The following is a 112,656-nucleotide window of genomic DNA, read 5'->3' on the forward strand; positions in this document are numbered from 1 at the left end:
GAGTCATAGCCGCGATATTCGAGCCGCTTCAGCGCGTCGACGATGAGCGGCGCAACCTGCGAATGGCCGACGATTCCGACGATACCGCACATGCAGACAGTCCCCGATTCCCCATGGAAAACCAGCGCTATTTAGGGATGGCCGGCCTGCCGTGAAAGTCACATTGCATTTCGCCCGGTGTAACGGACGCTTGCGTACGCATGCACCATGCCAGACTGCCCTTGCAATCCGGTTACTGCAATTGTTCGGCTTTTCGATTGCTTCGGGAAGCAACCTACCGACCGACCGCTAATGATCGGCGCCGGCGGCCTTCTTCTTCGCCGCCGCGGCCGAGGCGAAACGCTCGCGCAACTCCTTGCCCTTGCCGGGAATGGTCTTCTGGCGGGCGCGGCCGAAGGCCAGCGCGTCGTCGGGCACGCTTTCAGTGATAACGCTGCCCGACGCGATGTAGCCGCCCTTGCCGATCGATACCGGCGCCACCAGCGAGGAGTTCGAGCCGACAAAGGCGCCCTCGCCGATGTCGGTGAAGAATTTCGAATAGCCATCATAGTTGCAGGTGATGGTGCCGGCGCCGATATTGGCGCCCGCGCCGACGCGGGCATCGCCGATATAGGTCAAATGGTTGACCTTGGCGCCCTCCTCGACAACAGCCTGCTTGACCTCGCAGAAATTGCCGACCTTGGCCTTCTGCCTGAGATCGGCGCCCGGCCGCAGCCGAGCGAATGGCCCGACATCGCAATTGGCCGCGATGGTGGCGCCTTCGATATGGCTGAAGGCATGGATCCTGGCGCCGCCGGCGATCTTCACGCCCGGGCCAAACCAGACATTGGGTTCGACCAGCGTGTCGGCGCCGATCTCGGTATCGTGCGAGAAATAGACCGTTTCCGGCGCGATCAGCGTCACGCCCGACAGCATCGCCTCCTGGCGTCGACGCTGCTGCCAGATGCCCTCGGCCTGCGCCAGTTCGGCGCGGTTGTTGATGCCGAGCGCATTCTCGAAACTGGCTTCGGTGGCAACGACATCGAGACCTTGCGCGCCCGCGATCTCGACAATGTCGGTCAGATAATACTCGCCCTTGGCATTCTTGTTGCCGACCGCGTCGAGCAGCTTCAGCGCATGGGCGCCGGCGACCGCCATCATGCCGGCATTGCAGAAGGTGATTTTCTTCTCCGCTTCGGAGCAGTCCTTCTCTTCGCGGATGGCGATCAGCTTGCCGCCTTTTTCGACCAGCCTGCCATAGCCGTTTGGATTGGGCGTTCGGAAGCCGATCACCGCGACGGCCGCGCCTTCGGCGAGCTTCATCCGCGCCAGGGTCAAGGCCTCCGCATCTATCAGCGGCGTGTCGCCGAACATCACCAGGATGTCGTCATAACCCCTTGATATCGCTTCGCGGGCTGCAAGAACGGCATGCGCCGTACCCAAGCGCTCTTCCTGCACGAAGGTCTCGGCCTTGGGTGCGAACTTCGCAACCGCTTTGCGCATCTCTTCCGCGCCATGGCCAATCACGATCGTATCGCTGCTGGCACCGGCGGCGTCGGCCGCCTTCACCACATGGGCGACCATCGGCAGGCCAGCGATCGGATGCAGCACCTTTGGCAGCGCGCTCTTCATGCGCGTGCCTTCGCCGGCGGCGAGGATAACGGACAGGCAGGATCTCTGGCTCATGGATTAGGCAACCATCTGAAAAGGGTTTGGAATCAAACCTATGCTAGCAGCGGCGCCATGCTGCACCAATGCGGTTAAATTCCGGTGAGATAGTCGAGCAACTGACTTTTAACCAGTCGCTCCGCTGTCCGATATTCTACAGCAAATGCCGCAGTTGCGGCCTTACCCCAGCCGCCCCAGCACCGGGAAATTCTCAAGCAGCCAATACGACACCGTCTGCACGCCGCCAGTGAGGAAAAACACCCCGGCGACCACCAGCAGCGCGCCGATGGCCTTTTCGACGCGGCCGAGATGGACGCGGAATTTACCGAGGAAGCGCATGAAGGCGCCGGAAAACAGCGCGGCGATCAGGAAAGGTATGCCGAGCCCCAGCGAATAGGCGGCAAGCAGGAGAGCACCCTCGCCCACTGTTTCTCGCCCGCCGGCCAGCGTCAGGATCGGCCCCAGCACTGGGCCGATGCAGGGCGTCCAGCCAAAAGCGAAGGCCAGCCCCATGACATAGGCGGCGACGGCACTGGCCGGCTTGCCCTGCGACTGGAAACGCGCCTCGCGCGACAGCAGCGGAATGCGCAGGATGCCGAGGAAATTCAAGCCCATCAGGATGATCAGCACGCCGGCGGCCATCGCCAGCGGCTCCTGCCAGACGCGCAGCAGCCGGCCGATGGTCGAGGCGCCGGCGCCGAGCGCCACAAACACGGTCGAGAAGCCGAGCACGAAGGCGATCGAGGAATAAAGCAGCGCGCCGCGCGCGCCCTGCCTTGCCGTCACGCCAGCGTTGCCGCGGAAATCCTCGACCGACACGCCGGCCATGTAGCAGAGATAGGGCGGCACCAGCGGCAGCACGCATGGCGACAGGAACGAGATGGCCCCTGCCCCGACCGCGCTGACATAGCCGATGTCCAATGCCATTCCCTGAGCTCCGACTGTTTGGCGACGATATAGCGACACGCGGGTTTGTCCGCCAATCACCGTCATGTGGCAAGTCATCGCGGGGCCGGGAAGAAAGCACCCGCGCACGGCGTTGACACAAGGAGACCGCAATTTCCCGCGCGTCTCCAGATATCAGCCAGGGAGAATTCCATGAAAACCATAACCATAGGACTGGCCGCGCTCCTATTCAGCACTGCCGCATCCTTCGCCGCCGATGCCTGGAAGGAAGCCAACGTCGGAGGCACGAAAATCTACACCGATGCCAAGGGCATGACGCTTTACACCTATGACAAGGACGAGAAGGGCAAGTCGAACTGCTACGACAAATGCGCCGCCAACTGGCCGCCGTTGAAGGCCAAGGCCGGTGCGAAGGCTTCCAAAGGATGGACGATCGTCGACCGTACCGACGGCACCAAGATGTGGGCCTATGATGGCAAGCCGCTCTACACATTCATCAAGGACAAGAAAGCTGGAGATGTGAGCGGCGATGGTGTCGCCGGCGTCTGGCATATCGCCAAAGCCGACTGAGCCTCTATTCCCGTTCCCGCTCGCTGGCGGGACATGGAGCTGGCCGCCGGCGTCCCCCGATGCATCTGGCGGCCAGCTTCTTCTTGCGCAACGTGAGCCAGGCTCCTCGCTCAACGCAATTCGTCGACTCATCGGAAGCGCGCAGTCGTTTTCGCCGACTTGCGGCCCCCAACTCTCCTGATCGAAATTCTGTGATTTTCTCCATACACTCTTAGAGTGTATTGCTGCCGGCGGCCTCGCAATTTGGGCGCTTCCCCTTGACCGGATGCAAAAGCGCGGCCATGTGAGCGACAAACAGAAACGAGATTTCGTCGCGCGCAGCGGAATTCTTCTGGCGCATCACAGCAGATAAGAGACCTCATGGACGTCGTCGTCGTCGAATCGCCGGCCAAGGCTAAGACAATCAACAAATATCTGGGCAGGAACTACAAGGTTCTGGCCTCGTTCGGCCATGTCCGCGATTTGCCGGCCAAGGACGGCTCGGTGCGCCCGGATGAAGATTTCGCCATGTCCTGGGCGGTCGACACGGCATCGGGCAAGAGGCTCGCCGACATCGCCAAGGCGGTCAAGGACGCTGACGGCCTGATCCTCGCCACCGACCCTGATCGCGAAGGCGAGGCCATCTCCTGGCATGTGCTGGAAGTGCTGAAGCAGAAGCGCGCGCTGAAGGACAAGCCCGTCAGCCGCGTCGTCTTCAACGCCATCACCAAATCATCGGTGCTGGAAGCCATGGCCAATCCGCGCCAGATCGATGGCCCGCTGGTCGATGCCTATCTCGCCCGCCGTGCGCTCGACTATCTCGTCGGCTTCACTCTATCACCGGTTCTATGGCGCAAACTGCCTGGCGCCCGTTCCGCCGGCCGCGTCCAGTCGGTCGCGCTGCGTCTGGTCTGCGACCGCGAATCCGAGATCGAACGCTTCATCCGCGAGGAATACTGGCAGATCGCCGCGATCCTCGGCACACCGCGCAACGAGAATTTCGAAGCACGGCTGACCGCCTTCGAACGCAAGAAGCTGCAAAAACTCGACATCGCCAACAAGGCGCAGGCCGACGACATCAAGGCGATGCTCGAGGGCGCGACCTTCAAGGCGCTGTCCGTCGAAGCCAAGCCGACAAAGCGCAATCCCGGCCCGCCCTTCACCACCTCGACGCTGCAGCAGGCCGCCTCGTCGGGCCTCGGTTTCTCGGCCACGCGCACCATGCAGGTGGCACAGCGCCTCTATGAAGGCATGGAGATCGGCGGCGAGACCACCGGCCTTATCACCTATATGCGAACCGACGGTGTGCAGATGGCACCCGAGGCGATCTCTGGTGCCCGGGACGCCATCGCCAAGGAATTCGGCCCAAAGTACCTGCCGGAGAAGCCGCGCCAGTACACCGCCAAGGCCAAGAACGCCCAGGAGGCGCACGAAGCGATCCGCCCGACCGACTTCATGCGCACCCCGGCATCCGTCAGGCAGTATCTCGATTCCGACCAGTTGCGGCTTTATGAGCTGATCTGGAAGCGCGCCATCGCCAGCCAGATGCAGCCGGCCGAGATCGAGCGCACCACCGTCGAGATCGAGGCCGTCAACGGCGCCCGTACCGCCGAGCTTCGCGCCGTCGGTTCGGTCGTCCGCTTCGACGGCTTCATCGCCGCCTACACCGACCAGAAGGACGACGACGCGGAAGACGAGGAAAACCGTCGTCTGCCGGAGATCCGCGCCGGCGAGCAGCTTGCCCGCCAGGCGATCAACGCCACCCAGCACACGACCGAGCCGCCGCCGCGCTATTCCGAGGCCTCGCTCATCAAGAAGCTGGAAGAGCTCGGCATCGGCCGGCCGTCGACCTACACGGCAATCCTCAAGACGCTCGAGGACCGCGACTACGTCACGATCGACAAGCGTCGGCTGGTGCCGCAGGCCAAGGGCCGTCTGTTGTCCGCCTTCCTCGAAAGTTTCTTCGAGCGCTATGTCGAATACGACTTCACCGCCTCGCTCGAGGAAAAGCTCGACGAGATCTCCGACGGCAAGCTCGCCTGGAAAGACGTGCTGCGCGATTTCTGGAAGGATTTTTCGGGCGCCGTCGCCGACATCAAGGAACTGCGCGTCACCGACGTGCTCGACGCGCTCAACGAGGAACTGGCGCCGCTGGTCTTTCCCGCCCGCGAGGACGGCTCGAACCCGCGCATTTGCCCGAAATGCGGCACTGGCAATCTGTCGCTGAAGCTCGGCAAGTTCGGCGCCTTCGTCGGCTGCTCGAACTATCCCGAATGCTCATTCACCCGCCAGCTCGGCGACGCCGCCAATCCGAACGGCGAGAATGGCGGCGGCGAGGACGGCACCAAGGTGCTCGGCAAGGATCCTTACACGGCCGAGGAAATCACCCTTCGCTCCGGCCGCTTCGGCCCCTATATCCAGCGCGGCGACGGCAAGGAAGCCAAGCGTTCGAGCCTGCCCAAGGGGTGGACGCCCGACTCCATCGACCATGAGAAGGCGCTCGCGCTTCTGGGTCTGCCGCGCGACGTGGGAAAACATCCCGAGAGCGGCAAGATGATCTCGGCGGGGCTCGGCCGTTACGGCCCGTTCGTCCTTCATGATGGCACCTACGCCAATCTCGACAGCATCGAGGACGTGTTCTCCATCGGCCTCAACCGCGCCGTCACGGTGATTGCCGAGAAGCAATCCAAGGGCAAGGGCGGCCGCAATGGCGGCACGGCCGCGGCCCTGAAAGAACTTGGCGACCATCCCGATGGCGGCGGCAAGATCGTCGTGCGCGACGGCAAATACGGGCCTTACGTCAATTTCGGCAAAGTCAATGCCACACTGCCCAAGGGCAAGGATCCGCAATCGGTGACGATTGAGGATGCGCTGGCGCTGATTGCCGAGAAGGAAGCCAAGGGCGGCGGCGGCAAGAAGCCGTTCCGCAAGGCGGCAGCGGCCAAGGCACCGGCGGCCAAGAAGACAGCGGCCCAAAAGCCGGCTGCGAAGAAGCCGGCCGCGAAGAAAAAAGGGTAGGACAGCGTGGCGCGCAGGATCACCGGAAGAAGCCACGGCGATCCGCGCACCGCCGACACGAGGGCCAAGGTCAAGGACGACTACAAGCCATCGCGCGACGAGATCCTGCGCTACATCGCCGAAAATCCCGACCGGGCTGGAAAACGCGACATCGCCAAGGCGTTCGCGCTGCGCGGCGACGACCGCATCTGGCTGAAGGACCTTCTGCGCGACATGCAGGATGAAGGCGTGCTCACCAAGGAGCGCAAGCGGCTGGCCCGCGTCGGCGCGCTGCCCCATGTCGCCGTCCTCGACATTTTTGGCCGCGACGGCGACGGCGTCCTGCTGGCGCATCCGGCCGAGTCCGTGGGCACGGGCGAACCGCCCGTCGTATCGATCCGCGTGTCTCGCGGCGGCAACGGACCGGCACCGGGCATCGGCGACCGCGTCCTGGCCAAGACCTTCCCGACCGATGACCCGTCAGGCCCCGCCTATACCGGACGGGTGATGAAGATCTTCGAGAAGCGCAACGATGCCGTTCTCGGCGTCTTCCGCGTACTGCAGGATGGTACCTTCCGCATCGAACCGGTGGAACGGCGCCAGCCGGAGCTGATCGTCGACAAGGAATTCCAGAACGGCGCCAGGAACGGCGACCTGGTCGAGGTCGAGCCCGCGCGGGCCTCCCGCTACGGGTTGCCCCGTGCCAAGGTGCTCAACGTGCTGGGCTCGCTGACCAGCGAAAAGGCGGTCTCGATGATCGCCATTCATGCCCACGACATTCCGCACATCTTCCCGGCCGACGTCATCGCCGAGGCCGAGGCGGTGAATCCCGCGACGATGGCCAATCGCGAGGACTGGCGCGACCTGCCGCTGGTCACCATCGATCCGGCGGACGCCAAGGACCATGATGATGCGGTCTTCGCGACGCCTGACCTGGACGAAAAGAATCCGGGCGGCGTGATCGCCACCGTCGCGATCGCCGACGTTGCCGCCTATGTCCGCTACGGCACGGCACTCGACCGCGAGGCGCTGAAGCGTGGCAATTCGGTGTATTTTCCCGATCGTGTCGTGCCGATGCTGCCCGAGCGCATTTCCAACGACCTCTGTTCGCTGCGCGAAGGCCAGGACCGGCCGGCGCTGGCGGTGCGTATGACCTTCTCCGCCGACGGCCACAAGATCAGGCACTCCTTTCACCGCGTGATGATGAAGTCCGCGGCAAAGCTCGCCTACCCCCAGGCCCAGGCGGCGATCGACGGCGCGCCGGACGACAAGACCGGCCCGATCCTCGACACGGTGCTGAAGCCGCTATGGGATGCCTATGCGATCCTCAAGCGAGGTCGCGACGGCCGCCAGCCGCTCGAACTCGACCTGCCGGAACGCAAGATCCTGCTCAAGCCGGATGGCACGGTCGATCGCGTCATCGTGCCGGAACGGCTCGATGCTCACAAGCTGATCGAAGAATTCATGATCCAGGCCAATGTCGCCGCCGCCGAGACGCTGGAGGCGAAGAAGCAGGCGCTGGTCTACCGTGTCCACGACGCGCCTTCGCTCGCCAAGCAGGAATCGCTACGCGAATTCTTGGCAACGCTTGGCCTGTCGCTGGCGCGCGGGGCGCAGATGCGGCCCAGCCAGTTCAACGGCATTCTCGAGCGCGTGCATGGCGCCGACAACGAGGCGCTGGTCAACGAGGTGGTGTTGCGCTCGCAGAGCCAGGCTGAATATTCACCTGGAAATATCGGCCATTTCGGCCTCAACCTCAGGCGCTACGCACATTTCACCTCGCCGATCCGCCGCTACGCCGACCTGATCGTGCATCGCGGACTCATTGCCGCACTCGGCCTCGGCCTTGGCGGGCTGACGCAAGACGAGGAGGCGCGGCTCGAGGATGTCGCTGTGCTGATCTCCGGCACGGAACGGCGCGCCATGGCGGCCGAGCGTGACACGGTCGACCGGCTGATATCGGCCTATCTCGCCGAGCGCATTGACGAGCGCTTCGACGCCCGCATCTCCGGCGTCACCAAATCAGGACTATTTGTCCAATTGCCGCAATATGGCGCCGATGGTTTCATCCCTGTCTCAACCCTGGGCGGCGATTACTATATATACGACGAAACGGCCCGCTCCCTGTTCGGAGAACGCTCGGGAAAAGGCTACCAGCTCGCGGACCGCGTCGAGGTTCGGCTGGTCGAGGTGGCACCCATGGCCGGCGCGATGCGTTTCGAGATGTTGACCGACCCGAAGCCCCTGCCAGGCTCCACCAGGTCGTTTCACAAGGCTAAGGGCCGCGCCCGTGCGTCGCAATCGCGACCGGGGTCGCGCGGCAGGAGACGATGATGGAACAACAGGTTTTCGGCGGCCAACATCAGTCGGGCCGGGTTGCCCGTCCATTGTGGACGGCGATGAAGCGTGGCTTTTTGGGGCGCTGCCCGAACTGCGGCGAAGGCAAGCTGTTTCGCGGCTTCACCAAGACCGTCGAGACCTGCGGCGTCTGCGGCGAGGAGATCCATCACCATCGCGCCGACGACCTGCCGGCCTATCTGGTCATCGTCATCGTCGGCCACATTGTTCTCGGTGCCTTCATGGGCGTGGAGGCGACGTCGACCTTGTCCACCTGGCAGCACATCCTCATCTGGGTGCCCCTGACCATCTTGCTGTCGGTAGCGCTGCTGCAGCCTGTCAAAGGCGCCGTCATCGGATTGCAATGGGCGTTCTATATGCACGGCTTCGGCGGCGAAAAGGATGGGATTGAGCCTCATCCGGGAGCCTAGAGCTCTGGCTGGCGCAACATACCGACCGTGAAAGGCCACTTTCGCTTGCAAGAAGTTTCCGCTAGGTCCCTGCGCATGGAAGCAATGACCAAGGTGGACGTCGACAAGCTCGACAAGGGTCTTGCCGCACATAGCGGCAGGCCCCTGCGCCCGCGTGACGCCGCGACGCTGATCCTGCTCGACCGCAAGGGCGATGAGGTGCTGGTGCTCATGGGCCGGCGTCACGCCGGCCACGCGTTCATGCCCGGCAAGTTCGTGTTTCCCGGCGGCCGCACCGATCCGGCGGACAGCCGCGTCGCCACCGCCACCGCATTGCACCGCGATGAGGAAGCAAAGCTGCTTGCTGGTCCCGGCCGCACCAGTGCCGCGCGAGCCCGGGCTGTCGCATTGTCCGCGATCCGCGAAACCTATGAGGAAGCCGGACTGCTGATAGGCCAGAAGGCCGCCTTTGCCACCGACAAGCGTGACTGGCAGGGTTTTGTCGAACACGGCGTAAGACCGTCACTGGAAACGCTGCGTTTCATCGCTCGCGCCATCACCCCACCCAACCGGATACGCCGCTTCGACACCCGTTTCTTCAGCGCCTGGCGCAGCGATGTCGCCGTCGAATTGCCGGGCGGAGGGCCGACCAACGAACTCGAGGAACTGGTCTGGCTGCCGCTCGCCAAGGCCCGGGAAGCCGACATACCCGACATCACCCGAATGATCCTGGACGAGCTGGAAAAGCGCCTCGCCCATGATCCGCTGCTGCGACCGGGCGGTCCCGTCCCCTTCTACCGGCTTGTGCGCAACCGCTTCACCCGCGAACTTCTGTAGGGCAATTCCAGGAAAAGTGTGACGCGGTTTTCCGCCCGGAATTGCGTAAGATCAAAGAGACAGAGTATTCAGCATCCCATGACGGTCGATACCCAACCCAAGGGCGACGAACGCGTACACTGGCTGCCGATGGTGGCGGCGATCTCGTCGATCAGCGTCGTCGGCATAGCCATCGGCCTCGGCATGCCCCTGCTCAGCGTCATCCTGGAAACGCGGGGCCACTCGGCTTCGATGATCGGCCTCAACACCGCCGTCGCCGGCCTGGCCTCGATCGCCGGTGCGCCGTTGGCCACACCGCTCGCCATGCGCTTCGGCGTCGCCTGGACCATGATCGGGATGATTGCCGCCGGCGCCCTCGCCTTCGTCGGCTTCCATTTCGCGCCCGACTTCTGGATGTGGTTTCCGCTGCGTATCGTGCTGCATATCGCGTTGACGGTGCTGTTCATCCTGTCGGAATTCTGGATCAGCACGTCGGCACCGCCGCACCGGCGCGGCCTCGTGCTTGGCATCTACGCCACCGTCCTGTCGCTCGGCTTTGCCGCCGGACCGTGGCTGTTCGCGCATCTTGGGAGCTCCGGCTTCAGGCCGTTCGGCGTCATCATCGTACTGGTGACGCTGGCCGCGATACCGGTGCTGGCCGCGCGCAATGAAAGCCCCTCCATCGTTGCCGATGGCGAAACCAGCAACTTCCTTCGCTACATCTGGCTGGTGCCATCGGCGACCGCCGCCGTACTGGTGTTCGGCGCGGTCGAAACCGGCGGCTTCGCGCTGTTTCCGATCTACGGCAACCGCATCGGCTATTCGGAAGCCGACGCAGCATTGCTGCTGACCATGATCGGTCTCGGCAATGTGCTGCTGCAGATCCCGATCGGCATGATCAGCGACCGGGTCAGCGACCGCCGCTATCTGCTGCTCGCCTGCGCCACCGTCGGCCTTGCCGGCACGGTCTTCATGCCCTTCTTCGCCCAGAATTGGCACCTGATGGCCGCCCTTCTCTTCGTCTGGGGCGGCGTTGTCGCCGCCATGTACACGATCGGCCTTGCCCACCTCGGCTCGCAGCTTTCCGGCCATGAACTGGCATCCGCCAACGCCGCCTTCGTGCTCTGCTATGGTGTCGGCATGGTGCTTGGCCCGCAGGCGATCGGCATCGGCATGGACGCGTTCGGTCCGTCCGGTTTCGGCTGGTCGCTCGGCCTGTTCTTTGGCGCCTACATGGCGCTGGTTGGCGTCAGGCTCGTCCGCAAGATTCTCCTTTGACCCTTTGAGACGGCGACCGCTGCTGACAGAACCGTGTCAGCAGCGCCGGGTTAAAAGAGTGTCCCCCAAAAAAGGAAGTTGAGGACACTCCCATGATCGACAGCGGCTTTGAAACCACATCATTGCGAATGACGCTCCTGCTGCTTGTGACCTTCCAGGCGCCTGCCGCGGATGTCGACCGCATCATGGACGCGGTCGTGGCGATCGCACCGCTGGCCATGGGCAAATACGACCGCAACGCCTATCAGTCGGGACACGGCATCGAGCGCTACAGGCCGCTTGAAGGGGCCGCGGCCGGCGCCGAAATCGAATTGCGCCGCCGCCTGGGCACGGTCGAGGTTTCATTCGAACTGCCTGATGACCAGGCGCTGGCAAGCCGCGTCGTCGAGGCGATTTTCCAGGCCCATTCCTATCAGGAGCCGGTGATCCGCCTCCAGCCGATCCTCGCCAGCCGGTCCAAGGGGCTGGATGACCGCGCCAATCCGAATCGTTGGTGGAACACGACCGGAGACTGGAAGAAGGTTGGCGTGCCGGAGACGGAAAACGTCTGATTTACGCGTAATGGGCTACCCGGACGAGCCACATCAGGTCCGCCGGGCTTGACTTTCCAGGCACGTTCTTTATGTGTCGCGCCAAGTTTCCCGCGTCCGGGTGTTTTCCCCGTGCTCCAGCGGCCAAAACTCCACGAACAAACGGACTGATACCATGGCCAAAGCCGCAAACATCAAGATCAAGCTTCTGTCGACCGCCGACACCGGTTTCTTCTACGTGACCAGCAAGAACAGCCGTACCAAGACCGACAAGCTGTCGTTCCGCAAGTACGATCCGGTCGCCAAGAAGCACGTCGAATTCAAGGAAACCAAGATCAAGTAATCTGGGTTTTCCCCTTGCAAACAAAAACGCCGCCCATCGGGCGGCGTTTTTGTTTGCGAAGGCAGAGGCTCGGGCTCGCTCCCTCAACCCCGCTGAATTTCCTTCAGCCGATGCGGTCGCCGCTTTTCGGATCGAACACATGCAGCGACGCCGGATCGGCCGCCAACCGCACCGTGTCGCCGGGCTTGACGCCGGCGCGGCCCATGGCAAAGACGCAAAGCTGCTGGCCGGCCAGCGCGACGTAGAACTGTGTCGAGAGGCCGAGCGGCTCCACGACCCCCACCTCGCCCTGTAGCGCGCCGTCATCGGCCAACCGGATATGCTCGGGCCGCAGGCCGACGGTAATGGCATCGCCGTCGCCGAGCGGCAGGCCATCCGGCAGTTTCAGCGCCTGGCCATCGGCCAGCACCGCTTCCGATGCCTCGCCCTTGCGCACCGTCGCCGGCAGGAAATTCATGCCTGGCGAGCCGATGAAACCGGCAACGAACATGTTGGCCGGATGGTCATAGAGATCGAGCGGCGCGCCAACCTGCTGGATCAGCCCGTCATGCATGACGACGATACGGTCGGCCATGGTCATGGCCTCGATCTGGTCGTGCGTGACATAGACCGAGGTGGTCTTCAATTGCTGGTGCAGCGCCTTGATCTCGGCCCGCATATGGACGCGCAGCTTGGCATCGAGGTTGGACAGCGGCTCATCGAACAGGAAGACCTTGGGATCACGCACGATGGCGCGGCCCATGGCGACGCGCTGGCGCTGGCCGCCGGACAACTGCCGCGGCAGGCGCTGAAGGTAGGCGTCCAGGCCCAGCCGCTTGGCCGCGCCATCCACCCTGGCATCGATCGCCGGCTTCTCGGCCTTGCGCAGCATCAGGCTGAAGCCCATGTTCTTCGCCACATCCATGTGCGGATAAAGCGCATAGGACTGGAAGACCATGGCGATGTCGCGGTCCTTGGGCGCCACGTCGTTGACCAAACGCTCGCCGATGCGGATCTCGCCACCGGAGGCTTCCTCCAGCCCGGCGATCATGCGCAGCAGCGTCGATTTCCCGCAGCCGGACGGACCGACCAGGACGACGAATTCGCCGTCGGCGATTTGAAGGTCGACCGCATGCAGGACACGGACGGCGCCGTAATCCTTGCGAACCTTTTCGAGCGTGACAGAGGCCATCGGTCTATCCTTTGACGGCGCCGGCGGTCAGGCCGGTGACGAGATAGCGTTGCAGGAAAGCGAAGAAGATGCAGACCGGGATCAGGGCCAGGATCGACGCCGCCATCATCTGCCCCCAGTCGACGGCGAATTTGCCGATGAAGGTGAGCAGGCCGACGGCGAAGGTCTTCTGGTCGTCGCTGGAGATCAGCATCAGCGCGAACAGGAGCTCGCTCCAGGCGGCGGTGAAGACAAAGCCGAGCGTGGCGCCCATGCCGGGCAGCGTCAGCGGCACGATCACCCGGCGCATTGCCTGGGCACGCGTACAACCATCGATCATCGCCGCCTCTTCCAGATCCTTCGGGATGCCGTCGAAGAAGGATTGCATCAGGAAGGTGGCGAAGGCGGTGTTGAAGGCGGTGTAGATGATTATCAGCCCGGTCAGGCTGTTGATCAGGCCGATCTGGCCCATGACGCGGTAGATCGGCGGAATGACCATCACCAGCGGAAAAGTCTGGGTCAAAAGCAGCATCAGCGCCAGCACCGCCTTGCCGCGAAAGGTGAAACGCGACATGGCGTAACCGGCGAGCGTGGCGATCACCGTCACCAATGCCGCCGTCGACACGGAGACGATGACGCTGTTGAGGAAATAGCGCGGGAAATCGGTGGCCTCGAGCACGGTGACGAAATTCTGCAACGTCGTGCGCGACGGCCAGAAGGTGATGCCTTCGGAATAGAGCAGCCGCTCCGGCGTCACCGAGATCTTCAGCGTCCAGTAGATTGGGAACAGGGCGAAGATCACATAGGCGGCGATCGCCGCGTAGAGGCCGATACCGCCTAGGAACCGTTGTGAAGCAGAGCGTCCCGCGATCATCAGACGTGCCTCACAAGGGAGCGGCGGATGGCGATCAGCGCGATCGCATAGGCGATCAACAGCACGAGCAGCAACACGGCCACCGCCGAGGCATAGCCCTTGTCCAGTGACTTGAAGGCGCTGACATAGATATAGACCGGCACCGTATTGGTCGAACCAGCAGGCCCGCCCTCGGTCATGACGAAGATCAGGTCGGCGAAGGTGGCGATCCAGATGGTGCGCAGCATCACCGTGATGGCGATGGTCGGTGCGAGGAATGGCAGTGTCACCTTGGTGAAGCGCTGCCAGGGCGAAGCGCCGTCGATCGCCGCCGCCTCGTGCATTTCGGACGGGATAGACTTCAGCGCCGCCAGAAGCGTGATGGCGAAGAACGGAATGCCGAACCAGACATTGGCGACGATCGGTCCCCACATCGCCGTGGCGGGATCGGAGAGCACATTGGTCGGCTCAGCCTTTAACCCGAGCGCGTACAACCAGTGCGGCAGCGGCCCGATGATGGGGTTGAACAGCCAGGCCCAGGTCAACCCGGACAGGAAGGACGGAACCGCCCAGGGCAGGAACACCAGAGCCTGCACCACCTTGCGGCCCCAGAACGGTTTGTCGAGCAGCAGCGCCAGGCCAAGGCCGAGGAAGAATTGGAAGAACAGGCTGGCGACCGTCCACCACAGCGTGTTGATCAGGGCTTGCCCCAGAACCTGATCCGACAGCATCGCCTGATACTGGCCGAGCCCGACATATACCGACTTGAAGGCCGAGAATTTGCGGAAGGAGTAGCTAATGCCGATGATCAGCGGCACCAACAGCACCACGATCAGCAGGATGATCGCCGGGCTGAGGTAAAGCCATGGCTCGACATTTGCGTAGGTAAGCCGCTTCTTTCGCGACTGGCCCGCGGGTCGTATTTCGGACACGGCATAGGTCATGGGTTGAGGAACGGCTCCCTGGAGCGGCGTTGGTATAGCGTCCTTCTCCCCGTCGCTATACGGGGAGAGGATGCCGGCAGGCGGATGAGGTGCAGCGTGAGCCTGTCGAGACAAGGCGCCGCCCCTCATCCGGCCCTTTCGGGCCACCTTCTCCCCGTAAACGGGGAGAAGGAAAGAAGCGCTGCGCTTACTTCTTGTTCTTCGCCAGCCAGTCCTGCTGCTCCTTGGTCAGGAAGGCAGCCCATTGGTCCGCGACGTCCTTGGCGGTCTTCTGGCCAAGCAGCACTTCCTGAAAATTCTTGATCGCGACCTGATCGACGAAGTTGCCGAGATTTTCCAGATGAGTCGGCGGCGTCACCATTTCATATTTGGAGCTGTCGCTCAGTTCCGTGAACCAGCCCTTGAACTGCTCGGTCTTGAAATGGGGATCCTGGTCAGCGCCGTTGTGGATCGGGACGACGCCGACTTCCTTGGCCCATGCCAGATTGTCCTTGGGCGAAAGCAGTGTTGCCATCAGCTTCCAGGCGTCGTCCTTGTGCTGCGAGTTGGCGAACATCGCCCAACCGGCATAGCCGAGCGTCGGATACGACTTGCCGCTCGGGCCGGTCGGCAGGGGCGCGACGGCGAAGTCATCGGCGCTCATCTTGTCGGCGATGCCGAGCAGCGCGTCCGGGTCCTGGTTCAACATGGCGCAGGTGCCGGAGTAGAAGCCGGTGACGGTTTCGTTGAAGCCCCAGCTCACCGCATCCTTGGGCGCCAGCCCGTCCTTGTACATGTCGGCCAGCATCTGCAAGCCCTTGACCGAGCCCTCCTCATTGATGGTCGAGGTGCCGTCCTCGTTGAAGTAGCCGCCCTTGCCGGCGGCGATGTTCATGAACATGTGCATGCCGTTGAAGGCGCCCGGCCCGCCGCGCAGGCAGTAGCCATACTTGCCCGGGATGGCGGAGATTTTCTTGGAATCGGCGACGAACTCGTCGAGCGTGGCTGGCGGACCGTCGAGGCCGGCTTCCTTGAACAGCTTCTTGTTCCAGAACAGCGCGTTCACATAGTAGCCGTAGGGGATCATGAACTGCGTGTTGTTGACCGTCGAGCCGAACTGCTTGGCGCGGTCGCCGAGCGTCTTGGCGTCGTCCCATTTGGCCATGTAGGGGCCGAGGTCCTCGAGCTGGGCATTGTTGGCATAGAGACCCATCCAGCGTTCCGGCATCTCGACCACGTCGGGCGTATCGCCGGCCTGCACCATGGTCAGGAATTTTTCGAAGGCCTGCCCCCAGGGCAGCGAGATCAGCTCGACCTTGATGCCGGGATTGGCCGCTTCGAACTCGGCGATCTGCTTTTTCAGGAATTCGGTGCGCGGCGGGCTGGTGATGACTTCGACCATCTTCAGGGTCGAATCGGCCAGCGCGCTCCCGGCGGAAATCGCCAACCCTGCAACGGTGGCAAGCATGATGGTCAGTTTTTTCATGTTCAAGACTCCCATTTTGAACCCGCTTGTTATTTTCTGGCTTTTTCGAAGGCCTGGGCGACGTCGGCCCAGAGGTCTTCGACACTTTCCAATCCGACATTGAAGCGGATGGTTCGGGGGCTGACGCCGAAGCGCGCCATCGAATTCAGTCCCGGCGTCTGCTCCAGCGACGCCTTGGCCGGCACGACAAGGCTTTCATGCCCGCCCCAGCTGACGCCGATGCGGAAAAATTTCAGCGCATCGACGAAGACCGGGATGTCGATATCGTCCGTCACCTCGAAGGAGAACAGACCGGCATAGCCTGCCAGCGTCGCCTTGCCCGGATGGTTCGAATAGACGGGATGGTTGACGCGCTCGACATTGGCATGCGCCTTCAGCCGCTCGGCGATGGTGAGCCCGCTCTTCATATGGTGCGGGAGGCGCAGCGGCAGCGTGCGCAGGCCGCGCAGCAGCAGCCATGCTTCGAACGGCGACAGCTTGCCGCCGAGATAGGAATAGGTCTGTTCGTTGATGTGCTTGATATGCGCCGCGGAACCGGCCACCACGCCGGCAACGGTGTCGCTGTGGCCGCCGAGATATTTCGACGCTGAATGCAGCACCAGGTCGACGCCATGCATGATCGGCTTCTGGAAAACCGGCGTCGCCCAGGAATTGTCGATGGTGGTGATTATGCCCTGCTCCTTGGCCAGCCGGGTCAGATGCGGCAGGTCCTGCAGCTCGAACATCATCGAGGTCGGGCTTTCCAGATAGAGTAGCTTGGCGCCGGGAAGTGCCGCCGCCACCGCATCGGGATCGGAGCCGTCGACATAATCGACCTTGATGTTGAGCCGCGGCAAAAGCCGCTCGAACAGCCGATAGGCATCGCCGTAGCAGTTCCGCACGGCCACGATGCGCTCGCCCGCCCCGACAAAGGCAAGCACCGTGGCGCTGATCGCCGCCATGCCGCTGGAAAAGCCGCGCGCGGCCTCGGCGCCCTCGAGGGCAGCGACGCGCGCCTCGAATTCCATTACCGTCGGATTGTCGCCGCGCGAATAGATCGGCTGCCTTCGCTTGCCGGCAAAGGTGTCGGCCATCTCGGCATAATTGGCGAAGGTGAACAGCGAGGTCTGGTAGATCGGCGGCACCACCGCGCCGCCGGGGAACGGTTCGTCATGCGCCAGCAGCGTCGCCGCCTCGGCAAGATAATCGTGGTCGAAACCGCTCGGATGCTCGTTCATGTCTGGCTCGGAAGTTTGAGTTTGGCTGCACCGCGCTTGAGATCGTCCTCGACGGTGGCGATCAGCTTGAGTGCCTCGGCGCGGGCACCCTGCGGGTCGCGCGCGGCGATGCACTCATAGATGGTGCGGTGGTAGGGAAAGCTGGCATGGCCGAAATCGCGCACGCCCAGCGGATGCTCCCAGAAGCGGTGGAACAGCTCGTGCATGGCGGCGATGATCTGTTCGAACAGCGGATTGCCGGAGACGCGGTAGACCGCCTGGTGGAACTCCCAGTCCTCTTCCGACGACATGCCGTCGCGGGTACGGAATGCCTGCTCCATAATATCGAGCTTGCGCTCGATCTCGGCGATGTCGGCCGGGCTCGCCCGCTCGGCACAAAGAGCCGCGGCCTCCGCCTCCAGCGCGCGGCGGATTTCCAGCGTCTGCATCAGGCTGGTGAAATCATTGCCACCCGCCAGCGTCAGTGGCATATGCAACATGTCGGGCGACACAGCCGCCTTGAGATAAGTGCCGCTGCCTTGCCGGCGCTCGACGAGACCGAGCCCTTCCCACCGCGTCAGCGCCTCGCGCACCGTGTTGCGGCTGACCTTCAGCCGCTCGGCCAGGATACGCTCGGTCGGAAGCCGCTCGCCGGGCTGCAAGGCTTCGGCGCGAACAAAGCCCACCAATGCCTTCAGCACGGCGTCATCACGCGCCGTCGTCTGAATGGGTGGCAGGCTGTTCTGGTCCACACATCTTCCCCGAAGCGCAAGTGGTCCAATGGTCCAACCAATTTCTGCACAGACGGAGAGGCGTGTCAACAGCCGAAACGAGAACGGGCCGAACGGCGCCATGGCGCCGTTCGGCCCGTCGGTTCAAGCGTGGCTTCGCGCCGGCGTGGCGGCCTTGGCGCGCCAGCGCGCGAACATGTCCTCGCGAAACCGCCTCGAACCCGCGAGCCTCTCCTTTGCTTCCGCCAGAACGGAAGGCGAAGCCTGTGCGGGCGTGCCCGATTGGAACGGAGGAGCCGGGGCATATTCGAGCGAGAGCTGCACCGTCTCGGCCTCGGCCTGACCGAGAAGCCTGGCGACCAGTACGAGACCGAAGTCGATCCCCGAGGTGACGCCGCCGGCGGTTATCAGCTTTCCATCCTCGACAATTCGCTCGTCGACTGGAATGGCCCCGAACTCGGCGAGGAAATCATGCGCGTACCAATGCGTCGTCGCCCGCTTGCCTTCGAGCAGGCCGGCGGCACCCAGCACCAGGGCACCGCTGCATACCGAGGTGATGTAGCGCGCCTGAGCCGCGCGCTCCCGCACGAAATCGAGCACTGCCTGATCCTCCAGCAGCGTGTTGACGCCGCCTCCACCCGGTATGCACAGCACATCGAGAGGCGGGCAATCGTCGAAGGTCGCCGTCGGGTTGAGCGACAGTCGCGTCGACGACATCACCGGATTGCGATCCTTCCAGATCAATTCCACCTCGGCGCCCTTTGCCGATGCCAGGACTTCATAAGGGCCGGTGAGGTCGAGCTGCTGGACATTGGGGAAGACGAGGATGCCGAAACGAAGGGTCATGGAACTCTCCATAGGTTGACTCCAGCCAATCTAAGGCACCATGCTTTGGCACGATCGCCAATCACCCCTCGTTTCAAGCCAAAGCGTCATGCGCCGTATCGAAATCCTTGCCTATCCCGACGTCCAGCTCCTCGATGTCAGCGGACCGCTTCAGGTCTTCGCCAGCGCCAACGACTTCAGGACGCAGGCCGGCGAACCCGCGCCTTACGAGGTTACGGTGGTCGCCGCCTCGCCGCGGATAAGGACATCGGCCGGTCTCGTGCTGGAGGCAGCGGCGCTGCCGGCGCACGGGCCAGGGATCGACACGCTGATCGTGCCTGGCGGATGGGGCGTCAACGCGGCCTGCGAGGACCCCGGGCTGATCGATTGGGTAACCGGCCGATCGCGCGACGCCGTGCGAACGGCCTCGGTCTGCAGTGGCGCCATGCTGCTGGCGACGGCAGGCCTGCTCGACGGCAGGCGTGCCGTTACCCACTGGGGACGCTGCGCCGAGTTCGCGCGGCGCTTCCCGGCGGTCCGCCTCGAACCCGATCCGATTTTCATCCGTGACGGCAATGTCTGGACGTCGGCGGGCGTGACGGCGGGCATAGATCTCGCCCTTTCCTTCGTCGAGGCCGACCTTGGCCGGCGCGTGGCGCTTGCGGTGGCGCGCGAGCTGGTGGTCTTCCTGAAGCGCCCCGGTGGCCAGGCGCAGTTCAGCCAGACGCTCAAGCTGCAGCTAGGCGACGAGCGCTTCGACCGGCTGCATGGCTGGATCCAGGACAATCTGGACGGTGACCTTTCGCTGCCGAACCTGGCCGAGCGCGCCAATATGAGCCCGCGCAGTTTCTCCAGGCACTATCGGGAAGCAACCGGCCGCACGCCTGCGCGGGCGATCGAGGAGATCCGGATCGAGGCGGCGCGACGGATGCTGGAACGGGGCCAGGCCGTCAACCAGACGGCCCGCCGCTGCGGCTTCGGATCGGAAGAGACGATGCGGCGCGGCTTTCTCCGTGTCCTCGGCACAAACCCGCGCGACTATCGCGAACGCTTCTGACGCAGAGGCCTTTGGCGCCGCGATCAGGTGGCCGCCCGCTTTGATCGTGTCGCTAACGCGTGGCAGGTGGCCCGCACCAAGCGGTCAGCGCATCGACCAGCCCCATTTGCGTTCCAGCCCCGACCCAGGCCACATATCCGTCCGGCCGGATCAAGACGGCTTCGGGCGCGGCGACCGTCCCGAGGGCCGGTAGCTCCCAGACGCCTTCATATCCAGCCTCGATCTGGCGGACCCGATCCGCCCAGGGCCTAATGTCCGGCCAGCCTCGTTCGCCGAGGTTGAGGAGCACCGGCCGGGCATCGTGCAGCAGGCTGAAGACCCGTGCCGGACCGCGGGCTGTGACAAGGTCGAGGTCGGGCATCCGCCGCCCAAGCAACGGGTGGCCCTCGCCGAGATCGTAACGGATACCCAGGCCGGACATCTCCGCGGCGATCCGTTTGCGCGGCTCTTCCATGCCGAGCAACTCGGTCATCGTATCGCCCAGGGCCTTGGTGCGGTCGTCCGTGCGGCGAAGCGCGACCTGCGCCATCGTGTTGCGCAACACGCGGGCGGCGACCGGATGGCGCTCGGCGTGATAGCTGTCGAGCAGGCCTTCCGGTGAGATCCGCCTGACCACCTGGGCCAGCTTCCATCCCAGATTGACCGCGTCCTGCACACCGATATTGAGCCCCTGCCCGCCCATCGGAGGATGAATGTGCGCGGCGTCGCCGGCCAGAAGGACACGCCTGTCACGATAAGCGGCAGCCTGACGCGTCATGTCGGTGAAGCGAGAGAGCCAGGTCGGACCGTGGACTCCGAAATCGGTGCCGTAGACAGCCACAAGCGCCTCGCTGAGATCGTTCAGTGTCGGCTCGCCGCCGATGGTCAACTGCCTCTCGGTCAGCACGACACCCACCCTGTCGCCATCCTCGATCTTGCCTATCGCATGAATGCCGTAGGCGTCATTGCGGAAGCCCAATGCCGGTTCCTCGGCCATCTCGACCTCGGCGATCATCCAGCTCATCGTCGGATCCCATCCGGCGAACTCAATGCCCGCCGCCTTGCGGATCGTGCTGCGTCCTCCATCGCAGCCGACGAGGTATTGCGCCCTCAAGAGTTGGCCACCGGACAAATCCAGGTCGACACCGTCATCGTCCTGCGCGAAGTCATTGACTTCCTGCCCGCGATAGATTGGCACTCCCAACTCGTCGATCCAGTCGGCCAATATCCGTTCGATATGGTTTTGGCGCAGCGCCAGCAGATAGTTGTGCCGGGTGGGAAAGTCGCTGATGTCCAAACGGATCATGTGGAAGCCGACGGTCGGGAAGCGCTGCCCCTGTGAAAGAAACCGGTCGGCAATTCCGCGCTGATCGAGAACCTCGATGGTGCGTGCGTGAAGGCCACCCGCGCGCAAGCCGGCCAGCTGCTGGGTCGGGCGCCGCTCCACAATGGCGACGTCGATGCCTGCCAAAGCGAGTTCGCCGGCCAGCATCAGCCCGGTCGGACCGCCTCCTGCGATCACCACCGCATGATCTCGACGCAAACCGTCCATAGGCGACACAATACCCATTCTCGTTACTCCCGTTTTCCGCTGGTCAATGCATGCCGCCCAAAAGTGACTTCGGTTTCTGGAGAACGGCACGCATGAAAACAGAGACCCCAAGGCGCATCGCATGAATCCCTTTCAACGCGACGCGCTTCAGGCAGCGGTTTACGGGAACAGGCGGGTCTTGCCGCAAGCCCCTTGTGCGCCATATGTACAAAGTGAAGAGAGGTGCTTTCCTTGCTTGGATGACCGCCAAAAGCGGCAGCTAAGGGTCATGGCCGGGCGATTGAAGCTGGTCCCGGTCAGCAAGCGTTCCTCAGATTTTTCCGCACAAGAAAAAAGCCCCTTTCGGGGCTGCTACAGAGGTCTCGGAACAAAGGGGGCCGGTCGGCGGTTGGCAGCGGTACGAGGAGGCCACTATGTGCCAGCGCCGGCCGGCCGACCCCACGGACCCAGGAGATGCGGCGGACCTGAGCATCATGGGGTATTTCAGGATCGAGCCGGCTATCTACCCTCGCGCCGGCTTCGTCTTCCCCTGCACATTTGCGCACGGGCTTAGGAAAATCAACAGTTTCTTAACCAAGGCTCGGGAATTGCTTGGATTAAGGTAAATAGCTAACCTTATTGGATTGACCGGGGAATCGGCCGCGGACGCTTACGCTGCCTTGGCAACGACGCGGTTGCGGCCGCCGCTCTTGGCTTCATAGAGCGCGAGATCGGCGCGCTTCATCAACGCGGCCACCGTATCCACGCCCTTCAGAACCGACGACACGCCGACGCTGACGGTGACCTCGATCGTCTTGCCGTCGGCACCGATGGCGAAAGGTTTCTGGGCGATCTCGGCGCGGATGCGTTCGGCCACTTTCTCGGCCACGGCGCCGTCGGTGTCCGGCATCACCACCACGAACTCCTCGCCACCAAAACGGCAGGCAAGGTCGATACCCCTGACATTCTTGCGCAGCCGTCGGGCGAATTCCCGCAGCACCTCGTCGCCGCCATCATGGCCGTGCGTGTCATTGATCGACTTGAAGCGGTCGAGGTCGGTGATCATCACCGACAGCGGCCGGCGCCGCGCCACGGCGCGGTCGAACAGCGTCTGCAGATGGCTGTCGAGGTAGCGGCGGTTGTGCAGCCCGGTCAGGCCGTCCGTCACCGCCATTTCGATGGTCTGGGTGACGCTGGCGCGCAATTGGTCGTTGTAGCGCTTGCGACGCACCTGGGTGCGCAGCCGCGCCGTCAGTTCCTGCTGGTCGATCGGCCGCATCAGATAGTCGTTGATGCCGAGTTCGAGGCCGCGGATGATACGTTCCTCCTCGCCCTCCTCCGCCAGAAGGATGATCGGGACGAAACGGGTGCGGTCGAGCGAGCGCAATTGCGAGCAGAGCCGAAGCGGATCGAAATCGGCAAAGGCCGTCGAGATCATCACGCATTCATAGGGGGTTTCGGCCGCCTGGAAGAACCCTGCATGCGGATCACTGGTGACGTCGAGATCGGCGCGGTCGCGCAGCATCTTCTGGATGCGCTCGACCGACGATTTGCGTTCGTCGATCAGCAGCACTTTCGGCGTCGTGTCCTCGGACGCGAAATTGCGGCTGAGCAGCTCCTCGATGCCGATATTACGCGTCGTCGAGGCCCGCAGCCTGAGCTCGTCGGTCAGCGATTTCAACCGGACCAGGCTCTTCACGCGTGTCATCAGCTGCAGGTCGTTGACCGGTTTGGTCAGGAAATCGTCCGCGCCGGCCTCGAGCCCGCGCACGCGGTCGGACACCTGGTCGAGCGCGGTGATCATCACGACCGGAATATGCGACGTCGCAGGATCGCTCTTGAGCCTGCGGCAGACTTCGAACCCGTCCATGTCGGGCATCATCACGTCTAGCAGCACGACATCGACCTTGCCGTTCTCGCAGGTCTCGATCGCGTCGGGCCCGTTGGTGGCGGTCAGCACCTCGAAATATTCGGCCAGCAGCCGGACCTCCAGCAGCCTCACATTGGCAGGGATGTCGTCGACGACGAGGATCCGCGCGGTCATTTCACAAGGCTCCGGCTCGGCTGGAATGGCACATCAGGCATCGCCCAGATAGGATTTGATGGTCTCGATGAAACGCGGCACCGAGATCGGTTTCGAAATATAGGCCTCGCAGCCACCCTGGCGGATGCGTTCCTCGTCGCCTTTCATGGCGAAGGCAGTCACGGCGATGACCGGAATGACGTGCAGATCGTCGTCTTCCTTCAGCCATTTGGTCACTTCCAGCCCTGACACTTCGGGCAGCTGGATGTCCATCAGGATGAGATCGGGCCGGTGCTTGCGCGCCAGGTCAAGCGCCTCCAGACCATTGCGGGTGCGCACCGTCTCGTAGCCGCTCGCTTCGATGAGGTCCCGAAAGAGCTTCATATTCAGCTCATTGTCCTCGACGATCATGACCTTCTTAGGCATCGACATCCCGTCCCGGCCGTCCTTCCGCTCGAAGGTGACCGTCATGCGCCCTGGTTGAACGCACCAAACCCTGCTTCACTATACGGCAATATGATTGACGAAACGGAAACCCTCGGGCTGCAAAGCAGCGCGAATTCCACATCGCCTCCCGACGCGTCCAAAAGGCGCGCCACGCTGTAAAGGCTTGCCGCAAGCAACTCTTGCCATTACTGCGGAAGAGACTCATTCCACATGCCGAAGGTAGTGATGGCAAACGCGGCGTCAATGCGCGAAGAGGCGGAAACCATTGCCGTGAAGGCGCTGGGCTTCGTTGCCTCCGATCCGGAGCTGTTGCCGCGTTTTCTTGCGATCACCGGAATAGAGGCGCATTCGATCCGCAAGGCCGCCGGCGAGCCGGGTTTCCTGGCCGGCGTGTTGCAGTTCATTCTCGCCCACGAGCCGACGCTGATGCGCTTTGCCGAGGAAACCGGCACGCCGCCGGCGGCCGTCGGCAAGGCGTTGCGCGCATTGCCGCTCGGCGACGACAACCATGAGCATTCCATATGAGCGATGATCCGGAGACCGCCCGCCAGATCGAGGAACTGGCGGCCGACGACCGGCCGCTGCTGGTGCTCGACGTCGACGACGTCGTGCTTGAATTCATCCGCCCCTTCCCGCATTTCCTGAAGTCGCGCGGCTATGGCCTGACACTGGCGTCCTTCCGGCTGACCGGCAACATAGCCGAAACGGCGAGCGGCCGGCTGATCGAACAACCCGAGGTCACGGCACTTCTGGGCGATTTTTTCGACGCGCAAGCCGATTGGCAGAGCATTACCGACGGCGCCGCACAAGCCTTGACGGGGCTTGGCAAGCGCGCGGAAATCATACTGCTGACGGCCATGCCGCACAGGCATCGCGCGGTGCGTCGCATCCATCTCGATGCCCTGGGCCTGGACTATCCGCTGCTGACCACCGAGATGGCCAAGGGACCGGCGGTGGCCAGGCTGCGCGGCAAGAACGGCCGGCCGGTGGTCTTCGTCGACGATCAGCCGCACAATCTGGCGTCGGTGCGGGAATCGGTCGCCGACGCAAATCTTTTCCACCTGATGGCCGACAATTCGCTGCGTGCGTTCCTGCCGCCGGTCCCGGACGATGTCATCGTCGTTCAGGACTGGCATGAAGCCGCGCCGAAGATCGCGGGCGCGCTGGGGCTGTAGAGCAATCCCAGGAAAAGTGTGAAACGGTTTTCCCGAGAAAAAGCGCGTAGCGCTTTCCCTCGAGAATTGCGTCAAAACAAGGGGCTAGAGCCGAACCCTCAAGGGTTCAGCTTCGCGCCGGCCCCGCCATTATCGGCGCCACCGCCATTATCGCCACCGCTGCTATCGCCCGCACCGTTACCATCGTCGACGCTGTCGTCCACCGCCGGATCGGCGGGCTTCAGCATGACGCCGTTGACCGTGACCGAGCCGTCGGCCTTGGTGCTGACAGCCCATTCCAGCCGGCCGTCCGGCAGCGTCTTGGCAAAACCCTTGGCCATGAGAGCGACAGGCACGTACTGCCCCAGCTCCGGCTCCGCCTTCGCTGCGTCCTGCAGATGGGCCATGATCTTGTCGAAGCCGGCGACATCGACCGTAAGATTGGCGTCGGGCTTTTCACCGAAGCTCGTCATCTCGCCTTCCAGCGCGACCTCCATGTCCTTGTTCTTCACGATGCTGTGGCCGATGACGACCTTAGGCGCCTTGGCCAGGAAATCCGCCTTGAGCTGGTCGCCGAACTCGGCCGACAGCGGTGGATCCTGATTGAGATCAAAGGCTTCGATCGCCTTCTTCGCCATGCTGTCGAGATCGATATTGGCACCGCCGAAGTTCAGGTCGATATCGGTGGGCAGCAGCGCCACGCTCCAGCTCGGCAAAAGCTGCTGCGGGACGGTCAGCCCCGCCACCTTGATGCCGTAGGTGACCTTGCCGTTCTGGGCAACGCCATCGGCACCGAAGACGGTGCTGAGTTGCGTCGCCCCAAAAGTGCCGATCGGGCTGTCGACGGCGAAATCCTTGAAACCATAGGTGCCGTCGATGCGCTCCCACACCGGAAGCGCGGCGAGCAGAAGCGACTTCAGCTGCGCCTGGTTCGCCTTCAGCGTCTTCTCGTCCTCATTGGCCACGGCAAATGCCAGGAGGTCGAGCAGCGGCTTGGTCTGCACGCCCTTGCCGCTGGCCTCGACCGACAATTCCGGCGACTTCACGGTGACCGGAAAATTCAGCCCGCTCTCGGAATCGTTGAATTTTATCGCCTCGACGAAATTCGAAATTTTCTGCGACGTCGTGAAATCGACGCCGCCATTGGCGGCCTTTGTGGCGGCGATGGTCGCGGTGCCGGCACCGGCACTTACGTCGATCTGCTGCTTGGCATCCTTCGATGCCATCGTCATGCTCGCGATCGAACTGGTGCCGCTGACGAAAGCCGCTAGATTGGGGTCGTAGACGCCGGCACCCTTGCCGTCCTTGATCGAAAACTGCGTGCTCTGCGGCCCCTCGGGCCCCTTGAACTCGAAGGACGCGCTTTGCGAGAAATCCATCGAGACGTCCCAGGTCCCGTCGCTGCGCGGCTTGACCAGGAGGGCGTAGGGGGCAAAGTCGAGTTTCACCTGTTCCTGCTTGGGCAGGACCCCGGCCAGTGTCTTGAAATCAAACACGATCTTGTAGGCATCGCCTTCGACCGAAACCTTCAGGATGCCCGTGTCGAGCGCCTGCTTGCCAACATAGCGGGACAGGTCATCGGACAATTGCTTCGCGCCCTGACTGTCCACGGTCTGGCCGAAAGCGGGCGCGCTGAGCACAAGCGCGGTAAAGGCAACTGGCAACACACGGTTCACGGGAATTCTCCGTTTGGTCGAAAGGCGGAAATCGTTTCGTACGTCTGGTAGGGAAATACCGTCACAACTGCAAGATGATGGTGATCAGGTGCCAGGCTGCAGCACCAGCCGCATCAGCGGTCGCCCCGCCTTACGCTCGACCAGTCTCTCGAACCCGGCCTTCTCGAACACCCCCGACGAGCCGACGAACAAGCCGATCGAACGCGAATCGCGAGACAGGTCGATCGGGCAGGCCTCGACAAGCCGTGCACCGTTCCTGCGAGCGAAATCGATGCCACCTTCAACGAGGCGATGCGTGATACCCCTGCCGCGCGCCTTGGCTCGAATGAAAAAGCAGGAGATCGCCCAAACGGCTGGATCTGAAGCGTCGGCGGGGTCGATCGGCGCCGAGCCCCTGCCCTTGTTGTTCCATTCGGGCACGTCGGCGCGCGGCCCGATCTGCATCCAGCCAACCGCCTTGCCGTCCTCGAAGGCCAGAAGGCCGGGCGGCGGGCCGGCTTCGATGCGCGCCTTGATATGGTCCTTGTTGCGTTCGCGGCTGCTTTCGCGCCGCGTCGCCGGCGCCAGCCTGAAATGTGTGCACCAGCAGCCGTAACAGGCGCCCTGCTTGCCAAAAAGATCCTCGAAATCAGGCCAGAGCTCAGGCGCCAGCGGCACTATGGTCGTGCTCATGCGGTTCTCCCCAGGCCAAGCTTGTCGCTGGCCCTGCACTGTCGTACCATTGCCTCTGTTCTCTTTATGTTCGCAGCGATGGCGGCCCCTGTCAACAATCCCGATCACGGTTTTTGCCGTGACTGCCTGACGTTTCAGCGCAGTGAGACGCGCCGCTGCGAGCGCTGCGGCAGCCCTCGCCTTGCCCGCCATCCCGAGCTTTACCGGCTGCATCTGGCCCATATCGATTGCGACGCCTTCTACGCGGCGATCGAAAAGCGCGACAACCCGGCGCTCAAGGACAAGCCGCTGATCGTCGGCGGTGGCAAGCGCGGGGTCGTCTCCACCGCATGCTACATCGCCCGCATCCGCGGCGTGCGCTCCGCCATGCCGATGTTCAAGGCGCTCGAGGCCTGCCCCGACGCGGTCGTGATCGCGCCCAACATGGAAAAATACGTGCGTGTCGGCCGTGAGGTGCGCGCCATGATGCAGGCGCTGACACCGCTGGTCGAGCCGCTGTCGATCGACGAGGCGTTTCTCGACCTCGCCGGCACCGAACGGTTGCACGGCCTGCCACCGGCCGTGGTGCTGGCGCGCTTCGCGCTGGCCGTCGAGAAGGAGATCGGCATCACGGTTTCGGCCGGCCTGTCCTACTGCAAATTCCTCGCCAAGATCGCGTCGGATTTCCGCAAGCCGCGGGGCTTTTCGGTCATCGGCGAGGCCGAGGCGGTCGGCTTCCTGGCGACACAGCCGGTTACGATGATCTGGGGCGTCGGCAAGGCGTTCAACGCCACGCTCGAGCGCGACGGGATCCGCACCATTGGCCAGCTCCAGAAGATGGAGCGTGGCGACCTGATGCGCCGCTATGGCGCGATGGGTGACCGGCTCTACCGGCTTTCGCGCGGCGAGGACGTCCGCCGCGTCGATCCCGACCAGGACGCCAAGAGCGTGTCGGCCGAAACCACCTTCGACACCGACATCGCTTCGCTGGAAGAGCTGGTCTCGGTGCTGCGCGGCCTTTCGGAAAAGGTCTCGGCGCGGCTGAAAAAGTCGGGCATTGCCGGACGCACCGTGGTGCTGAAGCTGAAGACCCAGGATTTCAGGCTGCGCACGCGCAACCGCCAGCTCGGCGACCCGACCCGGCTCGCGGATCGCATCTTCTCGACCGGCGTGGAGCTTCTGCGCAAGGAAACGGACGGAACGAAATTTCGATTGCTCGGCATTGGCGTCAGCGATCTGTCCGATGACGACAAGGCCGACCCGCCGGATCTGGTCGACGTTCAGTCGCGCAAGCGCGCCATGGCCGAAGGCGCGATCGACGCGTTGCGCGACAAGTTCGGCCGCAAGGCGGTGGAGACCGGCTATACATTCGGCAGGGGCCGTGACGCCCATCCGCCGGAGCCGCTCGAGGAATGAGCTGTCAGGTGCGCTTCAGATCGATGCGACTCGTCACCACGTTCTTGCCGGTTTTGGGATCGCGGTCGATGACGGTGAGCAGAATGCCATTGGCGCCTTTTTTCTGCACAGTCAGCTGCGCGCTGCGGTCACCATTGACCAGCTTGGCCCAGCGGATGGCGAGATTGATCGCGTTGCCGGAGCGGCTGCCGTTGAGCTGCGCCGGACCGGTGCGCGATCCGACATAGACGCCGCTGTAACTGGCACCACTGGTTTTCAGATGGGCGCTGATGGCGCGCGAGACCACAACGAGGCCGCGGCAGTTGCCGTCGAGCGACAGCGAGGACGCTGTGGCATCCGATTTGAAGGTGCAGGAAACGCTGACGGTCGGCGCCTGTGTCGTCACCTGGACAGTCCCCTTGCCGGCAAAATTCCCCTGGAAGGATTGGAGAAACTTGCTCTCATCGGCATGTGCCGCATTGGCCGCGACCAGCAGGCAGCCGGCAAGTGCGAACCGCGCAGGTGATGTCATCGAAGTTCTCCTCGTCGGGCAGACATGTAATACCAAGGCTTGTGGTGGATACAGCGACTCAACGCCCCTTGGCGTATCAGGTTCCGCGGGCAACGCGACCGTTTGCAACGTCGCCACGACTGGTCCAGAAGAATCAAGCGGCTAGCGATTGCGGCAAAGGCTCCCGCCTGCGAGATAGCGGCCATGAAACCCACCCCTTCGATCCCCAAGGCTGCGTTCTGGATGGCGCTGTCGGTTACCTCGTTCCTGGGGATGTCGGTCGCCGGCCGCGCCACGACAGCGGAGCTCAATGTCTTCCAGGTGCTGGAATTGCGCTCGGTGTTCGGCTTCCTAATTCTCCTGCCGCTGGTGCTGACGAGCGGTGGCTTTGCGGCGATGCGCACGCAACGTCCCCTCGCCCACATCGCCCGCAATGTCGTTCACTATAGCGGCCAGGCGGCATGGCTCTACGCGCTAACGCTGATTCCGCTGGCGGTGCTGATATCGATCGAATTCACCACCCCGATCTGGACGGCGATCCTGGCGGTGACTTTTCTGGGCGAACGGCTGAGCCGGCCGAAACTGGCGGCGGTCGTGCTCGGGCTGATCGGCGTGGTGGTCATCGTGCGCCCGGGCGTCGGCTCTGTCGATCCTGGACACCTGGTCGTGCTGGGTGCCGCGGTCTGTTTCGGCATATCGCTGGTCATGGTCAAATCACTGACCCGCACCGACAGCGTCGTGCGCATCATTTTCTGGATGCTGATCATCCAGTCGGTGCTCGGCCTCATCCCGGCGCTCTACGTATGGCGCACCCCTTCACTCGAACTCTGGCCATGGGTCGTGCTGATCGCCTTCACCGGCATGTCATCACATTTCTGCATGGCCCGCGCGCTCACCTATGCCGACGCCACCGTCATTTCGCCGATGGATTTCCTGCGGGTGCCCTTGTCCGCGCTGGTCGGCTGGCTGCTTTATCACGAGCAGATCGACGCCTTCACCGCCGGTGGCGCGCTGCTCATCCTGATGGGCAATCTGCTCAATCTGCAGCGCAAGCCGGCCGAGCCGGCTGAAGTGGCGGCGTCATAGCCGTCATCCCCTGAATGTTCATGCGCTAGTCGCCTGCGTCTGGTATGTTGAGAACATGCCCGCAGGCCTTGCAGTGCACCGCGTCCGGTTCGTGCCGTTGCAGTCCGCATCGCGGACACGGGAAGAACACCTTGGCCGGCCGGAAGATCGCCTGCGCCAGCCTGACGAACAGCGATATTCCGATGATCATGGTGACGATCGCGGTCAGCTTGCCGGCCATGCCCGGCAGCACGATGTCGCCGAAACCGGTCGTGGTCACCGTGGCCACGGTGAAATAAAGCGCGTCGATGTAGTTTTCCAGCCCGGCTCCATTGCGGAAGAAGAAAGTGTAGACGAAGCCGGTGATGACAAAGAGAAAGGTCAAAAGGTTGATGACCGCGTGGCTCGCCTCGCGCCAGGGGCGCAAGCCACGCATCTCGAAATGCCGCCAGATCGAACCGCTGCGCGACAATGACCACAGCCGCAGGATGCGCAGGAAACCGAGATTGGCGAGCGCCGTCGGCATCAGCAGCGTCAAAAGGATGAAGACATCCACCCAGGAGGTTGGCTGCTTCATCAGGCGCAGCATGTCGTTGGAGGCCAGCAACCTGGCGATAAGGTCGACGCCGACGAGCACCGCCACCGCATAATCCAGCCACAGGAACGAAGCCGATTGCTGGATGACGGGTGTCGCGATGAAGAAGGCGATGATTGCCAGATCGATGACGATTGCCGCCAGTTGGAACCGGAAAGCCGCCGGCGTGCGCCCGTGGTAGAGCCTGCGCAGCGTGTCGCGCAGGCGCGCAATTGCTGAAAGATCCTGGGATGAAGCCTTGTCGGAGGTCTTCATGCGGGCCGCGATTGCGCAAGCGGCGGATGCCGCCCGCAGGATCGCCACCGCCTGCCGAGGATGGCGGTCACACCAATTCCACTTCGACCACGCCGGGCACGGCGCGCATCGCCGACGCGATCTGCGGCGAGACGCGGTAGCCGCCCTGCAAGGCGATCTCGACCTCGCCCTGCGCCTCTTCCTTGATCACGATAATGCTCACCTGGCTCTCGCCACGCTGGGTGAGTTGGGATTGGATCATCGAGGCGGGTCCGTCGTTCCTGACGAAAATGCGCAGCGCCTTCTGGATGCGGCTTGCTTCATCCTCCAGGGACTGGACCGAGTTGATGCGCAGGTTTACGCCCTCGGGCCTGTCCTCCGCCGCCACGGTGATGACGACGGAGCGGCCGGCTTCCAGGAGGTCGCGATACTGTGCCAATCCTTCCGAAAAAAGCACGGCCTCGTACTGGCCGGAAGTGTCGGAAAAGGCCACCACGCCCATCTTGTTGCCGGTGCGTGTCTTGCGTTCCTGCTTGCTGGTCACCGTGCCGGCCAGGCGGCCGGCAGAAGCGCCGCGCTTGACGGCGGCTGAGAACTCCGCCCAGTTCTGCACCCGCATCTTTTGCAGCGCCGCCTTGTATTCGTCGAGCGGGTGGGCCGAGAGATAGAAGCCGACAACCTGGAATTCGCGGTGCAACCGATCGGCGGCGAGCCACGGATCCGTCGCCGGCAGGTTGAGCGCCTGCGACTGGCTCCCTAGCGAGGCGCCGAAAATATCGGCCTGGCCGGAAACGGCATTCTGCTGCGCCAGCGATGCCAACCCCATCATCCGTTCGACGCCAGCCATCATCTGTGCCCGGTCATGCCCGAAACAGTCGAGCGCGCCGGCCATGATCAGGCTTTCGAAGACACGTTTGCCAACGATCTTGGGATCGATCCGCTCGCAGAAATCGGCGAGGTTCTTGAACGGCTTCTCGCCACGGACAGCGACGATGTGCTCGACCGCCGCGTCGCCGACGCCCTTGAGCGCGGCCATCGAATAGTAGATGCGGTTCTCACCGACCTCGAAAGGCCGAAAACTCGTCATGACCGACGGCGCCAGAACCTCGATGCCGAGGCGCAGGGCATCCTGGCGGAAATCGGCGAGCTTGTCGGTGTTGCCCATGTCGAGCGTCATCGACGCCGCCAGGAACTCGACCGGATAGTGCGCCTTGAGATAGGCGGTCTGATACGAGACCACGGCGTAGGCGGCGGCGTGCGATTTGTTGAAACCATAGTCGGCGAACTTGGCCAAAAGGTCGAAAATGAAGTCGGCTTGCGGTTTGCTGACGCCACGCTCGACAGCGCCAGTGACGAAGCGCTCGCGCTGCTTGTCCATCTCGGCGCGGATCTTCTTGCCCATGGCGCGGCGCAGAAGGTCGGCTTCGCCGAGCGAATAGCCGGACAGCTCCTGCGCGATCTGCATGACCTGTTCCTGATAGACGATGACGCCTTGCGTCTCCTTCACCAGATGGTCGATCTTCGGGTGGATCGAGGCCATCTCCTCCTCGCCATGCTTTCTGGCGTTGTAGGTCGGGATGTTCTCCATCGGGCCCGGACGATAGAGCGCGACCAGCGCGATGATGTCCTCGATGCAGTCGGGCCGCATGCCGATCAGCGCCTTGCGCATGCCGGCACTTTCCACCTGGAACACGCCGACCACCTCGCCGCGCGACAGCATGGCATAGGTGTCGGGATCGTCGAGCGGTATCGTCGCCAGGTCGATGTCGATGCCGCGCCGGCGGATCAGTTTGACCGCCGTATCCAGAACGGTCAGCGTCTTCAGGCCGAGAAAGTCGAACTTCACCAGCCCGGCCTGCTCGACATATTTCATGTTGAACTGGGTAACCGGCATGTCCGAGCGCGGATCGCGGTACATCGGCACCAGTTCCGACAAAGGCCGGTCGCCGATGACGATGCCGGCGGCGTGCGTGGAGGCGTGGCGGTAAAGGCCCTCCAGCTTCTGTGCCATGTCGAGCAGCGTCTGGACGATCGGTTCCCTCTCGGCCTCTTCGGCAAAGCGCGGCTCATTGGCGATGGCGTCGGCGAGCTTGACCGGATTGGCCGGATTCTGTGGCACCATCTTCGACAGCTTGTCGACCTGGCCATAGGGCATCTGCAGCACGCGGCCGACGTCGCGCAGCACGGCGCGGGCCTGCAGCGTACCGAAGGTGATGATCTGGCCGACCTGGTCGCGCCCATATTTCTGCTGGACGTAGCGGATCACCTCTTCGCGGCGATCCTGGCAGAAGTCGATGTCGAAGTCGGGCATCGACACGCGGTCCGGATTGAGGAAGCGCTCGAACAGCAGCGAGAAGCGCAGCGGATCGATGTCGGTGATGGTCGTCGAATAGGCGACCAGCGAGCCGGCGCCCGAACCACGGCCCGGGCCGACCGGAATGCCTTGCGCCTTGGCCCATTTGATGAAGTCGGCAACGATCAGGAAGTAGCCGGGGAATTTCATCTTCTCGATGATGCCGAGTTCGAATTCGAGCCGCTCGCGATATTGCTCGACCGTATAGCCCGGGGTTGGTCCGTGCAGCGCAAGCCGCGCATCGAGCCCCTCGCGCGCCTGACGGGCGAGTTCGGCCGCCTCCGCCTTTTCCGCGGCGTCCTTGTCGGCACTATCGCCGCCGGTGAAACGCGGCAGGATCGGGCTGCGGTTTTTTGGATAGTAGGAGCAGCGCAGCGCGATCTCGACGGTGTTGTCGATCGCCTCGGGCAGGTCGGCGAACAGCTTTGCCATGTCGGCCTGGCTGCGCAGGAAATTGTCCGGCGACAGCCGGCGGCGTGTGTCGACGGCGACGACCGAGCCCTCCGCGATGGCGATCAGCGCGTCATGCGCCTCATAATCATCGCGCGACGAGAAAAAGGCCTCGTTGGTGGCTACCAGCGGCAGTTCGTGCGTATAGGCGAGATCGATCGTTGAGTGCTCGATGGTCCGGTCGTAACCCGCAACCCGGTCCAATTCGACATAGAGCCGATCGCCGAACAGCGCCTTGAGCGCCAAAAGCCTCACCTCTGCCAGATCGCGGCGATCCTCCTTCAAGGCGTTGCCGATCGGGCCGCGTGGGCCGCCGCTGAGGCAGATCAGCCCGTCGGCGTTTCCCTCCAGCATCTCGGTCGTCAGGTGCACCGCCTCGCCGGGCGGCGTTTCCAGATAGACCCGACTGACCAGCCTGACCAGGTTGGAATAGCCGGCCTCGGTCGCGGCGAGCAGGACGACCGGCCGCATCTCCGGCCCTTGCCGCCGGCGGTCGCGCTGACCGTCGCTGTTCTCGCCGGAAAAAGCGAGTGCGATCTGGCAGCCGATGATCGGCTGGATACCGTCCTTGACCGCCTTCTGTGCAAACTCCAGCGCACCGAACAGGTTGTTGGTGTCGGTGACGGCGATGGCCGGTGCCTCGTCCTTCACGGCGTGGCCAACGATCTTGCCAAGCTGAAGCGCACCCTCGAGCAGCGAATAGGCCGAATGCACGCGCAGATGGACGAACGGCCGCGCCGGCACCTCCGGCCGCGCTGCCGCAATCGCGGCTTCGCGCTTCAGGGGGTCGCGTGGAAGTCTGTCGTCCGCCATGGTTTCTCGCGCTGTCGAAGGCTTTGAGTCGGTGGAGATGTATTGTCCGGGACCGGGCGATACCAGTCCAGCACAAACGACCGACAACCACAGGCTTCCGCGACCCTGCGCGACCTGCTCAAGCGAATTCCATGATCACCGCGTCAACGGCCAGGCTGTCGCCCGGCTTGGCATTGAGCTTGGACACAACGAGATCGCGTTCAGCGCGCAGCACGTTTTCCATCTTCATCGCCTCGACCACGGCAAGCGTTTCGCCGGCCTTGACCTCCTGTCCCTCCGCAACGGCGATCGACACGACGAGGCCGGGCATCGGGCAGAGCAGCAGCTTCGACGTGTCCGGCGCCACCTTCTCCGGCATCAGTCTTTCAAGCTCGGCGGTACGCGGCAGCATCGCGCGCGCCGTCACCGACATGCCCTTCCAGGCAATGCGAAAACCGTTGGCGACAGGCCGGATCTGGGCGACAACGGAGCGCTTGCCGACCGTGCCGCGCCAGATCAGATCGCCCGGCCGCCAATCGGATGAAACGGTCAGCGCCTTGCCGCCTTCGATCGACAGGTCGACCTCCATTGGAATGGAAATCATGCCTTCGAGGATCGACGCCTGGAGATAATCCTCGCCAATCTTCACCACCCAGTCGCGCTTCAGCGCCCCCGAATGCGGCGCCAGCCGCCCGCCCAGCCGGTCGAGCCTGTCGCGGCGCAACAATTCCGTGGCGGTGGCGATTGATGCCAGCACGGCCTTTTCCTCGCTGTTCGGTACGACAGGGGCAAAACCGTCGGGATATTCCTCGGCTATGAAGCCGGTCGAAATCGCCCCTTCCCGCCAACGCGGATGCTGCATCAGCGCCGCCAGGAACGGGATATTGTGCTCGATCCCGTCGACCACAAAACTGTCCAGCGCTTCCGACATGGCATCGATTGCCTGGAGCCGGGTCGGTGCCCAGGTACAAAGCTTGGCAAGCATCGGGTCGTAGAACATCGAAATCTCCGAGCCTTCGGTGACGCCGGTGTCGTTGCGGATGACGACGTCGCCAAATTGGCCCTCTTCCGGCGGCCGATAGCGGGTCAGCCGGCCGATCGACGGCAGGAAATTGCGATAGGGATCCTCTGCATAGAGCCGGCTTTCCACCGCCCAGCCATTCAGCTTGATGTCGTCTTGCTTCAAGGCGAGTTTCTCGCCGGCGGCGACACGGATCATCTGCTCGACCAGGTCGATGCCCGTGACAAGCTCGGTCACCGGATGCTCGACCTGCAATCGTGTATTCATTTCAAGGAAATAGAAGTTCTTGTCCTTGTCGACGATGAACTCGACCGTGCCGGCGCTCTGATAATCGACGGCCCTTGCCAGCGCCACCGATTGCTCGCCCATGGCCTTGCGCGTCTTGGCATCGAGGAATGGTGACGGCGCCTCTTCGGCCACCTTCTGGTTGCGGCGCTGGATCGAGCATTCGCGCTCGCCGAGATAGAGCGCGTTGCCATGCGCGTCGGCCAGCACCTGGATCTCGATATGGCGCGGATCGACGACGAATTTTTCGATGAACACGCGGTCGTCGCCGAACGAACTCTTGGCTTCCGATCGGGCGCGGTCGAACCCGTCGCGCACTTCCGACTGGTTCCAGGCGATGCGCATGCCCTTGCCGCCGCCGCCGGCCGAAGCCTTGATCATCACCGGATAGCCGATCTCGCCGGCGATCTTTTCGGCATGGTCGGCATTCTCGATGACGCCGAGCCAACCCGGGACCGTCGACACCTTGGCGGCGTTGGCGAACTTCTTCGATTCGATCTTGTCACCCATCGCCTTGATGGCTTTGGGTTTCGGGCCGATGAAGACGATGCCTTCCGCTTCGAGAGCTTCGCAGAAGGCGGCCCGTTCCGACAGGAAGCCGTAGCCTGGATGCACGGCCTGCGCGCCCGTTTCCTTGCAGGCCGCGATGATTTTTTCAGGCACGAGATAACTCTGCGCGGCGGGCGATGGCCCGATATGCACCGCCTCGTCGGCCATTTCGACGTGAACCGCATCGCGATCGGCATCGGAATAGACGGCAACCGTGGCAATGCCCATCTTGCGCGCCGTCTTGATGACGCGACAGGCGATCTCGCCACGATTGGCGATCAGGATTTTCGTGAACATGCTGAGGTCATTCCCCTCCGGTCGGTCGTTCCTTTTATGGCCTGTGCTTGCAGGGTCAAGCCGAGCGTGCAAATCACTGCCTTTCAATCGATTTGCGATTCCAATTCTTCGCTGTGGCCCAGTCACGGCACCAGCTTCCAGTTGATCGTGTCGATAAAACCTGAAACCTTGGAAAAAAATTCGCATTGGAGGACGCCTGATGAAAACCCGCGCCGCTGTCGCTGTCGCCGCCGGAAAGCCGCTGGAAATCATGGAGGTCGACCTCGACGGCCCTCGCGACGGTGAGGTGCTGGTCGAGATCAAGGCGACCGGTATCTGCCATACCGACGAGTTCACCCTGTCGGGCGCCGATCCCGAAGGGTTGTTCCCGGCCATTCTCGGCCATGAGGGCGCCGGTGTCGTGGTCGACGTCGGCAAGGGCGTCACCTCGGTCAAGAAGGGCGACCATGTCATCCCGCTCTATACGCCGGAATGCCGGCAGTGCCCGTCCTGCCTGTCGCGCAAGACCAATCTGTGCACGGCGATCCGCGCCACGCAGGGACAAGGCCTGATGCCCGACGGCTCGTCGCGCTTCTCGATCGGCAAGGACAAGATCTTCCACTATATGGGCTGCTCCACCTTCTCGAACTTCACCGTGCTGCCCGAGATCGCGGTGGCGAAGGTCAATCCGGACGCGCCTTTCGACAAGATCTGCTACATCGGCTGCGGCGTCACCACCGGCATCGGCGCCGTCATCAACACCGCCAAGGTCGAACAAGGCGCCACCGCTGTCGTCTTCGGCCTCGGCGGCATCGGCTTGAACGTCATCCAGGGACTGAAGCTGGCCGGCGCCGACATGATCATCGGCGTCGATTTGAACAACGACAAGAAGGAATGGGGCGAGCGGTTCGGCATGACGCATTTCGTCAATCCGAAGGAGATCGACGGCGATATCGTCCCTTACCTCGTCAACATGACCAAGCGCGGTGCCGACCAGATCGGCGGCGCCGACTACACGTTCGACTGCACCGGCAACACCAAGGTGATGCGCCAGGCCCTGGAAGCCTCGCATCGCGGCTGGGGCAAGTCGGTCATCATCGGTGTGGCGGGCGCCGGCCAGGAGATTTCGACCCGGCCGTTCCAGCTTGTCACCGGCCGCACCTGGATGGGCACCGCCTTCGGTGGCGCGCGCGGCCGCACCGACGTGCCGCGCATCGTCGACTGGTACATGGACGGCAAGATCCAGATCGACCCGATGATCACACACACGCTGAAGCTCGAGGATATCAACAAGGGGTTCGACCTCATGCATGAGGGCAAGTCGATCCGAAGCGTCGTCGTTTATTGAAGCAAGGCCACACGCCGCCGACCACCGGCCAGCGACCTCTGTGGTTCACAACTGGGAGGAGAATGGAATGGCGGAGAAACTGCACCCGAAAATCGACAATGGCCTGCCCAAGGAAAGCGCAAGCTTTGCCGGCGGCACGTTGGTCTGCGCCTGCACCAGCAAGCCGGTCAAGGTGAAGGTCAAGGGGCAGATCGCCCACAATCACGCCTGCGGCTGCACCAAATGCTGGAAGCCGGAAGGTGCTGTATTCTCGGTGGTTGCCGTCGCCGGCACCGGCGACGTCACCGTCACAGAGAACGGCGACAAGCTCAAGGTGGTCGATCCCTCGGCGCTGATCCAGCGTCATGCCTGCACCGGCTGCGGCGTCCACATGCACGGCCCGGTCGAGCGCGATCATCCGTTCAAGGGGCTGTCCTTCATCCATCCCGAGCGTTTCGTCGAGGATGGCTGGTCGCCTCCGGGCTTCACCGCCTTCGTCTCGTCGATCATCGAATCCGGCGTCGATCCGAAGCGAATGGACGGCATCCGGGCCCAGTTGAAGACGATCGGGCTGGAGCCCTATGACTGCCTCAACCCCGGCTTGATGGACTATATCGCCACCTGGACGGCTAAGAAGTCCGGCGCGCTGCCGGCCTGAACGCTGTAAGATTTCAGGCAGGGGCCGGACATGTACCGGCCCCTGCCCGTTTCGGAGAGGCAATGCCCGCACCCGCCATTTACGTCGACGCCGACGCCTGCCCGGTCAAGGCCGAGGTCGAGAAAGTCGCCGAGCGCCTTGGCGTCGTCGTCACCCACGTCTCCAATGGCGGCCTGCGGCCATCGCGCGATCCGATGATCCGCAACGTCGTGGTCTCCAAGGGAGCTGACGCCGCCGATGACTGGATCGTCGAGAACGCCAAATCCAACGATGTCGTGGTGACCGCGGATATTCCGCTCGCGGCGCGCGCCGTGGCTCTCGGCGCGCACGTGCTTGGCCCCACCGGACGCCCGTTCACACCCGAAACCATCGGCATGGCGGTGGCCATGCGCGACCTCAAGCAGCATCTGCGCGAGACCGGCGAGAGCAAGGGCTACAACGCCTCCTTCGCGCCGCAGGACCGCTCGCGGTTCCTCGGCGAACTCGACCGTATCTTGCGGCGCGCCCTGAAATCCGCCACACCGAGCTAGAACAGAGCGCCATCCAGGGTCGGAACCACCATGGCCGCCGAAATCCCCGTGCAAAAACCCATGCAGCGCCACATGCTGTTCGCCATGTCCGCGTGTTTCGGCGCGCTTGCGCTGCTTGTGGCGTTGCTGCTGCACGCCCCACTCGCCTACTCGATCGGCGCCAACGCCTTTTTTGCCGCCTACGTCATTCTTGTCGTCAGCCAGATGCCCAAATTCACCGGCAAATATCTGAGCAAGAATGCGCGGGCCACCGACCAGCCGGTGCTGGTCATCTTCGCCGTCACGCTTGTCGTTGTCGGCGTTGCCCTTGTCTCCTTGTTCCTGCTGATCAACCAGAAGGACAGAGGCCACCCGGTCGAACTCATCTTCGCGCTGCTGTCGATCCCGCTCGGCTGGTTCACCATCCATGCCATGGCGGCACTTCATTATGCGCATGTCTACTGGATGGACGGCGACGAGGTCGACACCAAGACCAAGACAAAAATCCCGGTCGGCGGATTGCTGTTCCCGGGTGACAAGCGTCCGGAAGGCTGGGATTTCCTCTATTTCTCGACGGTCATCGGCATGACGGCGCAGACCGCCGACACCAACATCTCGACGACGCATATGCGTTGTGTCGTGCTTGTCCATTCCATCCTGTCGTTCTTTTTCAACACGGTCATCGTCGCCGCGGCCGTCAATCTCGCCGTCAGCCTGGGCGGTCCGTAATAAATCCGTGATCGGATGAAACATCGGTTTGGATCGCGACGTATCAGGAGGACAATGAACGCACAGGCCACGCCGCGAGGCCGGGAGAAGAGACAAGATGGAAACGGTTGCCAGAAGCCAATCCGCCACCGGACCGGATGCTCCCGCGTCGAGTGACAGCACACTGGTCTACCGCCAGTCGCGCTGGACACGGCTGACGCACTGGATCTGGGCCATCTCGCTGTTCTTCATGCTGCTTTCCGGCCTGCAGATCTTCAACGCGCGGCCGCAGCTTTACATCGGCAAGCAGTCCGGCTTCGAATACAACAATACCATCTTCGAAATCGGCGCCGAGAACACCGATACCGGTCCTCGCGGCTATACCGAAATTTTCGGGCACCGCTTCAACACGACGGGCGTGCTCGGCTGGTCAGGTCCGCCAGGCAACGAGACGGCGCGCGGCTTCCCGTCCTGGGCGACCATTCCCTCCTACTATGATCTCGGCACCGCCCGCGTCGTGCATTTCTTCTTCGCCTGGATCCTGACGACGACATTGATCGTCTGGCTGGTCGCCAGCCTGATCAACGGCCATATCAGGCGCGATCTCGCCCCGCGGCTCGACGATCTCAAGCGGCTGCCACGGGATATCGTCGACCACGCCAGGCTGAAATTCCACCACACGCGCGAATACAACACGCTGCAGAAGATGGCTTATGGCGGCGTGCTGTTCGTGCTGTTGCCGCTGATGATCATCACCGGCCTTGCCATGTCGCCCAGCATGAATTCGGTACTGCCCTTCCTCAACGAGATACTTGGCGGCCGGCAGACGGCGCGCACCATCCATTTCACCGTCATGCTGCTGCTTGTCGGCTTCTTCATCATTCACATCCTGATGATCCTTGCCGCCGGCCCGATCAACGAACTGCGCTCGATCATCACCGGCTGGTACCGCACGGATCCTCCCGCGCATGACGACAAGACGACCGAAAGGAGTGCCTGAGATGGCGAAGTTCCAGATCAGCCGCAGAAAATTCCTGACCGCCGCCAGCCTTGGCGCCTCCGGTATCATGCTGTCGGGATGCGACGCTTTCGACAGCCAGCTGAGCATCGGCAGCGGCCTGCGCAGCTTCCTCGAAAACGCCAATGGCCTGACATATCGCGCGCAGCGCTGGCTTGCCGGGCGTGACGCGCTGGCGCCGGAATTCACCGAGGCCGATATCCGTCAGCCGCAACGGCCGAACGGCGTCACCGCTCCTGACGATGACACCTACAAAGGCCTGCTCGCCAACAATTTCGCCGACTGGCGGCTGGAAGTCTCGGGACTGGTTGAAAAGCCGCTGTCGCTCAGCCGCGAGCAGCTTCAGAACATGCCGAGCCGCACCCAGATCACCCGTCATGACTGCGTCGAAGGCTGGAGTTGCATCGCCAAATGGACCGGCACGCCGCTGTCGCTCGTGCTCGACCAGGCGGTGGTCAAGCCGCAAGCGCGCTACGTCATGTTCCACTGCCTCGATACGATCGACCGCAGTCTGTCCGGGGACATCAAATACTATGGCACGATCGACCTCATCGACGCCCGCCACCCGCAGACGATCCTGGCCTATGGCCTGAACGGCAAGCCGTTGCCGGTCGAGAACGGCGCGCCGCTGCGCGTCCGGGTCGAGCGCCAGCTCGGCTACAAGATGCCGAAATATCTCTACAAGATCGAACTGGTCGACGGTTTCGCCAATGTCGGCGGCGGCCGCGGCGGCTATTGGGAAGACAATGGCTATGACTGGTACGGCGGGATTTGATGACCGCCTTCATAAGCGCCGAGCACGACCTGTCGCCCGTCGAACTGAGTGTGCTGGAAGAGCACCTGCACAGCGAAAACCGGCGACTCACAGGCTGCGGCGATGATCGAGGGCTGGCCTTTGTGATCCGCGACGGAGCGGGACGGGCAATTGCTGTGGCGGCCGGCTACTCGTGGGCAGGCACGTCGGAACTTCAATTGATGTGGGTCGACCAGGCCTATCGAGGCCTTGGGTATGCAAGGCAGCTGCTCGATGCCTTTGTTGCCGAGGCTGCCAGCCGTGGGGCTCGGCGAATATGGGTGTCGAGCCACGACTTCCAAGCGCCGGGCCTATACGAGAAAGCCGGTTTCCAGCGCGTCGCCGAGTTCGCAGGATGGCCCGAAGGGCATTCCAACATTGTCCTGCGCAAGATAATCGCCGCGGACGGCTGTGCTTAGGCGACCTTGTCGAGCAGCGGCCTCAGCGCCGGATGGATCAACGGCGAGGCATGCTTGATGAGGGTCAGCAGCGCGCGCTCGTTGTCGTAGAGGGGACGGTCCGCCGCGATGTGCTCCACCAACCATTTGGCTTCGCCGGCATCGATCGTTTCGGCGCGGCGGGCCAAAGCCTCCGCCGCCCTGTTCTTGGCTTCCCACTCGGCCTCGATGTCATCCGGGGACCGATAGGCTTCGATGATGCCGGCCATGCCACCGGAGACCATCCGGCTGAAGAAACCGCCGATTTCCGGATCGGCGTGCTCGAGGAAGGTTTCCTGGCGTAGCGCCACATCGCGGGTCGGGGCTTCATAGCCGGCTGAGCACATGACGAAATTGGCGATCGCCTTGACGAACAGGTCGTTCCAGGACGGATCGTTCTTGGCCTGGGCGGTCTGTTCGTTGATCCTGAACAGCACCTCGGCCTCGATGCGGGTGATGGCGATGTTGCCGTCGCCGCCATGGGCGTGGAGGATGCGGCGCAGCAGCTCGACTTCCGCCCTGGCGATCAGGCCTGGCACCAGCGCACCACCCAGCATCAGCGGCCCCTTGCCATCGATAACGGCATGGGCGACCTGCTCCAGCGCATAGACGCAAAGCTCGTCTGGCGACGATCTTGCCTCTTCCAACACATGGACCAGCAATTCGAGTTCGGTTCTGCTGTCGACCATGCCGTCCCGCGAGATGGTGCGGATCAGCCAGTCGGCATTGTCCTGCGAGATGTAGCCGGACGGTTTTTCCTGGTGGACGATGTAATCGGTCACCGCTTCGACGAAGAACGGTGCCCAGTCCGCGCATTTGTCCCGCGCCGTCTGGTCGAGCGCGAACAACGCCTCCGCCTCGCCTCGCGTCACCACGCCATCGGCGAACACATCGCGGCGCAGCATCACCACGTCCTCCTGGGCGATGCGGTTCTTCGAGGTCAGCCCCGCCACCGGCGCGCTCATGATCAATTCGCCCATTGTCGTCCCCGTCGCCCCAAAGCGCTACATCGGCCTTCCATATCAGGAGTGTCTTGAAAAACCGGCAAACGGCGTGGTTAGCGAAGACTTGTCGGCGCAACGCACCTTTGATGTCGCGGGGAGGTGACAAGGTGTCGCCGTCGGGCTATGGATGGCGCGTCGAGGACTTGAGGTTTTGAGTCCTACCTGTTTGCGGGAGAGAGCAGCGAGAGCTGCCGCCGAAGGGGAAATCGCCCGAAATCTCTCAGGCAAAAAGAACCGTAGACGGGAAAGACACTCTGGAAAGTCGGGGCTTGCCCCCGCGCCGAAGGTGTAAGCGCCGCTGACAGAGTTCCGGCTGCGCGAGTCTCTCAGGCTTCAGACAGAGGGGCACGGACTGGTCGCCATTCGCGGCCGATTGCGTGCGACTCTGGAGACGACATGACGGGCGACGACTCAAGACACCTTCCTCTCGAAGATATCCACACAGCCGCCGGTGCGCGCTTCGGCGCCTTCGCCGGCTGGTCGATGCCGCTGACCTACCCGGCCGGCGTCATGAAGGAACATCTGCATGCCCGCGAACATGCGGGGCTCTTCGACATCTCGCACATGAAACTGTTCGAGGTCAGCGGACCGCAAGCGGTTGCGCTGCTCAACCGTGCCTGCCCGCTGGATGTCGGCGCGCTCGAAATCTCGCAATCCAAATTGACGTTCTTCCTCAATGAGGCAGGCGGCATCCTCGATGACCTGATCGTCACCCGCCTCGGCGCCGACCGCTTTATGGTCGTCGCCAATGCTGGCAACGCCGTCGCCGACGAAAAGCATCTGCGCGAGCTGGCCGCGAATTTTGACGTGAAGGTCGAGCCGCTCGACCGCGTCTTCCTGGCCATACAGGGACCCGAAGCCTGGGCCGTGCTGTCCCGCGCCGGCATCGAGACCGGTTCGCTGCTGTTCATGCACGGTGTCGAGCCGCGAAAGAACTGGTTCATGAGCCGGTCCGGCTATACCGGCGAGGACGGTTTCGAGATCGGCCTGCCCGAGGCCGATGCGCGCGACCTTGTGGCGAAGCTGCTCGAGGATGAACGCGTGCTGTGGATCGGCCTTGCCGCGCGCGACAGCCTGCGGCTGGAAGCGGGGCTTTGCCTGCATGGCCAGGACATCACGCCGGAGACCGACCCGGCCGCCGCCGCGCTGATGTGGGCGATCCCCAAGGACATCCGCGCGTCTGGCGCCTTCATCGGCGCCGACGCCCTGCGCGCCGCCGTGGAACGCGGCCCGGCGCAAAAGCGTGTCGGTCTGAAGCCGGAAGGCCGCCAGCCGGTGCGCGCCGGTGCTGCCCTGTTCGACGCCGACGGCAATCCCGCAGGCCATGTCACATCGGGCGGCTTTGGCCCCTCTGCTGGCCATCCGGTCGCCATGGGCTATGTCGCCGCATCGCTGGCAAAGCCCGGCACACGGGTCTTCGCCGACGTGCGCGGCACGAAAATCCCTGTCGATATCAGTTCCCTGCCCTTCACCCCTCATCGCTACCGCAAAGGATAGACCGCATGGCAAAGACCTATTTCACATCGGATCACGAATGGCTCCGCGTCGAAGGCGGCATCGCCACCGTCGGCATCACCGACTATGCGCAGGAACAGCTGGGCGACCTCGTCTTCGTCGAACTGCCGGAAACGGGAAAGAAGCTGAGCAAGGGCGATACCGCAGTCGTGGTCGAATCCGTCAAGGCGGCCTCTGACGTTTACGCGCCGGTCGACGGCGAGATCACCGAGGCCAACGGTACGCTGTCTTCTGACCCCTCGCTGGTCAACTCGGCGGCAACCGGTGCCGGCTGGCTGTGGAAGATGAAGCTTGCCGACGAAAGCCAGCTCGCCAGCCTCATGGATGAGGCCGCCTACAAAGCCCATATCGGCTGATAACAGGACTTAGAAACGATGAGCGCAGCACTTACCCCCTTCTCGGCCCGCCATATCGGTCCTGATGTCAGCGATGTCAGAGCCATGCTTGCGGTGATCGGCGTCCCCTCGGTCGAGACACTGATCAGCCAGGCCGTGCCGCAATCGATTCGCCTCGACCTGCCGCTGGCCCTGCCGGCGCCGGCGAGTGAAGCCGAAGCACTGGCCGAATTGTCGGCGACAATGGCTGGGAATACCGTGCTGAAGAGCTTCATCGGCGCAGGCTATCACGGCGTCCACGTCCCGCCGGTCATCCAGCGCAATCTGTTCGAGAATCCGGCCTGGTATACGGCCTATACCCCCTATCAGGCCGAGATCAGCCAGGGCCGTCTGGAAATGCTGTTCAATTTCCAGACGCTGGTCACCGAACTGACCGGCCTGCCGGTGGCGTCGGCCTCGCTGCTGGATGAGGCAACCGCTGTCGCCGAAGCGGTCGGCATAGCGCTGCGCCACCATCGCGACAAACGCACCAAGGTGGCACTTGCCGGCACGCCGCATCCGCAGACACTGGATGTGGTACGCACCCGCGCCGAACCGCTCGGCATCGAGATCGACGGCGAGACGATCGACGACAACACGGCTGCCCTGCTCGTCTCCTGGCCCGATACATCAGGCGTCTATGGCGACCACAAGGCGGCGATCGACAAGGCCCGCGCCACCGGCGCGCTGGTCGTCTTCATCGCCGACCCGCTCGGCCTGACGCTGACCGACGCCCCGGCGAAACTCGGCGCCGACATTGCCGTCGGGCCGATGCAGCGCTTTGGCGTGCCGATGGGCTTTGGCGGCCCGCACGCCGCCTATTGCGCCGTCTCCGACAGGCTGACGCGGCTGATGCCCGGCCGCCTGGTCGGCCAGTCGACCGACAGCAAGGGCCGGCCCGGATACCGCCTCGCCTTGCAGACGCGCGAACAGCATATCCGCCGCGACAAGGCGACCTCCAACATCTGCACGGCGCAGGCGCTGCTCGCCAACATGGCGACGGCCTATGCCATCTGGCACGGTCCCGCCGGGCTGCAGGCGATTGCCGGGCGCATCCACGCGCTGGCCAACCGTCTGGCAAGCGGTCTCCAAGCGGCAGGCGTGCCGGTGCTCGGCGCCAGCCGTTTCGACACGGTGACGGTGGAGGTAAAGGGCAAGGCCGCGGAGATTGCCGAAGCCGCCGAAAAAACCGGCCGGCTGCTGCGCGTGCTTGATGCCGACCATGTCGGCATAGCCTTCGACGAAACCTCGACCGACGCCGATCTTGACGCGATCGCGGCCCTGTTCGGCGCCAAGGCCGGGCCTTCGGCCGGCAGCACGGTGCCCGGCAAGCCGCGGGGAAAAGAGTTCCTGACCCAGCCGGTCTTCAACGAGAACAAGTCGGAAACCGACATGATGCGCCTTCTGCGCCGGCTGGCCGACAAGGACCTGGCGCTCGACCGCTCCATGATCCCGCTCGGATCCTGCACCATGAAGCTCAACGCCGCGGCCGAAATGATGCCGGTGAGTTGGCCAAGCATCGCCAATCTGCATCCCTTCGCGCCGGCCAGCCATTCGGCCGGCTATCGCGCCATGATCGGTGAGTTGGAAGGTTGGCTGTCCGAAATCACCGGTTTCGACGCGGTCAGCCTGCAGCCCAATGCCGGCAGCCAGGGCGAATATGCCGGCCTGCTCGCCATCCGCGCCTATCACCGCTCGCGCGGCGAAGGCCACCGCACCGTCTGCCTGATCCCCTCTTCCGCCCACGGCACCAATCCGGCAAGTGCCGCGATGGCTGGCATGAGCGTCGTCGTCGTGCGCTGCCTGGAGGACGGCAATATCGACATGGATGATATGCGGGCCAAGGCCAACGAGCATTCCAAAAACCTCGCGGCGCTGATGTTCACCTATCCTTCGACGCACGGCGTGTACGAGGAAGGCGCCCGTCACCTCTGTGCCCTCATTCACGAGCATGGCGGCCAGGTCTATTTCGACGGCGCCAACCTCAACGCGCTCGTCGCCCTCGCACGTCCTGCCGACATCGGCGCCGATGTCTGCCATATGAACCTGCACAAGACCTTCTGCATCCCGCATGGCGGCGGCGGCCCCGGCATCGGCCCGATCGGCGTCAAGGCGCATCTGAAGCCCTATCTGCCGGGCCATGTCACCGAAGGCTCGGCGCATGCCGTGTCGGCCGCACCGTTCGGCAGCGCTTCCATCCTGCCGATCACCTGGATGTATATCCGCATGATGGGCGCTGCGGGCCTGAAGCAGGCAACGGAGACTGCCATCATCTCGGCCAACTACGTGGCGACACGGCTCGCGCCGCATTTCCCCCTGCTCTACAAGGGCCGGCACGATCGCATCGCGCATGAATGCATCCTCGACACGCGTGTGCTCAAGGAGAGCGCCGGCATCAGCGTCGATGACATCGCCAAACGCCTGATCGACTACGGCTTCCACGCGCCGACCATGTCGTTTCCGGTCGCCGGCACGCTGATGGTCGAGCCGACGGAGTCGGAGCCCAAGCGCGAGCTCGACCGCTTCTGCGAGGCGATGATCGCGATCGCCGGCGAGGCAGCCAAGGTGGCGAAGGGCGAATGGCCGCTGACCGACAACCCGCTGGTCAACGCGCCGCACACCGCGGCCGAGACGCTGGCCGGACAGTGGACCCACCCCTACTCACGCCTGGAAGCGGCTTACCCCGCCGGCGACGCCGACACAGCGGCAAAGTACTGGCCGCCGGTGTCGCGCATCGACAATGTCGCTGGCGATCGCAACCTGGTCTGCTCCTGCCCGCCGCTGTCGGATTATCTGGGAGCGGCCGAATAGCGGTCTCTCGGCCTAAGCTGAGCGCAAGGCCGGCTCGACCGGTTCGGCCTTGCCCATCCTCTTGCGGCTGATGACGCAATTTCGGCCGGCGCGCTTGGCCGCGTAGAGCGCGGCGTCCGCCTCGGCCAGCACTTCGTCGAGGCTGCTGCCGTCGGTGCCGCCAAAGCCGATTCCGCCGCTGACCGTGCTACGCAATGGACCGAGCGGACTGGCAACGATTTCGGTGCCGAAGGCCACGCCAATCTTGCTGGCGAGATCATAGGCCCGCTCTTCCGTCATCCGCGACATGACGACGGCGAACTCCTCGCCGCCAAGTCGAAAGGCGTCGACGCCGGTCCTGGCATATTTCCGGATGACGGCGGCGAAGCGGCACAGGACCTGATCCCCTATGGGATGACCGTATATGTCGTTCGTCCTCTTGAAGTGATCGAGGTCGAACATGACGATCGCCGTGAAGGGACCGAAGGACCGCTCGCCGTGGAGCGACGTCAACCCACGACGGTTCATCAGCCCGGTCAATGGATCGGTCATCGTCTCGGCCTTCAGCTCGATCTGTGCCTGCAGATGATGCAGCGAGAGCGTCAAGGCGCCGAGGCCGGTCATGCAGGCCACCGCCACGACGGAATTCAGACGTTCGGCCCAATTGTCGGGGGCAACGCCGAGCGTCCATTGCGCCTTGGCCAGCAGAACCATGCCGCAAAGGGCAAACGACAGCGCACAGGTGCCGCTCAGGAACGAGACCACGAGCAGGATGCGGCGATCATGACTGCCATTGACCCAGAACATGGCCCCGATCGTCGACAGCAGTACGGTCACCGTCGCGTAGGTGACGATGAAGCCGACACCGTCAAGGCCGAGGAAGGTCAAGGCCGCGCAGATTGCCATGGCGGCAAGGGTCGGCACGACCGCACGCCTGTGGTCCGGCACGCCAAGATACTGCATGGCCGAAATGCAGAGGATCAGGAAGCCCAGGCTGAGCAGCGCCAGCGCGATCTGGCAAAGCAACGGATCCGGCTCCTTGGTGTATCGCCAGAACAGGATCACATGCGCGACGAGGACGAGAATGCCGCACGCCACCGTCAGCACGAAACGCGCCCGCGGCGCGGTGAACCAGATTGCAAACATGGTAACGGCCAGACAGGTGCCCGACAGCGCGGCCGCGAGCAGGAGCGAACTGAAATCCAGCATTTCGGGCGGGGGCCTCTCGAGCGTCGGCGGTTAGCCGCATTCTAGGTCAGCGGCAGCCCTCGATCATGGCTTTAAGCCGATCTTTCGACCGAAGCTGCGGTTAGGGTTTACAAAGCGTCGATGCCACCTGTCCCGAAACCGTACCCTTGGCCGGCACGAGGACGGCATCAACCCTTGTTGAGCAGCGCCAGATTGGCGTTGACGACCGTGGGGTCGGCCATGCCGGCCTTCGCCTCCAGCAGCAGTGCCCTGGCCTTCTTCTTGTTGCCGCGCAGCAGTTGCGAATAACCCATATTGTTGACGATCTGCGGTTTGCGGCCGGCGACCTTCAGGAGCTGGCCGTAGGCGCGGTCGGCAAAATCGAAGCGGCCGAGTTCGTCATAGGAGGCGGCGAGCCCCATCCAGGCCTCCGCATTGTCGGCCTTCAGCTCGACGGCCTTGCGGAAATGCTGTTCGGCGAGGCCGTAATTCGCATCGCGAAACTGCGCCTTGCCTTGCGCCAGATCGGACGTATCGACATCCCTGGCGGCCGGCTGGATCGCGGTGGTCTTGGTCGTGTCGACGTTGTTGTTCGTCGTGCACCCGGTGATCATCAAGACGGCCGCCATTGTGGCCACCGCCGCAAATTTTGTCTGACGCATGCCCTGCCCCGTCGCCCGATTTGTCGGGTCGTTCTTCAGGGAAAGACACTACAGCACAGCGATTAAGCTTCGGTGCCGAAATGCCCCTAAGATTTGGTTTCCGCAATACCGACCATTAACCACTGGCCGCAACGCCGCGAGCAGGTGCGAACCCCCTTCTTACGGCGGGTCCATTGCCTTGAGCGCCGCCGGAACCGGATAACGGCTGCCGTCATAGCGCAGCCGGTCGGTCCGGCTCACCGACTTGCCGGGATGCGACTGGCACTCGCCATCCTTGTCGGGGAACGGCTCGTCGGTATCCTGCCGCTCGACCGCGATGATGTCGTGGTAGCCGCGATGGATCTTCGGGCTCATCGCCAGGCTCACCTTGCTCGAATGAAACGATCCCGCGCAATTGGTGTCGCCTTCGCCGCCAAAGCCGGCCACTACGAGCCCATCGAGCACCGCGCGCAGCGCGTTGCCGGCGATGGCGTAGAGCCGCAGGTCGGTTTCGTTGAACGGATTGGGCTGTGAATGGTTGGCCTTGTCGATGCGCAGGCCGAAGGCGGTGACACCGGGCGCCAGCCCATAGCGGCCGGTGTCGAATTCGATGCCGCGGATGGCGACGGCATCGTCGTTCATCAGCCTGGGCTGGAGCAGGCGCTGGCGAACCTGCAGGGTCTTCCTGTCGACGACCAGAAGTTCGATGTCGCCAACATGCTGGCCGTCGACGGATTGGACGCTGTCGATCAGCGGCACCGCGACCAGCAGCAGATCGTTATGCGCTGGCCAGACCTTGCAGACCAGGCCCGGCATACCGTCCTGCGGGACCGCGAGAGGGATGCTGGTATGCGGTTCGAGCGTGAACGAGCGGCCGTCGGCGCTTTTCTGGACCTTGGGATAAGCCTGCCGCAAAAGCGAGGCGGCATCGCCGCAATCGTCGGCCGCGGCCTGTGCCGGCCACAGGCTGGCGGCGGCGAGAGCGAGGGCACACAACACTATTCGCATGGGGTTCTCACGTCGCAAGGCCGCGTTCGGGCCGGATGATGCGTAGCCGGCCCAGGATCCAGGGTATCAATATTGGCTAGTGGCTACCCGTCATCTTCACGATGATGGGGATGACCGCGATCATCAGGACCACCGGCAGGATGCACACCGTCACCGGTATCGACATCTTGGCCGGCAGAGCGTGCGCTTTTTCCTCGGCCAGCGACATGCGCTTGTGGCGCATTTCGTCGGAGAAGACGCGCAGTGCGCCCGACAGGCTGGTGCCGAGTTCCTTCGACTGCTGCAGGAGCGTGGCGAAGGAGCGGACCTCGTCCAGGCTGAGGCGGTCGGCGAGCGCCTTCAGCGCATCGTCGAGGCTGCGCCCTGCCCGCAGTTCCAGCGACACCAGCTGCAGGTTCTGGCTGAGCGCGGGATAGGTCTTGGCGAGTTCCTTGGAGACACGCTCGATGCCGGCCTCCATGCTCATGCCGGCATCCGAGCAGACGATCATCAGGTCCATGAAGTCGGGAAAGCCGTTGCGATATTCGCGCATCTTCTCCCGCACCTTCTGGGTCAGCACAAGGCCAGGAAGGAAATAGCCGGCCACGCCCGACAGGATCACGAACGCCCAACGGCTGGCCATCGTCGCGTCGGCATTGGCCAACCATTGGTTCAGGACAAACGCTCCGATCGCGGCGCCGACCAGCGCCGAGAAGCGTATGATGAAGAACGTGCCGACGGCGCGCGGCTCCATATAGCCGGCCTGGATCAGCTTCATGCGCAACCGGGCGACATTTTCGGGATCGCTCTTGGCGTAGAATTCCTGTGCCCGCCTCACCGCCTTCTCGCGCACGACATTGGCGTTCTTCTTCTGCAGCGGCTCGGGTTTCGCGGCCGCGGGACCTTGGTCGACCTTGAGCCGGCGCTTCACTTCGTTGCGGTCGCCCTTCGCCGCCACCATCGGCCATGCGACCGCGCCACTGCCCAGGGCCAGCAACAGGACGGCCACCGGCATCAACGAGGTCGGAGCAAGCGAAGCGAGGAACTCGATGAGGCCCTGCATGTCAGAACCTGAAATTCGACATCTTGAACATCATCAGATTGCCCAGCATCAGCCACGTCACCGAGCCGCCGATCAGGTACCAGGTTTTCGGCTCGTCCCAGACATCGCGGTAGAAGCCCGGCATCAGCGCCATGATGGCGGCAAACAAAAGTGCCGGTATCGCCGTCAGGATATAGGCCGACATGCGGCCTTCGGTCGAGATGGCGCGCACCTTGCGGCGCAGCTTGCCGCGCTCGCGGATCGTCAACGCCAGACCGTCGAGGATCTCGCGCAGATTGCCGCCCGAACTGGACTGGATCGAGACGGCGGTGATGAACAGCGGCAGATCCTCATGGCCGACCCTGTCGAACAGCGAATTCAGCGCCGAGACCAGGTCGGAACCATAGGTGACCTCATCGGCGATGACGCCGAATTCGGTGCCGATCGGATCGGGCATCTCGCGCGACACCATGGCAATGGCCACCGGCACGGGATGACCGGCCTTGAGGCCGCGTGTTATCAGCTCCAGCGCCTCCGGCAGTTGCATGCCGAAGCGCTTGAGCCGGCGCTTGCGCTTGAAGCGCATCACCACCACCGGCAACAGCGGCACCAGCACCACGAACAGGACAATCCCCATCAAAAGCGGCAAGCCATGCCAGATGGCGACCAGGGCCATGGCCAGCGCCACGCCCGAGGTGATCATCAGGAATCTCGACAGCGGCATGATCATGCCCGACTGCGTGCGCAGGGCACGGAACCGGTCCGGCGAGAACAACGAGGTGCCTGCATCGAGACCCCGTTCCTTGCGCAGCTGGATCAGCACCTGCTCCTGGCTGATCTTGTTCTGCTGCAGCTTCATGCGCCGGTTGATGGCGGTGCGCTTGTCGCTGCGGCCAGCGTAGAGGAGATAGCAGGCCTCGGCGATCATGATGCCGGTGACTGCTGCCCCGGCATAGACGACATAGATCGCGCTCAGCCCGTCGAACACCCTGGTTACTCCTGCGGCCGGCCGGGTTCGAAATAGCGTCCGGGAAACTCGATGCCCATGGCGCGCAGATCTTCCAGGAAACGCGGCCGGATGCCGGTCGCCTCGTAATAGCCGAGAATCCCGCCATCGGCGTCCATGCCGGTGCGCACGAAGCGGAAAATCTCCTGCATCTGGATGACGTCGCCTTCCATGCCGGTTACCTCGGCGACGCTCGTCACCTTGCGCTTGCCGTCGGAAAGCCGGGTCAGTTGGACGATGATATCGATGGCGCTGGCGATCTGGCTGCGGATCGACTGCACCGTCATCGGCATACCGGTCATGCCCAGCATCTGTTCGAGGCGCGAAATGGCATCGCGCGGCGTGTTGGCATGGATGGTCGCCATCGACCCCTCATGGCCGGTGTTCATCGCCTGCAGCATGTCGAAGGCCTCCTCGCCGCGGCACTCGCCGAGGATGACGCGGTCTGGGCGCATGCGCAGCGCGTTCTTGACGAGATCGCGCTGCTTCAGTTCGCCATGGCCCTCGATGTTGGCGGGACGTGTCTCCATGCGCGCGACATGCGGCTGCTGCAGCTGAAGTTCGGCCGCGTCCTCGATGGTGATCAACCGCTCGTCCTCGGGGATGAAGGCCGACAGCGCGTTCAGCATCGTCGTCTTGCCGGTACCGGTGCCGCCCGAAATGATCGTCGTCTTGCGGGCGTGAACCGCCGCCGCCAGCACTTCAGCCATGTTCTGCGTGATGGCGCCGAATTCGACCAGCTTGTGAAGGCCGAGCTTGTTCTTGGAGAATTTGCGGATCGACACCAGCGGCCCGTCGACGCCGACCGGGCGGATGGCCGCGTTGAAGCGCGAGCCGTCAAGCATGCGCGCATCGACCATCGGCTGCGATTCATCGACGCGGCGGCCGACCGCGGCGACGATCTTGTTAATGATTCTAAGCAGATGCGCCTCATCCTTGAACGGGATATGGACCTGCTGCAGCTTGCCCTTCTTTTCGATGAAGCAGTTCTGGTGGCCGTTGATCAGGATGTCGTTGATGTCCGGATCCTTGAGCAGCGGCTCGAGCGGACCGAGGCCGACCATCTCGTCGACGATATCGTCGACCAGCGCCTCTAATTCGACGGTGTTGATCGCCATCCGCTCCTGGCGGGTCTTTTCAGAAACGAAATCATGCACCTGCCGGCGCATCTCCTCCTTGGGCAAACGCTCCAGCGCCACGAGGTTGATCTCCTCGAGCAGCATGCGGTGAATGCGGACGCGCGCATCGAGCACCTTGTTGGCGTTCTTTGCCGGTGCGATATCAGGCTTTGCCGGCAAGGCCTTCCGGCTGGTCGGGATGACGACAGCATGATGCGCGACCGGGGCTGATTCTGCCGGACGCTGCGGCCGCGCGTCACGGTTCTGCAGGGTTGAAAAACGGCTGGTCATCCGGCCTTCCTCCTCAAGAAGTCCTTCCCGAGACCGAATAGCGACTTCGACTTGGCTCCGGTCGCGGCTGCCTCCTCCGGAAGAATGATCCTCTTCAGGTCGTTGACGACATTGGCATTGGGGTCGATTTCGTGAAGCGGCACGCCGCGGTCGACTGCCTCGCGCACCAGCCGGTAGTTGTTGGCGATGCCGCCGACGAAATGCTCGCCAAGGATTTCCTGGACGTCGGCCTGCTTGATGCCGTTGTCGAACATCTTCTGCTCGAAACGGTTGACGATGACGTTCGGCTTCACTTCCTTCCCGGCGGTCTCATAGACAGCCTGGATCAGCCTTTGCGTGTGGCGCAGGCACGGCACGGTCATCTCGGCGACGATATAGAGCTTGTTGGAGCCGAGCAGCACGGTCTCCGTCCAGGGAAACCAGGTGCGCGGCATGTCGATGACCACATTGTCGAAATAGGCCGAGACGAGGTCCAGCATGCGTACCACGACATCGGTCTTGAACGAGCGCATCTCCGCCGGGTGGGTCGGCGCGGCCAGCACGCACAGCCCGCTGGCGTGCTTTGACAGCATCACGTCGAGCAACTGCCGGTCGAGGCGTTCGGGCTGGTTTTCGATCTCGGTGATGTCGAAACGTGGTTCGAGGTCGAGATATTCGGCACAGGCGCCCTGCTGGAAATTGAGATCGACCACGCAGGTCGAGGCGCCACGCGTCACCGAATGATGCAGCTGGAAGGCGGTCTGCAGCGCCAGCGTCGTTGTCCCGACGCCGCCGGCGGCAGGCATGAAGGTGTAGATCTGCGACTCGGTGTTTTCCTCCCGTCCCGGCCCCTGCAACGCCCGCACCACCGAGCGCACCAGGTCTGCCGTTGTGATTGGCTTGACCAGGAAATCGGCGACCTTGAGCTGCACCAGGATGCGCACCGCGGCCGCGTTGAACTCCTGGGTGACGACGACAACCGGTGTCTTGCCCTCCAGCCGGCGCATGATGCGCTGCAGCGACTCGACCTCCTCCAGCCTGGCCGCGTCCATGTCGACGATGATGGCGCCGAAATCGGCCTCCTGGATCTCGCCACGCAACTCGGTGACACTCTTCTCCACCGCCGAGAGCTGGATGATCTCGGAGGCGGCGAATGCCGTCCGCGTGTCCTGCACGAAGGTCCTGTCCGTCGATACGAGCAGGATTTTCCGGGTCTTGATGCCGTTTGCCATTTTTATCAGCCTGTGGGCTCGATCGCCCTTTGGGGTCAGTTGCCCGTGGTCGTCTGCGACGCCTTCGACGCGGCGGCCTGATCGGGGGTGACGGGTCCGGCATCGCCACGCTTGGCAGGCACGAGAAGCCTGGTGTTCTGGACACCGTACTTCCAAGGATCGACCATCTGCATGACGGTATTGGCGGCCTGGGCGTTACCGGCCCCGGTCGTCAGCCCTTCACTGCGCACATAGTCGTCGCTGGTGCAGCCGGCGGCGAAGCCGGCCAAAAGCAAGGCGATGCTCGATCTCAGGATCAGACGCATGGCACTTCAGTCCTTCGGCAGGTCGAGGAAATGCCCGACCGTGGTGGCGGGAGTGGCTCGTGCGGCACTGCCATCAGCCAGCGCCAGCGCGCGACCGGTGTCCGATGCCTTCACTTCCTCGGTGTTGTTGAGGAAATAGTCGACGTTGCTGGCCGGCTGCGTGCCGTCGGTCGGCTCAGCCATCTTCTTCGATGGGTCGACCGGCTTGACCAGATAGGGCGTGACGATGATGACCAGATCGGTCTCGCGGCGCTGGTAGGACTTCGACGAGAACAGCGGTCCAAGCACGGGCATCTTGCCGAGGCCGGGAATGCGCGATGTGGTGATGTCGTTCTGCGACTGCAGCAGCCCCGCGATCATGAAGCTCTGGCCGTTCTTCAGGTCGACCGAGGTCTTGGCGCGGCGCACGATGAAACCGGGCACGGAGATGGTGCCGATGTTGTAGGATGCCGACGCATCGATCGAGGACACTTCCGGCGCGATGTCGAGGCTGACCAGCCCATCCTTGAGCACTGTCGGCGTGAAGTCGAGGCTGACGCCGTACTTCTTGTAGCTGACGGAGATCTTGCCGTTGTCCTCGGAAACCGGGATCGGAAATTCGCCGCCGGCCAGGAAGCTCGCCGTCTCGCCGGAACGGGCAATCAGGTTCGGCTCGGCCAGCCGGCGGGCGAGGCCGCGCTCTTCCAGCGCCTTGATCGCGACATCGATCGACACGCCGTTCGACAACAGCCGGCCGATGATCTCTCCGGTTCCAGCCGGCGGCACGGTTCCCGGAGCGATGGTGACGTCGCGTCCACCAATGCCGTAGGCGAAATTGGCGCTGTATTTGGCGCCGAGATCCTGGCTTGCCTGACGATTGATCTCGACAAAGCGGACGTTGAGCTGGACCTGCTGCGAGGACGAGATGTTGACGGAGTTGATCACTTCTTCATTGCCGGAAAAGCGGCTGGCGATCTTGCTTGCCTTGTCCGCGGCGACAGCGTCATCCGCCTCGCCCGACAGCACGACACGGCCATTGGCCGAACCGACCTTGATCTTGGCGTCCGGCACGCTGGCGCGTATGGTGCTGGCCAGTTGATCCGTGTCGAGCGTCACCTCGATGTCGACGGTGCCGACAAGCTGCTTGTTCTCGTCGAACAAAGCGATGCCGGTCGTACCGAGATTGTTGCCCAGCACATAGAAGGATTTGTCGGTCAGCGGATTGACGTTGGCGATCTCCGGATCGCCGATGACAATCTGGTAGAAAGCGGCGCTCGTCACGATCGTCCTGGGCTTCCCCTTGGCGACCTTGATCGACGCATTCTTGGTCGCCGAGACATAGACGACGTCATTGCCTGCCCTGGCCGCGCCGGGCAAGCCAAGCATCCCGCTTGCAGCCAGGGCAACCGCCATCCCCAGGGTGCGCACGAAGCGCAACCGGCCTGCCATTCGATATAGGGTACGCATCAACATTGCCCCGTCCCGACCGGTCCCCACCGGCCTTTACTTCTGGTCCCGCGCAGGAACCTGATATTCCTCGGCCTTCGTGCCGCGCGTCACGATGACCGTCTTGAATTTCGGCTTCTCCGGCTCCTTGGTCACTGCATCGAACAAGGAGCCGGCCGCGGCCTGAGCCTTGGCCGCTACCGATCCGCCGAAGGAAGAGATGGTGGTGACGCCATTCTTGCCGTCGCCGCCTTCGCTGGCTGAGCGCAGCGACAGCGACAGCGTGCCGACGGTGCGGGCAAGCGCCACTTTCTGCGCGCCCTCGGTCGTCACCTCGATGGTCACGGAATTGGCCACCTGCGGCGCGGTCTGGCGCTCGTCGGCGCCCTGCCCGACGCTCAGCACCTTGGCGTCCGCAACCACGATCTCGGACGTGATGGTCGAACCGGCCGCCCCTTGCGCATTCTTGGCGACCTCCTGGATTTCGCCGGCATCGCGCGTCAGCACGACATCGACGCGGTCGCCCGGCGTGACGAAGCCGCCGACACCGGCAATCTCGTCGGTGCGGATGGTGACCGCGCGCATGCCCGGCGTCAGCATGTTGGAGAGCGTCGCGCGGCCGTTTGGCCCCGACAACTTGGTCAGCAACACGGGTTCGTTGACCTCGATCGGCGACAGCACGACGCGGCTGCCTTCGCCAAGCAACCCGTCGATGGTGGCAAAAGCACCCTGCGGCAGGGAATCCTGCGGCCACGGGATTTCGATCAGCTTTGCACGGTCGATTTCCATGCCGTAGCGCAACGGCGCGTTCGCCACCACGATGGTCTTGAACTCGATCCTTGGCGGAGCCGGAGCAGCGATCGACGCCGTCTTCTCCTCGGCGTCGGCCCTGGCCTGACTTTTGACCCAGAAATCCGCGGCAAAGATCGATATCGCGCCGAAAACGGCGGCGATGCCGATCATCGTTATGGCCTTGCCCCTCACGCCGAAACCCCTGATGCCCGTCGTTTCTTGTTATGTTGGGCTCACGCTAGGCCGCTTTGTTAAAGAAACAGGAATCCCGGCCAGCGGTATCGGACCTATTTCCGCCCGCTTGGTTATCGAATGGTTTTAAGGTAAGAGGGGTCAATCCCCGAACGTAACAGGAACCTCCGTCGCTTGGCGCTGAAAAGCGTGGCAGTATCGGCGGGTGATTCGCAGCACCGGACCCTATGGCAGGCATGGACGACAACAACGATCTCTTCGGCAACATGGACAAGCAGCCGCAGCCGGTTCGCACACCGGTGCGCCCGGCGGATCCCCTTGTGCAGGCTGCGGCCAAGCGCACGCCAGCGACCAAGGATGGCAGCGAGGGTTACAGCGCCGCCGATATCGAGGTGCTCGAGGGCCTGGAGCCGGTGCGTCGCCGGCCAGGCATGTATATTGGCGGTACCGACGACAAGGCGATGCACCATCTGTTCGCCGAGGTCATCGACAATTCGATGGACGAGGCGGTTGCCGGCCATGCCACCTTCATCGATGTCGAGCTTTCGGCCGACGGGTTTCTGACCGTTACCGACAATGGCCGCGGCATCCCGGTCGATCCGCATCCGAAATTCAAGAAGCCGGCGCTCGAAGTCATCATGACGACGCTGCATTCGGGCGGCAAATTCGACTCAAAGGTCTATGAAACCTCCGGCGGTCTGCATGGCGTCGGCGTTTCCGTGGTCAACGCGCTGTCGGATCATCTTGAGGTCGAGGTCGCGCGTGGCCGCCAGCTCTACCGCCAGCGCTTTTCGCGCGGCATTCCGGTAAGTGGCCTGGAGCAGCTTGGCGAGATCCACAACCGGCGCGGAACGAAAATCCGCTTTCATCCCGACGAGCAGATCTTCGGCAAGGGCGCGGCGTTCGAACCGGCGCGGCTCTATCGCATGACGCGCTCGAAAGCCTATCTGTTCGGTGGCGTGGAAATCCGCTGGACCTGCGATCCCTCGCTGATCAAGGAAAAGGACCAGACGCCGCCCAAGGCGGAGTTCCATTTTCCTGGCGGCCTGAAGGACTATCTAAAGGCATCGCTCGGCGACGACTTTCAGGTCACCCGCGAAATCTTCGCGGGAAAAAGCGAAAAGCAAGGCGGCCATGGCTCGCTCGAATGGGCGGTGACGTGGTTCGGCGGCGACGGCTTCATCAATTCCTACTGCAACACCATCCCGACCGGCGAAGGCGGCACCCACGAGGCCGGCTTCCGCAACGTGCTGACCCGGGGCTTGCGCGCCTATGCCGATCTTGTCGGCAACAAGCGCGCCTCGATCGTCACCTCCGAAGACGTCATGATCTCGGCGGCGGGCATGCTGTCGGTGTTCATCCGCGAGCCTGAGTTCGTTGGCCAGACCAAGGACAGGCTGGCGACGATCGAGGCGATTCGCATTGTCGAGACCGCGATCCGCGATCCATTCGACCATTGGCTGGCCGACAATCCACAGGAAGCCTCGAAGCTCTTGGAATGGGTAATCGCGCGCGCCGACGAGCGGGTGCGCCGGCGCCAGGAAAAGGAAGTGTCGCGCAAGAGCGCGGTGCGCAAATTGCGCCTGCCGGGCAAGCTCGCCGACTGCACGCAGAACGCGGCCGCTGGTGCCGAACTGTTCATCGTCGAAGGCGACTCGGCTGGCGGCTCGGCCAAGCAGGCACGCGACCGTGCCAGCCAGGCCGTATTGCCGCTGCGTGGCAAGATCCTCAACGTCGCCAGCGCCGGCAACGACAAGCTCGCCGCCAATCAGCAGATATCCGACCTGATCCAGGCGCTTGGCTGCGGCACACGCTCGAAGTACCGCGACGAGGATTTGCGCTATGACCGCGTCATCATCATGACCGACGCCGACGTCGACGGTGCCCACATCGCCTCGCTGCTGATCACCTTCTTCTACCAGGAAATGCCGGCGCTGGTGCGTGGCGGCCACCTCTATCTGGCGGTGCCGCCGCTTTACTCGATCAGGCAAGGCGGCAAGGTCGCCTATGCCCGCGACGACGCGCACAAGGACGAGCTCCTGCGCACCGAATTCACCGGACGCGGCAAGGTGGAGCTTGGCCGCTTCAAGGGCTTGGGCGAAATGATGGCCTCGCAGCTCAAGGAGACCACCATGGACCCGAGGAAGCGCACGCTGCTCAGGGTCGACGTGATCGACGCCGAGGCCGCGACCAAGGACGCGGTCGACGCGCTGATGGGCACCAAGCCGGAAGCCCGCTTCCGCTTCATCCAGGAGCGTGCCGAATTCGCGGAGACGGAAGTGCTGGATATCTGAGCGCCACCCGGTCCATAACACGGGCTCCAGTTGCGGAGACGAGCATGTGACCCGGGCACGGCTGAAAGCTTATTTCGAGACAAGCTTGGCCGGGCTGACACAGCCGACGCGCTCGGACTGGATTTTCGCCCTGCGCACCGTTTCGGCCGGCCTTATCGCGCTCCTCGCCGCCTATGCGCTGCGGCTCGATCACCCGCAATGGGCGATGATGACGGTATTCATCGTCGCCCAGCCGGTTGCCGGCATGGTGCTGGCGAAGGGTTTTTATCGCCTGCTCGGCACGCTCGCCGGCGGCGTCGCCGCGATTGGCATCACCACGATCTTTGGTACCGGCCCCTGGGTGCTGGTGACGGTGCTGGCCGTCTGGATCGGCATCTGCACCTTCGTCTCCTCACTGCTGCGCAACCCGGAAGCCTATGGCGCGGCCCTGGCCGGCTACACGGCCATGATCATCGGCCTGCCCGCCTTCGGGCAACCGCACCTTGTCGTCGATCTTGCAGTCGCGCGCTGCGCCGAGATCATACTCGGTATCGTCTGCGCCGGCCTGACCAGCCGGCTGATCCTGCCGAAACTGGCTAGTGACGCCATCATCTCGCGGCTGAAACGCTGCATTCTCGACCTCGCCATCTATGCCGGCGGTGCGTTCTCCGGCGGCGATCGGGCAACGCTCATCGGACTGCACCGCAAGCTCGTCGCCGACACCCAGACGCTTGGCGAGATGCGCGCCTATGCCAGGCTCGAGGCGCCGAGCTTCGCGCCCCGCGCCCATCCGGTCCGGCGCACCATAGGACAGCTGCTCTCGGCGCTCTCGGCCGCACGTGCGCTGCATTCACACGCCGCTCCAAAGAACGCCGCGCTCATTCCGGTACGCTCGGAATTGCAAGTGCTTGTCGGTGAACTGGCGGCCAAACCCGGCGCCTTGGATGATACCGCGCCCTGGGTGGCACGGCTCGACGCGATCTCGGCCAAGGCCAGGCAAATGCCCGATGCCCCGGTCGACCAGGGTGACGACAGGGTCGGCACCATCACCCGCCTCACCATCGCCGCCGATTTCGCCGAGGCGCTGAAGCAGGTGCTGCGCGGTCTGGACGCGCTGCGCTCGCCAGCCGCGCGCCGTCAAGGCCGCGCCAGCCGGCAACCCGCCCTTGTGGTGCATCGCGACTATCCCGGCGCCGCGCGTAACGCCGTCCGCGCGGCCCTTGCCACATTGCTGGTCGCCGCATTCTGGCTGACGACGAAATGGTCGGAAGCGGCCGGCACCGTCATTCTGGTTGCCGTCGTATCGAGCCTGTTTGCCGCCCGCCCCGACCCCGTGCAGGTATCCTGGGGCTTCTTCAAGGGCACACTGCTCGCGTTGCCGTTTGCCTTTCTCGTCGGCCAGATCGCGCTCCCCGCGCTGCCCGGTTTCGGCTGGTTCACGCTTTTTGTCGTTCCCATATTGGTGCCGGCGGCGCTCGCCATGGCCAATCCGCGCTATGTCGGCGTGGCGACCGCCTTCGCCATCAATTTTCTCGCCTTCCTCAGTCCGCATCAGGCGATGACCTATGCCCCTGGCCCCTTCCTTGCCGGCTCGGCATCGATCCTGGTCGGCATCCTGCTGGCGATCGGGGTCTTCATCGTCGTGCTCCCCGCCGACCCGTGGCTCGCGGCCAACCGCATCGTGCGGGCCATGCGCGAGGATCTGGCCCGGCTTTGCCTGCACGAGCGCGTGCCGAGGCGATCGGCCTTCGAGAGTCTCGCCTATGACCGGGTCAACCAGTTGATGCCGCTGGTGCAGAATTCCGGCAGGAAGGGCGAAGCAGTTCTGGGTGGCGGCGTCGCCGCGGTCACGGTCGGTCTGGAAATCCTGCGGTTGCGCAGCGCAAGCCAGAACCACGCCATCCCGTCCGAGACCGCGCTTTCGGTCGCCAACTTCCTGAGGGGGCTGGCGCGCGAGCTGCTTTTCCGCGCGCCAGGTGACCCGCAGACAGCGACTGTCGCCGTGGCCCGGCAATATGCGGCGGGCATAGCCCAGCGGAACGCCAACAGCGACGCGCTGCAGATCGCGGCATCACTGCGCATTATCGCCGCGGCGATGGAGGATTTCCCGGATTTCTTCGCCAGGGATAAAGGCTAGGCCGCGGCGATCGCCAGCGCATGGCCGCGTGCATTCTCGCGCAGGGCGTCAAGATGGATCGACTTGACCAAAGCGGCGAGATCGCCTTCCGCCGATTGCCCACCCAATTCCTTGAGCATCAGCCAGCTGACTTCCTGCACGCCGGCAACGCGCTTGCCATTGGCGACTTCCCGCCAGATTTTCAGCGCGCGCAGGATGATCGCATGCGTGGCGGCGGCAAGGCCGGCGCTGCGAAACAAGGCTTGCAAGGCGACATCGTGCCCGCCCGCCAACAGCGCTCTCACGCGCTGTTCAGACTGCTGGCCGAGTGCCACCAGAGTCGAGCCGAAGAAATCGACCTTGCCATGCGCGATGGTGCGGATGAGGAAGCTTGCGGTGAGATCGCCGCGCAGCCTGAGATGCTCGATCAACGCCGCGTGTTCTTCCTGGCGCGTGCCCTCGATCAGCGTCACCGATGCTTTGACGCAGGCATCGCGCATGACGCGGTCGGCACGCGCGGCGCCCATCAATGCCATGACCAGTGGCGATGTCTTCAAGGTTTCGCCAAGCTTGATCAGCAGCATATGCCGGCAGTCGGCAGGCAGGCGTGCATCCGATATCAGCGCCTCGCGCACCAGAGGCAGATGCCCGTGGCGTTCCGCCATGCGGCGGAAACTGAGGGAAGCGATGTCGGCGCCACTGTTGGCCAGCAGCACCGCGCAGGCTTCCGCCTCGCCAATCTCGGCAATGGCCGCCGACAGTGCCATCGAGACGAGCGGACGGTCCGCGATCAGCTTCTGCGTTGCCTTCTGGCTCGCCGCCACGCGGTTGATCAGATCGGCGTCGGTGAGCAGCGGCGAGCGCGCCAGCACGACACCGGCGACCTCGGGCTGGTCGGAAGCCAGCGCGCTGATGATCTGCAGCGGCGCGTGGTGGCTCATGGAAAGCGCTTCGGCCATTGCCAGCCGCACTTTCGACGATGCATCGTCGAGCAGCAACGTCAGCGCGGCCTCCGCGGCGCAGCGATCCTCGAACGGCAATTCGGAATTGACATAGGCCCGGGCCAGCGCGTTGGCCGCGGCGGCACGCTCGGACACCCTGGCCGTGTAGATCCACTTCAGGAAATGCGAAACAACAACCATGCCCGCCTGCTAATGCCCCTTGCCAGAAGATTTCCGGCCCCGGTGAGACGGTAGGCAGAAATGGTTTACGAACGGTTCACCATGTTCATTAACTGGCTTGCGACTGCCGAATGCAGCGCTTATCAACCGTCGGACAGCGGAGGAGACAGCAAATGGCCGGGCTATATCTCGAGGAATTCGTCGTCGGCCACGTCTTCCAGCACACGCTGCGCAAGACCGTCACCGAGAGCGACAACATGCTGTTTTCGGTGATGACGCTGAATCCGCAGCCGCTGCATATCGATTTCGACTTCGCCGCCAAGAGCGAATGGGGCAAGCCGCTGGTCAACTCGCTGTTCACGCTCGGCCTGATGATCGGCATTTCAGTCAATGACATCACGGTCGGCACGACGGTCGCCAATCTCGGCATGAAGGAAACCGTGTTTCCGCATCCGGTCTTTCACGGCGACACCATCCGTGTCGAAACCTCGGTCGTCTCGGTGCGCGAGTCCAAGTCGAAACCCGATCGCGGCATCGTCGAATTCGAGCACCGCGCCTACAATCAGCATGGCGACCTCGTCGCCAAATGCACCAGGCAAGCGATGATGCTGAAGAAGGCCGCCTGATGCGTTCGCTGCTGTTCGTTCCCGGCGATTCCGAACGCAAGCTGGAAAAGGGTTTTGGCGCCGGCGCCGACGTGGTGATTGTCGATCTCGAGGATTCCGTGGCGCCGCAGAACAAGGCTACGGCGCGCGCGGTCGCCGCACGCTTTATCGTCGAACGCAGGGGGCAAACTACCTCGGCCATCTATGTCAGGGTCAACGACCTTTCGACCGGATTGACCGACGACGATCTCGCCGCGCTCGTTGCGGCAAAGCCGGACGGCATCATGCTGCCCAAATCCAACAGCGGCCAGGATGTGCAGCACCTCTCGGCAAAGCTCAGGGTTCGGGAGGCGGAGAACGGCCTGCCCGACGGCTCGATCAGGATCCTGCCGATCATCACCGAAACCCCGGCAGGAATACTCGCCGCGGCGACCTATGCCGGCGCAAGCGCGCGGCTCGCCGGTCTGACCTGGGGCGCGGAAGACCTGTCGGCGGCGATCGGCGCGCGCTCCACCCGCGACGAGCAGGGCCGTTACACCGACGTGTTCCGCCACGCCCGCCTGACGACTATCCTGACGGCCGGAGCCGCAGAGGTCGCCGCGATCGACACAGTGTTCCCGAATTTTCGCGACATGGCGGCATTCGCCACGGAATGCGCCGAGGCCGAGCGAGACGGCTTCACCGGCAAGATGGCGATCCATCCCGACCAGGTACCGGTCATCAATGCGGCCTTCACGCCCTCCGCCGAGGCGGTCAAGCAATCGGCGGCAATCGTCGCGGCGTTCGAGGCGGTCGGCAATCCCGGCGTCGTCGGTATCGACGGCAAGATGTACGACCGCCCGCATCTGCGGCTGGCCGAAAGGCTGCTTGCACGCGCGAGGGCGGCAGGCATTTCCGCCTGACCTCGCCGGCAACGACGACGGCGCTGGTTGGCGTTCCGTCCAACGCCCTTGGGCGGAAGACTTCCGTCACCCGGCATTCCAGCGCGGCGGGCGCTGCCGCCACACGGGGCGGCTTGACGAGACGCGAAGGCGCCATGGCGAGATCGGCATAGACGAACTCGTTGACGCCAGGCGGCGCGTTGACGGACGTGTAGTTCATCTTCTCCGCGAGATCGCGGCTGACCAGGTTGGCGACGAACTCGCCGGTCTCCTGGGCAAAGGAGGCGCTGTCCTTCTCTCCTTCCGACGAGAACCAGACGATGAAAGGCCGTGTCGAAACCGCATTGAAGAAAGAGTATGGCGCGAGATTGATCTCGCCCGCCTTGTTCAGCGTCGATATCCAGCCGACCGGGCGCGGCGCCACGATCGCCTTCGACGGATCGTGGGCAACCCGTGTCCCATGGACGGCTCATAGAACATTCAGCCCGCCCAGGGTCCTGAGTAATCGGCGAAGAGCTTGGCCGGATCGGGCCGTGGCCGCTCCGGCGCCTGGCCGGCATAAGAGCCGATGTGGATGAAGCCGACGACGCGCTCCCGCGGCGCCAGTCCGAGGATTGCCCTGCCCTCCGGCACGTCGGAATACCAGTTGCTGATCATGTTGGTGCCATAGCCCAGTGCATTGGCGGCAATCATCAGGTTCATTGCCGCCATGCCGCCGGACAGGAACATTTCCCATTGCGGGATCTTGGGATTCTCTTTCGGCACCGACACCACGCCGATCACCAGCGGCGCACGGGAAAAGCGCGCCAGCTCCTGGTTGCGGCGGCCCTCGGGCAACGGCCCTTCCCGCTGTTCGGCGAGCTCCGCGAGCTTCTTGCCGATCTCGACGCGGACATGGCCGCGATAGAGGATGAAGCGCCAGGGCTCGAGCCGGCCATGGTCGGGCACGCGCGTGGCGGCGGCGATCATCGTCGCGATATCGGCGTCGCTGGGTGCCGGCTCCTTGAGGTCCGGAATCGGTGCTGAATTTCGGGTCAGCAGGAAGTCGATGATCGGCGACGCCATGGGCGCAAGTCTCCTAGACACTCTGTTTTGAGCTGAAGCGCACCATCGGGAAATCGGGCGGCTCGGGCAAAGGCGCGCGAGCGCCGGGCTGAAGAGTCGTGGATCGGACTCTTAAGCCTTGAAATTGCCACCGCCATGGGCTTCAACGCAAGGCATGTTTGAGGGGCGACTGCGTCTTTTCCTGGTTTGGCTCTGCGCCGCGCTGTTCCTGCTGCCGGTCTCCTTGGCTGCTGCGCAGGAAAAGGACGGCGTAAGCGACCTCAAACTCCCCGGAATTTCGAGCTATGCGACGCCCAGGACCGAAGCCCCGCTGGCGCTTGGCGGCGGTGGCGCCATCACTTTGTCGGCCCAACTGACCGACAAGGGGACCGACATCACCCGTGGCCTCGTCTGGCGTGTCTTCAGGCCCGAACCCGTCAACGGCAAATTGCCGATGGTCGCCTCCGCCCATGGCGGCAGTGCCGTCTTCCAGCTCGAGCCCGGCAGCTATCTGGTCCATGCCTCCTATGGCCGCGCCGGAGCCACCAAACGCATCACTGTGGGCAAGGAAGCCAAGCGGGAAAGCCTGGTGCTCGACGCCGGGGGCCTGAAGCTCGACGCGGTTCTGTCCGGCGGTGTGCGCATTCCCCCGAAAAAACTGCGCTTCTCGATCTATGAGGGCACCGCCGAGGCCAATGGCGACCGCGCGCTGATCATTCCCGACGTCGAACCCAACAGCGTCGTGCGGCTCAATGCCGGCATCTACCACGTCGTCTCGACCTATGGCGCGGTCAACGCGGTGATCCGCTCCGACATCCGCGTCGAGGCCGGCAAGCTGACCGAGGCCACCGTCGAGCATCACGCCGCCGAGATCACGATGAAGCTGGTGCGCGAAACCGGCGGTGAGGCGATCGCCGACACGTCCTGGTCGCTGCTCAACGAATCCGGCGATCCGATCAAGGAAACCGTCGGCGCCTTCGCCTCGATGGTGCTCGCCGAGGGCGACTACACCATCATCGCCAAGAACCGCGACCGCATCTACCAGAAGGATTTCACGGTCGTGGCCGGTCAGAACCAGGAGATCGAGGTTCTGGCCACCGAAGCGGCGGCGATGGACCCGGAAGAAGGCGCGGATTAGCCTTCTACGGCCCATTCCCCGATTTCAGGCTGCCAGCTTTAGCTTTGTCCGTGCCGGCAGGAAGGGAATCCGGCGGCGTGGCAGCTGTGGCGCCAGGTCGAACACGCCGCGGTAAAGCCGCTCGAGCAATGCCTTGCGGTCGCGCAACGGCTCCAGCTCACTCCAGCTCAGCACATCGCCGACGCGCACGTCGATCGCCTTGCCGGACAGCCGTGCGAATTCGCGGATGAGCAGCGACGTGCGCAATGTCAACGAGGCCTTGCCGACGAATTTGGCCACCCGGCCGTCGCGCTCGGCCATGTTCATCGGCCCGCTGACCAAGTGGAATAGCCTGCCGTTCTGCCCGGAAAAATGCATGGGAACGACCGACGCCTTCGCTTCCTGGACGAGGCGGGCGGGAAACATCTTCCATGGCAGGTCGCGCGCCCTGCCGAACCCTTTCGGCGCGGTGGCAACGCCGCCGGCCGGGAACACCACGATGGTGACACCTTCCTTCAGCAGCCGCACCGCTTCATGGCGCACCGCCATATTGTTCTTCAGCGCGTCCTTGGTCTCGGAAAAGTCGATCGGCAGCGAATAGGGTTCCATTTCGCGAATCCTGAGCAGATCCTTGTGGATCATCACCCGGAAAGGCCGCCCGAGCTGCTCCGCCAGCGAGAGCACCGCAATGCCGTCGCCAATGCCGAAGGGATGGTTGGCAACGATCACCAGCGGCGTATCGGGCAATTGTGCGGGCGGCCATTGATCGGCGGTTCGCACGCCGACATCGATCAGGTCGAGCATACGGCTGAACACGCGCTCGCCGGTCGGTACGACCTCACGGCGCCAGAAATCGTAGAGCGCCGCAAAGCGATCGCGGCCCGAAAGGCCTTCGACGGAATGAATGAACCACCGCGCCAGCACCGGCTGGTGCGGATTGGCGTAGGAAAGTTCGGGAAAGGACCGTTCGCGCAATTTCAGCTTGAGCATGGGGGCTTGTTACAAGATCGGCGTGACAGGGATATGAAAATGGCGGTGGATCGCTCCACCGCCACCATCAAAGGTCCTGCTCAAATCAGGCGGCGCGCTTGCGCCGGCGATCGGGCGTGACCGCTTCTTCGGTCAGCCGATCGATTGCCTGGGCAAGGCCCAGCGACTCCTGGTCACGCGATCCAAGCCGGCGCATGTTGACCGTCTGCTCTTCCGCCTCGCGCTTGCCGCAGACTAGGATGACCGGAACCTTGGCCAGACTGTGTTCGCGGACCTTGTAGTTGATCTTCTCGTTGCGCAGATCGGCCTCGGCCGACAAGCCCGCGGCCTTGAGTTTTGCCACCACTTCGGTCGCATAGCCGTCGGCGTCGGACGTGATCGTCGCCACCACCACCTGCAGCGGCGCGAACCACAGCGGGAAGTGACCGGAATAGTTCTCGATCAGGATGCCGAGGAAACGCTCCATCGAGCCGCAGATGGCACGGTGCACCATGACCGGCTGCTTCTTCTCCGAATCGGAGCCGATGTAGAAGGCTCCAAAGCGTTCCGGCAGGTTGAAGTCGACCTGCGTCGTGCCGCACTGCCATTCGCGGCCGATGGCATCCTTCAGCACATATTCGAACTTCGGCCCGTAGAAGGCGCCCTCGCCCGGATTGATCGAAGTCTTGATCCGATTGCCGGATCTCGTCCTGATCGTCTCCAGCACGCTGCCCATGATCGCCTCGGCGTGATCCCACGCCTCGTCGGTGCCGACACGCTTGTCCGGCCGCGTCGACAGCTTCACGCTGATCTCGTCAAAGCCGAAATCGGCATAGGTCGACAAGATCAAATCATTGATGCGCAGGCATTCCGACGCCAGCTGCTCCTCTGTGCAGAAGATGTGCGCATCGTCCTGCGTGAAGCCGCGCACGCGCATCAGCCCGTGCAGCGCGCCCGATGGTTCGTAGCGATGCACATTGCCGAATTCGGCAAGTTTTACGGGCAGATCGCGATAGGACTTCAGCCCATGCTTGAAAATCTGCACATGGCCCGGACAGTTCATCGGCTTCAACGCGAAAACGCGATCGTCGTCGGTGTCGTCGCCGGCAACCGTCACCTTGAACATGGCGTCACGATACCAGCCCCAGTGGCCTGACGTTTCCCACAGGCTCTTGTCGAGCACCTGCGGAGCGTTGACCTCCTGGTAGCCCTGCTCGTCGAGCCGGCGGCGCATGTAGTTGACCAGGTTCTGGAACATCTTCCAGCCCTTGGCATGCCAGAAGACGACGCCCGGTCCCTCTTCCTGGAAATGGAAAAGGTCCATCTCGCGGCCAAGCTTGCGATGGTCGCGCTTCTCGGCCTCCTCCAGCATCGTCTGGTAGGCATCAAGCTGCGCCTGGTCGGCCCAGGCCGTGCCGTAGATGCGCGTCAGCATCGGGTTGTTCGAATCGCCACGCCAATAGGCGCCGGCCACCTTCATCAACTTGAAGGCATTGCCGATCTGGCCGGTCGAAGCCATGTGCGGACCGCGGCAGAGATCGAACCAGTCGCCCTGGGCGTAGATCTTGAGATCCTGGTCCTCGGGAATGGCGTCGATCAGTTCAAGCTTGTAGCGTTCTCCCTTGTCGGCGAAAACCTTCTTGGCCCTGTCGCGCGACCAGACCTCCTTGGTGAACGGCTTGTTGCGCGCGATGATCTCGCGCATCTTCTTCTCGATCACCGGAAAATCGTCGGGCGTGAACGGCTCGTTGCGGGCAAAGTCGTAATAGAATCCGTTCTCGATCACCGGCCCGATAGTCACCTGCGTTCCCGGCCACAATTCCTGCACGGCCTCCGCCAGCACGTGGGCGGTGTCGTGACGGATAAGCTCAAGCGCGCGCGCATCGTCGCGAGTGATGATCTCGACCTTGCCGGACTTGCCGAGCGGGTCGCTGAGGTCGCGCACGGTGCCGTCGATGGCATAGGCGACGGCCTTCTTGGCCAGCGACTTCGAGATCGATTCGGCAAGGCCGGCACCGGTCATCGCCGCGTCATAGTCTCGGACGGAGCCATCGGGGAATGTCAGGGAAACGGAATTCAGCATCATGTATCTCCTATCCAGTCCCGCAAACGAGCGCGGGTGGTAAAATGCAGGTCACCGGCGGCTTGCGGCCGCGACCTGCATCAGGTTGGCCGGAGGCGTCCGGCGGCGGCAGTCTTTTATGAGCAGATGCCGCCGCCGTAAAGCCCAGCCTACTTGATCAGTTGCGGCAGATCCCTGAGGAACGCGGCCCGCGTCGCCAACCCTTTCGGCATATCAGTCCGATTGGCATCGACAACCAGCCGGGCGAACACGATCTGGCGTCCGTCCTTTCGGGCCCAACCGACAAACCAACCGAGCGAGCGCTTGTCCTTGCCGCCCACGCCGAGCCTCGTGCTGCCGGTCTTGCCCTGAACGGCCCAATCGCCGGCCTTGAAGCTTGGTATGATTGCGCGTGTCATCTCATGCGCCTTCGCCGACACCGGCATCTTGCCAGCGAGCAGCTGGCGCAGGAAGGCAACTTGTTCGACCGGCGTGATCTTGAGCGAGGAGTTGACCCAGGAACGCGTGAGCCCGTCATCCTTGCCGGGATTGCCTGAAACGTCGCCATTGCCATAGTTGAGCCTCGATACATAGCCGGCAAATTTCTCGCCGCCCAGCCGGCGGGTGATCTCCCGGGAATACCAGATAATCGAATCGCGTTCCCAGATCACCGGGTCGACAGTCTTCTGGTCACGCTTCACCGCATTGAATTCGGGTTTGTAATCCCAGGTCGGCGTGTGCTCATCGTTCAGGATACCGGCGTCGTAGCCGATCAGCGAAAGCGGTACCTTGAACGTCGAGGCCGGGCTGAAACGCTGATCGCAGGCCCCGTCCTGGTAAAGCGTCTTGCCGGTCGCCGCGTCGGCGATCAGCGTGCAGTGCACATCCCCAAGCGGCGCCGATTGCGCGCGCATCGGGAACCCCAGCAGCCAGGCGAGCAGGAACAGGACTCCAGCCAGGATAAAGGGAAGACGGTCGATGTTACGCATTGATGCTCGCTCCAGAAGGGTGTTCGCGAGCGGGCTTAGCGAGGTCTCTTGTCTCGATTTTGTCTCAAATGCGCAGTCTTTGTGCAGGCTTGCGTTAACCCTACCGGATCGTAAACGCCCAGAGGATGAACGGCCTTCAGCACTATCCTCAGTTGTTGGCTTTGCCGCCCTTTCTGCCTATCCACCAATAGCGCCAAGGCATGAACCAGACATAACGGTCCGCCAGCACTTCCGGAACCAAATCGACGCCGTGCGTGCCGAATGGGCCGCAGCGCAGCACGCGAAAAAGGCCCATCCAGCCACCGGCCCACAGGCCGTGGCGGGCGATCGCCTCATGCGCGTATTCCGAACAGGTCGGCAGATGCCGGCAGGAATTGCCGACAAAGCCGGATAGCGTCAGTTGGTAGAGGCGCACGAGCGACGTGCCGAAGAGACGGCCAGGCGTCTTGCGCCATGGGCCGGGCCAGTTGCGGCCGCGTCCCGGCGGCCTGGCAGTGTGGGCATGCCCATGCGGGTCGTGCACCGCAATCTCCGTATCGCGTTCTTCCCGCGATAGATGTGAGCTTCGCCGGGAGAACGCAATCCCCACCCCTTGTGCGTCATGGGCGGAAGCGGCGAAACGGCTGCCGGTCAACCGGAGGCACCCAGCGGTCGGGGCGGATCGGCTCCTGGCCACACTTTGTATGCAGCCTTTCGTCACGCCATTGGAACGTCGCGATCCGCATCACATCGCCGAAGATGTTCAGGAACTGGTTCATGGTCGGTCTCCTTTGACGCGATTAGACCGCCGCTGGCCTTGGCCTTCAAACGAGTATAATTTCCATTTCGGATAACCCTGGATTATGCGAATGAAGCGCGGGCGCCTGCCGTTGACGGCATTGAGGAGTTTCGAGGCGGCGGGGCGGCATCTGAGTTTCAGCCGGGCCGCCGAGGAACTTTTCGTCTCCCAGGCTGCGATCAGCCGGCAGATCCGCGAGCTCGAAACCTTCCTGCGCCAGCCTCTGTTCGAACGTCATCATCGCCGTGTCGGACTGACCGATACCGGTCGCCGGCTGCTTGCCCAACTGGTCAGAAGCTTCGACGATATCGACCGGCTGCTGTCGGAACTGGCAGCGGTCCCCGCGCAGTCCCTGGTCCGCGTCAGTGTAGAGCCGTCGCTTGCATCCGTATGGCTGGTGCCCCGGCTCAACCGATTCCGCCAATTGCGGCCCGATATCGACGTGTCCCTGGAAGTTGATCCAAGGCTGATCGATTTCCGCGGCGACCAGCCCGAACTTGCCTTGCGCTTCAGCGCCCATGCCACCTCGTGGCCTCGCAGCCAGGCCGAGCGGCTTGCCTCGACGGTCGATTCCCCGGTTCTGTCGCCGGTGCTGCTCGCCTCGGGCCCTGCCCTCGAGAAGCCGATCGACCTCGCCCGCTACACGCTCTTGCACGAGGAAAACCGCCAGGGCTGGGCGCGCTGGTTCGAGGCGGCCGGCGTGCCCGCCGACGCCGTGCCGGCGCGAGGTCCGATGCTGGCGGATGCCTCGCTGTCGAAGCAGGCCGCGCTGCTCGGACATGGCGTGGCGCTGGGTGATCTCTTGCAGATCGGCGGGGAAGTCGCGTCCGGAGCGCTGATCAAGCCGTTCGACATCGACGTTGCGTCTGGCGCCTACTGGCTGGTGGCCAGGAATCTGAAGGACCTTTCGGAACCGGCCGCCGCGTTCGCCGACTGGCTAAGAGCCGAGTTTGCCGAAAGCAGACACAAGCTGGAGCAAGCCTAAGCCGCTTCTTCGGCGCGCTTCTTCTCGATCTGGCCGATGGCGTCGACCACGGCGTCGAAGGTCAGCATGGTCGAGGCATGGCGCGCCTTGTAGTCGCGCACCGGTTCCAGATACCTCAGGTCGGCAAAGCGTCCTTGCGGTGGCTCGCCATTTTCCTTCAGCATCTTCAGCATGGTGTCGCGCACAGCGCGCAATTCCTCGGCACTCGCGCCGACAACGTGGCGCGCCATGATCGAGGACGACGCTTGGCCGAGCGCGCAGGCCTTCACGTCATGGGCGAAGTCGGTTACCACGCCGTCTTCCATCTTGAGGTCGACGGTAACGGTCGAACCGCACAGTTTGGAGTGCGCCTTGGCGGTCGCGTCCGGATGGTCGAGCCGGCCGATGCGTTCAATGTTTCCGGCAAAGCCGAGAATTTTCGCGTTATAGACGTCGTTGATCATTATTTTCCAATCCGTCGCCGCCAAGCGAACAGCGATTGCCGCTGCTGCGTCTTCCTTTCGCTCGCTACGACCTTATATAATGCTGGCAGTCCGGTAACGACAAGGCGATGAGCGCCGCGGTCCTGGCCGGGAAGTTCACGCCGCTTACGGGGCTGGAAACGGGGCGAGTTTCCGACACCGAAAGGTCGTGGTCCGTTCAACTCGTTCCTCCTTGGAGAGGAACTACGGGAGACGCCTTTTATGGATGCCGTCATCAAGAAATTCATGCCCCAGTCCGCTTACATGGAAAAGCCGATCACCGACCGGCCGAGCGAAGCCGAGGTCGAGGCCGCGGTGCGCACGCTGCTGCGCTGGACCGGCGACAATCCGGACCGCGAAGGGCTGATCGACACACCCAAGCGCGTAGCCAAGGCCTACCGCGAGATGTTCGGTGGCTACGACATGTGCCCGGCAGAGGAACTCGGCCGCACCTTCGAGGAGGTCGCAGGCTATGACGACCTCGTCATCGTCAAGGACATCCAGTTCCATTCGCATTGCGAACACCACATGGTGCCGATCATCGGCAAGGCGCATGTTGGTTACCTGCCGGACGGCAAGGTCGTCGGCCTGTCCAAGATCGCACGAGTCGTCGATATCTTCGCCCATCGGCTGCAGACGCAGGAAGCGCTGACCGCGCAGATCGCCGGCGTCATCCAGGACGTGCTCAACCCTCGCGGCGTCGCCGTGATGATCGAGGCCGAGCATATGTGCATGGCCATGCGCGGCATCCGCAAGCAGGGTTCCACCACGCTCACCTCCACCTTCACCGGCGTCTTCAAGGATACCCCCGAAGAGCAGGTTCGTTTTGTCACCATGGTGCGCGGCGGCGGGGCGTAAGCCCCGCACCGGCGTCGCCCAACCATGATCCCGGAAAACCGGTTTTCGCGGACAAGCGAAAACGTTTGTCCAGGGATCATGGTCAAACAGGAAAATGCACCGGCGATGTCGGCACTGGAATTTCCCGAAGCTCCGTCAGACAAAAAGGCCCTCGAAGAAGGCGCGGTGTTCTCGCCGCGCTTCGACGCGGCCGGTCTTGTCACGGTGGTCGTCACCGATGCCGAAGACGGCATGCTGCTGATGGTCGCCCATATGAATGCGCAAGCGCTCGCGCTGACATTGGAAACTGGGATCGCCCACTACTGGTCGCGCTCGCGTAACGCACTTTGGAAGAAGGGGGAAACCTCGGGCAATTTCCAGCATGTCGTCGAGATGCGCACCGACTGCGATCAGGATGCATTGTGGCTGCACGTGAAAGTGTTGGGCCACGACGCAACTTGTCACACCGGCCGGCGTTCATGCTTTTATCGGACGGTGGGGCTGGTCGACGGCAAGGGGACGCTTGTCGACGACGGCAGCAAACCGCTGTTCGATGCGGAAAAGACGTATCGGAAGCCTGTGTGAACCATTCCATATTCACAAACCACTCATGTTCACTATTCTCAAACATCCTTCTGATACAAAGGATGCGGGACAAGGGAGATCATGATGCTCGAGTGGGCGTCATTGCGTAACAGATCAGACGTTCGAGAAGCCAACGGCCTCTCCTCGTCCGGCGGCGCACCCCAACCAAGACCCGAAAAGAAGACAGGCATCTCACTGGCATTGGGTGGCGGCTGCGCCCGTGGCTGGGCCCATATCGGCGTGCTGCGTGCACTCGACGAAGCCGGCATCGAAGTGTCGATGATAGCCGGCACCTCCATCGGCGCGCTGGTTGGCGGCTGTTATCTCGCCGGCAAACTGGACGAACTGGAAGAGTTTGCACGCAGCCTGACCAAGCGTCGCATCTTTGGGCTGCTCGATCTCAATCTGCGCGGCAGCGGCCTGTTCGGCGGCATGAAGCTCGACGCCCGCCTGCGTGAGCATGTGGCAGGCGTTCGTTTCGAGGATCTGCCCAAGCCATTTGTCTGTGTCGCGTCGGAAATCCGCACCGGCCACGAAATCTGGGTGTCGAGCGGCTCGCTGATTACAGCCATGCGCGCGTCCTACGCACTGCCCGGCGTGTTCGAGCCGGTGAATTGCAACGGCCGGGTGCTGGTCGACGGCGCGCTGGTCAACCCGGTGCCGGTGTCGGTCTGCCGCGCCTACGAACAGCCCCTCGTCGTGGCGGTCAACCTTCACTACGACCTGTTCGGTCGCGCCGCGGTGATAAAGCACAGCGCCGGCGAACTGGTTGTCGAAAAGGACGCGCCGCGCGCCGGTCACCCGGACCCCGACCACCAGTCGCATCAGACCCGCCTCGGCATCACCGGCGTCATGGTCGAAGCCTTCAACATCATCCAGGACCGCATCTCGCGCGCCAGGCTTGCCGGCGATCCGCCCGACATGTCGCTCCAGCCCAAGCTCAGCCATATCGGCCTGACCGAGTTCCACCGTGCCGACGAGGCGATCCAGCTCGGCTACCAGGCGACGATGGCGCAGATCGGCGAACTGAGCCGGCTGCAGACGGTTTTGGCTTAGCCAGCCACCCTCACGCCCGCGCCGCGTCGATAATGCGAAACTGGACGGTGCGGTTGCCGTTCCAGTAGTTCCCCGACAGCGAGCCGGCGACATGCACCGTCTTGCCCCGGTTCTTGAACAGGAATTCGCCAAGTGCGGTGTCGACGGCGCGAAAGGCGATCCCCTGGATGCGGCCGCCGCTCTCCGACTGCAATTCGGCGCGGATATGGTTGGTGCCGACCGGGCGGGCGTCGGCCAGCCGATGGCGAGGCAGCGCGAAAACCGGTGCGACGTGGCCGGCGCCGAAGGGGCCGGCCCTTTCCAGCGCGTCGAGCAGGCTGAGCGTCGCGCCTTCGGCGGCAAGCGCACCGTCGATTGCCAGGCTTTCCTCGTCCTGCAGCCGAAACACGTCGGCCGCCGCGCGCTCCTCGAAAAACGCCCTGAGTTCACCGAGCCTGGCGCGCTCCACGGTGATACCGGCCGCCATGCCATGGCCGCCGCCCTTGACGATCAGCCCGGCATCGGCGGCCTCACGCACCAGCCGGCCGAGGTCGAAGCCCGACACGGAACGGCCCGAACCGGTACCGATGCCCACAGCGTTGAAGGCGATGGCGAAAGCCGGCCGCCGCGCATGATCCTTCAGTCGTGAAGCGAGCAAGCCGACAATGCCGGGATGCCAGTTGTTGCTGGCGGTGACGACGATGGCCGGGCCATTGCCGCCGGCAAGCTCGGCATCGGCTTCGGCGCGCGCTGCCGCAAGCATCTCCTGCTCCATCAGCTGCCGCTCCTGGTTCAACCGGTCCAGCGTCTCCGCGATGGTTCGCGCCTCGACCGGATCGTCTGTCGCAAGCAGCCGGCTGCCAAGGGCCGCATCGCCAATGCGCCCGCCGGCGTTGATGCGCGGCCCTATCAGATAGGCAAGATGAAAGGTGCCGATCGGTTCGCCGATGCGGGAAACCCGCGCCAATGCGGCAAGCCCTTCATTCTTCTGCTGGCGCGCCACTTGCAACCCCTTGACGACGAAGGCACGGTTGACGCCGGTCAGCGGCACCACGTCGCACACGGTGGCCAATGCGACGAGATCGAGCATGGAAAGCAGATCCGGTGGCGTGGTCTCGGTCAAGCCACGCAGGACCTTTGCGGTCTGCACCAGGGCAAGGAACACGACGCCGGCGGCGCAGAGATGACCCTGGCCGGAAAGATCGTCGTCGCGGTTTGGATTGACGACGGCAATAGCGGCCGGCAAGGCGCCACCGACCTGATGGTGGTCCAGCACCACGACATCGGCGCCGGCGACATTGGCCGCATCGACGGAAATGGCACTGTTGGTGCCGCAATCGACGGTGACGATCAGCGTCGCTCCGCGCGAGACGAGTTCGCGCATGGCATCGGGGTTGGGGCCGTAACCCTCGAAAATACGGTCCGGAATATAGATTTCCGACGGCACCGAGAAATGCGTCAGAAACCGCTTCAGCAAGGCTGACGAGGCCGCACCGTCGACATCGTAGTCGCCGAAGATCGCCACCTTTTCCCTCGCCATCACCGCCGCCGCGATGCGGGTGGCGGCCTTGTCCATGTCGGTCAGCGAGGCGGGATTCGGCAACAGGTCGCGGATCGTCGGATCGAGGAACCGCTCGGTCTGCTCGGCGGTAACACCGCGTCCGGCAAGAACGCGTGCGACAATGTCGGGCACGCCATGGCCTTGCGCGATGGCAAGCGCGATCATGTCCTGTCGTTCGGTCAGCCGATGCTCCCAGGAGAGACCGGTAGCCGACTGCCTGACATCGAGGAAGAGGCGCCTGTCGCCCATCATGCGCTTTGCCAACTCATAATTGGCCGCAGGATTATGCATGCCGCCCAAAAGTGCGCAGCGGTTTTGGGATGACGACATGCACAAACAACGGCCCAAAAAAGCGTCGCGTGAACACGACGGGCTTTAAGGCCAAAGGCGGGCAAAGCCAAGCGGTTCGCGGCGGTAGGCGTCGCAGGAGAATTCAAGAATAACTACGCTTTCCGCTTTTCAGCCTGGCGCCGGACCCATTCCTCGGCTGCATCCCCCATTGTCTTTTCCCAATCGTTCTTGAGCCAGGCCATGAAAGGCCGATCGAACCTGAACTTATCGCCGCATTCGCGGATGAAAAAGCGGCGCACATTCTGGGTGTTGCGATAGGACTTCGTGATGGGCGTGGCACGCGAAACCGGATCCGCGTGCCAGTCGAACGCTTTCATCCTCGGTCCTTGCGCGGCCAGGGTTCAGATGCAGCCAATGGCTAACAACTGCGGCGAGGCTTCGCAAGCAGGCTTAAAGCAATTCCAGGAAAAGTATGAAACCGTCCGGAATTGCGTCAAAACAAAGAACTCTAGAACTTATCCAGATCCTGGTGCCGGGCCTTGATCTCCCGCACGGTTCGCGACGACGACCGCAAGACGATCGTATGCGTGGTGATGTATGTGCCGCCGAACTTGACGCCGGCCAGCATATTGCCGTCGGTCACGCCGGTGGCCGCGAACAGCACATCACCGCGCGCCATGTCTTCGGCATGGTAGATCCGCTTCGGATCGGAGATGCCCATCTTCGCGGCGCGGGCGACCTTCTCCGGCGTATCGAGGATCAGCCGGCCCTGCATCTGGCCGCCGGTGCAGCGCAGTGCGGCCGCTGCCAGCACGCCCTCGGGCGCGCCGCCCGTGCCGAGATAGATATCGATACCGGTTTCGTCCGGATCCGTGGTGTGGATGACGCCGGCGACATCGCCGTCACCGATCAGCCGGATCGCGGCACCCGTGGCGCGCACGGCATCGATCAGTTTGGCGTGGCGCGGCCGGTCGAGGATGCAGGTGGTGATGTCGGACACCGCGACGCCCTTGGCCCGGGCCAGGCTGGCGATGTTTTCGGCCGGCGAAGCGTCGAGGTTGATGACGCCTTCGGCATAACCCGGACCAATGGCGATCTTGTCCATATAGACGTCGGGCGCGAACAGCAGACTGCCCTTCTCGGCGATCGCGATGACGGCAAGCGCGTTCGGGAGGTTCTTGGCACAGATCGTCGTTCCCTCGAGCGGATCAAGGGCGATATCGACGGCCGGGCCTTTGCCGGTGCCGACCTCCTCGCCAATATAGAGCATCGGCGCCTCGTCCCGTTCGCCCTCGCCGATCACCACCGTGCCCTTGATGGCAAGGCGGTTGAGCTCCTGGCGCATGGCGTCGACAGCGACCTGGTCAGCCGCCTTCTCGTCGCCGCGCCCACGCAGCCTGGCTGCCGCGACCGCGGCCCTTTCGGTGACGCGCACCAGTTCCATGGTGAGTATCCGGTCAAGGCCGGCGACAATGTTCTGGGCCACATTCATTTCGGCAAATCCTCGTTTGCATGCCACCTCCCGCCGGAGGCGGGCTTGTTTTGTCAAACGAGCATGACAACGGCAAGACCTGCCGCGAGTTTTATCGAAAGATAAGCAATATCAATCGATTGAACCTTATTGCGAACAAGATTGCGGCCCGGCTGGGAACAGCCGGGCCGCACTTGAAGACGCATGAAGATAACGCCGGGATCTAGAAAACCGCCAGGTATTTGAGCAACGAAATGATGCCGATGATGATGACGATAATCTGCACGATCTGCCGCATCCGGGCATCGAGAGGCAGGCGCTGCACAAGATAAAGAACAAGGATGATGACGAGGAATGTGATCAGAATGCCGATCAGCACGGATGAAGCCATGGTGCCCTCCTAAAATGATTACCTGAGAAACCGCGAAACGAACCGGCAGCGCCGGCTCGATGCCGGCGCGGTCAATACCAGCGGCGCGGGGTGTCGTTGTTCAACGACTGGCCGACGGCGATCCCGGCCAGAAAGCCGAGCAGGCCGATCACGCCGATCACGGCAGTCGTGGTGCCGGGATTTTCGCGCGCCACGTCCGAAACCGCCTGGGCCTGGCTGCGCAATTGCTGTGCTGTCCGCGAAGCACGCGCCGCGGCCGTCTCATACAAATCCGAAGCTTGCTCGCTGGCATCGTCGAGCATTTCCGCGCCCCGCGCTGAAATGCTCTTGTTGATCTTGGTGATCTCCTTGCGCAGTTCGGCGATCTGCTTTTCCAGCGTTTTCTGGATGTCGTCGATCTGAGGGGTATCGGATTTGTTGGTATCGGCCATGGAGTGGCTCCCTTGGTTGCTGACCAAGAGAACGGGGCCGGCACGGATTCGTTCCGGTTGATCGCGGCTGCGCGACGGTGGGGGCGGAGCTACCCTGCCCGCTCGATGCGGATGACCTGCGGCTTGTCGGTCAGGTGACCGTCCTTGGTGATGCCGTCGACGGCCTTGCGCACGGCGGCCTCGGTGGTCTCGTGGGTGACGAGGATCACCGTCTTCTGTGCCGCCGCCTCGCCGCTGACCGCATGCTGGACGATCGATTCCAGCGAAATATCGTTGTCGGCCATGCGCTTGGCGATCGCGGCGAACACGCCGATGCGGTCATGCACGGTCAGCCGGATGAAATAGCCGCCGGCATGGCTGCGCATCTGCGCCTTCTTGTAAGGCCTCAACTCCTTTGCCGGCCGACCAAAGACCGGCCCATGCTGGAAGCCCGGCCGGCTCTTGGCGATGTCGGCGATGTCGCCGATGACGGCCGAGGCGGTGGCGTTGCCGCCAGCGCCGGGGCCCGAAAGCAGCAGTTCGCCGAGGATGTCGGTCTCGATCGCCACCGCGTTGGTGACGCCATGCACCTGCGCGATGACGGAGGCGGTCGGCACCATGGTCGGATGCACGCGCTGCTCGATGCCGCTTTCGGTGCGCTGGGCAACGCCCAGCAGCTTGATCCTGTAGCCGAGGTCGCCGGCGGCACGGATGTCGGCCTGGGTGATGTTGGAAATGCCTTCCATATAGATGTCGTTGGCGGCGATCTTGGTGCCGAAGGCAAGGCTGGTCAGGATCGACAGCTTGTGCGCGGTGTCATGGCCTTCGATGTCGAAGGTCGGATCGGCCTCGGCGTAACCCAGCCGCTGCGCGTCCTTCAGGCAGGCATCAAACGAGATGCCCTCGGCCTCCATGCGGGTCAGGATGTAGTTGCACGTGCCGTTGAGAATGCCGAACACACGGGTGACCGAGTTGCCGGCCATCGCCTCGCGCATCGTCTTGATGACGGGAATGCCGCCCGCCACCGCCGCTTCGTAGTTGAGCAGCACGCCCTTCTTCTCGGCGATCTCGGCCAGCGCCACGCCATGCTTGGCGAGCAGGGCCTTGTTGGCGGTGACGACATGGCGGCCGGCTTCGAGCGCCGCCTTCACCGACAGGCGCGCCGGCCCTTCATCGCCGCCGATCAGTTCGATGAACACGTCGATCTCGGCGGTCTGCGCCATCTTGACCGGGTCGTCGAACCATCTTGCGGAACTGACATCGACGCCACGGTCGCGCTTCGGATCGCGCGCCGAAACCGCTGCGACGATGATGTCGCGCCCGCATTGCCGGGTCAGTTCCGCCGCCTTGTCGCGCAGCACACGTGCCACCGATGCACCGACCGTGCCGAGGCCGGCAATTCCAACACGCAGTGCTTCAGCCATGGAAGGCGACGTCCCTCAAATCAGATCGAATTTTGCTTACCGGTGAGCGGAGAGCGGCACCACATTGTTGGGCTGCTTGGCGCTGGTCGACAGGAAGCGCTTGATGTTGCGCGCCGCCTGGCGGATCCGGTGCTCGTTCTCCACCAGCGCCACGCGCACGAAATCGTCGCCATGTTCGCCGAAGCCGACACCGGGTGCCACCGCCACGTCGGCGTGCTCGATGAGCAGCTTGGAGAATTCGAGCGAGCCGAGATGCTTGAACGGCTCAGGGATCGGCGCCCAGGCGAACATCGAGGCAGCAGGGGCCGGAATGGTCCAGCCGGCACGGCCGAAGGCATCGACCATCACGTCACGGCGCCTGTGGTAGATGTCGCGCACCTCGGCGATATCGGCGCCGTCGCCATTGAGCGCATGGGCCGCCGCCACCTGGATCGGCGTGAAGGCGCCGTAGTCGAGATAGGACTTCACCCGCGTCAGCGCCGAGATCAGCCGTTCGTTGCCGACGGCAAAGCCCATGCGCCAGCCGGGCATGGAGAAGGTCTTCGACATCGAGGTGAATTCGACGCAGATGTCGATGGCACCCGGAACCTGCAGCACCGAAGGCGGCGGATTGCCGTCGAAATAAATCTCCGAATAGGCAAGGTCGGACAGGATGATGATGTCGTTCTTCTTCGCGAACGCCACCACGTCCTTGTAGAAATCGAGCGAAGCGACCAGCGCCGTCGGGTTCGACGGATAGTTGAGGATCAATGCCAGCGGCTTCGGGATCGAATGGCGAATGCCCCTCTCGACCGCCGGAATGAAGCCGTCATCGGGCTCGACCTGCAGCGAACGGATGACACCGCCCGACATGATGAAGCCGAAAGCGTGAATCGGATAGGTCGGATTGGGGCACAGGATGACGTCGCCGGGCGCGGTGATTGCCTGCGCCATGTTGGCGAAGCCTTCCTTCGAGCCGAGCGTGGCAACCACTTGCGTGTCGGGATTGAGCTTCACGCCGAAGCGGCGTTGATAATAGGCGGCCTGGGCGCGGCGCAGCCCCGGAATGCCGCGCGAGGAGGAATAGCGATGCGTGCGCGGATCGCGCACGACTTCGCACAATTTGTCGACGATGGCCTTCGGCGTCGGCAGGTCCGGATTGCCCATGCCAAGGTCGATGATGTCGGCGCCGCGCGAGCGCGCGCTGGCCTTGAGCCGGTTGACCTGCTCGAAAACGTAGGGCGGAAGGCGACGGACCTTGTGAAACTCTTCCATGGCGGTTCCAGACAGCAAAGGGGTATTGGGCGCGCGCTATATACTCATTTGCAGGTAGGGTCGAGGGTGGGATCGCATTTGCCTTCGATCTGCTTCAGCGTCTGGGGGCCGTGCTTCTTGGCCAGATCCGTCAGCGCCGCCTGATCGGTGACGGAGCCGCCGCCTCTTTTGGCACCCTGCCCGCTCTTGTCGGCCTTGAGTTCGGCGAGCTTGGCGTTCCGCTCGGCCTCGGTGAACTGCTTGTTCGCCACTTGCGGCGGGATGTTCAGGTTCGGAAAGGTGCCCGTGTCCTTCGGCCCCGCATTCTCGGCCATCGGCACCGGTCCGCTGGTATTCGTGCTCGAACATCCGGCGATCCCCACGAGGACGATCGCCACGCCGATGCGGCAAAAGCGTGCGGCACCAAAAAAAACAGTCTCGCCAATATTAATCGTCATATTGTTTCCTTGGCAGCCGAGGTAGAGCGAGATTGGACCCTGTCGGATGTCCCATGTTAATATGTCAAGAAAACGCTTCGGGAGGAACCCCGCGAACCATGTCCAAAACACCCGATTCGGGCAAAACGGAAGATGACGAGCCTTCGACCGTCGAGCAATATCTGGTGAAGGATCCGGAACGCTTCGCGTTGAACATGGCGCGCATGCTCGAACAGGCCGGCAAGGCGGCGTCCGCCTGGGCCGAGCCGCGCGAAAAAGGCGAAGTGCGCGACCACGTCGCCGAACCGGTCGTCGACATGGTCAAGACCTTCTCCAAGCTCAGCGAATACTGGCTTGCCGATCCGCAGCGCGCGCTCGAAGCGCAGACGCGGCTGTTCGCCGGCTATATGACCGTGTGGGCGAACGCCATTCAGCGTGTCAGCCCCAGCGCCGAGGGTGCCGACGATGCCGTCAAGCCGGAGCGCGGCGACAAGCGCTTCCAGGATCCGGAATGGGGCCGCAACGCCTTCTTCGATTTTCTCAAGCAGGCCTATCTCGTCACCTCGCGCTGGGCGTCCGAACTGGTCGAGCACGCCGAAGGTCTGGACGAGCACACCCGCCACAAGGCGAGCTTCTACGTCAAGCAGGTGTCCAACGCCATCTCGCCGTCGAATTTCATCCTGACCAATCCGGAACTGTTTCGCGAAACCGTCGCCTCCAACGGCGAGAACCTGGTGCGCGGCATGAAGATGCTGGCCGAGGACATCGCCGCCGGCAAGGGCGACCTGAAACTGCGCCAGGCCGACTATTCGCCCTTCGAGATCGGCCGCAACATCGCCACCACGCCCGGCAAGGTGGTTGGCCGCAGCGACGTCGCGGAGATCATCCAGTATGATCCATCCACCGAGACGGTGCTGAAACGGCCGCTGCTGATCTGCCCGCCCTGGATCAACAAGTTCTACATACTCGACCTCAACCCGCAGAAATCCTTCATCCGCTGGGCGATCGAGCAGGGCCATACCGTCTTCGTCATCTCCTGGATCAATCCCGACGAGCGCCACGGCGCCAAGAACTGGGAAGCCTATATAAGGGAAGGCCTGCAATACGGCCTCGACACGATCGAAAAGGCCACGGGCGAGCGCGACGTCAACGCGATCGGCTACTGCGTTGGTGGCACGCTGCTGGCGGCGGCATTGGCGCTGATGGCCAGCGAAGGCGACGACCGCGTCAAGTCGGCGACCTTCTTCACCACGCAGGTCGACTTCACCCATGCCGGCGACCTGAAAGTGTTCGTCGACGAGGAACAGGTCGCGGCGGTGGAAAAGTCGATGAACGAAAAGGGCTACCTCGACGGAACCAAGATGGCGACCGCCTTCAACATGCTGCGATCCGGTGACCTGATCTGGCCTTATGTCGTCAACAACTACATGCGCGGCAAGGATCCCCTGCCCTTCGACCTGCTCTACTGGAATGCCGATTCGACCCGTATGGCGGCGGCCAACCACTCCTTCTACCTGCGCAACTGCTATCTCGAGAACAATCTCTCGCGCGGCACGATGGAGTTGGCGGGCCGCACCGTCTCGCTCAGTGATGTCACCATCCCGATCTACAACCTCGCCTCGAAGGAAGATCACATCGCGCCGGCGCTGTCCGTCTTCGTCGGTTCGAAGTATTTCGGCGGCAAGGTCGACTATGTGATGGCCGGATCCGGCCACATAGCGGGTGTCGTCAATCCGCCCGCATCCAACAAGTACCAGTACTGGACCGGCGGCGCGCCGATCGGCGATTTCAACCAGTGGATAGCCACGGCTACCGAGCATCCCGGATCCTGGTGGCCGCACTGGCAAAGCTGGATAGAAGCCAAGGACAACACCCGCGTGCCTGCCCGCAAACCCGGCAAGCATATGAAAACCTTGGGGGATGCTCCGGGTACCTATGTCAAGGTGCGTGTGTAACGGACTGTAATGTCTGGTGAGTTGACGGCCTGCCAAAAGCGGGCGAAATGGTGTCGTCAACCGTCGAGCGGCCGTAATTCGGCAATCGCTGCAAAGATACTTTCGAGCTTGCGGATTTGACACAGGTCTCGTTTCCGGATCGGAGACAAAGGTCACCCTGGACTGCGGCGGCCAATGCTGCGCCAAGGAGTTACCGGCCGGGTATCGAGGGGGAATTTGACTTTGAAATCAGCAGGATGGAGCCTCGCAAAGGGAGAACGCCGCGCCATCGTGGCAGCGTTCTGCTCCGTGCTCCTGGCCTCCTGCACCTCGGCTGGCGACCCGACAATGTCGGTCGGAATGCCTGGCTACAATGCCTCTTCCTCGAACATCAATGCGGCCGCCACCGGCACGCCCATGGCCACCGCCGATTCGACATCGCAGACCACGACCACCCAGACGACCGTGATGAGCGAAGGTGACACGGCGCTTCCCGAAACGGTCGCTTACGTACCGATCGCCAAGCCCGAGATTGCCTTTCCACTGACAACGCCGGCCGGGGCTGAAACGATCGCGGGACAAACGCCACAGGCCCTGCAGCAGCCGGCCCAGACGGCGCAACAGACCGACGCGGTCGCCCAGAAGATCGCCGCCGCCGATGCCGAGGTGACGGCGCCGAAGCCTGCCGCGGCACCGGCGATGAACAATCCGGTCTATGTGACTGCGGGTGAGATGCCACAAGCCGAAGCACCGAAGAAACGGGGCTTCCTGGCCTCGATGTTCGGCGCCACGCCGGCTTCCGCGACCCCTGCTCCGCTCGTCAAAACACGCACGGGCGAACAGCCGGCCGTGCAGGCCAAGTCCGCGTCGGCACCGGCAAAGCCCATCATCACACTGGCCTCGGCCGACTCCACCGCAAAGCCGATACAGCTGGCTTCGACCGGCGACGAAGCCGGCCACATCACGGGTGGCGATGCGTTGCCCGGCGTGCGCCAGACGGCGCTGTTCGAGATCAAGCGCAAATCCGGCCTCGACGACGAAAGCGACGTCGACCTCAATGAGGACGAAGGCGGCAGTTATCAGGTAGCGTCCGCCGCCGGCATGGCCCGGCTCGCGCCCAACGGGCTGCTGAAGCAGAACGAAAGCGTTGATGTCGCCTGCCTGAAGCCGTCGCTGGTGCGCGTGCTGAAGACGATCGAAGGCCATTACGGCCGCAAGATGATGGTGACGTCAGGCTACCGCGACCCCGCCCGCAACCGCCGCGCCAACGGCGCCAAGAATTCGTTGCACATGTACTGCGCCGCCGCCGACATCCAGGTGCCCGGCGTCTCCAAATGGGAACTGGCGAACTACATCAGGACCATGCCCGGCCGTGGCGGCGTCGGCACCTACTGCCACACCGAATCGGTCCACGTCGACGTCGGCCCCGAGCGCGACTGGAACTGGCGCTGCCGCCGGCGCAGCGGTGGCGGCGACGGCTGAAGGGCGCGATTTCACGGGCCGGAGCGGCCAGGTCGTGCCGCAAATATCGTTTCAGCGGACAATTCTAGACTTTCGATATTGGCCTGAGCATTCCCAACCTCGCCAACCATGGGCTGAGCAGCAGCGAAGCTCCGTCGCGAAGACCCGGGGATCCATTCCGTGACTTGGTTGAAGCGTAGGGGCAGAATTCCGCACTGTTGCAACGCCTTGAAGTCGCGGCATGGATCCCAAGGGCTAGGCCGCGTCGCCTCGCTCCTCGCTCGGCCCTGGAATGACGAAGCGATGGGCGTTTCCGCTAGTCACCAAGCCGTGCAGCCGTGATGAAGCCCTGTGTTTCCAAAGGTCGGAAAAAAGTTGTCCAGGGCTGCACTTGACGGGTTGCCGGTTGCGCGCAACGCCAGTATAAGCCGCTTCGTCTGAGCGCGCCCATCGTCTAGCGGTTAGGACACCGCCCTTTCACGGCGGTAACAGGGGTTCGATTCCCCTTGGGCGTACCAGCGACTTCAAGCACTTAGCCAAAAACCTCCGTTCCCCGTCCAAAGTTTGGCCAGTGTCCGCGCCGAATCGCAGACCTGAAGCCAGCGGCCACCGTCGGCGGCAGTCATGATCCAAAAGCGTGGCCATCAGGTGTCAGTCTCGTCAGGCATCGCGGCGTGGATGAAGTCCACCCCGGAAATGGCCCAACCTGGCTGCAGGGCCGCCCCTTGGCTTTCAACGCGCCCTGACGGGCCTGTGGATATACGCGATCAAGATATCGGGCGAGCAGTACCTCACCACCTCTGATGCCGCCGGACAACCCGGCACTGCCATCCACCGGAGGAACCTCCGCGGTAGGCATGTTGCTTGGGCTCTGGCTATTCGGCGACATCATCCTCGGGTTGCTGGTTCGCCCTCTCCGCAGCGGCGCGGTCGCGTTCCAAAAGATCACGGAGGCTGACTGGAAGTAGGCGTTCCGCGCTACATCGCCCCGATCACTGCCTCAATGCTCGCTGGCGCCTGGCACCGTGCCGCGTCCTTCGTTCGCATGTTTCACCCACATCAGACAGAAGTGCATATTTTGCATGCGGCGCCTAAAGCGGAGGCCCAAATGGGCGGCTATAAGCCCTGGTGTGATGCTATTCACGACCATCAGGTCGAATGTTTCGCTTCGGAGAACGGTTTGACCGCGGACCTGGTCTGGGAGTTGATCCTCAAACACGGCAACAGCCGCAAGGCCGTGATCAAAGCTGCGCGGGGTTTGGAAGGTGATGTCAGACAACACGGCGGATCAGCACCCTGCTCCCCTGTGGAGCCGACGCCCCTCCTGGCGATACGTGGGCCGGCAAAAGCAATAGCCGGCTTGCCCAGAAGGAAGCCCCAAGTCAGCTAGGCCCCCACGTCAGCTAGGCCACAAGTCAGCTAGGCCACAAGTCGGCTAGGCCCCAAGTCGGCTAGGTCATGCGCCAGCAGTCCGTGATCGCACCATATCGCAGGCTCCTTGAATCGGTCATGCCGTTCATGCGGCGGACCTGATTGTCCGCTTGGCCGGCGTCCACCCCCACCCCAACGGTCCCCAACCGACGGGCGCCGGCCATTTTATCCCCTCCTTGGGTAGGCTCGCCGAGAAACCCCAACGAAATCTCAGCGAGCCAGCCGCCCTGGCATGAGGGACATAAACAGAGCGACCAATTGCTCTACGAGTCCGCTGTCCACAAAGTTGCTGGAAATCGTCATACCCTGGCAAGTTGAAGCCCGCGCCCCTCTGGCGGCGAAGGCGCGGGCCCGATCGGAGGCCCGATCTTCGGCAGGACGATGGAGGGCACCTACCTGCCGCACGGATCAACTTTTAGAGACAGCTAATGTTCCGCGTAAGGTGCGGTTGCAGGACCGCGCCGGCCCCGTGGTGTGCCACTGGAAAAACGCGACTTCCGTCGCTGTCGTGCATGGGGATTTCCTACGGCTCCGGCTTACGCTCGCCCGTTAACGCCTTGTTTGCCTGACGTCTGTTAGCTTCGGCGAATGGAAACAACCTTCGACGATCTCGGCAAGGCTCTGGAACGCAACCAGCACACGCCTGGAGCCAGCGTCGCTGTGGTCGCCGTGGCCGTCGCGATAGGCCTGGGTATTATCGTCGCTCTGGTCGGCGCTTCAACATCCGCTCCGCAAGTTCCTCACAATGTCGGCTTGTGGGGTGAGCAGCACGCCATAGGTTAGGGGCCGCACCAGCAACCGTCGTGGGTTGGTGAATGTTCTTGTTTCGAGGTTCGACCAGGCGAAAAGCGTCCCGTTTTGGGTCAGCTTGAGCTGGCATTGCAATTGCAACAGCGCAATGGCATGGCCTATAACAAACCGTCTTCCCCAGCTGTAGAAATCAGCCCGTCCTTAGGCGAGTGGGTTGTTAGGATCGTAGGAAGGGACGGCAACACCTATTCCAGAGCCTTCGAACGTGAGCCAGATGCCGTCGTCTTCGCTGAAGATCAGCGTTTGCGTCTGGGATTGAAATCTCCAACGCCCGACTAGCATGCCGAACTGGAGCCTTGCTTCAGGACTTTGTCCTCGCGGATTTGGCCGGGGTCAGAAAACCATCCCTTATCAGATCCAAGGCGTCGAGCGCGTCTTCATCCAACAAGTTTGTCAAGGGCACTCCGCCCACGCGCACAACCTTGTTGTTGTCTATGTCGTAGACCTCCCAGAGCCCATCCCTGACTCTCCGTATTGCGTGCCGTCGCTCCATAAGAGGTCTCTAATAAGCGACACATCGAAGCTCGTGCAAGAAAACTCGATCTACAGGCTGGAGTTAACGGTGGAAAACTGCTTGCCGCGACGACAAGGCTGAACGAAGCCCGCCCCAGACAGTCTTGCCCCCGTCCGAGGCGGGCTCGCTGGAGGCTGATAGAGGCAGCTTCCTGGCCTTGGCCCACGGGGATCAAAACCAAGGCAGATTCAGAACTTCACCAGGCGAAGAATGTTCCGGCGGCAGGATCGATCCATGCCCCTCGTTAACCGCTCGAAACCATCTTCTTGCGTCGGTGGTCGGCAGATGGGTTGAATCAATGGTGCCTTTTGGGGGTTCGCTTGTTCTGCTCATTGACCGATAGCGCCCGGGAACCCGAGCATGCCTGCGTCACTTGACTGCCAAAAACCTGCCAGCTGACACGCCTAGCCGCCAACCAGCGGCACGGTAACGGTGGTCGCGTAATTAATCGGGAAGGCGCTGAGGTAAGGGAAGTCGACGACGAAGGCATAGGTGGCGGTCAGATGCGCCATGCGGAAGCCGCCGCTCGCCGGGTCGATGGCTATCGTCACATTCACATCCTTCAAACCCAGGGCCTGCAATTTCTGCGTGGCGATGGATTGGATGTCGGCCTGGGTCAATGTGTTCTGAAGCTGCAGCGAGCGCGACGATGTCTCAAGCGTATAGCGAACGCTGGAAACCGAGTTCATCGACCAGCCGAAAGCGAAGATTCCGAACAGCAATATGATGAGGAATGGCGCGATCAGCGCGAACTCCAATGCCGCTCCACCCGATCGATCCCACTTGAAGGCGCTTGCCTTAACGGACACGGATCACCTCCAGGTGGCCGATAACGCTGGAAGTGGAAAAAACGCCGAAGGTGAAGGGCGGCGTCCAGGTGGCCGATGCCTGGATCTGAACATAGACCGATGGAACCTTCGGCCCACTGCACAGGGCGGAAGCGTCGACCACGGTCGTCCCGCACATATAGATTCGGCTTAGCGTGACCTGGCCGTCCGCCGGCCGCTTCTCCCAGCTCGAAATCGCAACGGCCTGCGTCGCCGTGTCATTGGTCGAGCCTTCCATGATCAGGTTCGCGGCGGTCTTCACGCCGGCGCGCATCGACAGCGAACTCGTCACATAGGACCAGCCGTCGATGATGCCGAGCAGCGCCGCGCACAGGAAGGGCAGGATCATGGCGAACTCGACCGCCGCGACACCCGAACGGTCGCCAAGAATCGGCTTTGATCGGCGTTCCACGGGAGGCTACTCGACCAATGCCACGGACTGCGCGGCCGGAATGTCGCGCATCCCGAGGCTGGTGCAATCCTGATTGATGGTTGAATTGCCTGACCATTGTATCGTATCGGCGACGACTTGGGTGCAGCCGCCGTTGCCCGAGAAATTGCCGAGATAGCTGACCTGCTGTCTTGGGAAGTAGATGGCCCCAGTCAGCAGCGAGTCGGCTGTGCCGTTGAATGTGCTGGATGCACTGCTGCCGGCCCTGTCGCCATAGAACAGAACACCTGAATAGGCGCCCGAAGTCGGCGCGCTGAGCTGCACGGAGGCATTGCCATTCATGCTGACCGTCGAGCTGCCTGACATGAAGATGGTCACCCCGCTGCCGGTGACGGAAGCGTTGGCGTTTATCTTGAGATTGCCCTGAACGACATAGACGCCCGGCTGGAGGGTAACGCTGCCGCTAAGGCTGAGTCCGCCGCAGTAGGTGCCGGGTTTCAGCGTCGATTTGTTGGTGTTCTGGCAGGGATTTGAAGCCGCCGGGGTCGGCAGGTCGGCGAATGGATCGGCGACAGGCAGCGCCTGGGTGATCGGGGCTGGGCAAACGGTGGTGACCGGATTGCTCAGTGAAACGCCGCCCGCCGATATCAGGCAATCGACCTGCAGTGCCGCCGAGCCCTGGAGCTTGATGGCGTCCGAAGCATTTGAATTCGACATCACCACGCAGCCGGTGACCTTCACGCTGGTATTGCCGGAAAACAGTACAGCCTGCGAGGCGGTCGGATCCAGCGCGGTCATGCAGGACTTCGAGGCATTGGTTATAAGGGCCACCGCCCTCGCCTGTTCAGGCACCTGGCCCTGCGTGAAGATCGAGGTGAACATCCGGTCGAGCTTCTGGCCGACGATGACCTCGACCGCTTTCTTCGCCGTATTTGGTCCGGACACTGGCGGCGTATTGACGACGATGGTGCCCGAGCCCAACCCATTCGACGCGGCCGATTGTGTCGCGGCCGCGACGATCGTCGGCTTGTCGGACCCTGAGATCTGTTCAAGCGCGCCGGCATAGGCGGCGGCATCGGCCGTGGCCTGCAGTCTCAAGCTGTTGTAGTACCAGTAGGAGGTCTCCACGCCGAAGCCGGCGGCGCCGACAACGATCGGCAGGCTGAGGGCGAAGATAGTGGCAACATTGGCCCTGGTACTCCGGCGTATACCGGTCGCCATGAGCCGAATTCGAGTGAAGCAGCTGGAAGCCATAGTTTAATTAGAAAGCACGCATATATGAACGAACGGCTAAGAAGTTCGGTTCATTTTTGATCACGGCTTCGATCGGCTTCAAACAGCCGGCGCTTTGCTGACCGGTGCGCGGAAGACGGCGATGCCGTTCCTGACGGCACGGGAGCGCTCCAGCGACAAATGACGCCGATTGCAGGATACGCTGGGCAGCTCCGGCGAATGGAAGCGATCCAACTCATTTGGATGCGGTCAAATCCAGAGCGCCGGCAGTCTTGGCTTCAGGCGGAAAGGACGGGCACCGGCTCTGAGGCCACTCCAGCCGACAACTCTTTCTGTACGGCCAGAAAAAATCTGCGGACTTCGTCACCGGCGGTGGCTCTGTCCCTGCCCGATCCGACAACGAGGTCAAGCAGTTCCGCTGCCTTGGCCCTCCAGAACGAGGCCGCGGTCTCGCCATGCAGATTGTCGAGCTTGGCCGCAACTTCTCTGACCAGGAATAACTGACGGTCGATCGGGAACGCACGGATTTTTTCTGCAGACATCTTCCGAACCATGAGACTGACGCAACGAATCAACATTGCTGAACAGGCAATGGCGTAGCCGCGAAGGTGGAAACGGAAGCTTAACGACGCTATTGATGGATATCCGCGGCACGAGACAGTGCACTCGAGCCGAGCCGGCTATCGAGGCAAGCGCATCTGCCCTCAGGCCTGCAGCGCCCTCGCCTCGCCGCCGCGCTTGCGCGGCGCCATCATGTCGCCGGCCATCAGTCCGGTAACGCGGCAGAACGCCATGAATGCCCGGCAGGCATCCTCGGTCTTGACCACGTCCACCGTGGCGCCAAAGCAGGCGTTGAAGGCTTTCTGATACACCGGTCCCTGCCGGCGCGCCGGCCAGTCCTGGAGAAAATCCAACGCCTGCTCGACGCTGTAAATCTCCTCGACCGGCAAGCCAGGCCCTGGCGCGATGCGCACCGGCACCTCGAACTGCAATCTGTCCATCCGAAATCTCCCGAACTGGCGTCGCCCAGCAACGCCGTCCGTCGTCAAAAGTTGCTTTGACCGGTTTGTGCCACGGAAATGTGTCGTCACTGCGGAAGCGGCCGCCTTTGCTGCAAAGGCGAGGAAAGTTCTGCCGGCACCAGGATGCCCGGCAGAACGTTCCGATCCGACGGGCGCAATTCACTGGTTGGCGGGGTCGGTCTCGGCGTCGAAGGCCATGCGCACCACCATCACCAGAATATAGGCCGACGGCAAGGCGAACAGGGCACCGAGCACGAGCGCTCCGGTTCCCGACAGATAGAGCGTCTCGGCGATCGCCCAGTAAACGGTTCCGATACAGATGAACGCCTGAACGGACAAAAATGAAGCAGCCGAGGCCGCACGCGACAGGCTTTTGAATGTCTTGATACGTTGTTGCATTGCGATGATCCGGAAATAACGCACCGCGCCACCAGTGCGCGGCTATGGCCGGCGCACGGATCGCGGACGCGAATGGCTTGGTATGATGGCGAACGCGGTCTTGGACCGCTCAGGCTTGCGCGAACGGCGGCGCGCGCGGCTGATTGGTGCTGGTGCACGGAGCCGAGACGGTCCCATGGCCGGCGACGACCACTGCCGGCGACGTCGGGGCGAGCCAAAGGAAAACAGTTTCTGGAGCTGGTAACGCCGGATGGCCGCCCGCGAACTTGGCCAGCACCGGCCTGGCGGTGCGAACCTCAACGGCCTGTGCCTTGTTGGTGACGCGCAGCAGCGCGGCGGCTTCGCCCGACCGTTCGACGCCAACGCTGGCGCTGCCCTGGGCGGGGTCGGCGAAAGTTGGGACATCCGGCCGGCCGAGGCACAGCATCGCCAGCAGCACAAGGCCCATCAGACATGAGCAGGCTGCCGTCAGCGGCGCTTCAAGCGATCGGGCGCGCTTCAGGGCTGGTCGCGATCTCCAAAACATCGTTCCGCCCTAGCGCACGATGACCGGAAAGGAAAGCAAACCGTGAAAAACCGGCAAAAGACCGCGCCGACGCGACGAATATCCCGCCGGTTCGGATTGCATCAGGCAGTTCTTCCTTGAACCTTTTGCCCCCAAGTGCCAAATCTGGTGTGATTTTCACGCTGGCACACCTGCAGCGCCCCACCTTCCACACGGACAAAATGGTCACCTATCTCGACGCCGCCACCGCCCCCCTCAGAAACACCGGCCAGATCCGCCTCTATGGCGAGGACGGTTTTGCCGGCATGCGCAAGGCATGCGACCTCACCGCGCGTTGCCTCGACGAGCTGGTGCCCATGGTCGCGCCCGGCGTCACCACCGATGCCATCGACCGTTTCGTCTTCGAGTTCGGCATGGATCACGGCGCGCTGCCGGCGACGCTCAACTATCGCGGCTACACGAAGTCGTCCTGCACCTCGATCAACCATGTCGTCTGCCATGGCATTCCCGACAACAAGCCTTTGAAGGACGGCGACATCGTCAACATCGACGTCACCTACATTCTCGATGGCTGGCATGGCGATTCCTCGCGCATGTATCCGGTCGGCACCATCAAGCGCGCCGCCGAACGGCTGCTCGAAGTCACCCATGAATGCCTGATGCGCGGCATCGCCGCGGTCAGACCCGGGGCTCGCACCGGCGCCATCGGCGCCGCCATCCAGACCTACGCCGAGGCGGAGCGCTGCTCGGTGGTGCGCGACTTCTGCGGCCACGGCGTCGGCCAGCTGTTCCACGACGCCCCGAACATCCTGCACTATGGCAACGTCAATGAAGGCGTGGAAATGCGGCCCGGCATGATCTTCACCATCGAGCCGATGATCAATCTCGGCCGGCCGCATGTGAAGGTGCTGTCGGACGGTTGGACGGCGGTAACCCGCGACCGCTCTCTGTCGGCGCAGTACGAGCACACGATCGGCGTGACCGACGCCGGCTGCGAGATTTTCACGCTCTCGCCCAACAAGCTCGACCGCCCCGGCCTGCCGGCCTGATTTTTTGACCGTCGGGCGACTGCTGCGCCCGATCGATTGCCGGATGCGGGGGCGGATGGGGAAAGCCAACGACGAAGACGACGAGCGGAGTTTCTTCTCCGAGGTACCGGTCCGGCGTGCGGCGAAGGCCAAGCCGGCCTCAGCCGAGAAACCTGGATATCTCGGCCATCGCGACCGCTTGCGCGAGCGCTTCGTCTCAGCCGGTCCGGACGCCCTGCCCGACTATGAACTTCTGGAGCTCCTGCTCTTCCGGCTGATCCCGCGCGCAGACACCAAGCCGGCCGCCAAGGCGTTGCTCGCGCGGTTCGGGACATTGGCCGAGGTGCTTGGCGCGCCCGTCAACTTGTTGCAGGAGGTCAAGGGCATCGGCCCGGCGGTGGCGCTCGACCTGAAAGTTGTCGCTGCAACGGCGCAGCGCATGGCGCATGGCGAGGTGCATGGCCGCGAAGTCCTGTCGTCCTGGACGCAGCTTCTCGCCTATTGCCGCTCTGCCATGGCCTTCGAGGCACGCGAACAGTTCCGTATCCTGTTCCTCGACAAGAAGAACGCGCTGATTGCCGACGAGGTGCAGCAGACCGGCACTGTCGACCATACGCCCGTCTATCCCAGGGAAGTGGTCAAGCGCGCGCTCGAACTGTCGGCCACCGCGATTATCCTGGTGCACAACCACCCGTCAGGGGACCCGACGCCGTCGCGCGCCGATATCGAGATGACGAAAGAGATCATCGAGGCGGGCGAACGGCTGGGTATCGCCGTGCACGACCACATCATCATCGGGCGCAAGGGATATGCCAGCATGAAGGGACTGCTGCTGATCTGAGCGGCGGCCGATATGGCGAACAAGTCATCTTCGCCGAGAGCGAAGCCAGGGCGTTCGCGCGCAACGCATCCGACCAGGCTTTCGTCACCGGCTTCCCATGTTCCAGCGCCTTCGACAGGCCGCTCGACCATTATTGCGGCGAGCTAAGACCATGGTCCGGCCGGGATGGGACTTCAGTGCCATGGCCGTCTCATGGCGCTGATTTGCGTGGAATATCAAATAATTACGCCGTCTGCGGTTACCAGCCTCGCGCATTGCGACCGCATTTGTCTAAAGTTTACTCCGTACGGTTAGCGGTTTCTCATATTACGCTGCCCTAGCGGTGGGCGGAGGTGGCGATTCACCGAGGAGACATCATGACAAACCGGAAAACTTTGTTCGCGGCGCTTGCCGCACTGGCGCTTCTGGCGTCGCCGGCGCTCGCCGGGGGCGGCAACGGGCACGGTGGAGGCAACGGGCACGGCGGCGGCAATGGCAACGCCGGCGGCAATGGTAACGGCAATGCCGGCGGCAATGGCAATGCTGGCAGCAATGACCATGGCAAGAGCGGCGCTTCGCATGGAAAGTCTGCGTCAGCCCCAGGACAAGCAGCCAAGGCGGAAACGGACACAACAACCGATACCACGGTCGACAACACCCAGGTCGCGTCCGTGCCCAAGGACAAGAACATCCATGCCAAGCTTGGTCGGCTGAACTCGCTGCAGCGCAACATCAACGCCTATATGAATTCCAAGAGCAAGAAATTCGCTGCCATTCAGGCCTTTGTGACGCAGTCGGCGAAAGCCAAGAACGCCCAGGCCGCGGCTGAGGCGGCTGCCACCACGGCCGCCGCTGCCCAGGCCCAACTGGATACGCTGAATGCGCAATTGACCGCGCTGCAGGCGGATCCGACCGCCACGGCCGCACAAATCCAGGCTGTGAACGATCAGATCTCGGCGCAGCAAGCCGTTGTCGACGCCGACAACGCGGCGGCTGCCCAGGCAGAAGCGGCGGCCGCCGCCGCCACCGTCGGCACCGATCAGGCGTCGCTCGACGCGGCACTGACGGACATGGCCAACAAACCGGTCGACGCCGAGGTCACGGCATGGGCCCAGGGCGTCCTTGCCGGCAAGATCGACCAGATGGCGGCCAAGATCAACGCGCAGACGACGCCTTAGGCATCCACCAAAAACGGCGGTATCCTGATTTGCCGAAGACAATGCCGTCGGGTTCGCCCGGCGGCATTGCTGTTCTGGCCGCAGGCAAAACGCCCGGGGACCATTCAAGCGTGGCAGCTGCTTGCTGGGTTGCTGAAAGGCGCTGCGATGTACGTCCGATGAAGCGCGGCTAATCGAGCGAAATGCCGAAATTTGAAAATCGTTCAATCCCGGAAAGATCAGTCCAATCACACCGACACGATTGGATCAATCTTCCAATCAGCAAGCGCCACATTCAGTTTTTTGGAAAATAGTTTCGTTGAGGCGCCGCGCTTCCGCTGTTACCGTTTGAAACGCTTCAATCGGAACCAGGCAATTGCAACGCAAGCGCCCTACCATAGCGGATGTCGCACGGACCGCCGGTGTCTCCATCGGCACGGTCTCGAACTTCATCAATGGCACTGCCGGCCTCAGGGAAGACACGCGCGACCGCATCGAGAAGGCGGTCGCCGCACTGATGTACCGGCCGAGTTCCTTCGCGCGTTCCCTGCCCGGCCGCGCACTGCGCAGGCCAAAAAACCTCGATCACCTGCCGAGACTTCTGGTCGCCGGACGCGTCAGCGTCGACTTCCTGTGCCGCGTCGACGTGCTGCCGCATAGAGACGACCGGATCACTGCCAGCCATATCGAAAAGGCGCTGGGTGGCCCGGCCGCCAATCTCGCGGTTGCCGCGGCCGGCGTCGGGGCGCCCTACGCTCTTGACGTGGAGTTGGCGACGGCGGTCGGCAGGGATGCGGAAAGCGACTGGGCGCTGGGCGAACTTTCCAAGCTGGGCGTCCACGCCCTCCCCATCCGCAGCACGCCCAACAACCGGCTTTCGCAGGCGATCGTCATCATCGAGCGCAACGGCAGCCGCACCATCATCAGCGAACCGTTCGAACTGGGTGAGGTCGACCTGACCGCCAATCTGGACATCCAGTCCGAGCAGCGCCCGGCCTGCCTGCATATCGAAGGCTTTCACTATGAGACGATGACCGCCTCCATCACGCGCTTTCATCAGGCCGGCTGGAAGGTCAGCCTGCATTCGGCCGGCTTGCCCAAAAGTGCGCGCACGCCCGAAACCTTCGCGCAGATGGTCAGGCAGATCGATCTGACCTTCATCAACGACGTGATGATGCGCGAGATTTTCGGCTTTCGCACCGGAATGGCAAGCATGATCGAAGAGGTGCGGCTGAGGCTGTCACGCATCAAGCCGCGTGGAACCGTCGTGCTCACCCTTGGCGAGTTTGGCGCGGTCGTGTTCCCGGCTGGCGGCGGCCCACAGATCGAGGTGCCGGCACTTCCGGTCAACCGCGTCGATGCCACCGGCGCCGGCGACAGCTTCGCCGGCATCTTCCTGAGCCTGTGGCTGCATGGCGCGTCGCTGGACGCCGCCGCCCGCTATGCAGCGATCGGCGCGAGCCTGACGACCACGGTCGAAGGCGCGCAGGGCTACATCGCCGATTTCGCGACCCTGAAGGCCACCGCCTTGGCGGGCGACACTGTTATGGCAAATTAAATCAAAGACTTATCAATTTCTGGACATCAGCCCATCAGGCGAAATCGGGAGAATATGATCATGGCGAGAGCAAAAGTCCTTCTGGTCGGCGAGAGCTGGATGAGTTCGGCAACCCACTACAAGGGTTTCGATCAGTTCGGCAGCGTCACCTTTCATCTGGGCGCAACACCGCTCGTTGCCGCCCTGAAGGACAGCGAGTTCGATCTCGACTATATGCCGGCCCATGAGGCCGTCGAAAAGCTGCCCTTCACCATGGAAGGCCTGTCGCAATACAGGGCGATCATCCTGTCCGACATCGGTGCGAACTCGCTACTGCTCCATCCCGATGTCTGGCTGCACGGCAAGACGGTCCCCAACCGGCTCAAGCTTCTGCGCGACTGGACGCTGGCCGGCGGCGGCCTGATCATGATCGGCGGCTATTTCTCCTTCCAGGGCATCGACGGCAAGGCGCGCTGGCATCGCACGGCTGTCGAGGATGCGCTGCCGGTGACTTGTCTTCCCAATGACGACCGGCTGGAAATCCCAGAGGGCTTTCGGCCCGAGATCACCGGCCCCAGGGATCATCCGCTCTTTGCCGGCATCGACGGCGAGTGGCCCATGCTTCTCGGCGCCAACGAGGTCGTTGCCCGCGAGCGGGACGATGTCGAAGTCCTGGCGCGGCTGCCGCAAGACCAGGGCGGCCACCCGCTGCTGGTCACCGGGCGCCATGGCGAAGGCCGCACCTTGGTCTGGACATCAGACATCGGCCCGCACTGGTTGCCCAACAGCTTTGTCGAGTGGCCCGGCTATGCGCGCTTTTGGACCAATGTGCTGCGCTGGGTGAGCAAGACCATCTAGCCGCTCAGCCCGATCAGAAACAGCTGGGAAACCGCCATGACTGCACCGTTTCTTGTGGCCAGAAACATCGCCAAGCGCTTCGGCGCGCTGACCGCGCTGGCGAATGTCGACCTGGAAATCCATTCCGGCGAGGTGCTGGCGCTGCTCGGCGACAATGGCGCGGGCAAATCGACCTTCATCAAGATCCTGGCAGGCGCTCATGCGCCGAGCGACGGCGAACTCGTCATCGAAGGCAAACCAGTCGCCTTTTCTTCTCCCAAGGATGCGGCGTCCTCGGGGATCGCGACGATCTTCCAGGAATTGGCGCTTTCCGAGAACCTTTCGATCGCGGAGAACGTGTTTCTCGGCCGGGAATTGAAACGCTCCATTTTTGGTGTCCCGTTCCTGAAGCGCCAGGAAATGCGCCAGCGCGTCGACGGCCTGCTGAAAGAACTCGATGCCCATATCTCCGACCCGGAAGCGCCTGTCGGCAGCCTGTCGGGCGGTCAGCGCCAGGCGGTCGCCATTTGCCGGGCGCTCAATCTGAATGCCAAGCTGGTCATCATGGACGAGCCGACGGCGGCCCTTGCCGTCGCCGAGACCCGCAAGGTGCTGGCGCTGACACGGCGGCTCGCCGCGCGCGGCTGCGCCGTCGTCCTCATCAGCCACAACATTTCCGAAGTCTTCGAGGTTGCCGACCGCATCGTCGTGTTCCGGCGCGGCCGCAAGGTGGCCGAACGGCTGGCCACCGAGACCAATCACGAGGAAGTCGTTTCGCTCATAACAGGCGCTCATCCCGACGTGCGGGCGCTCGAAAAAACAAACTGAAACGCACGTCATTTCCAGAGAGGATCAAACCAAAATGCTTTCACAACTCAAGAAAGTGCTCGCCGCCTCCGCATTGTCACTCGTCGTTGCCACCGCAGGGCATGCCGCGGACAAGCACAAGGTTGCCTTTGTCCCGCAACTGATCGGCATCCCCTATTTCAACGCCATGGAAGCCGGCGGCAATCGCGCCGCCAAGGATCTCGGCGTCGACTTCATCTATTCCGGCCCGGTCGACACCAATCCGGTCGACCAGTTGCAGATCGTCCAGAACCTGATCGACCAGGGCGTCGAGGCGGTCTCGGTCAGCGTGCTTGATGCCTCCAGCATCGCCCCGGTGGTCGAGAGCGCCAAGGCCAAGGGCATCAAACTGTTCACCAGCGACAGCGATGCGCCCGACAGCGGCCGCGCGGTCTATGTGGCCCAGGCAACCGACGAGGGCCTTGGCACGACGATCATCGACGAGCTCGTCAAGCGCGTCGGCGAGGACGCAACGATCGGCATCGTCTCCGGCGAGGCGACGGCGTCAAACCTCAACGCCTGGATCGGCTTCATGCAGAAGCAAGCCACGGCCAAATATCCGAAGCTGAAGCTGCTCGCCCCGCAATTCGCCGGCGGCACCGCGGAGCGCGCCGCGCAGATCTCTGGCGATCTCATGGCCGCCAACCCCGACATCAAGGCCATCATCGCCGTCGCATCCTCGACCTGCCCGGGCGTCGCCCAGGCAATCGAGACCGCCGGCAAGATCGGCTCGGTCATCGGCGCCGGCTATTGCAGCCCGAACACGGCGCGCTCCTACCTGAAGAGCGGCGCCTTCGGCTTCACCGTTCTGTGGGATCCCGAGCAGCTCGGCTATCTCACGGTGTGGGCCGGCAAACAGCTGATCGACGGCAAGGCCTTCGAGGCGGAGAACAAGATCGTCGGCCTGGAAAAGCCCGCTACCTATGACTCCGCCAAGGGCATCCTGCTGCTCGGGCCGCCGGCTGTCTTCACCAAGGACAATGTCGACAAGTTCAACTTCTGAGCCTGACATGAGCGCGGTGCGACAGTCTGCAAACGGTGTCTTCTCCATGAACGGACGAGAGTGGTCTCTGCTTGTCGCCTGTTTGCTGGCGATCCTCATCTTTTCCGTCGCATCGCCTCACTATGCCACCCCTGGCAATGCGGCGACGGTACTGCGCAACAGCGTCGAACTGCTGCTGATCGGCCTCGGCATGACCTTGCTGCTGGCAATGGGCGGCATCGATGTGTCGATCGGCATCGTCATGGGGCTGGCGGCCATTGCCATCGGTCGCGTGCTCGGTGCCGATGGCAGTCCGCTGCTGGCGATCATTGCCGGTCCGCTGGTCGGGGCGTTGCTTGGAGGCGTGACGGCAATTGTCGTCGTCCTCGGCCGCGTGCCCGCCATCGTCGGCACGCTTGGCCTGCTCGGCGTCTACCGCACCGCCGTCTTCGTCCTGCTCGGCGGACAATGGCTTTCCGGCCTGCCCTCGAGCCTCACCAACATCCTTGCGACAACCGTACTCGGCGTCCCTGTTCCCGCCCTGGTGATCGCCATTGCCTATCTCATCGTCTGGCTGGCGTTGCGGCGGACGCCCTACGGGCTGCATCTGCTGGCGATCGGCAATTCGGAGGAAAAGGCGCGGCTGTCGGGCATACCGGTCATCAAGACCCGCTTCATGACCTTCCTCATCAGCGGCCTTCTGACCGGCATTGCCGCCACCTTTTATGTCGCCACCTACCGCAATGTGGAAATGACGGTCGGCAGCACGCTGGCGCTCGATGCCATCGCCGCGGTCATTCTCGGCGGGACGAGCATATTGGGCGGCAAATGCAGCCTGATCGGCACCGTGCTCGGCGTGCTGCTTTTGAGAATCCTCCAGAACGGGCTGCTGCTGGTCGGCGTCCCCTCGCTCTGGCAGCCCGTCGTCACCGGCGTTCTCATCATCGGCGTGCTCGGCTTCGAGGCCGTCTCCAACCGGTTGCCGCTTGGCCTGATACAGCGGGCCCGCGCATGAAGACGCTCCGCAACCTGCAGGGCCCAGCCCTCACCTTGGCGTTGCTCTGCGCGCTCTGGCTGATCGTGATCGTCGGTCTGCTGGCGCTCAGGCCTTCGGTCTTCAACCTCGGCACGGTCACCACCATTCTTCAGTTCTCGACGATCCTGGCGCTGGTCGGCCTCGGCCAGGCGCTGGTCATCCTGGCCGGTGGCGCCGGCATCGACCTGTCGGTCGGCGGCGCGGTCTCATTGTCCGCCATCATCGCAATGCTTTGCGTCAAGCTTGGCCTGCCACCTGTCCTGCTGCCGGTCGTCTGCATCCTGGCCGGGGCGGTGCTCGGCGCATTGAACGGATGGCTGGTCAACGGGCTCGCCCTGCTTCCCTTCATAGCGACGCTCGGCACATTCTTCGTCTATTCAGGCGCGGCACTGGCCGTCACCGGCGGTGCCGCCCAGGCCGGCGTGCCGTCATGGCTGCTTGTCTGGGGGCGTGGCGTCGTGATGGGCATTCCCATGCCCTTCCTCACACTTGCCATCCCATGCTTCGTCCTGGCTGGCCTGGTGCTGATCTCGACTGCCTGGGGGCGCTGGATCTACGCCATGGGCTTCAATGAACGCTCGGCCAAGCTGGTCGGCATCCCGGTCGATCGCGTGCGCTTCATTCTCTATTGCCTGAGCGGAGCGCTCGCCGGTGCCGCCGGTCTGGTTTCGCTCGCCTGGCTCGGCAGCGGCAGGCCCAATATCGGCCAGAACCTCGAACTGGAATCTCTGACCGCCGCCATGTTGGGGGGCATCGTCATCACCGGCGGGCGCGGCGGCGTCGGCGGCGTTTTCGCGGCCGTCCTGCTGCTGGTCACACTGAAGACCGGTCTTCTGCAATTGAACATCAACACGGTTTGGCAGGTGGGGATTGTCGGCGCCCTTCTGGTTTTCGTCCTTCTCGCCGACCGACTTTCCCAACGTTGGAGATCATGATGCCGTCAAAAGAAGAGATCATCGCCGCACGCGTCGAGGCAGCGGCCGACCGCATCGTCGCAACGCTGAGCGATCTCGTCGCCTTCCCCTCGATTGTAAAATCCAATCCCAGGGAGGCCGGGCCGGGTGAGCGCGATTGCCAGCTCTATCTGCAAAAACGCATCGAAGCGCTCGGCTTCACGACCGATCTCTGGGATCCGGACGGTCCGGCGCTCTATGAAAAATACAAAGGCCGCGCCGGCGCCAACAAGGGCCGGACCTTCGACGGCCGGCCCAATCTCGGCGGCGTCCTGAAAGGCACCGGCGGCGGGCGTTCCATCATGCTCACCGGCCACATCGACGTCGTGCCGCCCGGCGCCGCCAGCCACTGGACGACCGACCCGTTCAAGCCCGTCCTCAAGGATGGATTTCTGCACGGCCGCGGCACGGTCGACATGAAAGGCGGCGTCGCCTGCATGCTGATGGCCGTCGAAATCCTGAAGGAGCTAGACATTCCCCTGTCCGGCGACATCGTCTTCACCACCGTCGTCGACGAGGAGATCGGCGGCATGGGCTCGCTCGCCATGGTCGATCGCGGCTTTCACGCCGACGCCGGCATCATGACCGAACCGACGGCAAACAGAATAGCGCCGCTCTGCCACGGCATCCTGTGGGGCAGGATCATCATCGACGGCATAGGCGGCCACGCCGAACTCACGCCGAATGCCTGGTATTCCAGCGGCCCGGTCGATGCCGTCCAGCTTTGCCGGCAAATCCTCGACGGCATCGACATTCTCAACCGGCGCTGGATGTTCGATCCGAGGAAGAACCATCCGTTGATGGACCTGCCCAACCAGATCATCGTCACCCAGATAAATGCCGGCGAACACCCCTCCTCCATGGCAGGACGCGGCGAGATCATAATCGACGCGCAGTATCTGCCGAGCGAGCATGACGAGTTCAGGCTGGGCGGCAACGTCAAACGCGAAATCGAAGAACACATCGCCAATATCTGCCAGGCGGACCCCTATCTGCGAAAGCACCCGGCCCGCGTCGAATGGATCCTAGACGCCGACTGCGCCGAGATTCCGTCGGACAATCCGTTCGTCGGCGTCTTCCAGCAGGCGGTCGAGGAAGCCAAGCTGTCACCGGTCCTCAGCGGTTTCGGCGCGCACAGCGACATCGGCCTGCCGACCGGGCTTGGCAACACGCCGACCGTAAATTTCGGTCCGGGCGATCCGGCACAGGCTCATCAGCCGAACGAACGCGTTTCAGTGCGCGATCTCGTCAATTGCACAAAGGCGATTGCGATCGCCGTCGAGAAATGGTGCCGGTAGAGCAATTCCAGGAAAGTATGAAGCGGTTTTCCGTCCGGAATTGCCTCAAAAGCGCGCCCCTCACCCGGCCGACCCACCAGCACGCCAGTGACCGAAAGCGCGGAGAGCACAAGGTCGAATCCGAGCGCTTCGCCCGGCGTGACGCGGCCCGACGGAACCGGCCGCCTTGACGTGCGCGACATCAGCGCGTCGATGTCGGCGTCATACGATCGCGCCTGGGCGGAATATCTCCCCGGTGGAATTGCAGCACCAACATACCATGGAATCCAGGCCGAGGGTAGAAAACCCAAGCTTTGCGAAGGTTTAGAACCCGGCCGCGCTCAAGGCGGATCGGTTCGGCAGGTCTCGGCGATCTGCTCGACCGCCTCTTCAAGCCCGGCAAGGTCGAAATCCGCCTGGCCGCGGCCTGACAACAATCCAAACCGCCAGGAAAGCGAAAGCCGTCTTGCGGGAACAAGGCGCTTGATGCCGTCGGCGCCGTCGCGCACCAGCATTCGGCCGCGTGACCCGACCGACCAGCTCTCGTCGAACTTGCCGCCGCCGTCGACGCTAACCGATATGGTGATCTTGCGGCTGGCCGAAACCCCGTCATTCAACTGCAGCCATTCGGTCCAGCGCGGTTCGCCATCCGCCCGGCAGGCAATGGTCAGCACCGGGCTGTAGCTCAAGGCGCCGCCGCCGGTGATCAGCTTGTTGGTGGCATGAAGCGAAGCAGTGACAAGACCGGCGTCATCCGTGCCGAAGCGCCAGTCGCCGGCAAGCGCGTCGGCTTGGGCAAGATCACAGGCGAAGGCTAGAACGAGCGCCAGGGCGACAGCACGCCCCGTTTCAAAGAATAGGCTCAACGCCCCCTCCAGGAACCATACGGTTTGCAGCAGCAGCGCAGATAATGATCAACGCCCGGTATCGCCAAGTGCCGCGTCCCGAGAAGCGAACCGGCTGTTGCAGTTTCGCAACGAAAAAGGCCGCCTTGAGGGCGGCCTTCGTCGATTCCATCAAGTGCGGGAAACTTATTCGGCGTCCTTGGCGGCCTTCTTCTTCGGCGCGGCCTTCTTCTTCGGCTCTTCCGCCTCGTCGCTAGCCTCGCTCGCCTTGGCTTCGGCCTTCTTGGCCGCCGCCTTCTTCGCGGGCTTCGCCTTGGTCGTGGTCTCCGCTTCCTCGTCATCGGCCATCAGCTCTTCCTTGCTGACCTTGACGTCGGTGACCGAGATCTGGCCGAGCAGGTGATCGACCACCTTTTCCTCGAACATGGGTGCGCGCAGCGCGTTCAGCGCCTCGGGGTTGCTGCGGTAGAACTCGAAGGCTTCCTGCTGCTGGTTGGCCGGGAAGCGGCGAACCTGCTCGAAGAGGCCGCGCTGCAATTCCTCGTCCGACACCGTGACACCGGCCTTCTCGCCGATCTCGGCGAGCACCAGGCCAAGACGCACGCGGCGCTCGGCAAGACGCAGATATTCGGCGCGGGCTTCTTCTTCGGTCGTCTCTTCATCGGCGAAGGTGCGGCCGGCGGCTTCCAGATCGCGATTGACCTGCGCCCAGATGTTGTTGAACTCGGCGTCGATGAGCTTCGACGGCGCCTCGAACGAATAGGCCGCGTCGAGCTGGTCGAGCAGCTGGCGCTTGACCTTCTGGCGCGTCATCGAGCCGAACTGGTTCTCGATCTGGCCGCGTACGATCTCGCGCAGGCGCTCCAGTGATTCCAGGCCAAGGTTCTTGGCGGTCTCGTCGTTGATTTCCAGCTCGCCCGGCTTCGACACTTCCTTGACGGTGACGTCGAAGGTCGCTTCCTTGCCGGCCAGATGCGCTGCCTGGTAGTTTTCCGGGAAGGTCACGGTGACCTGCTTTTCGTCGCCCGCCTTGGCGCCGATGAGTTGGTCCTCGAAACCCGGGATGAACTCCTTGGAGCCCAGCACCAGCGGCTGATCGGTCCCGGCGCCGCCGGCGAAGGCCTCGCCGTCGATCTTGCCGACATAGTCGATGCTGACGCGGTCGCCTTCGGCGGCCTTGCCGGTCTTCGGCTCGTAGCTGCGTGCCGACTCGGCGACACGCTTGACCTGCTCGTCGATCTCGCTGTCCGGCACGTCGAACACCTGGCGCGTCACCTTGATGTCGGAGAAATCCTTGATCTCGATCGCCGGGATGACCTCATAGTTGAGGCGGAATTCGAAGTCGGTGCCGCCGGCCAGGATCTTCTCGGCTTCCTTCTCGTCCTCGGTCATGATGACCTCGGGCTGCATGGCGGCCTTTTCGCCGCGGCCGGTAATGATCGAACGGGTCGAATCATTGAGGATCTCGTTGACCACTTCAGCCATGAACGACTTGCCGTAGACCTTGCGCAGGTGCTGCACCGGCACCTTGCCGGGGCGGAAGCCGTTGATGCGGACCTTGTTGCGCGCGTCAGACAGCCGCGCCATCAGCTTGGCTTCCATGTCACCGGCCGGCACGGTGATCTTGATCTCGCGCTTGAGACCGGAATTGAGCGTTTCGGTGACCTGCATCGTAAAACCTTTGTTTTCACCAATGAGACTGCCACGGCCTCTGCCGTTTACAGCCTGCCGGTATAATCTTGCCGGGAATGGCTTTTGGTACGGAACCTGGCGATTTGACCGAAATTACGGCTCAAACTCTCCCAAACTGCGTTCCAAAATGTGAATAAGTTCTTGTTTTTCCTACTTCTTATCACATTCTGTAGAAGCGGATCGTCGCGTCCCGTCACATTTGACACGCCTTTTGTCACAGGCGAGGCTAATTTTCAACAGTCTTCGCGCTTAGGCGAATAACCAGCATTTCGGCCCTGACCCACCATCTTGTCTCCGACATTGACAGAATGATGGCTACATGAGATTGCCGGACCATGCGGGTATGGCGGAACTGGTAGACGCACCAGATTTAGGTTCTGGCGAGAGATCGTGGGGGTTCGAGTCCCTCTACCCGCACCAATGACCGACATCCAACATCACTAATAGAGCGGCTCCTCGAACAACGTCTTGTCGCCATCGACCAGCGCCTTGATCTGCGCGGTACCGTCGCTGGCGAGTGCAAGGCGTATCCCGAACGGGCGCACCCGCATGTCGTTCTGGATCGCGATGCCCTCGCCCTCCGGCAGGTAGAAGCGCTCGATGCCGTACTCCGGCGCGATCGTCATGCCTTCGCCGCGCAGATCCCAGCCTTCGGCGACATGGCCCAGAATATCGGCTTCGTCGGCCGCTGCGGGCGTCGGCGCCTTGCCGAACCAGGCAGTGGTCGGCGTCCAGTAGCCGTCGGCACCCTTCTTCAGGCGGACCACGATCGAGGTGTCGTCGCTGGAGAACTTTCCGGCGGGAATATTGGCGATCATTTTCACCGGAATGCGCGAGATGTCGTAGCCGAGGACAATGTAGTCGCCGCGCAGCAGGTCGCGCGGATCGACGGGCTCGATCTTCAACAGAACGTCCTTGCCGTTGCGTAGGATCGCCGCCCGGCCGGCGATGATCCAGCTCAGGAATCCTATCTGGACGAGCGCCAACACCAGCGCCGAGATGACAAGTCTCTTTCCGGCCATCATGCCGTGGCTCCCCCGATGGCTGGACCGTTCATGCGTTTTTCGACGCGGATGATGACGACTGCCAGGATACCGAGCAGCACCGCGGCGGCCAGGAAGAAGCCGGCCGTGTCGAGCATCGACTGCAAGGTCACGACATAGATCATGGCGAGTTCGAAGGCGAAGCCGAGATAGGCAAGCCAGCGCAGGCCTCGGCTTTCCCGCCCCGCCAGCACGATAGCGGCAACGATGCCGGCGAGCGCGACGACCGAGGCGATGGCGAAGCCGCTGTTATAGGTGCTCTCGTCCGCCAGTTCGAACTGGATGATTGCCAGGCCGGTGAGGAAGCCGAGCAGAGCATGCAAGGGTAAGCGGCCGCCAAGCTGCACGATCCGGTCGACCGGTTCCGGTGCGAAGACGGCAGCCGCGAAAAGCACGGCGGAGACAATGACAAGGGGGATCGCCACCGGAAGCGTCGCGTGATTCCCGGCCAACAGCACGAGATAGAAGAGCAGCGACAGGATGATCAGGTGCCGCGCCGGCTGACTGCGGGTCCAGAACGAGACGGCAAAGAGCACGACCGCCATGACGACGAAGGCATGCGGAAAGTTGGTGCGGCTGTAGTAATCGAACCCTTTCAGGAACAGCCAGGCGTCGGCGATACCGACCGCCGCGACGGTCAGCGGGTTCGACCGCAGTGCCACCGCCGCCAGCGCCGTGCCGGCACCCCAGGTGACCAGCGCGGAAGCCTCGTCGCCGGACAAATGATACATCTGGCCGATCAGCGCGATCGAACCGCCGAAAGCAGCGGCAGCCACGATCCACAGCGCTTCGCCGATCGCCGCATGGTCGCGCGTCTTCAGCACCGCGCCGCCGACATAGCCGCCAAGAATGATGGCAAAGAGCGCGGCCACTCGAGCGAGCCGAGGGATCGCATCCCAGTTGGCGGCGACGAAGATCAGGATGGCCGCGCCAAACAGCAGCGCCGCCATCATCGCCAGGATAGAACCGAAGCTCAGCGACTTGCGCTCGTTGGCCTCGACGTCACGCGTCAGGGAATCGGCCGTCGCGGCGTCGATCAGGCCTGTCTGCAGCCACCGCGCGATGTCGGACCTGACCCGTGTCGAGTACCCTGCCATGCCCTGCCTCCCCCGCTAGGTCGTTTTTTTCAGCCGAACCAGCCAAACCGTTGACGTTACGGCATTTTCTGATTCTGGCTTCTTTGTGTCAGGTCCGTGAAGGCGCGTTAATGTTGCATTGCACAATTTGCATTGCTGCCATGCAGCCATAGCGCTTTTAAATCGATATGGGCCCGCCTATTTATGGTTCGTACACAAACGGAATGATCCGCAAGAAAGACGAAACGAGAACTACCATGAACCTGATCCGCAACTACCGCAACTGGCGCCGCTACAGGGACACCGTGTCCGAGCTGAGCCGCCTGAGCAACCGCGAACTGACCGACCTCGGCATCAGCCGCAGCGACATTCCTTACGTCGCTCGCAAGGCGGTCTAATTCTTCGGGCCGCGAATGGTCCGAACAAGTTTCTAAAAAAGAGAACCACAATGAACCTGATCCGCAACTATCGTAACTGGCGCGTTTATCGCGAGACGGTTACCGAGCTGGGTCGCCTTTCGAACCGCCAGCTGCATGATCTCGGTATCGTCCGCGACGAAATCAAGATCATCGCCCGCAAGGCGATCTAACGGAATTTCGCTGGAATCGACCTCCTCCCCGAGCCCAGCGAAGACGGTCGGCCCTTACCCTCCTCCCAAGGGTTGACCACCAAAACGGCGCCCGCCGCACCTCCTCCCGCGGCGGGCGTTGTTTCCCGGGCGGCAAAAACGAATTTTGCCCCAGAGGTTTCGCCCCTCTTCAAATGGCGAAAGAGATTTCGTCAAAGCCGACCTCCTCCCCGGCGATGACGAATAGGCCCAACCTTCACCTCCTCCCGAGGGTTGGCCAACCAAACGGCGCCCGCCGCACCTCCTCCCGCGGCGGGCGCTGTTTCCCAGGTGGCAAAGTTGCCCCAGAGGTTTCGCCCCTCTTCAAAAGGCGAAAGAGATTTCGTCAAAGCCGACCTCCTCCCCGGCAATGACGAATACGGTCGACCTTCACCTCCTCCCGAGGGTCGACCTCCAAAACGACACCCGCCGGACCTCCTCCCCCGGCGGGTGTTGTTGTTTTCAAGGGCAGGCGCTCCCGACCAGGCGATTCCCGCTCACCGCAGAGCGACAATTGCAATCGCGGCGGCAAGCGACTATTCCGGCGCTCATGAGCAAAAATCCTATCCACATCATCGGCGGTGGTCTCGCCGGTTCCGAAGCCGCATGGCAGGTGGCGCAGGCCGGCGTTCCCGTTGTTCTACATGAGATGCGGCCGGTTCGGGGCACGGACGCCCACAAGACCGATGGCCTGGCCGAGCTGGTCTGTTCCAATTCCTTCCGCTCCGACGATGCCGAAAACAACGCGGTCGGGCTGCTGCACGCCGAAATGCGGCTGGCCGGCTCCTTGATCATGAGTGCCGGCGACGCCAACCAGGTGCCGGCCGGCGGCGCGCTTGCCGTCGACCGCGACGGTTTCTCCGAGGCCGTGACGAAGAAGCTCGAAGCACACCCGCTGATCGCCATCCAGCGCGAGGAAGTGCCAGGCCTGCCGCCAGCGGACTGGGACCAGGCGATCATCGCCACGGGGCCGCTGACCGCGCCTGGACTTGCCCAGTCGATCGCCGAGGCGACCGGCGCCGACGCGCTCGCCTTCTTCGACGCCATCGCGCCGATCATCCATTTCGACACGATCGACATGGACATTTGCTGGTTCCAGTCGCGCTACGACAAGGTCGGGCCTGGCGGTACCGGCAAGGACTACATCAATTGCCCGATGGACAAGGAGCAGTACCTTGCCTTCGTGCAGGCATTGATCGACGGCCAGAAGACGGAATTCAAGCAATGGGAAGGCACGCCCTATTTCGACGGCTGCCTGCCGATCGAGGTCATGGCCGAGCGCGGCGTCGAGACGCTGCGCTACGGGCCGATGAAGCCGATGGGCCTGACCAACGCGCACAATCCGACGGTGAAGGCCTATGCGGTCGTCCAGCTCCGGCAGGACAATGCGCTGGGCACGCTCTACAACATGGTCGGTTTCCAGACCAAGTTGAAGCACACTGAACAGGTCCGTATCTTCCGCACCATTCCGGGCCTGGAAAACGCCGACTTCGCTCGCCTCGGCGGCCTGCACCGCAATACCTACATCAACTCGCCGACGCTGCTCGACGCCTCGCTGCAGCTGAAGTCGCGCCCTGGCCTGCGTTTCGCCGGCCAGATCACCGGTTGCGAAGGCTATGTCGAAAGCGCCGCCATCGGCCTGCTCGCCGGCCGCTTCGCCGCCGCCGAACGGCTCGGCCATGCGCCGTCGCTGCCGCCGCTCACCACGGCCTTCGGCGCGCTGCTCAACCACATCACAGGCGGCCATATTGTTTCCGACGATGAGCCAGGCAAGCGCTCGTTCCAGCCGATGAACGTTAATTTCGGCCTGTTCCCCCCGATGGAAGCGCCGAAGACCGAAGGCAAGCGACTGCGCGGCAAGGACAAGACAGTCGCCAAAAGGCACGCCATCACGTCACGCGCGCTGGGCGATTGCCGGCAATGGCTGGGGCTGCCGGCGCAGGCAGCGCAGGCGGCGGAATAAGCAATCTCGGGATTGAACCTCAGGCAGGAAAGTAGGATACTATCCTACTTTCCTGCCTGAGGGAGCCGCTCTATGGAATCTGCCGAAAAACTGTCCGTCACCGTCACGCCCGCCATGGCGCGCATGATCCGCGAGAAAGTCGAGGACGGCTCCTTCGGCTCGGCGAGCGAGGTCATCCGTGCGGCGCTCCGCGCCTTCCAGCGCGAAGAGGACGAGCATGCCGAGCGCATGGCCTCGATCAGGGCGCGGGTGAAGGCGTCGATCGAGGATACAAGGCCGAATCTTTCTGGGGAGGAGGTTCGCGACCGCCTTGGACGATTGTTCGCACAGTATTCGAGCCGCGCCGATGATCCGGCGGCTTGAGGTCGAATATCGCGAAAGCGCCAGTAACGATCTTGCAGACATTTTCAGATACCTCGTCGAGGCGAGCGGAAGCCCTGACGCCGCGAGAAATTTCGTTCTGCGCATCGAGGCCGTTGCCAGAACATCGGCAATGCACCTCGCGGCGGCCGCTCGCGCGACGACATTGTGCCGGGGCTGCGAACCGTCCCGTTCGAACACTCGGCCGTTATCGCCTACGTGATCGAGGGCGATGTTGTCCGCATCGTCAACATCTTCTACGGAGGCCTCGACTACGAGACGCTGATGCGCGGTGGCGGTTCGAACGACGCCTCCTAGCAGCCAAGCAGTTACTCCGCCGGCTCGGCACTCGCCATAGGCAGTCCCGGCTTCCCCGCCTCGGCGGGATTTCGCCTGACATAAGCAGCCTTCAGGCTTTCAGAAGTTTCGCGCGAGCCGTCATGGCTCCAGCCTGGCGGCTTGATCAAGTAATTCAGGCGCTCGCGCAGCGTCAGGCCCGGCGAAAACGCATCCCTGAACATGCCGATCCATTCGTGGAAGGCCACTTTCAGCGGGTTGAAGGTGCCGAGATTCTTGACGATGCCGTAGCGCGGCCGGTCCTCCTCCAATTCCTCGACGAAGGTACCGAACATCCGGTCCCAG

The 112,656-nt window shown here is 63.1% G+C and carries 108 protein-coding genes, 2 tRNA genes, 2 pseudogenes and 1 riboswitch (1 of these 113 only partly in view); of the genes and pseudogenes, 52 read left to right on the forward strand and 60 right to left on the reverse strand.

The genetic code is table 11. The features are described 5' to 3' along the window. Positions 1–288: 288 nt before the first annotated feature. Positions 289–1,665, reverse strand: a complete 1,377-nt coding sequence (gene glmU, locus AC07SZ_RS05450) for a bifunctional UDP-N-acetylglucosamine diphosphorylase/glucosamine-1-phosphate N-acetyltransferase GlmU (RefSeq protein ID WP_056572169.1) — start codon at positions 1,663–1,665, stop codon at positions 289–291. 162 nt (positions 1,666–1,827) lie between these two features. Continuing rightward, the gene (locus AC07SZ_RS05455) at positions 1,828–2,574 is read right to left on the reverse strand and encodes a cytochrome c biogenesis CcdA family protein (RefSeq protein ID WP_056572171.1); all 747 of its coding nucleotides are present in this window, start codon (positions 2,572–2,574) and stop codon (positions 1,828–1,830) included. 171 nt (positions 2,575–2,745) lie between these two features. Here AC07SZ_RS05455 and AC07SZ_RS05460 point away from each other — a divergent pair, with 171 nt between their 5' ends. From AC07SZ_RS05460 to rpmG, 8 genes are all read left to right on the forward strand, one after another. Then, a complete protein-coding gene (locus tag AC07SZ_RS05460) occupies positions 2,746–3,123 on the forward strand; it encodes a COG4315 family predicted lipoprotein (protein ID WP_056572173.1) in 378 nt (125 codons plus the stop codon). A 360-nt stretch (positions 3,124–3,483) separates the two neighbouring features. After that, positions 3,484–6,120, forward strand: a complete 2,637-nt coding sequence (gene topA, locus AC07SZ_RS05465; RefSeq protein ID WP_172373638.1) for a type I DNA topoisomerase — start codon at positions 3,484–3,486, stop codon at positions 6,118–6,120. A 6-nt stretch (positions 6,121–6,126) separates the two neighbouring features. Beyond that, entirely contained in the window at positions 6,127–8,433 is a 2,307-nt protein-coding gene (gene rnr, locus AC07SZ_RS05470) for a ribonuclease R (protein ID WP_494913660.1), read from the forward strand. Beyond that, complete coding sequence (locus tag AC07SZ_RS05475) at positions 8,433–8,867, forward strand: DUF983 domain-containing protein (RefSeq protein ID WP_056572178.1); 435 nt, start codon at positions 8,433–8,435, stop codon at positions 8,865–8,867. Before rnr ends, AC07SZ_RS05475 begins: the two co-directional genes overlap by 1 nt. Before the next feature lie 75 nt (positions 8,868–8,942). Beyond that, positions 8,943–9,683 carry an NUDIX hydrolase gene (locus AC07SZ_RS05480; RefSeq protein WP_172373636.1) on the forward strand — a complete coding sequence of 247 codons (741 nt, stop codon included), beginning with the start codon at positions 8,943–8,945 and terminating at the stop codon, positions 9,681–9,683. A gap of 78 nt (positions 9,684–9,761) precedes the next feature. Further along, on the forward strand, positions 9,762–10,940 hold the full coding sequence (locus AC07SZ_RS05485; protein WP_172350319.1) for an MFS transporter: 1,179 nt from the start codon (positions 9,762–9,764) through the stop codon (positions 10,938–10,940). Positions 10,941–11,032: 92 nt separating this feature from the next. Beyond that, on the forward strand, positions 11,033–11,491 hold the full coding sequence (locus tag AC07SZ_RS05490) for a YqfO family protein (protein ID WP_494913663.1): 459 nt from the start codon (positions 11,033–11,035) through the stop codon (positions 11,489–11,491). Positions 11,492–11,645: 154 nt separating this feature from the next. Then, positions 11,646–11,813 (forward strand): 50S ribosomal protein L33, encoded by a 168-nt coding sequence (gene rpmG, locus AC07SZ_RS05495; protein WP_006201775.1) that lies wholly within the window; start codon positions 11,646–11,648, stop codon positions 11,811–11,813. 103 nt (positions 11,814–11,916) lie between these two features. Here rpmG and AC07SZ_RS05500 read toward each other — a convergent pair whose 3' ends face one another. The 7 genes from AC07SZ_RS05500 to AC07SZ_RS05530 form a co-directional block, all read right to left on the reverse strand. Further along, on the reverse strand, positions 11,917–12,984 hold the full coding sequence (locus tag AC07SZ_RS05500; RefSeq protein WP_056572186.1) for an ABC transporter ATP-binding protein: 1,068 nt from the start codon (positions 12,982–12,984) through the stop codon (positions 11,917–11,919). 4 nt (positions 12,985–12,988) lie between these two features. Next, positions 12,989–13,837: a carbohydrate ABC transporter permease gene (locus AC07SZ_RS05505; RefSeq protein ID WP_056572187.1), complete on the reverse strand. Its 849-nt coding sequence runs from the start codon at positions 13,835–13,837 to the stop codon at positions 12,989–12,991. Next, on the reverse strand, positions 13,837–14,760 hold the full coding sequence (locus tag AC07SZ_RS05510; protein ID WP_494913665.1) for a carbohydrate ABC transporter permease: 924 nt from the start codon (positions 14,758–14,760) through the stop codon (positions 13,837–13,839). Before AC07SZ_RS05510 ends, AC07SZ_RS05505 begins: the two co-directional genes overlap by 1 nt. A 187-nt stretch (positions 14,761–14,947) precedes the next feature. Next, positions 14,948–16,225, reverse strand: a complete 1,278-nt coding sequence (locus AC07SZ_RS05515; protein ID WP_494913667.1) for an ABC transporter substrate-binding protein — start codon at positions 16,223–16,225, stop codon at positions 14,948–14,950. Between the two features lie 29 nt (positions 16,226–16,254). Beyond that, the gene (locus AC07SZ_RS05520; protein WP_494913668.1) at positions 16,255–17,442 is read right to left on the reverse strand and encodes a PLP-dependent transferase; all 1,188 of its coding nucleotides are present in this window, start codon (positions 17,440–17,442) and stop codon (positions 16,255–16,257) included. Beyond that, the gene (locus tag AC07SZ_RS05525) at positions 17,439–18,173 is read right to left on the reverse strand and encodes a FadR/GntR family transcriptional regulator (protein ID WP_056572194.1); all 735 of its coding nucleotides are present in this window, start codon (positions 18,171–18,173) and stop codon (positions 17,439–17,441) included. Before AC07SZ_RS05525 ends, AC07SZ_RS05520 begins: the two co-directional genes overlap by 4 nt. A gap of 123 nt (positions 18,174–18,296) precedes the next feature. Continuing rightward, entirely contained in the window at positions 18,297–18,998 is a 702-nt protein-coding gene (locus AC07SZ_RS05530; RefSeq protein WP_056572195.1) for a DJ-1/PfpI family protein, read from the reverse strand. An 88-nt stretch (positions 18,999–19,086) separates the two neighbouring features. On the opposite strand from AC07SZ_RS05530, the gene AC07SZ_RS05535 reads away from it, so the two are divergent. Then, positions 19,087–20,034, forward strand: coding sequence for a GlxA family transcriptional regulator (locus tag AC07SZ_RS05535; RefSeq protein WP_172373612.1), 948 nt, complete (start codon positions 19,087–19,089; stop codon positions 20,032–20,034). A gap of 52 nt (positions 20,035–20,086) precedes the next feature. On the opposite strand, the gene AC07SZ_RS05540 is transcribed toward AC07SZ_RS05535, so the two are convergent. The 3 genes from AC07SZ_RS05540 to AC07SZ_RS05550 form a co-directional block, all read right to left on the reverse strand. Further along, positions 20,087–21,583 (reverse strand): FAD-dependent monooxygenase, encoded by a 1,497-nt coding sequence (locus tag AC07SZ_RS05540; RefSeq protein WP_494914153.1) that lies wholly within the window; start codon positions 21,581–21,583, stop codon positions 20,087–20,089. A 631-nt stretch (positions 21,584–22,214) separates the two neighbouring features. Next, on the reverse strand, positions 22,215–23,588 hold the full coding sequence (locus tag AC07SZ_RS05545; RefSeq protein WP_172373611.1) for a PleD family two-component system response regulator: 1,374 nt from the start codon (positions 23,586–23,588) through the stop codon (positions 22,215–22,217). A gap of 33 nt (positions 23,589–23,621) precedes the next feature. Then, positions 23,622–24,038 carry a response regulator gene (locus AC07SZ_RS05550; RefSeq protein WP_274534579.1) on the reverse strand — a complete coding sequence of 139 codons (417 nt, stop codon included), beginning with the start codon at positions 24,036–24,038 and terminating at the stop codon, positions 23,622–23,624. A 201-nt stretch (positions 24,039–24,239) separates the two neighbouring features. On the opposite strand from AC07SZ_RS05550, the gene AC07SZ_RS05555 reads away from it, so the two are divergent. Beyond that, positions 24,240–24,539: a DUF3572 domain-containing protein gene (locus AC07SZ_RS05555; RefSeq protein ID WP_027052046.1), complete on the forward strand. Its 300-nt coding sequence runs from the start codon at positions 24,240–24,242 to the stop codon at positions 24,537–24,539. Further along, on the forward strand, positions 24,536–25,189 hold the full coding sequence (locus tag AC07SZ_RS05560; RefSeq protein ID WP_056572203.1) for a hypothetical protein: 654 nt from the start codon (positions 24,536–24,538) through the stop codon (positions 25,187–25,189). The genes AC07SZ_RS05555 and AC07SZ_RS05560 overlap by 4 nt, the downstream gene beginning before the upstream one ends. 98 nt (positions 25,190–25,287) lie before the next feature. Here AC07SZ_RS05560 and AC07SZ_RS05565 read toward each other — a convergent pair whose 3' ends face one another. Then, complete coding sequence (locus AC07SZ_RS05565; protein WP_494913671.1) at positions 25,288–26,844, reverse strand: hypothetical protein; 1,557 nt, start codon at positions 26,842–26,844, stop codon at positions 25,288–25,290. Between the two features lie 84 nt (positions 26,845–26,928). After that, entirely contained in the window at positions 26,929–27,516 is a 588-nt protein-coding gene (locus tag AC07SZ_RS05570) for a GNAT family N-acetyltransferase (protein ID WP_056573381.1), read from the reverse strand. Between the two features lie 66 nt (positions 27,517–27,582). Between AC07SZ_RS05570 and AC07SZ_RS05575 the strand changes: the two genes are divergently transcribed. Next, positions 27,583–28,911: a DNA polymerase IV gene (locus AC07SZ_RS05575; RefSeq protein WP_056572207.1), complete on the forward strand. Its 1,329-nt coding sequence runs from the start codon at positions 27,583–27,585 to the stop codon at positions 28,909–28,911. A 4-nt stretch (positions 28,912–28,915) separates the two neighbouring features. Here AC07SZ_RS05575 and AC07SZ_RS05580 read toward each other — a convergent pair whose 3' ends face one another. Continuing rightward, positions 28,916–29,422 (reverse strand): hypothetical protein, encoded by a 507-nt coding sequence (locus AC07SZ_RS05580; RefSeq protein WP_056572209.1) that lies wholly within the window; start codon positions 29,420–29,422, stop codon positions 28,916–28,918. A gap of 183 nt (positions 29,423–29,605) precedes the next feature. On the opposite strand from AC07SZ_RS05580, the gene AC07SZ_RS05585 reads away from it, so the two are divergent. Then, positions 29,606–30,487 carry a DMT family transporter gene (locus AC07SZ_RS05585; RefSeq protein ID WP_056572211.1) on the forward strand — a complete coding sequence of 294 codons (882 nt, stop codon included), beginning with the start codon at positions 29,606–29,608 and terminating at the stop codon, positions 30,485–30,487. A gap of 25 nt (positions 30,488–30,512) precedes the next feature. On the opposite strand, the gene AC07SZ_RS05590 is transcribed toward AC07SZ_RS05585, so the two are convergent. From AC07SZ_RS05590 to AC07SZ_RS05600, 3 genes are all read right to left on the reverse strand, one after another. Then, positions 30,513–31,316, reverse strand: coding sequence for a potassium channel family protein (locus AC07SZ_RS05590; protein WP_494913673.1), 804 nt, complete (start codon positions 31,314–31,316; stop codon positions 30,513–30,515). A gap of 67 nt (positions 31,317–31,383) precedes the next feature. Further along, entirely contained in the window at positions 31,384–34,911 is a 3,528-nt protein-coding gene (dnaE, locus tag AC07SZ_RS05595; RefSeq protein WP_494913675.1) for a DNA polymerase III subunit alpha, read from the reverse strand. 118 nt (positions 34,912–35,029) lie between these two features. Beyond that, positions 35,030–37,042, reverse strand: a complete 2,013-nt coding sequence (locus tag AC07SZ_RS05600; RefSeq protein WP_494913677.1) for an acetyl-CoA carboxylase biotin carboxylase subunit — start codon at positions 37,040–37,042, stop codon at positions 35,030–35,032. Positions 37,043–37,241: 199 nt separating this feature from the next. On the opposite strand from AC07SZ_RS05600, the gene AC07SZ_RS05605 reads away from it, so the two are divergent. The 7 genes from AC07SZ_RS05605 (at position 37,242) to AC07SZ_RS05635 (ending at position 42,453) form a co-directional block, all read left to right on the forward strand. Next, a complete protein-coding gene (locus AC07SZ_RS05605) occupies positions 37,242–38,369 on the forward strand; it encodes an S-(hydroxymethyl)glutathione dehydrogenase/class III alcohol dehydrogenase (protein ID WP_140773266.1) in 1,128 nt (375 codons plus the stop codon). A 67-nt stretch (positions 38,370–38,436) separates the two neighbouring features. Further along, positions 38,437–39,006, forward strand: a complete 570-nt coding sequence (gfa, locus tag AC07SZ_RS05610) for an S-(hydroxymethyl)glutathione synthase (protein ID WP_056572223.1) — start codon at positions 38,437–38,439, stop codon at positions 39,004–39,006. A 62-nt stretch (positions 39,007–39,068) separates the two neighbouring features. Next, complete coding sequence (locus AC07SZ_RS05615; RefSeq protein ID WP_494913680.1) at positions 39,069–39,536, forward strand: YaiI/YqxD family protein; 468 nt, start codon at positions 39,069–39,071, stop codon at positions 39,534–39,536. A gap of 30 nt (positions 39,537–39,566) precedes the next feature. Next, positions 39,567–40,244: a DUF1345 domain-containing protein gene (locus tag AC07SZ_RS05620; RefSeq protein ID WP_172373595.1), complete on the forward strand. Its 678-nt coding sequence runs from the start codon at positions 39,567–39,569 to the stop codon at positions 40,242–40,244. A gap of 97 nt (positions 40,245–40,341) precedes the next feature. Further along, a complete protein-coding gene (locus AC07SZ_RS05625) occupies positions 40,342–41,223 on the forward strand; it encodes a cytochrome b/b6 domain-containing protein (RefSeq protein WP_494913682.1) in 882 nt (293 codons plus the stop codon). 1 nt (position 41,224) lies between these two features. Next, positions 41,225–42,016, forward strand: coding sequence for a molybdopterin-binding protein (locus tag AC07SZ_RS05630; RefSeq protein WP_056572231.1), 792 nt, complete (start codon positions 41,225–41,227; stop codon positions 42,014–42,016). Next, positions 42,016–42,453 carry a GNAT family N-acetyltransferase gene (locus tag AC07SZ_RS05635; protein WP_056572233.1) on the forward strand — a complete coding sequence of 146 codons (438 nt, stop codon included), beginning with the start codon at positions 42,016–42,018 and terminating at the stop codon, positions 42,451–42,453. Before AC07SZ_RS05630 ends, AC07SZ_RS05635 begins: the two co-directional genes overlap by 1 nt. On the opposite strand, the gene AC07SZ_RS05640 is transcribed toward AC07SZ_RS05635, so the two are convergent. Then, positions 42,450–43,451, reverse strand: a complete 1,002-nt coding sequence (locus AC07SZ_RS05640; protein ID WP_056572235.1) for a hypothetical protein — start codon at positions 43,449–43,451, stop codon at positions 42,450–42,452. The two genes, AC07SZ_RS05635 and AC07SZ_RS05640, sit on opposite strands and share 4 nt — an antisense overlap. Before the next feature lie 183 nt (positions 43,452–43,634). After that, positions 43,635–43,722, forward strand: a riboswitch (glycine riboswitch). A 149-nt stretch (positions 43,723–43,871) separates the two neighbouring features. On the opposite strand from AC07SZ_RS05640, the gene gcvT reads away from it, so the two are divergent. From gcvT to gcvP, 3 genes are read left to right on the forward strand one after another with little or no spacing between them, the layout of a single operon-like run. Next, positions 43,872–44,972: a glycine cleavage system aminomethyltransferase GcvT gene (gene gcvT / locus AC07SZ_RS05645; RefSeq protein WP_494913684.1), complete on the forward strand. Its 1,101-nt coding sequence runs from the start codon at positions 43,872–43,874 to the stop codon at positions 44,970–44,972. A 5-nt stretch (positions 44,973–44,977) separates the two neighbouring features. Then, a complete protein-coding gene (gene gcvH / locus AC07SZ_RS05650; RefSeq protein ID WP_056572239.1) occupies positions 44,978–45,346 on the forward strand; it encodes a glycine cleavage system protein GcvH in 369 nt (122 codons plus the stop codon). Positions 45,347–45,364: 18 nt separating this feature from the next. Next, complete coding sequence (gene gcvP / locus AC07SZ_RS05655) at positions 45,365–48,175, forward strand: aminomethyl-transferring glycine dehydrogenase (RefSeq protein WP_494913686.1); 2,811 nt, start codon at positions 45,365–45,367, stop codon at positions 48,173–48,175. Positions 48,176–48,187: 12 nt separating this feature from the next. On the opposite strand, the gene AC07SZ_RS05660 is transcribed toward gcvP, so the two are convergent. From AC07SZ_RS05660 to cpaB, 10 genes are all read right to left on the reverse strand, one after another. Beyond that, positions 48,188–49,363 carry a GGDEF domain-containing protein gene (locus tag AC07SZ_RS05660; protein WP_056572243.1) on the reverse strand — a complete coding sequence of 392 codons (1,176 nt, stop codon included), beginning with the start codon at positions 49,361–49,363 and terminating at the stop codon, positions 48,188–48,190. Positions 49,364–49,530: 167 nt separating this feature from the next. Continuing rightward, positions 49,531–50,004, reverse strand: coding sequence for a tetratricopeptide repeat protein (locus AC07SZ_RS05665; protein ID WP_056572245.1), 474 nt, complete (start codon positions 50,002–50,004; stop codon positions 49,531–49,533). A 159-nt stretch (positions 50,005–50,163) separates the two neighbouring features. After that, complete coding sequence (locus tag AC07SZ_RS05670; RefSeq protein ID WP_494913689.1) at positions 50,164–50,991, reverse strand: PA3715 family protein; 828 nt, start codon at positions 50,989–50,991, stop codon at positions 50,164–50,166. 76 nt (positions 50,992–51,067) lie between these two features. Beyond that, positions 51,068–52,033 carry a type II secretion system F family protein gene (locus AC07SZ_RS05675; protein ID WP_494913691.1) on the reverse strand — a complete coding sequence of 322 codons (966 nt, stop codon included), beginning with the start codon at positions 52,031–52,033 and terminating at the stop codon, positions 51,068–51,070. A gap of 1 nt (position 52,034) precedes the next feature. After that, positions 52,035–53,000: a type II secretion system F family protein gene (locus AC07SZ_RS05680; RefSeq protein ID WP_494913692.1), complete on the reverse strand. Its 966-nt coding sequence runs from the start codon at positions 52,998–53,000 to the stop codon at positions 52,035–52,037. A gap of 5 nt (positions 53,001–53,005) precedes the next feature. Continuing rightward, a complete protein-coding gene (locus tag AC07SZ_RS05685) occupies positions 53,006–54,427 on the reverse strand; it encodes a TadA family conjugal transfer-associated ATPase (protein ID WP_056572253.1) in 1,422 nt (473 codons plus the stop codon). Next, on the reverse strand, positions 54,424–55,638 hold the full coding sequence (locus AC07SZ_RS05690) for a CpaE/TadZ family protein (RefSeq protein ID WP_056572255.1): 1,215 nt from the start codon (positions 55,636–55,638) through the stop codon (positions 54,424–54,426). The genes AC07SZ_RS05685 and AC07SZ_RS05690 overlap by 4 nt, the downstream gene beginning before the upstream one ends. 35 nt (positions 55,639–55,673) lie before the next feature. After that, positions 55,674–55,943, reverse strand: coding sequence for a hypothetical protein (locus AC07SZ_RS05695; protein WP_056572257.1), 270 nt, complete (start codon positions 55,941–55,943; stop codon positions 55,674–55,676). Positions 55,944–55,949: 6 nt separating this feature from the next. After that, positions 55,950–57,389, reverse strand: a complete 1,440-nt coding sequence (locus AC07SZ_RS05700; RefSeq protein WP_413814135.1) for a type II and III secretion system protein family protein — start codon at positions 57,387–57,389, stop codon at positions 55,950–55,952. A 36-nt stretch (positions 57,390–57,425) separates the two neighbouring features. After that, entirely contained in the window at positions 57,426–58,352 is a 927-nt protein-coding gene (cpaB, locus tag AC07SZ_RS05705) for a Flp pilus assembly protein CpaB (protein WP_494913694.1), read from the reverse strand. A gap of 236 nt (positions 58,353–58,588) precedes the next feature. On the opposite strand from cpaB, the gene parE reads away from it, so the two are divergent. Beyond that, on the forward strand, positions 58,589–60,646 hold the full coding sequence (gene parE, locus AC07SZ_RS05710; RefSeq protein ID WP_494913696.1) for a DNA topoisomerase IV subunit B: 2,058 nt from the start codon (positions 58,589–58,591) through the stop codon (positions 60,644–60,646). A gap of 46 nt (positions 60,647–60,692) precedes the next feature. Beyond that, positions 60,693–62,762 carry an FUSC family protein gene (locus AC07SZ_RS05715; protein ID WP_494913697.1) on the forward strand — a complete coding sequence of 690 codons (2,070 nt, stop codon included), beginning with the start codon at positions 60,693–60,695 and terminating at the stop codon, positions 62,760–62,762. Here AC07SZ_RS05715 and AC07SZ_RS05720 read toward each other — a convergent pair. Next, positions 62,759–63,883, reverse strand: a complete 1,125-nt coding sequence (locus AC07SZ_RS05720; RefSeq protein WP_494913699.1) for a DUF2336 domain-containing protein — start codon at positions 63,881–63,883, stop codon at positions 62,759–62,761. The two genes, AC07SZ_RS05715 and AC07SZ_RS05720, sit on opposite strands and share 4 nt — an antisense overlap. A gap of 110 nt (positions 63,884–63,993) precedes the next feature. Here AC07SZ_RS05720 and AC07SZ_RS05725 point away from each other — a divergent pair, with 110 nt between their 5' ends. Both AC07SZ_RS05725 and AC07SZ_RS05730 read left to right on the forward strand, forming a co-directional pair. After that, positions 63,994–64,488, forward strand: coding sequence for a MaoC family dehydratase (locus AC07SZ_RS05725; protein ID WP_494913700.1), 495 nt, complete (start codon positions 63,994–63,996; stop codon positions 64,486–64,488). After that, entirely contained in the window at positions 64,488–65,369 is an 882-nt protein-coding gene (locus tag AC07SZ_RS05730; RefSeq protein WP_494913701.1) for an HpcH/HpaI aldolase/citrate lyase family protein, read from the forward strand. The genes AC07SZ_RS05725 and AC07SZ_RS05730 overlap by 1 nt, the downstream gene beginning before the upstream one ends. On the opposite strand, the pseudogene AC07SZ_RS05735 reads toward AC07SZ_RS05730, so the two are convergent. Both AC07SZ_RS05735 and AC07SZ_RS05740 read right to left on the reverse strand, forming a co-directional pair. Beyond that, positions 65,368–65,828 (reverse strand): annotated as a pseudogene (locus AC07SZ_RS05735) (flavin reductase family protein); the annotation flags it as partial. The gene AC07SZ_RS05730 and the pseudogene AC07SZ_RS05735 sit on opposite strands and share 2 nt — an antisense overlap. After that, positions 65,829–66,413 (reverse strand): nitroreductase family protein, encoded by a 585-nt coding sequence (locus tag AC07SZ_RS05740; protein ID WP_494913702.1) that lies wholly within the window; start codon positions 66,411–66,413, stop codon positions 65,829–65,831. A gap of 154 nt (positions 66,414–66,567) precedes the next feature. Between AC07SZ_RS05740 and AC07SZ_RS05745 the strand changes: the two genes are divergently transcribed. Next, a complete protein-coding gene (locus AC07SZ_RS05745; RefSeq protein ID WP_494913703.1) occupies positions 66,568–67,530 on the forward strand; it encodes an RgsD C-terminal domain-containing protein in 963 nt (320 codons plus the stop codon). A 24-nt stretch (positions 67,531–67,554) separates the two neighbouring features. Here AC07SZ_RS05745 and AC07SZ_RS05750 read toward each other — a convergent pair whose 3' ends face one another. From AC07SZ_RS05750 to AC07SZ_RS05770, 5 genes are all read right to left on the reverse strand, one after another. Beyond that, positions 67,555–68,499 (reverse strand): lysophospholipid acyltransferase family protein, encoded by a 945-nt coding sequence (locus tag AC07SZ_RS05750; protein WP_056572275.1) that lies wholly within the window; start codon positions 68,497–68,499, stop codon positions 67,555–67,557. Between the two features lie 85 nt (positions 68,500–68,584). Then, on the reverse strand, positions 68,585–70,561 hold the full coding sequence (gene thrS, locus AC07SZ_RS05755; RefSeq protein WP_056573390.1) for a threonine--tRNA ligase: 1,977 nt from the start codon (positions 70,559–70,561) through the stop codon (positions 68,585–68,587). Between the two features lie 149 nt (positions 70,562–70,710). Continuing rightward, a complete protein-coding gene (gene blaOXA / locus AC07SZ_RS05760) occupies positions 70,711–71,529 on the reverse strand; it encodes a class D beta-lactamase (RefSeq protein WP_494913704.1) in 819 nt (272 codons plus the stop codon). A 148-nt stretch (positions 71,530–71,677) separates the two neighbouring features. Then, positions 71,678–72,052, reverse strand: a complete 375-nt coding sequence (gene yidD, locus AC07SZ_RS05765; RefSeq protein WP_056572280.1) for a membrane protein insertion efficiency factor YidD — start codon at positions 72,050–72,052, stop codon at positions 71,678–71,680. A gap of 76 nt (positions 72,053–72,128) precedes the next feature. Continuing rightward, positions 72,129–72,287: a hypothetical protein gene (locus tag AC07SZ_RS05770; protein WP_081295123.1), complete on the reverse strand. Its 159-nt coding sequence runs from the start codon at positions 72,285–72,287 to the stop codon at positions 72,129–72,131. Positions 72,288–72,377: 90 nt separating this feature from the next. Between AC07SZ_RS05770 and AC07SZ_RS05775 the strand changes: the two genes are divergently transcribed. Next, complete coding sequence (locus AC07SZ_RS05775) at positions 72,378–73,292, forward strand: LysR substrate-binding domain-containing protein (protein ID WP_056572282.1); 915 nt, start codon at positions 72,378–72,380, stop codon at positions 73,290–73,292. Here AC07SZ_RS05775 and AC07SZ_RS05780 read toward each other — a convergent pair. Continuing rightward, positions 73,289–73,735, reverse strand: a complete 447-nt coding sequence (locus AC07SZ_RS05780) for an iron-sulfur cluster assembly scaffold protein (RefSeq protein WP_056572283.1) — start codon at positions 73,733–73,735, stop codon at positions 73,289–73,291. The genes AC07SZ_RS05775 and AC07SZ_RS05780 overlap by 4 nt on opposite strands. Before the next feature lie 240 nt (positions 73,736–73,975). Between AC07SZ_RS05780 and folE the strand changes: the two genes are divergently transcribed. The 3 genes from folE (at position 73,976) to AC07SZ_RS05795 (ending at position 76,231) form a co-directional block, all read left to right on the forward strand. Beyond that, positions 73,976–74,611 carry a GTP cyclohydrolase I FolE gene (gene folE, locus AC07SZ_RS05785; protein ID WP_172373574.1) on the forward strand — a complete coding sequence of 212 codons (636 nt, stop codon included), beginning with the start codon at positions 73,976–73,978 and terminating at the stop codon, positions 74,609–74,611. Positions 74,612–74,716: 105 nt separating this feature from the next. Next, positions 74,717–75,175, forward strand: coding sequence for a phosphoribosyl-AMP cyclohydrolase (gene hisI / locus AC07SZ_RS05790; protein WP_056573393.1), 459 nt, complete (start codon positions 74,717–74,719; stop codon positions 75,173–75,175). An 84-nt stretch (positions 75,176–75,259) separates the two neighbouring features. After that, on the forward strand, positions 75,260–76,231 hold the full coding sequence (locus AC07SZ_RS05795; protein ID WP_056573396.1) for a patatin family protein: 972 nt from the start codon (positions 75,260–75,262) through the stop codon (positions 76,229–76,231). Positions 76,232–76,241: 10 nt separating this feature from the next. Here AC07SZ_RS05795 and recJ read toward each other — a convergent pair whose 3' ends face one another. The 8 genes from recJ to AC07SZ_RS05835 all read right to left on the reverse strand — a co-directional run bounded on the left by recJ (position 76,242) and on the right by AC07SZ_RS05835 (position 83,449). Beyond that, complete coding sequence (gene recJ, locus AC07SZ_RS05800; protein WP_494913706.1) at positions 76,242–78,023, reverse strand: single-stranded-DNA-specific exonuclease RecJ; 1,782 nt, start codon at positions 78,021–78,023, stop codon at positions 76,242–76,244. Positions 78,024–78,214: 191 nt separating this feature from the next. Next, on the reverse strand, positions 78,215–78,439 hold the full coding sequence (locus AC07SZ_RS05805) for a DUF6434 domain-containing protein (protein ID WP_172373572.1): 225 nt from the start codon (positions 78,437–78,439) through the stop codon (positions 78,215–78,217). A gap of 131 nt (positions 78,440–78,570) precedes the next feature. Continuing rightward, a complete protein-coding gene (glpX, locus tag AC07SZ_RS05810; protein WP_056572286.1) occupies positions 78,571–79,554 on the reverse strand; it encodes a class II fructose-bisphosphatase in 984 nt (327 codons plus the stop codon). Between the two features lie 202 nt (positions 79,555–79,756). Then, positions 79,757–79,924: a Thivi_2564 family membrane protein gene (locus AC07SZ_RS05815; RefSeq protein WP_081295122.1), complete on the reverse strand. Its 168-nt coding sequence runs from the start codon at positions 79,922–79,924 to the stop codon at positions 79,757–79,759. A 71-nt stretch (positions 79,925–79,995) separates the two neighbouring features. Next, positions 79,996–80,355 carry a hypothetical protein gene (locus tag AC07SZ_RS05820; RefSeq protein WP_056572288.1) on the reverse strand — a complete coding sequence of 120 codons (360 nt, stop codon included), beginning with the start codon at positions 80,353–80,355 and terminating at the stop codon, positions 79,996–79,998. Between the two features lie 89 nt (positions 80,356–80,444). Further along, entirely contained in the window at positions 80,445–81,758 is a 1,314-nt protein-coding gene (locus AC07SZ_RS05825) for a homoserine dehydrogenase (protein WP_172373570.1), read from the reverse strand. A gap of 36 nt (positions 81,759–81,794) precedes the next feature. Then, a complete protein-coding gene (locus tag AC07SZ_RS05830; protein ID WP_056572292.1) occupies positions 81,795–83,012 on the reverse strand; it encodes an LL-diaminopimelate aminotransferase in 1,218 nt (405 codons plus the stop codon). A gap of 44 nt (positions 83,013–83,056) precedes the next feature. Then, positions 83,057–83,449 (reverse strand): hypothetical protein, encoded by a 393-nt coding sequence (locus AC07SZ_RS05835; RefSeq protein ID WP_081295121.1) that lies wholly within the window; start codon positions 83,447–83,449, stop codon positions 83,057–83,059. Between the two features lie 98 nt (positions 83,450–83,547). Between AC07SZ_RS05835 and phaC the strand changes: the two genes are divergently transcribed. The 3 genes from phaC (at position 83,548) to AC07SZ_RS05850 (ending at position 87,341) form a co-directional block, all read left to right on the forward strand. After that, entirely contained in the window at positions 83,548–85,383 is a 1,836-nt protein-coding gene (gene phaC / locus AC07SZ_RS05840) for a class I poly(R)-hydroxyalkanoic acid synthase (protein WP_494913710.1), read from the forward strand. A 216-nt stretch (positions 85,384–85,599) separates the two neighbouring features. Beyond that, positions 85,600–86,844: a YcbK family protein gene (locus tag AC07SZ_RS05845; protein WP_081295120.1), complete on the forward strand. Its 1,245-nt coding sequence runs from the start codon at positions 85,600–85,602 to the stop codon at positions 86,842–86,844. A gap of 422 nt (positions 86,845–87,266) precedes the next feature. After that, positions 87,267–87,341 (forward strand) — tRNA-Glu (locus tag AC07SZ_RS05850). Between the two features lie 482 nt (positions 87,342–87,823). Here AC07SZ_RS05850 and AC07SZ_RS05855 read toward each other — a convergent pair. Next, a complete protein-coding gene (locus tag AC07SZ_RS05855) occupies positions 87,824–88,102 on the reverse strand; it encodes a hypothetical protein (protein WP_494913712.1) in 279 nt (92 codons plus the stop codon). Between the two features lie 740 nt (positions 88,103–88,842). Here AC07SZ_RS05855 and AC07SZ_RS05860 point away from each other — a divergent pair. After that, positions 88,843–89,037, forward strand: a complete 195-nt coding sequence (locus AC07SZ_RS05860) for a hypothetical protein (RefSeq protein WP_056572302.1) — start codon at positions 88,843–88,845, stop codon at positions 89,035–89,037. A gap of 945 nt (positions 89,038–89,982) precedes the next feature. Here AC07SZ_RS05860 and AC07SZ_RS05865 read toward each other — a convergent pair. From AC07SZ_RS05865 to AC07SZ_RS05895, 7 genes are all read right to left on the reverse strand, one after another. Next, entirely contained in the window at positions 89,983–90,387 is a 405-nt protein-coding gene (locus AC07SZ_RS05865) for a TadE/TadG family type IV pilus assembly protein (protein WP_056572310.1), read from the reverse strand. Further along, positions 90,377–90,817 carry a TadE/TadG family type IV pilus assembly protein gene (locus AC07SZ_RS05870; RefSeq protein WP_056572312.1) on the reverse strand — a complete coding sequence of 147 codons (441 nt, stop codon included), beginning with the start codon at positions 90,815–90,817 and terminating at the stop codon, positions 90,377–90,379. The genes AC07SZ_RS05865 and AC07SZ_RS05870 overlap by 11 nt, the downstream gene beginning before the upstream one ends. Positions 90,818–90,823: 6 nt before the next feature. After that, on the reverse strand, positions 90,824–92,050 hold the full coding sequence (locus AC07SZ_RS05875; RefSeq protein WP_494913715.1) for a pilus assembly protein TadG-related protein: 1,227 nt from the start codon (positions 92,048–92,050) through the stop codon (positions 90,824–90,826). Positions 92,051–92,307: 257 nt separating this feature from the next. Next, on the reverse strand, positions 92,308–92,571 hold the full coding sequence (locus AC07SZ_RS05880; RefSeq protein ID WP_056573404.1) for a DUF6074 family protein: 264 nt from the start codon (positions 92,569–92,571) through the stop codon (positions 92,308–92,310). Between the two features lie 162 nt (positions 92,572–92,733). After that, positions 92,734–93,030 carry a DUF982 domain-containing protein gene (locus AC07SZ_RS05885; RefSeq protein WP_172373564.1) on the reverse strand — a complete coding sequence of 99 codons (297 nt, stop codon included), beginning with the start codon at positions 93,028–93,030 and terminating at the stop codon, positions 92,734–92,736. A 180-nt stretch (positions 93,031–93,210) separates the two neighbouring features. Continuing rightward, on the reverse strand, positions 93,211–93,450 hold the full coding sequence (locus tag AC07SZ_RS05890) for a hypothetical protein (protein ID WP_172373562.1): 240 nt from the start codon (positions 93,448–93,450) through the stop codon (positions 93,211–93,213). Between the two features lie 109 nt (positions 93,451–93,559). Then, complete coding sequence (locus AC07SZ_RS05895; protein WP_494913717.1) at positions 93,560–93,976, reverse strand: hypothetical protein; 417 nt, start codon at positions 93,974–93,976, stop codon at positions 93,560–93,562. 200 nt (positions 93,977–94,176) lie between these two features. Between AC07SZ_RS05895 and map the strand changes: the two genes are divergently transcribed. The 10 genes from map (at position 94,177) to AC07SZ_RS05945 (ending at position 104,449) form a co-directional block, all read left to right on the forward strand. Next, positions 94,177–95,004: a type I methionyl aminopeptidase gene (map, locus tag AC07SZ_RS05900; protein ID WP_056573408.1), complete on the forward strand. Its 828-nt coding sequence runs from the start codon at positions 94,177–94,179 to the stop codon at positions 95,002–95,004. Between the two features lie 55 nt (positions 95,005–95,059). Continuing rightward, positions 95,060–95,824, forward strand: coding sequence for a RadC family protein (radC, locus tag AC07SZ_RS05905; protein ID WP_494913718.1), 765 nt, complete (start codon positions 95,060–95,062; stop codon positions 95,822–95,824). A gap of 356 nt (positions 95,825–96,180) precedes the next feature. Beyond that, positions 96,181–96,981 (forward strand): hypothetical protein, encoded by an 801-nt coding sequence (locus tag AC07SZ_RS05910; RefSeq protein ID WP_494913719.1) that lies wholly within the window; start codon positions 96,181–96,183, stop codon positions 96,979–96,981. Between the two features lie 355 nt (positions 96,982–97,336). Next, a complete protein-coding gene (locus tag AC07SZ_RS05915) occupies positions 97,337–98,518 on the forward strand; it encodes a carbohydrate kinase family protein (RefSeq protein ID WP_494913720.1) in 1,182 nt (393 codons plus the stop codon). 60 nt (positions 98,519–98,578) lie between these two features. Next, a complete protein-coding gene (locus AC07SZ_RS05920) occupies positions 98,579–99,355 on the forward strand; it encodes a glutamine amidotransferase (RefSeq protein ID WP_494913721.1) in 777 nt (258 codons plus the stop codon). Positions 99,356–99,391: 36 nt separating this feature from the next. Beyond that, positions 99,392–100,162 carry an ATP-binding cassette domain-containing protein gene (locus AC07SZ_RS05925; RefSeq protein WP_494913723.1) on the forward strand — a complete coding sequence of 257 codons (771 nt, stop codon included), beginning with the start codon at positions 99,392–99,394 and terminating at the stop codon, positions 100,160–100,162. A 34-nt stretch (positions 100,163–100,196) separates the two neighbouring features. Beyond that, a complete protein-coding gene (locus tag AC07SZ_RS05930) occupies positions 100,197–101,183 on the forward strand; it encodes an autoinducer 2 ABC transporter substrate-binding protein (RefSeq protein ID WP_056572329.1) in 987 nt (328 codons plus the stop codon). Positions 101,184–101,190: 7 nt separating this feature from the next. Next, positions 101,191–102,177, forward strand: a complete 987-nt coding sequence (locus tag AC07SZ_RS05935) for an ABC transporter permease (RefSeq protein WP_081295110.1) — start codon at positions 101,191–101,193, stop codon at positions 102,175–102,177. Beyond that, positions 102,174–103,133, forward strand: a complete 960-nt coding sequence (locus tag AC07SZ_RS05940) for an ABC transporter permease (protein WP_056572334.1) — start codon at positions 102,174–102,176, stop codon at positions 103,131–103,133. Before AC07SZ_RS05935 ends, AC07SZ_RS05940 begins: the two co-directional genes overlap by 4 nt. Next, positions 103,133–104,449 carry a M20 family metallopeptidase gene (locus AC07SZ_RS05945; RefSeq protein ID WP_494913724.1) on the forward strand — a complete coding sequence of 439 codons (1,317 nt, stop codon included), beginning with the start codon at positions 103,133–103,135 and terminating at the stop codon, positions 104,447–104,449. Before AC07SZ_RS05940 ends, AC07SZ_RS05945 begins: the two co-directional genes overlap by 1 nt. A gap of 86 nt (positions 104,450–104,535) precedes the next feature. On the opposite strand, the pseudogene AC07SZ_RS05950 reads toward AC07SZ_RS05945, so the two are convergent. The 3 genes and pseudogenes from AC07SZ_RS05950 to tig form a co-directional block, all read right to left on the reverse strand. After that, positions 104,536–104,661: pseudogene (locus AC07SZ_RS05950) on the reverse strand (UbiA family prenyltransferase); the annotation flags it as partial. 108 nt (positions 104,662–104,769) lie between these two features. Continuing rightward, complete coding sequence (locus tag AC07SZ_RS05955; protein WP_056572336.1) at positions 104,770–105,294, reverse strand: hypothetical protein; 525 nt, start codon at positions 105,292–105,294, stop codon at positions 104,770–104,772. Between the two features lie 165 nt (positions 105,295–105,459). Continuing rightward, complete coding sequence (tig, locus tag AC07SZ_RS05960) at positions 105,460–106,944, reverse strand: trigger factor (protein WP_056572338.1); 1,485 nt, start codon at positions 106,942–106,944, stop codon at positions 105,460–105,462. Positions 106,945–107,302: 358 nt separating this feature from the next. Between tig and AC07SZ_RS05965 the strand changes: the two genes are divergently transcribed. After that, positions 107,303–107,385: transfer RNA gene (locus AC07SZ_RS05965), tRNA-Leu, on the forward strand. Between the two features lie 20 nt (positions 107,386–107,405). Here the strand turns inward: AC07SZ_RS05965 and AC07SZ_RS05970 are convergent. Together AC07SZ_RS05970 and AC07SZ_RS05975 are read right to left on the reverse strand one after the other, a co-directional pair. Continuing rightward, positions 107,406–107,990: a GDYXXLXY domain-containing protein gene (locus AC07SZ_RS05970; RefSeq protein ID WP_494913726.1), complete on the reverse strand. Its 585-nt coding sequence runs from the start codon at positions 107,988–107,990 to the stop codon at positions 107,406–107,408. Beyond that, on the reverse strand, positions 107,987–109,105 hold the full coding sequence (locus AC07SZ_RS05975; RefSeq protein ID WP_056572342.1) for a DUF2157 domain-containing protein: 1,119 nt from the start codon (positions 109,103–109,105) through the stop codon (positions 107,987–107,989). The genes AC07SZ_RS05970 and AC07SZ_RS05975 overlap by 4 nt, the downstream gene beginning before the upstream one ends. Before the next feature lie 236 nt (positions 109,106–109,341). Between AC07SZ_RS05975 and AC07SZ_RS05980 the strand changes: the two genes are divergently transcribed. The 5 genes from AC07SZ_RS05980 (at position 109,342) to AC07SZ_RS06000 (ending at position 112,332) form a co-directional block, all read left to right on the forward strand. Continuing rightward, positions 109,342–109,482, forward strand: coding sequence for a DUF1127 domain-containing protein (locus AC07SZ_RS05980; protein ID WP_013531315.1), 141 nt, complete (start codon positions 109,342–109,344; stop codon positions 109,480–109,482). A 50-nt stretch (positions 109,483–109,532) separates the two neighbouring features. Then, positions 109,533–109,673, forward strand: a complete 141-nt coding sequence (locus AC07SZ_RS05985) for a DUF1127 domain-containing protein (protein WP_065005581.1) — start codon at positions 109,533–109,535, stop codon at positions 109,671–109,673. A 568-nt stretch (positions 109,674–110,241) separates the two neighbouring features. Next, complete coding sequence (gene trmFO / locus AC07SZ_RS05990; protein ID WP_494913728.1) at positions 110,242–111,654, forward strand: methylenetetrahydrofolate--tRNA-(uracil(54)-C(5))-methyltransferase (FADH(2)-oxidizing) TrmFO; 1,413 nt, start codon at positions 110,242–110,244, stop codon at positions 111,652–111,654. A gap of 72 nt (positions 111,655–111,726) precedes the next feature. Next, positions 111,727–112,017: a type II toxin-antitoxin system ParD family antitoxin gene (locus tag AC07SZ_RS05995; protein ID WP_056572344.1), complete on the forward strand. Its 291-nt coding sequence runs from the start codon at positions 111,727–111,729 to the stop codon at positions 112,015–112,017. A 165-nt stretch (positions 112,018–112,182) separates the two neighbouring features. After that, positions 112,183–112,332, forward strand: coding sequence for a hypothetical protein (locus AC07SZ_RS06000; protein WP_494913729.1), 150 nt, complete (start codon positions 112,183–112,185; stop codon positions 112,330–112,332). A gap of 11 nt (positions 112,333–112,343) precedes the next feature. On the opposite strand, the gene AC07SZ_RS06005 is transcribed toward AC07SZ_RS06000, so the two are convergent. Next, positions 112,344–112,656 carry the 3' end of a sterol desaturase family protein gene (locus AC07SZ_RS06005; RefSeq protein WP_494913730.1) on the reverse strand. Its footprint extends 641 nt past the window's final position, so 313 of the gene's 954 nt are visible here — the last part of the coding sequence; its start codon lies off the right edge, out of view; the stop codon is at positions 112,344–112,346.

It is taken from the genome of Mesorhizobium sp. GW821-FHT07A06 (genome assembly GCF_059419085.1).

Bases quoted from the DNA above. Each gene is read 5' to 3' on its own strand.
- glmU (WP_056572169.1), bottom strand. From the start codon at position 1,665: ATGAGCCAGAGATCCTGCCTGTCCGTTATCCTCGCCGCCGGCGAAGGC.
- AC07SZ_RS05455 (WP_056572171.1), bottom strand. From the start codon at position 2,574: ATGGCATTGGACATCGGCTATGTCAGCGCGGTCGGGGCAGGGGCCATC.
- AC07SZ_RS05460 (WP_056572173.1), top strand. From the start codon at position 2,746: ATGAAAACCATAACCATAGGACTGGCCGCGCTCCTATTCAGCACTGCC.
- topA (WP_172373638.1), top strand. From the start codon at position 3,484: ATGGACGTCGTCGTCGTCGAATCGCCGGCCAAGGCTAAGACAATCAAC.
- AC07SZ_RS05475 (WP_056572178.1), top strand. From the start codon at position 8,433: ATGGAACAACAGGTTTTCGGCGGCCAACATCAGTCGGGCCGGGTTGCC.
- AC07SZ_RS05480 (WP_172373636.1), top strand. From the start codon at position 8,943: ATGGAAGCAATGACCAAGGTGGACGTCGACAAGCTCGACAAGGGTCTT.
- AC07SZ_RS05485 (WP_172350319.1), top strand. From the start codon at position 9,762: ATGACGGTCGATACCCAACCCAAGGGCGACGAACGCGTACACTGGCTG.
- AC07SZ_RS05490 (WP_494913663.1), top strand. From the start codon at position 11,033: ATGATCGACAGCGGCTTTGAAACCACATCATTGCGAATGACGCTCCTG.
- rpmG (WP_006201775.1), top strand. From the start codon at position 11,646: ATGGCCAAAGCCGCAAACATCAAGATCAAGCTTCTGTCGACCGCCGAC.
- AC07SZ_RS05500 (WP_056572186.1), bottom strand. From the start codon at position 12,984: ATGGCCTCTGTCACGCTCGAAAAGGTTCGCAAGGATTACGGCGCCGTC.
- AC07SZ_RS05505 (WP_056572187.1), bottom strand. From the start codon at position 13,837: ATGATCGCGGGACGCTCTGCTTCACAACGGTTCCTAGGCGGTATCGGC.
- AC07SZ_RS05510 (WP_494913665.1), bottom strand. From the start codon at position 14,760: ATGACCTATGCCGTGTCCGAAATACGACCCGCGGGCCAGTCGCGAAAG.
- AC07SZ_RS05515 (WP_494913667.1), bottom strand. From the start codon at position 16,225: ATGAAAAAACTGACCATCATGCTTGCCACCGTTGCAGGGTTGGCGATT.
- AC07SZ_RS05520 (WP_494913668.1), bottom strand. From the start codon at position 17,442: ATGAACGAGCATCCGAGCGGTTTCGACCACGATTATCTTGCCGAGGCG.
- AC07SZ_RS05530 (WP_056572195.1), bottom strand. From the start codon at position 18,998: ATGACCCTTCGTTTCGGCATCCTCGTCTTCCCCAATGTCCAGCAGCTC.
- AC07SZ_RS05535 (WP_172373612.1), top strand. From the start codon at position 19,087: ATGCGCCGTATCGAAATCCTTGCCTATCCCGACGTCCAGCTCCTCGAT.
- AC07SZ_RS05540 (WP_494914153.1), bottom strand. From the start codon at position 21,583: ATGGGTATTGTGTCGCCTATGGACGGTTTGCGTCGAGATCATGCGGTG.
- AC07SZ_RS05545 (WP_172373611.1), bottom strand. From the start codon at position 23,588: ATGACCGCGCGGATCCTCGTCGTCGACGACATCCCTGCCAATGTGAGG.
- AC07SZ_RS05550 (WP_274534579.1), bottom strand. From the start codon at position 24,038: ATGACGGTCACCTTCGAGCGGAAGGACGGCCGGGACGGGATGTCGATG.
- AC07SZ_RS05555 (WP_027052046.1), top strand. From the start codon at position 24,240: ATGGCAAACGCGGCGTCAATGCGCGAAGAGGCGGAAACCATTGCCGTG.
- AC07SZ_RS05560 (WP_056572203.1), top strand. From the start codon at position 24,536: ATGAGCGATGATCCGGAGACCGCCCGCCAGATCGAGGAACTGGCGGCC.
- AC07SZ_RS05570 (WP_056573381.1), bottom strand. From the start codon at position 27,516: ATGAGCACGACCATAGTGCCGCTGGCGCCTGAGCTCTGGCCTGATTTC.
- AC07SZ_RS05575 (WP_056572207.1), top strand. From the start codon at position 27,583: ATGTTCGCAGCGATGGCGGCCCCTGTCAACAATCCCGATCACGGTTTT.
- AC07SZ_RS05580 (WP_056572209.1), bottom strand. From the start codon at position 29,422: ATGACATCACCTGCGCGGTTCGCACTTGCCGGCTGCCTGCTGGTCGCG.
- AC07SZ_RS05585 (WP_056572211.1), top strand. From the start codon at position 29,606: ATGAAACCCACCCCTTCGATCCCCAAGGCTGCGTTCTGGATGGCGCTG.
- AC07SZ_RS05590 (WP_494913673.1), bottom strand. From the start codon at position 31,316: ATGAAGACCTCCGACAAGGCTTCATCCCAGGATCTTTCAGCAATTGCG.
- dnaE (WP_494913675.1), bottom strand. From the start codon at position 34,911: ATGGCGGACGACAGACTTCCACGCGACCCCCTGAAGCGCGAAGCCGCG.
- AC07SZ_RS05600 (WP_494913677.1), bottom strand. From the start codon at position 37,042: ATGTTCACGAAAATCCTGATCGCCAATCGTGGCGAGATCGCCTGTCGC.
- AC07SZ_RS05605 (WP_140773266.1), top strand. From the start codon at position 37,242: ATGAAAACCCGCGCCGCTGTCGCTGTCGCCGCCGGAAAGCCGCTGGAA.
- gfa (WP_056572223.1), top strand. From the start codon at position 38,437: ATGGCGGAGAAACTGCACCCGAAAATCGACAATGGCCTGCCCAAGGAA.
- AC07SZ_RS05615 (WP_494913680.1), top strand. From the start codon at position 39,069: ATGCCCGCACCCGCCATTTACGTCGACGCCGACGCCTGCCCGGTCAAG.
- AC07SZ_RS05620 (WP_172373595.1), top strand. From the start codon at position 39,567: ATGGCCGCCGAAATCCCCGTGCAAAAACCCATGCAGCGCCACATGCTG.
- AC07SZ_RS05625 (WP_494913682.1), top strand. From the start codon at position 40,342: ATGGAAACGGTTGCCAGAAGCCAATCCGCCACCGGACCGGATGCTCCC.
- AC07SZ_RS05630 (WP_056572231.1), top strand. From the start codon at position 41,225: ATGGCGAAGTTCCAGATCAGCCGCAGAAAATTCCTGACCGCCGCCAGC.
- AC07SZ_RS05635 (WP_056572233.1), top strand. From the start codon at position 42,016: ATGACCGCCTTCATAAGCGCCGAGCACGACCTGTCGCCCGTCGAACTG.
- AC07SZ_RS05640 (WP_056572235.1), bottom strand. From the start codon at position 43,451: ATGGGCGAATTGATCATGAGCGCGCCGGTGGCGGGGCTGACCTCGAAG.
- gcvT (WP_494913684.1), top strand. From the start codon at position 43,872: ATGACGGGCGACGACTCAAGACACCTTCCTCTCGAAGATATCCACACA.
- gcvH (WP_056572239.1), top strand. From the start codon at position 44,978: ATGGCAAAGACCTATTTCACATCGGATCACGAATGGCTCCGCGTCGAA.
- gcvP (WP_494913686.1), top strand. From the start codon at position 45,365: ATGAGCGCAGCACTTACCCCCTTCTCGGCCCGCCATATCGGTCCTGAT.
- AC07SZ_RS05660 (WP_056572243.1), bottom strand. From the start codon at position 49,363: ATGCTGGATTTCAGTTCGCTCCTGCTCGCGGCCGCGCTGTCGGGCACC.
- AC07SZ_RS05665 (WP_056572245.1), bottom strand. From the start codon at position 50,004: ATGCGTCAGACAAAATTTGCGGCGGTGGCCACAATGGCGGCCGTCTTG.
- AC07SZ_RS05670 (WP_494913689.1), bottom strand. From the start codon at position 50,991: ATGCGAATAGTGTTGTGTGCCCTCGCTCTCGCCGCCGCCAGCCTGTGG.
- AC07SZ_RS05675 (WP_494913691.1), bottom strand. From the start codon at position 52,033: ATGCAGGGCCTCATCGAGTTCCTCGCTTCGCTTGCTCCGACCTCGTTG.
- AC07SZ_RS05685 (WP_056572253.1), bottom strand. From the start codon at position 54,427: ATGACCAGCCGTTTTTCAACCCTGCAGAACCGTGACGCGCGGCCGCAG.
- AC07SZ_RS05690 (WP_056572255.1), bottom strand. From the start codon at position 55,638: ATGGCAAACGGCATCAAGACCCGGAAAATCCTGCTCGTATCGACGGAC.
- AC07SZ_RS05695 (WP_056572257.1), bottom strand. From the start codon at position 55,943: ATGCGTCTGATCCTGAGATCGAGCATCGCCTTGCTTTTGGCCGGCTTC.
- AC07SZ_RS05700 (WP_413814135.1), bottom strand. From the start codon at position 57,389: ATGCGTACCCTATATCGAATGGCAGGCCGGTTGCGCTTCGTGCGCACC.
- parE (WP_494913696.1), top strand. From the start codon at position 58,589: ATGGACGACAACAACGATCTCTTCGGCAACATGGACAAGCAGCCGCAG.
- AC07SZ_RS05720 (WP_494913699.1), bottom strand. From the start codon at position 63,883: ATGGTTGTTGTTTCGCATTTCCTGAAGTGGATCTACACGGCCAGGGTG.
- AC07SZ_RS05725 (WP_494913700.1), top strand. From the start codon at position 63,994: ATGCAGCGCTTATCAACCGTCGGACAGCGGAGGAGACAGCAAATGGCC.
- AC07SZ_RS05730 (WP_494913701.1), top strand. From the start codon at position 64,488: ATGCGTTCGCTGCTGTTCGTTCCCGGCGATTCCGAACGCAAGCTGGAA.
- AC07SZ_RS05740 (WP_494913702.1), bottom strand. From the start codon at position 66,413: ATGGCGTCGCCGATCATCGACTTCCTGCTGACCCGAAATTCAGCACCG.
- AC07SZ_RS05745 (WP_494913703.1), top strand. From the start codon at position 66,568: ATGTTTGAGGGGCGACTGCGTCTTTTCCTGGTTTGGCTCTGCGCCGCG.
- AC07SZ_RS05750 (WP_056572275.1), bottom strand. From the start codon at position 68,499: ATGCTCAAGCTGAAATTGCGCGAACGGTCCTTTCCCGAACTTTCCTAC.
- thrS (WP_056573390.1), bottom strand. From the start codon at position 70,561: ATGCTGAATTCCGTTTCCCTGACATTCCCCGATGGCTCCGTCCGAGAC.
- blaOXA (WP_494913704.1), bottom strand. From the start codon at position 71,529: ATGCGTAACATCGACCGTCTTCCCTTTATCCTGGCTGGAGTCCTGTTC.
- AC07SZ_RS05770 (WP_081295123.1), bottom strand. From the start codon at position 72,287: ATGAACCAGTTCCTGAACATCTTCGGCGATGTGATGCGGATCGCGACG.
- AC07SZ_RS05775 (WP_056572282.1), top strand. From the start codon at position 72,378: ATGAAGCGCGGGCGCCTGCCGTTGACGGCATTGAGGAGTTTCGAGGCG.
- AC07SZ_RS05780 (WP_056572283.1), bottom strand. From the start codon at position 73,735: ATGATCAACGACGTCTATAACGCGAAAATTCTCGGCTTTGCCGGAAAC.
- folE (WP_172373574.1), top strand. From the start codon at position 73,976: ATGGATGCCGTCATCAAGAAATTCATGCCCCAGTCCGCTTACATGGAA.
- hisI (WP_056573393.1), top strand. From the start codon at position 74,717: ATGTCGGCACTGGAATTTCCCGAAGCTCCGTCAGACAAAAAGGCCCTC.
- AC07SZ_RS05795 (WP_056573396.1), top strand. From the start codon at position 75,260: ATGCTCGAGTGGGCGTCATTGCGTAACAGATCAGACGTTCGAGAAGCC.
- recJ (WP_494913706.1), bottom strand. From the start codon at position 78,023: ATGATGGGCGACAGGCGCCTCTTCCTCGATGTCAGGCAGTCGGCTACC.
- AC07SZ_RS05805 (WP_172373572.1), bottom strand. From the start codon at position 78,439: ATGAAAGCGTTCGACTGGCACGCGGATCCGGTTTCGCGTGCCACGCCC.
- glpX (WP_056572286.1), bottom strand. From the start codon at position 79,554: ATGAATGTGGCCCAGAACATTGTCGCCGGCCTTGACCGGATACTCACC.
- AC07SZ_RS05815 (WP_081295122.1), bottom strand. From the start codon at position 79,924: ATGGCTTCATCCGTGCTGATCGGCATTCTGATCACATTCCTCGTCATC.
- AC07SZ_RS05820 (WP_056572288.1), bottom strand. From the start codon at position 80,355: ATGGCCGATACCAACAAATCCGATACCCCTCAGATCGACGACATCCAG.
- AC07SZ_RS05825 (WP_172373570.1), bottom strand. From the start codon at position 81,758: ATGGCTGAAGCACTGCGTGTTGGAATTGCCGGCCTCGGCACGGTCGGT.
- AC07SZ_RS05830 (WP_056572292.1), bottom strand. From the start codon at position 83,012: ATGGAAGAGTTTCACAAGGTCCGTCGCCTTCCGCCCTACGTTTTCGAG.
- AC07SZ_RS05835 (WP_081295121.1), bottom strand. From the start codon at position 83,449: ATGACGATTAATATTGGCGAGACTGTTTTTTTTGGTGCCGCACGCTTT.
- phaC (WP_494913710.1), top strand. From the start codon at position 83,548: ATGTCCAAAACACCCGATTCGGGCAAAACGGAAGATGACGAGCCTTCG.
- AC07SZ_RS05860 (WP_056572302.1), top strand. From the start codon at position 88,843: ATGGAAACAACCTTCGACGATCTCGGCAAGGCTCTGGAACGCAACCAG.
- AC07SZ_RS05875 (WP_494913715.1), bottom strand. From the start codon at position 92,050: ATGGCTTCCAGCTGCTTCACTCGAATTCGGCTCATGGCGACCGGTATA.
- AC07SZ_RS05880 (WP_056573404.1), bottom strand. From the start codon at position 92,571: ATGTCTGCAGAAAAAATCCGTGCGTTCCCGATCGACCGTCAGTTATTC.
- AC07SZ_RS05885 (WP_172373564.1), bottom strand. From the start codon at position 93,030: ATGGACAGATTGCAGTTCGAGGTGCCGGTGCGCATCGCGCCAGGGCCT.
- AC07SZ_RS05890 (WP_172373562.1), bottom strand. From the start codon at position 93,450: ATGCAACAACGTATCAAGACATTCAAAAGCCTGTCGCGTGCGGCCTCG.
- AC07SZ_RS05895 (WP_494913717.1), bottom strand. From the start codon at position 93,976: ATGTTTTGGAGATCGCGACCAGCCCTGAAGCGCGCCCGATCGCTTGAA.
- map (WP_056573408.1), top strand. From the start codon at position 94,177: ATGGTCACCTATCTCGACGCCGCCACCGCCCCCCTCAGAAACACCGGC.
- radC (WP_494913718.1), top strand. From the start codon at position 95,060: ATGGGGAAAGCCAACGACGAAGACGACGAGCGGAGTTTCTTCTCCGAG.
- AC07SZ_RS05910 (WP_494913719.1), top strand. From the start codon at position 96,181: ATGACAAACCGGAAAACTTTGTTCGCGGCGCTTGCCGCACTGGCGCTT.
- AC07SZ_RS05920 (WP_494913721.1), top strand. From the start codon at position 98,579: ATGGCGAGAGCAAAAGTCCTTCTGGTCGGCGAGAGCTGGATGAGTTCG.
- AC07SZ_RS05925 (WP_494913723.1), top strand. From the start codon at position 99,392: ATGACTGCACCGTTTCTTGTGGCCAGAAACATCGCCAAGCGCTTCGGC.
- AC07SZ_RS05930 (WP_056572329.1), top strand. From the start codon at position 100,197: ATGCTTTCACAACTCAAGAAAGTGCTCGCCGCCTCCGCATTGTCACTC.
- AC07SZ_RS05935 (WP_081295110.1), top strand. From the start codon at position 101,191: ATGAGCGCGGTGCGACAGTCTGCAAACGGTGTCTTCTCCATGAACGGA.
- AC07SZ_RS05940 (WP_056572334.1), top strand. From the start codon at position 102,174: ATGAAGACGCTCCGCAACCTGCAGGGCCCAGCCCTCACCTTGGCGTTG.
- AC07SZ_RS05945 (WP_494913724.1), top strand. From the start codon at position 103,133: ATGCCGTCAAAAGAAGAGATCATCGCCGCACGCGTCGAGGCAGCGGCC.
- tig (WP_056572338.1), bottom strand. From the start codon at position 106,944: ATGCAGGTCACCGAAACGCTCAATTCCGGTCTCAAGCGCGAGATCAAG.
- AC07SZ_RS05970 (WP_494913726.1), bottom strand. From the start codon at position 107,990: ATGATGGCCGGAAAGAGACTTGTCATCTCGGCGCTGGTGTTGGCGCTC.
- AC07SZ_RS05975 (WP_056572342.1), bottom strand. From the start codon at position 109,105: ATGGCAGGGTACTCGACACGGGTCAGGTCCGACATCGCGCGGTGGCTG.
- AC07SZ_RS05980 (WP_013531315.1), top strand. From the start codon at position 109,342: ATGAACCTGATCCGCAACTACCGCAACTGGCGCCGCTACAGGGACACC.
- AC07SZ_RS05985 (WP_065005581.1), top strand. From the start codon at position 109,533: ATGAACCTGATCCGCAACTATCGTAACTGGCGCGTTTATCGCGAGACG.
- trmFO (WP_494913728.1), top strand. From the start codon at position 110,242: ATGAGCAAAAATCCTATCCACATCATCGGCGGTGGTCTCGCCGGTTCC.
- AC07SZ_RS05995 (WP_056572344.1), top strand. From the start codon at position 111,727: ATGGAATCTGCCGAAAAACTGTCCGTCACCGTCACGCCCGCCATGGCG.